The organism is Bradyrhizobium diversitatis, from assembly GCF_016031635.1.
Taxonomy (GTDB): Bacteria; Pseudomonadota; Alphaproteobacteria; order Rhizobiales; family Xanthobacteraceae; genus Bradyrhizobium; species Bradyrhizobium diversitatis.
In genome coordinates, this window is the sequence record NZ_JACEGD010000029.1 from 1 (window position 1) to 81,478 (window position 81,478).

The 81,478-nt window shown below is 63.9% G+C and carries 82 protein-coding genes, 1 tRNA gene and 1 pseudogene; 24 read left to right on the plus strand and 60 right to left on the minus strand.

What is annotated here, in order from left to right:
- From H1B27_RS27845 to H1B27_RS27870, 6 genes are all read right to left on the minus strand, one after another.
- A partial coding sequence (locus H1B27_RS27845; RefSeq protein ID WP_512699750.1) for a TP0910 N-terminal domain-containing protein occupies nucleotides 1–1,046 on the minus strand: 1,046 nt, incomplete at its 3' end.
- 55 nt (nucleotides 1,047–1,101) lie between these two features.
- A complete protein-coding gene (locus H1B27_RS27850; RefSeq protein ID WP_197968299.1) occupies nucleotides 1,102–1,896 on the minus strand; it encodes an ATP12 family chaperone protein in 795 nt (264 codons plus the stop codon).
- A 152-nt stretch (nucleotides 1,897–2,048) separates the two neighbouring features.
- Nucleotides 2,049–2,345 carry a hypothetical protein gene (locus H1B27_RS27855; protein WP_197968300.1) on the minus strand — a complete coding sequence of 99 codons (297 nt, stop codon included), beginning with the start codon at nucleotides 2,343–2,345 and terminating at the stop codon, nucleotides 2,049–2,051.
- A 45-nt stretch (nucleotides 2,346–2,390) separates the two neighbouring features.
- On the minus strand, nucleotides 2,391–3,605 hold the full coding sequence (locus tag H1B27_RS27860; protein ID WP_197968301.1) for an RluA family pseudouridine synthase: 1,215 nt from the start codon (nucleotides 3,603–3,605) through the stop codon (nucleotides 2,391–2,393).
- A 52-nt stretch (nucleotides 3,606–3,657) separates the two neighbouring features.
- Nucleotides 3,658–4,995 (minus strand): replication-associated recombination protein A, encoded by a 1,338-nt coding sequence (locus H1B27_RS27865; protein ID WP_197968302.1) that lies wholly within the window; start codon nucleotides 4,993–4,995, stop codon nucleotides 3,658–3,660.
- Nucleotides 4,992–6,398 carry a DegQ family serine endoprotease gene (locus H1B27_RS27870; protein ID WP_197968303.1) on the minus strand — a complete coding sequence of 469 codons (1,407 nt, stop codon included), beginning with the start codon at nucleotides 6,396–6,398 and terminating at the stop codon, nucleotides 4,992–4,994. Before H1B27_RS27870 ends, H1B27_RS27865 begins: the two co-directional genes overlap by 4 nt.
- A 312-nt stretch (nucleotides 6,399–6,710) precedes the next feature.
- Here H1B27_RS27870 and H1B27_RS27875 point away from each other — a divergent pair, with 312 nt between their 5' ends.
- The gene (locus H1B27_RS27875; protein WP_061877029.1) at nucleotides 6,711–8,324 is read left to right on the plus strand and encodes an OprO/OprP family phosphate-selective porin; all 1,614 of its coding nucleotides are present in this window, start codon (nucleotides 6,711–6,713) and stop codon (nucleotides 8,322–8,324) included.
- 42 nt (nucleotides 8,325–8,366) lie between these two features.
- Here the strand turns inward: H1B27_RS27875 and H1B27_RS27880 are convergent, their stop codons facing one another.
- Nucleotides 8,367–8,744 carry a winged helix-turn-helix transcriptional regulator gene (locus H1B27_RS27880; protein ID WP_197968304.1) on the minus strand — a complete coding sequence of 126 codons (378 nt, stop codon included), beginning with the start codon at nucleotides 8,742–8,744 and terminating at the stop codon, nucleotides 8,367–8,369.
- 121 nt (nucleotides 8,745–8,865) lie between these two features.
- Here H1B27_RS27880 and H1B27_RS27885 point away from each other — a divergent pair, with 121 nt between their 5' ends.
- Nucleotides 8,866–9,879, plus strand: coding sequence for a zinc-binding alcohol dehydrogenase family protein (locus tag H1B27_RS27885; RefSeq protein WP_197968305.1), 1,014 nt, complete (start codon nucleotides 8,866–8,868; stop codon nucleotides 9,877–9,879).
- 57 nt (nucleotides 9,880–9,936) lie between these two features.
- On the opposite strand, the gene hisC is transcribed toward H1B27_RS27885, so the two are convergent.
- From hisC to H1B27_RS28130, 49 genes and pseudogenes are all read right to left on the minus strand, one after another.
- Nucleotides 9,937–10,995 (minus strand): histidinol-phosphate transaminase, encoded by a 1,059-nt coding sequence (gene hisC, locus H1B27_RS27890; RefSeq protein WP_197968306.1) that lies wholly within the window; start codon nucleotides 10,993–10,995, stop codon nucleotides 9,937–9,939.
- Nucleotides 10,992–12,317, minus strand: coding sequence for a chloride channel protein (locus tag H1B27_RS27895; RefSeq protein ID WP_197968307.1), 1,326 nt, complete (start codon nucleotides 12,315–12,317; stop codon nucleotides 10,992–10,994). Before H1B27_RS27895 ends, hisC begins: the two co-directional genes overlap by 4 nt.
- A gap of 55 nt (nucleotides 12,318–12,372) precedes the next feature.
- On the minus strand, nucleotides 12,373–12,669 hold the full coding sequence (locus H1B27_RS27900; protein ID WP_197968308.1) for a DUF1330 domain-containing protein: 297 nt from the start codon (nucleotides 12,667–12,669) through the stop codon (nucleotides 12,373–12,375).
- 10 nt (nucleotides 12,670–12,679) lie between these two features.
- A pseudogene (locus H1B27_RS27905) lies at nucleotides 12,680–13,692 on the minus strand (SDR family NAD(P)-dependent oxidoreductase).
- Nucleotides 13,637–14,053 carry a 50S ribosomal protein L17 gene (gene rplQ, locus H1B27_RS27910; protein ID WP_061876877.1) on the minus strand — a complete coding sequence of 139 codons (417 nt, stop codon included), beginning with the start codon at nucleotides 14,051–14,053 and terminating at the stop codon, nucleotides 13,637–13,639. Before rplQ ends, H1B27_RS27905 begins: the two are co-directional and overlap by 56 nt.
- A gap of 144 nt (nucleotides 14,054–14,197) precedes the next feature.
- Nucleotides 14,198–15,229: a DNA-directed RNA polymerase subunit alpha gene (locus tag H1B27_RS27915; protein ID WP_061876878.1), complete on the minus strand. Its 1,032-nt coding sequence runs from the start codon at nucleotides 15,227–15,229 to the stop codon at nucleotides 14,198–14,200.
- 112 nt (nucleotides 15,230–15,341) lie between these two features.
- The gene (gene rpsK / locus H1B27_RS27920; protein WP_007603045.1) at nucleotides 15,342–15,731 is read right to left on the minus strand and encodes a 30S ribosomal protein S11; all 390 of its coding nucleotides are present in this window, start codon (nucleotides 15,729–15,731) and stop codon (nucleotides 15,342–15,344) included.
- 122 nt (nucleotides 15,732–15,853) lie between these two features.
- Nucleotides 15,854–16,222, minus strand: coding sequence for a 30S ribosomal protein S13 (rpsM, locus tag H1B27_RS27925; RefSeq protein ID WP_028137012.1), 369 nt, complete (start codon nucleotides 16,220–16,222; stop codon nucleotides 15,854–15,856).
- Between the two features lie 185 nt (nucleotides 16,223–16,407).
- The gene (locus H1B27_RS27930; protein WP_197968309.1) at nucleotides 16,408–17,298 is read right to left on the minus strand and encodes an adenylate kinase; all 891 of its coding nucleotides are present in this window, start codon (nucleotides 17,296–17,298) and stop codon (nucleotides 16,408–16,410) included.
- 276 nt (nucleotides 17,299–17,574) lie between these two features.
- Nucleotides 17,575–18,906 (minus strand): preprotein translocase subunit SecY, encoded by a 1,332-nt coding sequence (secY, locus tag H1B27_RS27935; protein WP_197968310.1) that lies wholly within the window; start codon nucleotides 18,904–18,906, stop codon nucleotides 17,575–17,577.
- Nucleotides 18,907–19,152: 246 nt separating this feature from the next.
- Nucleotides 19,153–19,638, minus strand: a complete 486-nt coding sequence (rplO, locus tag H1B27_RS27940) for a 50S ribosomal protein L15 (RefSeq protein WP_011088136.1) — start codon at nucleotides 19,636–19,638, stop codon at nucleotides 19,153–19,155.
- Between the two features lie 75 nt (nucleotides 19,639–19,713).
- The gene (gene rpmD, locus H1B27_RS27945; RefSeq protein WP_027554162.1) at nucleotides 19,714–19,908 is read right to left on the minus strand and encodes a 50S ribosomal protein L30; all 195 of its coding nucleotides are present in this window, start codon (nucleotides 19,906–19,908) and stop codon (nucleotides 19,714–19,716) included.
- A gap of 25 nt (nucleotides 19,909–19,933) precedes the next feature.
- Nucleotides 19,934–20,530, minus strand: a complete 597-nt coding sequence (gene rpsE / locus H1B27_RS27950) for a 30S ribosomal protein S5 (RefSeq protein ID WP_014494507.1) — start codon at nucleotides 20,528–20,530, stop codon at nucleotides 19,934–19,936.
- 47 nt (nucleotides 20,531–20,577) lie between these two features.
- Nucleotides 20,578–20,940 (minus strand): 50S ribosomal protein L18, encoded by a 363-nt coding sequence (gene rplR, locus H1B27_RS27955; RefSeq protein WP_197968311.1) that lies wholly within the window; start codon nucleotides 20,938–20,940, stop codon nucleotides 20,578–20,580.
- A gap of 11 nt (nucleotides 20,941–20,951) precedes the next feature.
- Nucleotides 20,952–21,485 carry a 50S ribosomal protein L6 gene (gene rplF / locus H1B27_RS27960; RefSeq protein WP_061876880.1) on the minus strand — a complete coding sequence of 178 codons (534 nt, stop codon included), beginning with the start codon at nucleotides 21,483–21,485 and terminating at the stop codon, nucleotides 20,952–20,954.
- Nucleotides 21,486–21,501: 16 nt separating this feature from the next.
- Nucleotides 21,502–21,900, minus strand: coding sequence for a 30S ribosomal protein S8 (rpsH, locus tag H1B27_RS27965; RefSeq protein WP_027554158.1), 399 nt, complete (start codon nucleotides 21,898–21,900; stop codon nucleotides 21,502–21,504).
- 14 nt (nucleotides 21,901–21,914) lie between these two features.
- Entirely contained in the window at nucleotides 21,915–22,220 is a 306-nt protein-coding gene (gene rpsN, locus H1B27_RS27970) for a 30S ribosomal protein S14 (protein ID WP_197968312.1), read from the minus strand.
- 46 nt (nucleotides 22,221–22,266) lie between these two features.
- Nucleotides 22,267–22,824, minus strand: coding sequence for a 50S ribosomal protein L5 (gene rplE, locus H1B27_RS27975; protein ID WP_018647250.1), 558 nt, complete (start codon nucleotides 22,822–22,824; stop codon nucleotides 22,267–22,269).
- Nucleotides 22,817–23,131, minus strand: a complete 315-nt coding sequence (gene rplX / locus H1B27_RS27980) for a 50S ribosomal protein L24 (protein WP_028177970.1) — start codon at nucleotides 23,129–23,131, stop codon at nucleotides 22,817–22,819. The genes rplE and rplX overlap by 8 nt, the downstream gene beginning before the upstream one ends.
- A complete protein-coding gene (rplN, locus tag H1B27_RS27985; RefSeq protein WP_007603030.1) occupies nucleotides 23,131–23,499 on the minus strand; it encodes a 50S ribosomal protein L14 in 369 nt (122 codons plus the stop codon). The genes rplX and rplN overlap by 1 nt, the downstream gene beginning before the upstream one ends.
- 84 nt (nucleotides 23,500–23,583) lie before the next feature.
- A complete protein-coding gene (gene rpsQ / locus H1B27_RS27990; protein ID WP_028177969.1) occupies nucleotides 23,584–23,832 on the minus strand; it encodes a 30S ribosomal protein S17 in 249 nt (82 codons plus the stop codon).
- A gap of 13 nt (nucleotides 23,833–23,845) precedes the next feature.
- On the minus strand, nucleotides 23,846–24,052 hold the full coding sequence (rpmC, locus tag H1B27_RS27995) for a 50S ribosomal protein L29 (protein WP_011088144.1): 207 nt from the start codon (nucleotides 24,050–24,052) through the stop codon (nucleotides 23,846–23,848).
- Nucleotides 24,053–24,057: 5 nt separating this feature from the next.
- Nucleotides 24,058–24,471, minus strand: coding sequence for a 50S ribosomal protein L16 (gene rplP / locus H1B27_RS28000; protein WP_197968313.1), 414 nt, complete (start codon nucleotides 24,469–24,471; stop codon nucleotides 24,058–24,060).
- Between the two features lie 30 nt (nucleotides 24,472–24,501).
- On the minus strand, nucleotides 24,502–25,227 hold the full coding sequence (gene rpsC / locus H1B27_RS28005) for a 30S ribosomal protein S3 (protein ID WP_061876881.1): 726 nt from the start codon (nucleotides 25,225–25,227) through the stop codon (nucleotides 24,502–24,504).
- Between the two features lie 17 nt (nucleotides 25,228–25,244).
- On the minus strand, nucleotides 25,245–25,628 hold the full coding sequence (gene rplV / locus H1B27_RS28010; protein WP_061876882.1) for a 50S ribosomal protein L22: 384 nt from the start codon (nucleotides 25,626–25,628) through the stop codon (nucleotides 25,245–25,247).
- A 10-nt stretch (nucleotides 25,629–25,638) separates the two neighbouring features.
- Complete coding sequence (gene rpsS / locus H1B27_RS28015) at nucleotides 25,639–25,917, minus strand: 30S ribosomal protein S19 (protein WP_008136357.1); 279 nt, start codon at nucleotides 25,915–25,917, stop codon at nucleotides 25,639–25,641.
- Between the two features lie 12 nt (nucleotides 25,918–25,929).
- On the minus strand, nucleotides 25,930–26,763 hold the full coding sequence (rplB, locus tag H1B27_RS28020) for a 50S ribosomal protein L2 (protein WP_028177967.1): 834 nt from the start codon (nucleotides 26,761–26,763) through the stop codon (nucleotides 25,930–25,932).
- Between the two features lie 12 nt (nucleotides 26,764–26,775).
- Entirely contained in the window at nucleotides 26,776–27,078 is a 303-nt protein-coding gene (locus H1B27_RS28025) for a 50S ribosomal protein L23 (RefSeq protein WP_008136362.1), read from the minus strand.
- Nucleotides 27,075–27,695: a 50S ribosomal protein L4 gene (rplD, locus tag H1B27_RS28030; RefSeq protein WP_018647243.1), complete on the minus strand. Its 621-nt coding sequence runs from the start codon at nucleotides 27,693–27,695 to the stop codon at nucleotides 27,075–27,077. Before rplD ends, H1B27_RS28025 begins: the two co-directional genes overlap by 4 nt.
- Nucleotide 27,696: 1 nt before the next feature.
- On the minus strand, nucleotides 27,697–28,410 hold the full coding sequence (gene rplC / locus H1B27_RS28035) for a 50S ribosomal protein L3 (protein ID WP_024342448.1): 714 nt from the start codon (nucleotides 28,408–28,410) through the stop codon (nucleotides 27,697–27,699).
- Nucleotides 28,411–28,508: 98 nt separating this feature from the next.
- The gene (gene rpsJ / locus H1B27_RS28040) at nucleotides 28,509–28,817 is read right to left on the minus strand and encodes a 30S ribosomal protein S10 (protein ID WP_002712302.1); all 309 of its coding nucleotides are present in this window, start codon (nucleotides 28,815–28,817) and stop codon (nucleotides 28,509–28,511) included.
- A gap of 83 nt (nucleotides 28,818–28,900) precedes the next feature.
- The gene (gene tuf / locus H1B27_RS28045) at nucleotides 28,901–30,091 is read right to left on the minus strand and encodes an elongation factor Tu (protein ID WP_028177965.1); all 1,191 of its coding nucleotides are present in this window, start codon (nucleotides 30,089–30,091) and stop codon (nucleotides 28,901–28,903) included.
- A gap of 40 nt (nucleotides 30,092–30,131) precedes the next feature.
- Entirely contained in the window at nucleotides 30,132–32,204 is a 2,073-nt protein-coding gene (gene fusA / locus H1B27_RS28050) for an elongation factor G (protein ID WP_197968314.1), read from the minus strand.
- A gap of 33 nt (nucleotides 32,205–32,237) precedes the next feature.
- Nucleotides 32,238–32,708, minus strand: a complete 471-nt coding sequence (gene rpsG / locus H1B27_RS28055; protein ID WP_018647239.1) for a 30S ribosomal protein S7 — start codon at nucleotides 32,706–32,708, stop codon at nucleotides 32,238–32,240.
- Nucleotides 32,709–32,723: 15 nt separating this feature from the next.
- Nucleotides 32,724–33,095: a 30S ribosomal protein S12 gene (rpsL, locus tag H1B27_RS28060; RefSeq protein WP_007603006.1), complete on the minus strand. Its 372-nt coding sequence runs from the start codon at nucleotides 33,093–33,095 to the stop codon at nucleotides 32,724–32,726.
- Nucleotides 33,096–33,946: 851 nt separating this feature from the next.
- Nucleotides 33,947–35,947, minus strand: a complete 2,001-nt coding sequence (locus H1B27_RS28065; protein ID WP_197968315.1) for an ABC transporter ATP-binding protein — start codon at nucleotides 35,945–35,947, stop codon at nucleotides 33,947–33,949.
- 131 nt (nucleotides 35,948–36,078) lie between these two features.
- Complete coding sequence (locus H1B27_RS28070; protein ID WP_197968316.1) at nucleotides 36,079–38,133, minus strand: FAD-dependent oxidoreductase; 2,055 nt, start codon at nucleotides 38,131–38,133, stop codon at nucleotides 36,079–36,081.
- A 193-nt stretch (nucleotides 38,134–38,326) separates the two neighbouring features.
- The gene (gene rpoC, locus H1B27_RS28075) at nucleotides 38,327–42,523 is read right to left on the minus strand and encodes a DNA-directed RNA polymerase subunit beta' (RefSeq protein WP_061876886.1); all 4,197 of its coding nucleotides are present in this window, start codon (nucleotides 42,521–42,523) and stop codon (nucleotides 38,327–38,329) included.
- A 128-nt stretch (nucleotides 42,524–42,651) separates the two neighbouring features.
- Nucleotides 42,652–46,776 (minus strand): DNA-directed RNA polymerase subunit beta, encoded by a 4,125-nt coding sequence (gene rpoB / locus H1B27_RS28080; protein ID WP_061876887.1) that lies wholly within the window; start codon nucleotides 46,774–46,776, stop codon nucleotides 42,652–42,654.
- Nucleotides 46,777–47,293: 517 nt separating this feature from the next.
- The gene (rplL, locus tag H1B27_RS28085; RefSeq protein WP_061876888.1) at nucleotides 47,294–47,671 is read right to left on the minus strand and encodes a 50S ribosomal protein L7/L12; all 378 of its coding nucleotides are present in this window, start codon (nucleotides 47,669–47,671) and stop codon (nucleotides 47,294–47,296) included.
- Between the two features lie 54 nt (nucleotides 47,672–47,725).
- Entirely contained in the window at nucleotides 47,726–48,244 is a 519-nt protein-coding gene (gene rplJ, locus H1B27_RS28090; RefSeq protein ID WP_061876889.1) for a 50S ribosomal protein L10, read from the minus strand.
- Nucleotides 48,245–48,833: 589 nt separating this feature from the next.
- Nucleotides 48,834–49,787 carry a 2-hydroxyacid dehydrogenase gene (locus H1B27_RS28095; protein ID WP_061876890.1) on the minus strand — a complete coding sequence of 318 codons (954 nt, stop codon included), beginning with the start codon at nucleotides 49,785–49,787 and terminating at the stop codon, nucleotides 48,834–48,836.
- 90 nt (nucleotides 49,788–49,877) lie between these two features.
- On the minus strand, nucleotides 49,878–50,570 hold the full coding sequence (gene rplA, locus H1B27_RS28100) for a 50S ribosomal protein L1 (protein WP_018647230.1): 693 nt from the start codon (nucleotides 50,568–50,570) through the stop codon (nucleotides 49,878–49,880).
- A gap of 6 nt (nucleotides 50,571–50,576) precedes the next feature.
- Entirely contained in the window at nucleotides 50,577–51,005 is a 429-nt protein-coding gene (gene rplK / locus H1B27_RS28105) for a 50S ribosomal protein L11 (protein WP_008136439.1), read from the minus strand.
- A 135-nt stretch (nucleotides 51,006–51,140) separates the two neighbouring features.
- Nucleotides 51,141–51,695 (minus strand): transcription termination/antitermination protein NusG, encoded by a 555-nt coding sequence (gene nusG, locus H1B27_RS28110; protein WP_028177956.1) that lies wholly within the window; start codon nucleotides 51,693–51,695, stop codon nucleotides 51,141–51,143.
- The gene (secE, locus tag H1B27_RS28115; RefSeq protein ID WP_007611620.1) at nucleotides 51,695–51,886 is read right to left on the minus strand and encodes a preprotein translocase subunit SecE; all 192 of its coding nucleotides are present in this window, start codon (nucleotides 51,884–51,886) and stop codon (nucleotides 51,695–51,697) included. Before secE ends, nusG begins: the two co-directional genes overlap by 1 nt.
- 339 nt (nucleotides 51,887–52,225) lie before the next feature.
- Nucleotides 52,226–53,494: a class I SAM-dependent methyltransferase gene (locus H1B27_RS28120; RefSeq protein ID WP_197968317.1), complete on the minus strand. Its 1,269-nt coding sequence runs from the start codon at nucleotides 53,492–53,494 to the stop codon at nucleotides 52,226–52,228.
- An 82-nt stretch (nucleotides 53,495–53,576) separates the two neighbouring features.
- Entirely contained in the window at nucleotides 53,577–54,599 is a 1,023-nt protein-coding gene (locus H1B27_RS28125; protein WP_197968318.1) for a lysylphosphatidylglycerol synthase transmembrane domain-containing protein, read from the minus strand.
- A 12-nt stretch (nucleotides 54,600–54,611) separates the two neighbouring features.
- Entirely contained in the window at nucleotides 54,612–55,199 is a 588-nt protein-coding gene (locus tag H1B27_RS28130) for an SIS domain-containing protein (RefSeq protein WP_246515753.1), read from the minus strand.
- A gap of 165 nt (nucleotides 55,200–55,364) precedes the next feature.
- Between H1B27_RS28130 and H1B27_RS28135 the strand changes: the two genes are divergently transcribed.
- The 17 genes from H1B27_RS28135 to H1B27_RS28215 all read left to right on the plus strand — a co-directional run bounded on the left by H1B27_RS28135 (nucleotide 55,365) and on the right by H1B27_RS28215 (nucleotide 73,088).
- On the plus strand, nucleotides 55,365–56,393 hold the full coding sequence (locus H1B27_RS28135; protein ID WP_061877030.1) for an SDR family oxidoreductase: 1,029 nt from the start codon (nucleotides 55,365–55,367) through the stop codon (nucleotides 56,391–56,393).
- A gap of 84 nt (nucleotides 56,394–56,477) precedes the next feature.
- Complete coding sequence (locus H1B27_RS28140) at nucleotides 56,478–58,043, plus strand: PfkB family carbohydrate kinase (RefSeq protein ID WP_197968320.1); 1,566 nt, start codon at nucleotides 56,478–56,480, stop codon at nucleotides 58,041–58,043.
- A 26-nt stretch (nucleotides 58,044–58,069) separates the two neighbouring features.
- On the plus strand, nucleotides 58,070–59,071 hold the full coding sequence (locus tag H1B27_RS28145) for an NAD-dependent epimerase/dehydratase family protein (RefSeq protein ID WP_197968321.1): 1,002 nt from the start codon (nucleotides 58,070–58,072) through the stop codon (nucleotides 59,069–59,071).
- A gap of 5 nt (nucleotides 59,072–59,076) precedes the next feature.
- A complete protein-coding gene (locus H1B27_RS28150) occupies nucleotides 59,077–59,688 on the plus strand; it encodes an HAD family hydrolase (protein ID WP_246515755.1) in 612 nt (203 codons plus the stop codon).
- The gene (locus tag H1B27_RS28155) at nucleotides 59,685–60,722 is read left to right on the plus strand and encodes a phosphotransferase (protein ID WP_197968323.1); all 1,038 of its coding nucleotides are present in this window, start codon (nucleotides 59,685–59,687) and stop codon (nucleotides 60,720–60,722) included. Before H1B27_RS28150 ends, H1B27_RS28155 begins: the two co-directional genes overlap by 4 nt.
- A complete protein-coding gene (locus tag H1B27_RS28160; protein WP_082821902.1) occupies nucleotides 60,697–61,545 on the plus strand; it encodes a transketolase in 849 nt (282 codons plus the stop codon). The genes H1B27_RS28155 and H1B27_RS28160 overlap by 26 nt, the downstream gene beginning before the upstream one ends.
- A gap of 10 nt (nucleotides 61,546–61,555) precedes the next feature.
- Nucleotides 61,556–62,515, plus strand: coding sequence for a transketolase family protein (locus H1B27_RS28165; protein WP_061876898.1), 960 nt, complete (start codon nucleotides 61,556–61,558; stop codon nucleotides 62,513–62,515).
- A gap of 8 nt (nucleotides 62,516–62,523) precedes the next feature.
- Complete coding sequence (locus H1B27_RS28170; RefSeq protein WP_197968324.1) at nucleotides 62,524–63,630, plus strand: DegT/DnrJ/EryC1/StrS family aminotransferase; 1,107 nt, start codon at nucleotides 62,524–62,526, stop codon at nucleotides 63,628–63,630.
- Nucleotides 63,620–64,738, plus strand: coding sequence for a DegT/DnrJ/EryC1/StrS family aminotransferase (locus H1B27_RS28175; protein ID WP_197968325.1), 1,119 nt, complete (start codon nucleotides 63,620–63,622; stop codon nucleotides 64,736–64,738). The genes H1B27_RS28170 and H1B27_RS28175 overlap by 11 nt, the downstream gene beginning before the upstream one ends.
- The gene (locus H1B27_RS28180; RefSeq protein ID WP_197968326.1) at nucleotides 64,735–65,541 is read left to right on the plus strand and encodes a sporadic carbohydrate cluster 2OG-Fe(II) oxygenase; all 807 of its coding nucleotides are present in this window, start codon (nucleotides 64,735–64,737) and stop codon (nucleotides 65,539–65,541) included. Before H1B27_RS28175 ends, H1B27_RS28180 begins: the two co-directional genes overlap by 4 nt.
- Nucleotides 65,534–65,926 (plus strand): LIC12192 family sporadic carbohydrate cluster protein, encoded by a 393-nt coding sequence (locus tag H1B27_RS28185; RefSeq protein WP_061876902.1) that lies wholly within the window; start codon nucleotides 65,534–65,536, stop codon nucleotides 65,924–65,926. The genes H1B27_RS28180 and H1B27_RS28185 overlap by 8 nt, the downstream gene beginning before the upstream one ends.
- Before the next feature lie 25 nt (nucleotides 65,927–65,951).
- On the plus strand, nucleotides 65,952–66,617 hold the full coding sequence (locus tag H1B27_RS28190; protein WP_197968327.1) for a class I SAM-dependent methyltransferase: 666 nt from the start codon (nucleotides 65,952–65,954) through the stop codon (nucleotides 66,615–66,617).
- Nucleotides 66,595–67,179, plus strand: a complete 585-nt coding sequence (locus tag H1B27_RS28195; RefSeq protein ID WP_197968328.1) for a WbuC family cupin fold metalloprotein — start codon at nucleotides 66,595–66,597, stop codon at nucleotides 67,177–67,179. The genes H1B27_RS28190 and H1B27_RS28195 overlap by 23 nt, the downstream gene beginning before the upstream one ends.
- Before the next feature lie 37 nt (nucleotides 67,180–67,216).
- Nucleotides 67,217–68,944 (plus strand): hypothetical protein, encoded by a 1,728-nt coding sequence (locus H1B27_RS28200; RefSeq protein WP_197968329.1) that lies wholly within the window; start codon nucleotides 67,217–67,219, stop codon nucleotides 68,942–68,944.
- A gap of 690 nt (nucleotides 68,945–69,634) precedes the next feature.
- Nucleotides 69,635–70,852 carry a class I SAM-dependent methyltransferase gene (locus tag H1B27_RS41090; protein WP_197968330.1) on the plus strand — a complete coding sequence of 406 codons (1,218 nt, stop codon included), beginning with the start codon at nucleotides 69,635–69,637 and terminating at the stop codon, nucleotides 70,850–70,852.
- Nucleotides 70,845–72,050 carry a class I SAM-dependent methyltransferase gene (locus H1B27_RS28210; RefSeq protein ID WP_197968331.1) on the plus strand — a complete coding sequence of 402 codons (1,206 nt, stop codon included), beginning with the start codon at nucleotides 70,845–70,847 and terminating at the stop codon, nucleotides 72,048–72,050. The genes H1B27_RS41090 and H1B27_RS28210 overlap by 8 nt, the downstream gene beginning before the upstream one ends.
- Nucleotides 72,051–72,053: 3 nt before the next feature.
- On the plus strand, nucleotides 72,054–73,088 hold the full coding sequence (locus H1B27_RS28215) for a Gfo/Idh/MocA family protein (RefSeq protein ID WP_197968332.1): 1,035 nt from the start codon (nucleotides 72,054–72,056) through the stop codon (nucleotides 73,086–73,088).
- Here H1B27_RS28215 and H1B27_RS28220 read toward each other — a convergent pair.
- Nucleotides 73,078–74,739, minus strand: coding sequence for a hypothetical protein (locus H1B27_RS28220; protein WP_246515757.1), 1,662 nt, complete (start codon nucleotides 74,737–74,739; stop codon nucleotides 73,078–73,080). The genes H1B27_RS28215 and H1B27_RS28220 overlap by 11 nt on opposite strands.
- 166 nt (nucleotides 74,740–74,905) lie before the next feature.
- On the opposite strand from H1B27_RS28220, the gene H1B27_RS28225 reads away from it, so the two are divergent.
- The 3 genes from H1B27_RS28225 to H1B27_RS28235 all read left to right on the plus strand — a co-directional run bounded on the left by H1B27_RS28225 (nucleotide 74,906) and on the right by H1B27_RS28235 (nucleotide 76,831).
- Nucleotides 74,906–75,412, plus strand: a complete 507-nt coding sequence (locus tag H1B27_RS28225) for a hypothetical protein (RefSeq protein WP_197968334.1) — start codon at nucleotides 74,906–74,908, stop codon at nucleotides 75,410–75,412.
- Between the two features lie 8 nt (nucleotides 75,413–75,420).
- Complete coding sequence (locus H1B27_RS28230; protein ID WP_197968335.1) at nucleotides 75,421–75,927, plus strand: hypothetical protein; 507 nt, start codon at nucleotides 75,421–75,423, stop codon at nucleotides 75,925–75,927.
- Nucleotides 75,928–76,069: 142 nt separating this feature from the next.
- Nucleotides 76,070–76,831, plus strand: coding sequence for a glycosyltransferase family 2 protein (locus H1B27_RS28235; RefSeq protein ID WP_245524696.1), 762 nt, complete (start codon nucleotides 76,070–76,072; stop codon nucleotides 76,829–76,831).
- A 119-nt stretch (nucleotides 76,832–76,950) separates the two neighbouring features.
- Here H1B27_RS28235 and H1B27_RS28240 read toward each other — a convergent pair.
- A tRNA-Trp gene (locus H1B27_RS28240) sits at nucleotides 76,951–77,026 on the minus strand.
- Between the two features lie 147 nt (nucleotides 77,027–77,173).
- Between H1B27_RS28240 and H1B27_RS28245 the strand changes: the two genes are divergently transcribed.
- Entirely contained in the window at nucleotides 77,174–78,409 is a 1,236-nt protein-coding gene (locus H1B27_RS28245) for a serine hydrolase domain-containing protein (RefSeq protein ID WP_197968336.1), read from the plus strand.
- 149 nt (nucleotides 78,410–78,558) lie between these two features.
- Here H1B27_RS28245 and H1B27_RS28250 read toward each other — a convergent pair whose 3' ends face one another.
- Nucleotides 78,559–79,326, minus strand: coding sequence for an SDR family NAD(P)-dependent oxidoreductase (locus H1B27_RS28250; protein ID WP_061876915.1), 768 nt, complete (start codon nucleotides 79,324–79,326; stop codon nucleotides 78,559–78,561).
- 140 nt (nucleotides 79,327–79,466) lie between these two features.
- Nucleotides 79,467–80,165, minus strand: a complete 699-nt coding sequence (locus H1B27_RS28255; RefSeq protein ID WP_197968337.1) for a histidine phosphatase family protein — start codon at nucleotides 80,163–80,165, stop codon at nucleotides 79,467–79,469.
- Between the two features lie 133 nt (nucleotides 80,166–80,298).
- On the opposite strand from H1B27_RS28255, the gene H1B27_RS28260 reads away from it, so the two are divergent.
- Nucleotides 80,299–81,084, plus strand: coding sequence for an SDR family NAD(P)-dependent oxidoreductase (locus tag H1B27_RS28260; RefSeq protein ID WP_197968338.1), 786 nt, complete (start codon nucleotides 80,299–80,301; stop codon nucleotides 81,082–81,084).
- Nucleotides 81,085–81,478 lie beyond the last annotated feature (394 nt).

Genomic DNA, 81,478 nt, shown 5'->3' on the forward strand with positions numbered 1-81,478 from the left:
GGCGTCGCATGTGCGGCAGCCTCGAAGACGTGGCCATCCGGTACGGCCTTGTTGGACCCCGGCACGTTGCCGGTCAGGCGCGGCAGGTTCTGCGTCGCTTCTTGCAGCAGGCTTGCGGCAAGGCCGGCGGACATGATCCGCGATGTCGCCGCCTGCGAAGCCCCGCCGGCGATGTCGGCGAGCACGGCAGCGGCGGGATTGGCGCGGCCCGGCGTTTGCGGCTGTTGCGCGATTTCGATTGATGGCGATGCCGCCTGCGCCGTCCCGGCGGCCGGAGCCGGTGCGATGCCGACCTGCGGTGTCCCCGCAGCGCCGGCAGGAATCGAAGCGCCTTGCGTCTGTGGTACGGCCCTCTCAATCGTGGCCAGCGCCTGCCGCAGCACCAGAAGCGCCGCCTTTAGATCTGGCATTGTGCCTGACGACGGCGTCGCGCCTGCGGCGAGCGAAGCCTCGAGGAACAGACCCGACTTCTGGAATGCGGATTCGATATCGCCGCCGACAAGCCCTGTATCGAGCGGCGTCTGCTGCGCCAGCACGGCCAGCACCGCCTGCTTCAAGCCCGCGGGCAGATCGCTGCCGGTGACGACGGCGGCCAGATTGGCAAACAGCGGCGCCTGGCTGCCCTGCCTGGTGACGGCATCAGCTGAAGCCACCGTGACGGCGACTTGCTCCGGAGGTGTCAGCGTGTTGCGCACGGCGCCCGCCGACGACGCAAGCGGTGGGCTCCCCACCAGCGAGGCCGCACGCGGCGTCAGCGTGACCACGTCGGCGGCCCCCTCGCCCGCCCCGCCCACGACGGCAAGGCGGACGGTGCCGTCGTTCCGCGACACCGCCAGCTGGAGATTTTGCCCGGGCGACAGCGCGATTTCCGACATCACGTCGAGCGATAGATTTGCGATCGCGATCCGCACCAGACTGTCGGCGAGGACGCTGACGACTCTCGCATCGACGACACTGCCGGCTTGAAGCACAAGATCGGGCGTCGCCGCATCAGCCGAGGGGCTGGCGGCGCTGACGGGAGCAATGGAAGTGACCGGCGTCGGCATCTCAGCGGCCTCAGGGAGCGCCGACCCACCGTAACGCCGCGTCGTAAACCTCTCGTTAAGGACCTGTGGTCCCGGCCGGGCTTGCGGCCGCCAGCACGGCCACGGCGGCCTCGAAATCCCTGAGGCGGATGGCCCGGCGGCTGGCTGCCTCCTCGTCCACGCCCCATTGCTCGGCGTTCCAGTCCTCGTCGACATGGGCGGCGGCCCAGACCTGGTTGGCGTCCCGTGCGCCATGGGCGAGTGCTAGCGCCAGCAGCGCCGAGCCGGTCAGGGTCGTCACCACATGGAGGGCGGCGACCGACCAGGCATCCTGCGGCAGCGCGGCGCGAGCCGCCCGAAGCGCCTGGTCCGGCTGCTTCACATGCATGATGCCCTCGGACAGGATGAAATGCGCACCCAGCGTCTCCGCCGCCCAGAACAGCACGGGATCCCAATGCGCTGCCTCGCGGGCGACCAGTCCCTCGGGATGGCCGGCACGATAGAACAGCAGGTCGGACTCGAAATATCTGGCGAGGTCGTCGCTGACGAGCTCGACACGATCGACGACACCCTCCACCACGCTGTTGGCGATCCGCGTCAGCGGCATGCTCATGGGGTCGATCGTCTCGCCCTGGGCCGCCCATTCCGCGGCCACCGCTTCGGCAAGGTCGCGCGAAGGGATGATCACCTGCCGACCGGACGGCGTACGGATCGGCTTGCCGTCGAGCACGACGGCATACCCGCCATCGGCCTCGCTCACGCTCGCCTCCTTGTAGAAGCGCTTGCGCTGCGGTGGACGCGCCGACCGGCGTGCCGCCTCGCGCGGATCGGGCGGGGTTTGCCCCGCAGCTTCATCGAACAATTCGCGCATCTCGGTTTTTCAGTCTCTGCCGCTGAATGCCAGGCTTTTAGGATAAAACCGGCAGCCGATAAAGCGAGCGGCGGGCATGAGGGAACTTGGCCGGCGTTGCGGCCCTGTTGGCCGGGGCGTTGGCCGCTAGCGGACAGGAGATCCAATCGACCCTAGTTCGCGCATCTGAGCGCATAGGTGCCGCGGTGAGCGGGGCCCAGCCCCGCGCCAGCGGCGTCCTCGAGGCACTTTGAAAAGCGATCACTGAACGAATTACGCGGGAGCGGCCGGTAGTTGTAGCTCGGCTGCGCATCGATCCGCGGCATCTTCGGCACCTCGAGCTTCGGCGGCGGTGGCGGCGAAGGCGGCGGAACGACCTGCGTGGGGCCCGGCAGCACAATCTGTGCCTGAGCCACCTGCCCCAAGAGCAGTGCGGTCAAAACCATGAGACAGAGCGAGAACCGTTTCATGGTCGATATGTTGTGCTCCGATCGCCCCCGTTCAACCTGACTTAACTATTCTTCAGGCGCGTTCTCGATCGGATCAAATCTGGTTGCATCCAGTCCGAGCAGGTTCCACGACTGCTGCATATGCGGTGGCAACGGCGCGGTGGCGTCGATCACGCCGCCGCGCGGGTGCGGGATGACGATGCGGCGTGCCAAGAGATGCAGCCGGTTCTGCAAGCCGCCCGGCAGCTGCCAGTTCTCGATGTTGAAATATTTGGGATCACCGACGATCGGATGGCCGATATGGGCCATGTGGGCACGCAACTGGTGGGTGCGCCCCGTCACCGGCTTCAGCGACACCCAGGTCAGCTTGTTGCCGGCGGTCTCGACCACTGCATAATAGGTCACCGCGTGGCTCGCGCCCTCATCGCCATGCTGGGCGATGCGCATGATGGTGTCGTCCTCGCTCTCTTCCTTGGCGAGGAAGGTCGAGATGCGGCCCTGCTTGGGCTTCGGCAGGCCCGGCACCAGGGCCCAATAGACCTTTCGTGCCGAGCGCGAGCGGAATGCACCGGTCAGATGCGAGGCCGCGAAGCGCGTCTTGGCGATCAGGAGACAGCCCGACGTCTCCCTGTCGATGCGGTGCACGAGCCGCGGCTTCTGGCCCTTGGCGTCGCGCATCACCTCCAGCATTTGATCGATGTGCCGCGTCATGCCCGACCCGCCCTGCACCGCAAGGCCGGCCGGCTTGTTCAGGACGAGGACGTCGTCGTCCTCGTAGATCGTCATCTCCTTCAGCGCCTTGAGCGTCTTTTGCGCAGCGTCCGAGAGCTCCCCGACGACCTTCGGTGCGTCGAGCTTCAGCGGCGGAATGCGGACGCTCTGCCCCTCCTCGAGGCGATCCTTGCTGTCGACGCGCTTGCCGTCGACGCGCAGCTCGCCTTTGCGGACGACGCGCTGGATGTGGGAGAACGACAGGCCGGGAAAGCGCGCTTCGAGGAAACGGTCGACGCGCATGTTGTTCTCGTCCGCCGTCACGGTGACGGTCTGGACCTTGGTCGGCAGCAATGCTTCGACCGGCTTTGCCGGAACGGCCTTTTCCAGCACAGCCTTGGGCGCGCGCCGCTCAGCCCGTTCGCCCGCAAAGCGCGGCGGCTTGCTGCCGGGCTTGCCGCCCGGCCGTGGCCCGGCCTTCTTTGCGCTGCGCGCCTGATGCGGACGCGCGTCCTCGCGCTCGTCTCGCGAACGCGGCCTTGGATTCATTCTCTTGATGCGGCGGCTCATGATTGCCTGCCTAGCCTAAAAGCGGCCATTCGTCACGACGAAATGGTCGCCTCTAGCGCGAACCGCCCCGCTCCTTTCGCAGCTTGGCCCAGTAATCCAGCCGCTTCCTGATCTCCCGCTCGAAGCCGCGTTCGGGCGGATCGTAGAAGGTCTGGCGGCCGAGAGCCTCCGGAAAGTAGTCCTGGCCGGAGAAGGCGTCGGGAGCGTCGTGGTCGTATTCGTACGCTGCGCCGTAGCCTTCCGACTTCATCAGCTTGGTCGGGGAATTGAGGATGTGCTTCGGCGGCAGCAGCGAGCCGGCCTGCCTGGCGACCTGCATCGCCGTGCCGAACGCGGTGTAGACCGCGTTCGATTTCGGTGCGGTGGCGAGATAGACGACGGCCTGCGCGATGGCGAGCTCGCCCTCGGGATGGCCGAGAAAGTCGAAGGCGTCCTTGGCCGCATTGGCGATGACGAGGGCCTGCGGATCGGCAAGCCCGATGTCCTCGACCGCCATGCGCACGACACGACGGGCCAGGAACAACGGATCCTCGCCGGCATCGAGCATGCGGGCAAGGTAATACAGCGCGGCGTCGGGATCGGAGCCGCGCACCGACTTATGCAGCGCCGAAATCAGGTTGTAATGGCCGTCGGCCGACTTGTCGTAGATCGGCGCGCGGCGTTGCAGGATGTCCTGCAACTGCGCGGCATTGAAAATCTCGTCCGCCCGCGCCGAACGCCATACCTCTTCGGCAAGCGTCAGCGAGGCGCGGCCGTCGCCGTCGGCCATGCGCACCAGCACCGCGCGCGCCTCCGCATCGAGCGGCAGCTTCCTGCCCTCGACCGCCTCGGCATGTGCGAAAAGCTTTTCGATCGCGGCGGCATCGAGCGAACGAAACACCAGCACGCGCGCGCGGGACAGGAGCGCCGCGTTGAGCTCGAAGGACGGGTTCTCGGTGGTGGCGCCGACCATGACCACGGTGCCGTCTTCCATCACGGGCAGAAAGGAATCCTGCTGGGCGCGGTTGAAGCGATGCACCTCGTCCACGAAGAGCAGCGTGCCCTTGCCCATCTCGCGGCGGGCGCGCGCGGCATCGAAAGCCTTCTTGAGATCGGCGACGCCGGAGAACACCGCGGAGATCTGTTCAAAATGCAGATCGGTGGCATCCGCCAGCAGCCGCGCCACCGTTGTCTTGCCGGTGCCCGGCGGGCCCCAGAACACCAGCGAGCCGAGCGTGCGCGTTTCCAGCATGCGCGTCAGCGCACCGTCGGGGCCGAGGATATGGTCCTGACCGACGACCTCCGACAGCGCGCGCGGCCGCAGCCGGTCCGGCAGCGGATGCGGCGCCTCGTGGTCGAGCCCCGCCGCGGCAAAGAGAGTCGGCGTCTGCTGTGGTCGCTTCGGACTCATCCGCCCAACGTGACGTTGATCTGCTGGCCGCCGCGCACCAGCGTGATGCGCCAGATCCGCGACCGCTCGCCTGCGGCCTTCTCGAGATCGCCGGTCTTGCTGATCTTCTGGTTGTTGACGGCCAGGATGATGTCGCCTTTCTGGAAGCCGACATTGGCCGCCGCGGTATCGCCGCCGATATCGGTGATCACGACGCCTTCGGTATCAGCGTCCAGACGCAGCTCGTCAGCGACCGCGGGCGTGATGGTCGAGACCTTCGCGCCCTGGAACGGCGAGCGAGCGGTGACGACGAGCTCGCTGCGCCCGGTATCGGGCGCGGTCTCCAGCGCCACGGTCAGCTTGACCGGCTTGCTGCCGCGCTGCACGTCGATCTGCGCGGTGCCGCCGAGCGGACGGGTTGCGAAACGGTAGTCGAAGGCGTTGGGATCATCGACAGTCTGGCCGTCGATGCCGGTGATGAGGTCGGAGGATTTCAGACCAGCCTTCGCTGCGGGGCCGTTGGGCACCACGCTTGCGACCAACGCACCGGTCGGCGAGCGCAGGCCGAGGCTTTCCGCGATCTCCGGAGTCACCGCCTGCAATTTTGCCCCGAGCCACGGCCGCTTCACTGCCTTGCCGCCGCTCTTGGCTGATGCGACGACGACGCGCACCATGTTGGCGGGAATCGCAAAGCCGATGCCCTGCGAGCCGCCGGAGCGCGAATAGATCGCGGTGTTGATACCGGCGAGCTTGCCGCTCATGTCGACCAGCGCGCCGCCGGAATTGCCGGGATTGATCGGCGCATCGGTCTGGATGAAGAACTGGTAGTCGGTGATGCCGACTTGCGTGCGCGCCAGCGCCGAGATGATGCCGTGGGTCACGGTCTGGCCGACACCGAAGGGATTGCCGATCGCCAGCACGACGTCGCCGACCAACAGTTCATCGGAATTCGTGAAATCGAGGGTCGGAAATTTTTCCTTGGCGTCTTTCAGGCGCAGCACGGCGAGATCGGTACGCGAATCCTTCAGCAGGATCTCGGCCTCGAACTCGCGCTTGTCCGACAGCGACACTTTCACCTGGTCCGCGCCTTCGATGACGTGGACATTGGTGACGACGAGACCGGAGGCATCGACGATGACGCCCGAGCCGAGCGAGCGCTGCATCTGCTCGGGCTGCTGACCCGGCACGCCGAAGAAGCGGCGGAAGATCGGGTCGTCCAGCAGCGGATTGCGGCTCTGCACCACCTTGGCGGCATAGACGTTGACGACCGCGGGCTGCACCCGTTGCACGATCGGCGCATAGGACATCCGCAGCTCGGCCGGCGACGACGGGACGCGGCGGTCCTGCGCTGAGGCCGGATTGAAATGGGCCGAAAAGGCTATGCACAAGGCCGTGAGGACGGCGGTCCAGATCGATCGAAACATTCCTACCTCTCGGAAAAGACGCCGGAATATAGGCGCGTTCGCCCCTCAATAGAAGGCCGCCGGGCGGCAATATTCGGCCCTTCGCCGCCGTGTCCGGCATGCAAGGGTGTCGTGCGAATCGGCAATTTGCCCGGGCGGCGGATTGGCATGATGTGCGTCATCTTGCATGGTGGTGTGAAGCGGATTCGGTTGCGGCGAATTTACATCAGTGGGAACCCACGCAACCGATCGCAGCGTCGCGGGGCAGTCATCGATCACACTTAGGCTCTCCGTTCGCGACTTGGGGAAGACAGTCAGATGATGGAGGCGTACGTGAGCACAACACGAATTACGGCTGCAGCGATTGGTCTCGCCGGCGCACTGGCAGCCTCGCAGGCCCAGGCCCAATCGGCAAGCAGCAGCGAGCAGGAGATCGCGCTGCTGAAGCAGCAGTTGAAGATGCTGGAGCAGAAGCTCGACAAGCTCCAGAGTCAAACCGCGGCGAACACGGCGGCCGCGGCGAAAGCCAGAGCCGAAGCGAAGGCTGAAGCGAAAGCCGAAGCGCGTTCGGCGGCAAAGGCCGTCGTTGCCAACGCCAATGCGGCGATTCCGGTCAAGGGGCCGGCGCCGGCATCCGGCGTCGTCGTCACGATGCCGAACAACCGGCCGACGATCTGCACCGCCGATCAGGCCAATTGCGTCGCCATCACCGGCCGCCTGCACTACGATGTCGGCGGCTATGACTATCGCCCCAATACCGCGGCCACCGTGCCGCAGAAGCTCGACAGCGGCCAGAACGTCCGTCGCGCGCGCATCGGCGTCGCCGGCAAGTTCTTCAACGACTGGAACTTCGCGCTGATCTACGATTTCGGCGGCTCCTCCGACGGATTTGGCGGCGCCGCGCCGGGATCGCTGCCGGGCGGCGGCCTCTCCGGCGTCGAGAACGCGTATATCAGCTACACCGGCCTTAAGCCGTTCGGCGGCAAGATGGCAATCGAGGCCGGCATCATGGATCTGCCCTACACGCTCGACGAGGCGACGAGCTCAAACGACATCATGTTCATGGAACGCGCCTCACCCGGTATTATCGCCACCAACATCGCCGCCGGCGACTTCCGCTCCGCGGCCGGTGCGCGCTGGTTCAACGACCAGCTCTGGATCGGCGGCTATGTCACGGGACCGTCGACCGGAGCGATCCATTCCGCCTCGAGCGCTTCGCCGCCCGGCACCAGCGAGCAGTACGGCGCGGTGGCGCGCGTCGCCGGCAACCCAATCAGCGGCAAGGACTATTCGGTGCACATCGGCGCCGACGCGCAATGGCTGATCCAGCCGCCGCGCAACCTGATCGCCAATACGCAGACGGTCACGCTCAGCGATCGCCCGGAATTGCGTCTCGACCCGACCACGCTTGTCTCCACCGGCGCCATCGCCAATGTCTCGGGGGCGCAGGTCTACAGCATCGAAGCGGCCGCGACCTACGGGCCGCTCATCGTCCAGGGCGAGTACTTCTGGTACAACGTCGATCGCACCGCCAATACCGGCGTGCCGCTGGTCGGCGCACCGAGCCTGAAATTCCAGGGCGGCTATGCGCAGGCCGGCTACGTGTTGACGGGCGAGAGCCGGACTTACAATGCCGCGGCCGCGGCCTATCATGGCGTCAAGCCGGCGCATCCGTTCTCGCTCGACGGCGGCGGCTGGGGGGCGTGGGAGATCGCGGGGCGTTTCTCGACGATTGACCTCAACGATCAGCTCGCAACCGCGGCCGGCGTCGCAGGCGGGCGGCAGACCGTCTACACGCTGGCGCTCAACTGGTACGTCAACGGCAACGTCCGCTTCATGCTCGACTATCTGCACGGCACGGTGTCGCGACAGGCTTCGCCGATCTCGACTGCCGATGTCGGCTCGAAGTTCGACGCGGTCGCGATGCGCACGCAGTTCGCGTTCTGACGCTCACCTTTTCCGGGAGCGGTACGATCCGCTCCCGGAGGCTCACGCCGCGCGCTTCGGCTTGCTCACCACCACCGGCGGCGGCGCGCAGGACAGCCGCTCCTGATGGCTCTCGCCCCAGGCCTTCAGAATGTCGATGACAGGCCTGAGGCTCTCGCCGAGCTCGGACAGGCAATATTCCACGCGCGGCGGCACCTCGGCATAGACCTTTCGGATGACCAGCTTGTCCTCCTCGAGCGCGCGCAGCTGCTTCGTGAGCATGCGCTGGGTGATGCCGGGCATCCGGCGGCGCAATTCGCCGAAGCGCTGGGTGCCGCTCTGGAGGTGATAGAGGATCACGCCCTTCCACTTGCCGTCGATCAGGTCCAGCGTCGCCTCGACCGAGCAGCCGGGACGACGGGCAAAATTGCGCCGCTTCATGCGTGTTTTCCCAATAGTATCCAAACAGGGACTATCTCCCCGAATTTACAGTACTTGCCAATTTGAAGCCAGGGCGACAGTTAGAGCGGCAGGCGAACAGCCCATCTGATGGAGACAAGCCATGAAGGCCGTCGGCTACAAAAAATCGCTTCCGATCGAGGATGCGGATTCACTGATCGATTTCGAGACCGCCAAGCCCGAGCCCGGGGCGCGCGACATCCGCGTCGCCGTGAAGGCGATCTCGGCCAATCCGGTCGATTACAAGGTGCGCAAGCGCGCGAGCCCGCCCGAGGGCGAGACGAAGATCCTCGGCTATGACGCGGCCGGTGTGGTCGATGCCGTCGGCCCCGACGTGACACTCTTCAAACCGGGCGACGAGGTGTTCTACGCCGGTTCGATCCTGCGCCAGGGCACCAACGCCGAATTCCACCTGGTCGACGAGCGCATCGTCGGCAACAAGCCGAAGAGCCTGTCGTTCGCGCAAGCCGCCGCCCTTCCGCTCACCTCCATCACAGCCTGGGAATTGCTGTTCGACCGGCTCGGCGCGATACCCGGCAAGAGCGTCGATCCGCGCACGCTTCTGATCACGGGCGGTGCCGGCGGCGTCGGCTCGATCCTGATCCAACTTGCCCGCCGCCTCACCGGGCTGACGGTACTTGCCACCGCGACACGGCCGGAGTCGCAGAAATGGTGCCTCGATCTCGGCGCTCATGCGGTGATCGACCACGGCAGACCGATGAAGGAACAGATCGAGAAGCTGAGGCTGCCCCCAGTCGCGCTGGTGGCGAGCCTGACCTACACCGATCAGCACTACAAGGCGATTGCGGACTTCATGGCCCCGCAGGGAAGGTTCGGCCTGATCGACGATCCCCCGGAATTTGGCATGAGCACGTTCAAGGGCAAGGCAATCTCGGTGCACTGGGAATCGATGTTCACGCGCTCCTCGTTCCAGACGCCAGACATGATCGCGCAGCATCATCTGCTCAATGATGTCGCCGACCTCATCGACAAGGGCGTGCTGCGCACCACGCTCGACCAGACCTTCGGCACGATCAACGCCGCCAACCTCAAGCGAGCCCATGCGCTCTTGGAGAGTGGCAGGTCGCGCGGCAAGATCGTGCTGGAGGGGTGGTAGCCGGCGTTGCTGCGTAGGGTGGGTTGCGCTTCGCTCGTCCAACCCACCCTGCGATGCTCAGCCCAGGATTCGCGACAGCGCCGACAGCAGTCGGTCGGTCTGCTCGTCCGTGCCCACGGTGATCCGCAGGTGGTCCGAGATGCGGGCAGCGCCAAAGTGCCTGACGATCACGGCCTGCTGGCGCAGCGCTGCCGCAAGCGCAGCACCATCGTGGGCGGGATGGCGCGCGAAGACGAAGTTGGCCTGCGATGGCAGCACCTCGAAGCCAGCTTGCTTCAGTCCGCGCGTCAGCCGCTCCCTGCCCTCGATCACGCGAACGCGGCTCTGCTGGAAATAGGCTTCGTCCTCCAGAGCGGCGATGGCGCCGGCTTGGGCGGGCCGACCAAGCGGATAGGAATTGAAGCTGTCCTTCACACGGGTGAGCGCCTCGATCAGGTCGGAGTCGCCGATCGCAAAGCCGACCCGCAGTCCGGCCAAGGCGCGGGACTTGGACATGGTTTGAACGACCAGTAGATTTCGATGGGAAGCCACCAGCGGAATCGCCGTCTCGGCACCGAAATCGACATAGGCCTCGTCGACCACCACGGGCACGTCCGGATGGTCCTCCAGCAGCGCGACGATCTCGCTACGCGACAATGCGATCCCCGTCGGCGCGTTCGGATTGGCGAGGATGATCGCGCCGGCCCGCCGCCGATAGTCGGCCACACGGATTTGCATGGCCTTGTCGAGCGGGACCGTTTCGTAGGAGATGCCGAACAGACGGCAATAGACCGGGTAGAAACTGTAGGTGATATCGGGAAAGAGCAACGGCGCTTCATGCTTGAGCAAGGCGGCAAAGGCATGCGCCAGCACCTCGTCCGAGCCGTTGCCGACGAAAACCTGCTCGGGTCTCACCCGGTGATACGCGGCCAGGGCCGTCCGCAGCGCGGTGGCCTGCGGATCCGGGTAGAGACGCAGCGTGTCGGCGGCCTCGAAGCGGATCGCCTGCAGCGCGCGCGGTGAAGGGCCAAACGGGCTTTCATTCGTGTTGAGCTTGACCAAGTCCGCCATGCGGGGCTGTTCGCCCGGCACGTAGGGTCTCAGCTCATGCGTCAGCCTGCTCCAGAAACGGCTCATCTTCTCTCCGCCTGCGATCGCTCCGGCGGCAGGATCGCCTGCTCGACAAAGCCCTTGGCGAGCGCGTGGTAGATGCCCTCTTCGCAGACCATGCGTGAAACGAGATGAGCAATCAGCGCGGCCGCCATTAGCGGAACGACCATTCCGTGATTGTCGGTCATCTCGGTCACGATCACGAACGCGGTGATCGGCGCCTGCACGACGCCGGCGAAATAGGAGACCATGCCGAGCAGCATGATCGCCCCGAGGGGAGCGTCATGAAAGAACGAGGCAATGTTGCTGCCAAGGCCGGCACCGACGGCGAGCGAGGGTGCGAAAATGCCGCCAGGGACCCCGCTGATCGCGGCGAAGGTCGTGGCGAAGAGCTTGAGGATGCCGAAATCCTGAGGCAGCGGTGAGCCATTCTCGAGGGCCGTCTTCACTTGCGCGTAGCCGGTGCCATAGATCGTATCCCCGGACGCCAGACCGCAGATCGCGACGGCGAGCCCGCAGGCGAATGCGAACCACAGCGGATGGCTCTTGAGCGCGCGCCCGAGCGGATGCCTGACGCCGCGCGCCATGAGGATGACGACGCGGCTGAACAGCCCACCACCGAGGCCGCCAACCACGCCGCAGACCGGAACCGCGAGCCAGTCGGCACCGCGCGCCAGCGACATCGCGCTGCTGCCAAAATAGGTGTAGTTGCCAGTCAGTGCCAATGACGTCAGGCCGGCCGCGATCACGGCAGCGATGATGAGGCTGCTGGTACGCGTCTCGAAGGCGCGGCTCATCTCCTCGATTCCGAACACGATGCCCGCCAACGGTGTATTGAAGGCCGCGGCGACCCCGGCCGCCGCACCGGCCAGGATCAATCCGGGTTGCCGGCGCGGCGACACCCGCGCGATCGCGAACATGACGGAAGCGCCGACCTGCACCGTCGGCCCTTCCCGTCCGATGGAAGCCCCGCACAACAGTCCAAACAGGGTGAGGATCATCTTGCCGGCGGCAATGCGCAGGGACACTAGCCGCGCTCGCGCAGTCTGATCGTTCAAATGGCGCGCGGCGATGGCCTGCGGAATCCCGCTGCCCTGGGCGCCGGGAAACAGGCGGATGGTGAGATAGGCCGATAACATGAAGCCGAGCGGCGTCACCACCAGGACTACGTAGCGCGACTTTGCGAGCAGCAGCCCGAAGGCATCCTGGGCGAGATCGGCGAGTTGCGCCAGCACCACGGCTGCGGCGCCAATGACGATGCCGCCGAGCAGGAAGATCGCCCGCCGCTGCCATCGGGCGGAAGCGATCCTCAACAGCCGCTTGTTGCGTATGAACCGAGCCGTGATCATCCACCGAGTTTTAGCCGGTCACGCCCGGAATTGAAGGGGTCGGGGAACAGACCAGCTAGGCCGGAACCACACCTTCGACGAAGATCAGCCGGCGCTCCAGCGCCGTCCGCCGCAATTTCAGGGCCTCGGCATAGTCCGGCGAGCCGTACCATTCGCGTGCCCGTGCCATCGACGGAAACTCGACGATGATGACGGTCCCCGGCGGCGAGCTGCCCTCCACCACCTCGACGGCGCCGCCGCGCGCGAGATAGCGGCCACCATATTGGGCAATGGTCTGAGCCGCGAGCGTGCGGTAGGCCTCCATCGCGGCTCCGTCCCGCACCTCGACCTCGGAAATCACATAGGCCGCCATGCGCGCCGCCTCAGGCGATCGTGTTGACGATGCCGCCCTCGGCGCGCAGCGCCGCACCGTTGGTCGCGGACGCTTCCTTGGATGCGACATAGACCACCATGTTGGCGATCTCGTCGACGCTAGCGAAGCGCTGGATCAACGAACTCGGCCGATGCTGCTTGACGAAGTTCGCAGCGGCCTCGTCCACCGACTGTTCATTCTGCTTGGCCAGATCCTTGACGAACGTCTCGACGCCCTCCGACATGGTCGGGCCCGGCAGCACGGAATTGACCGTGACGCCGGTGCCGCGAGTGAGCTGCGCCAGGCCGCGCGCGACAGACAGCTGGGCCGTCTTGGTCATGCCGTAATGGATCATCTCGACGGGAATGTTGAGACCCGACTCCGAGGAGATGAAGACGATGCGGCCCCAGTTGCGCTCGAGCATGCCTTTCATGTACGCGCGCGACAGCCGCACGCCGCTCATCACGTTGATCTCGAAGAAGCGGGTCCAGTCCTCGTCCGGGATGTCGAAGAAGTCCTTGGGTTCGAAGATGCCGCATTGTTGATGAGGATGTCGACGTCTGGCAGCGCCGCAACGAGCGCCTCGCAGCCTGCCGCGGTCGAGACGTCGGCGGCGATGCCGCGGACCTTCGCCCCTGCCCCTTCCAGCTTGCGGACGGCCGCATCGACCTTGTCCTTACCGCGCCCGTTGATCACGACACTCGCGCCCGAGGCGGCGAGGCCCCTGGCAACGGCGTGGCCGATGCCGGCGGTCGAACCGGTGACGAGGGCGGTCTTTCCGGAAAGGTCGATGTTCATGCGATGTCTCCATGGATGATGATGGAGATATCGGGAGCGAACTGTGATGCCGCAATCGGGCTCACTGACGCGTGAGGAAGCGCATGTACACGGGCGAACCACTCGCGCATCCCCAAACAAAAACGGCGCCCGGAAAGGCGCCGCTTTCAATTCATAGAAGCTGATCGGCTTACGCCGCCTCGGCTTCCTTCTCCTGCACCGGGCCGGAATCCTGGCCCTTGGCATCGACGTCGCGATCGACGAACTCGATCACGGCCATCGCGGCGTTGTCGCCGTAGCGGAAGCCGGCCTTGATGATGCGAGTGTAGCCGCCCTGCCGGTCCTTGTAGCGGGTCGCGAGCGTGTCGAAGAGCTTCTTGACCATGTCGACGTCGCGCAACTCCGCGATCGCCTGGCGGCGTAGCGACAGGCCGCCCTTCTTGCCGAGGGTGACGAGCTTCTCGACGATCGGGCGAAGCTCCTTGGCCTTGGGCAGCGTGGTGACGATCTGCTCGTGCTTGATCAGCGAGGCCGCCATGTTGGCGAACATCGCCTTGCGGTGCTCGGCCGTGCGGTTGAGCTTCCGATGAACCTTGCCGTGACGCATGTGTGTAGTCCTTCTTCGCTTGTGTCGCGGTGGTTCAGCGACTGGTTTTCAGGTGGGCTTCCTGCGTTCGCCCGGGTCAGCGAGTGGCGAATGGTGAGTAGCGAATAGGATGTCCCTATTCGCCACTCCCTACTCGCCATTCGCTCAGTAGTGATCCTCGAAGCGCTTGGCGAGCTCGTCGATGTTCTCCGGCGGCCAGCCCGGCACTTCCATGCCGAGATGCAGACCCATCTGGGCCAGCACTTCCTTGATCTCGTTCAGCGACTTGCGGCCGAAATTCGGGGTGCGGAGCATTTCCGCTTCGCTCTTCTGCACGAGGTCGCCGATGTAGACGATGTTGTCGTTCTTCAGGCAGTTGGCCGAACGCACCGACAGCTCGAGCTCGTCCACCTTCTTGAGGAAGGCCGGGTTGAAGGCGAGGTCCGGGATGATCTCCTGGGCGACTTCCTTGCGCGGCTCTTCGAAGTTGACGAACACGTTGAGCTGATCCTGCAAGATGCGGGCGGCATAAGCCACCGAGTCGTCCGGCGTGATCGCGCCATTGGTCTCGATCGTCATGGTCAGCTTGTCGTAGTCGAGAATCTGGCCCTCGCGAGTGTTCTCGACCTTGTAGGAGACCTTGCGGACCGGCGAGTACAGGCTGTCGACCGGGATCAGGCCGATCGGCGCGTCCTCGGGACGGTTGCGCTCGGCGGGCACGTAACCTTTGCCGGTGGCGACCGTGAACTCCATGCGGATCTCGGCGCCCTCGTCGAGGGTGCAGATCTGGAGGTCCGGGTTGAGCACGACGACGTCGCCGACGGTCTGGATGTCACCGGCGGTGACGACGCCGGGGCCCTGCTTCTTCACGACCATGCGCTTGGGACCTTCCCCCTGCATCTTGATCGAGATGTCCTTGATGTTGAGCACGATGTCGGTGACGTCCTCACGGACGCCCGCGATCGAGGAGAACTCGTGCAGCACGCCATCGATGTGCACCGACTGCACCGCCGCGCCCTGGAGCGAGGAGAGCAGGATGCGGCGCAGCGCGTTGCCGAGGGTCTGGCCGAAACCACGCTCGAGCGGCTCGGCGACGATGGTCGCGAAACGCGAGGGATCGCTGCCGGGCGTGACCTGGAGCTTGTTCGGCCGAATCAGTTCTTGCCAATTTTTCTGGATCGTCACTGTTTCACCCATACAGGCCAGTCAATTTGAGAGTTCAAATACTGGCGTTGGAGAAAGGCCGCAGATCATTCCCGCGGCTCCTTACAAAAGTCATCGCGGGCGCCGATGCGCCCGCAACTTGGTATCAAACGCGCCGACGCTTACGGGGACGGCAACCGTTGTGCGGGATCGTGGTCACGTCACGGATCGAGGTGACGGTGAAGCCCGCGGCCTGGAGCGCGCGGAGCGCCGACTCACGGCCCGAACCGGGGCCGGCGACCTCGACTTCCAGCGTGCGCATGCCGTGCTCCTGCGCCTTCTTGGACACGTCTTCGGCGGCGACCTGCGCGGCGTACGGCGTCGACTTGCGCGAGCCCTTGAAACCCATCGTGCCGGCCGAGGACCAGGCAATCGTGTTGCCCTGCGCGTCGGTGATGGTGATGGTCGTGTTGTTGAACGACGAGTTCACATGCGCGACGCCGGAGGCGATGTTCTTGCGCTCACGACGACGAACGCGGGTGGCTTCCTTGCCCATTGAGTCCCTTTCCTGAAGATCTCAAACGCCGCCGTAATGCCAGCGGCTACACCTGTGGAACGAAAAGCGCGTGGCGAACGGGTGATCCCCTCTTCGCCACACGCCATGACTGAATTCGAAACTTACTTCTTCTTGCCGGCGATGGCCTTGGCCGGACCCTTGCGCGTGCGCGCATTGGTGTGGGTGCGCTGGCCGCGCACCGGCAGACCGCGACGATGACGCAGGCCGCGATAGCAGCCGAGGTCCATCAGACGCTTGATGTTGATACCGACCTCGCGACGCAGATCGCCCTCGACGAGATAGTCGCGGTCGATGACTTCGCGGATCTGGAGCACTTCGGCGTCGCTGAGCTGATTGACGCGACGATCCACGGGGATCTTCACTTTCTCCAGGATCTCACTGGCGATCTTCTGGCCGATGCCATGGATGTACTGGAGCGCGATCAGCACGCGCTTGTTGGTGGGAATGTTCACGCCGGCAATACGGGCCACGGCCTTCTCTCCTGTCGCCGATCCTCGTCAGGATCGGGCTTTAAGTGCTTGTGTTCTCGGGCAGGTGTTCACAAACGCGAACACGACGCCCACCCCCGGTCTTCCTGGGGCCCGGCATCGTCTGAAACTATCCGACTTGGATGCGGGGCTTATTAGGGGATTCCAGGGGCTTTCGTCAACCGCTGCTAGCGCTTGGCTCGCTTTTTCGTGACCTTTTTTGCGGTCTTTTTGGCACCCTTTTTGACGGCCTTCCTGGCGGTCGTTTTTGCGGCCTTTTTGGCCGTTTTCTTGGTCGCGGTCTTGGTAGCAGTCTTGGTAGCAGGCTTGGAACCCTTCACGGCTTTCTTGGCCGCCTTTTTGGCGGCTTTGGCCGATTTGACCGCCTTTTTGGCTGCCTTCGCCGGCTTTTTGGCCGATTTCTTCGCCGCCCTGGCCTTTTTGGCCGGCGCCGTCTTGGCCGCGCTTCTCGAGTGGGTCTTGGGCTCGACCGCGCCGAGCGCCAGAAGCTGGCGGTGGATGGCGCGGGTGACCTCGTCGATGGCCATCATGCCGTCGATGGTCGAGAGCTTCCGACGCTCGGAATAATAGTGAATCAGCGGCTCCGTCTGGCTGCGATAGCTGGCCAACCGCTTGGTCAGGACCTCGGGAGTGTCGTCGACCCGGACCTCCTCGCCGCGCTCGCGCATCTGGGCGACACGGGTCTCGACGCGGTTCAAGAGCGCGCTCTCGTTGACGCGGAGCTCGATCACGGCGTCGAGCTTGAGATGCTTCTGCTTGAGCAGCTCATCCAGCGCCTCGGCCTGCGGCACGGTGCGCGGGAAACCATCGAGGATGAAACCGTTCCTGGCGTCCGGCTGGTCGATCCGGTCGGAGATGATTCCGACCACGACATCGTCCGGAACGAGGCCGCCACCAGCCATGATCTCCTTGGCCTTCAGCCCGACCGGCGTTCCGGCCGCAACCGCCGCGCGCAGCATCTCGCCGGTCGAGAGCTGGAGGATGCCGTAACGCTGCACCAAAAGTTGCGCCTGGGTCCCCTTGCCCGACCCCGGCGGTCCCAGAAGTATAATTCTCATCGGCGTACGCCCCCCGGATTGGTGAGCGATACGTCGCGCACCTGCGTTTGAAGATCAAGAACAGTGCAAACCATAATCGGCGCCGCACCGCTACCCATATCATAGGGGAGCGAATGCCCGGACGCCAAGAAGGCCTTTGAAATCAGTGATTGCATCGACGTGGGAGCGTCTCTGCTCATGCGACCGAGCCGCTGACTGATCGCCTCTGCGGCGCCGCGCATTGCTCGTGCGGCGAATCGGCGGCGCGGTCGCGCCGCCTCTCGAGCGACTCCGTACTTAGCGGCGGCGGCCCCGCAGCTTGGACTTCCGGATCAGGCCTTCGTACTGGTGCGCCAGCAGATAGCCCTGGACCTGCGCCACCGTGTCCATGGTGACGCTGACGACGATCAGCAGCGAGGTGCCGCCGAAATAGAACGGCACCGACGCGTAGGAGATCAGGATCTCGGGAATCAGGCAGACGATCGCCAGATAAATCGCGCCGAGCACGGTAATGCGCGACAGCACGTAGTCGATATATTCGGCGGTGCGCTCGCCCGGGCGGATGCCCGGAATGAAGCCGCCGTGCTTCTTCAGATTGTCCGCGGTCTCGGTCGGGTTGAACACGATCGCGGTGTAGAAGAAGGCGAAGAACACGATCAGCGCCAGATACATGATCAGGAACAGCGGGCGACCATGGCCAAGCTGGGTGTTGATCCACTGGAACCATTCCGGCCCGCTGCCCGCATTGAAGTTCGCCACCGTGGTCGGCAGCAAGAGCAGCGAGGACGCGAAGATCGGCGGGATCACACCCGAGGTGTTGAGCTTGAGCGGCAGATGCGAGGACTGGCCCTCGAACATCTTGTTGCCGACCTGGCGCTTCGGATACTGGATCAGGAGGCGGCGCTGCGCGCGCTCCATGAACACGATGAAGGCGATCACGGCGACGGCCATGACGATGACGACCAGGATCAGGCCGGTCGACATCGCACCCTGACGGCCGAGCTCGAGCATGCTGGCGAGCGCCGCGGGCAGCTCGGCGACGATGCCGGCGAGAATGATCAGCGAGATGCCGTTGCCGATGCCACGCGAGGTGATCTGCTCGCCCAGCCACATCAGGAACATGGTGCCGCCGGTCAGCGTGATCGCCGTGGACAGGCGGAAGAACATTCCGGGCTCGCTGACGACGTTGCCGGCGCCCTCGAGGCCGACCGCGATCCCGTAGGACTGGAATGCGGCCAGGATGACCGTCAGATAGCGGGTGTACTGATTCAGCGTCTTGCGGCCCGCCTCGCCTTCCTTCTTCAGCGCCTCGAGCTGCGGCGAGACGGTGGTGAGGAGCTGGATGATGATCGAGGCCGAGATGTACGGCATGATGTTCAGCGCAAAGATCGCCATGCGGTGGATGCCGCCACCGGCGAACATGTTGAACATGCCGAGGATGCCGCCCGCCTGCGATCGGAACACCTGTTCCCAGATGTTCGGATCGATGCCGGGCAGCGGGATGTAGGTCCCGAGCCGATAAACGAGCAGCGCACCCAGGGTGAACCAGATGCGCTTCTTCAGTTCGTCGGCCTTGGCAAACGCGCCGAAATTGAGATTGGCTGCCAGTTGTTCCGCTGCAGAGACCATCTTGGACTTTCTCCCGCCGCCTGTTGCGCCGTCATGCCCGCGGCCGGGCTACTAAAGCGCGATGAAACCAGGATGCCTCATCATCGCGCTTTAGGTTGTCATTTAAGCATGATCTTCTCGGAAAACGCTTCACACTTTTCCGGATCATGCTTGAGCGGACGCCGGACATTATCTGGGGCTCGGCTTCGATAAGTCCACGTCCCGCATGCGTAAAGGCCCGCGAACCGCGGGCCAATGACGCAGTTGTTACGCCGCCTCGCCTTCTTCCTTGGCAGGGGCGAGGATCTTCACCGAGCCGCCGGCCTTCTCGACCGCCGCGATTGCGGTCTTGGTGGCGCCATGCACTTCGATGTTGAGCTTGGACTTGAGCTCGCCGCGGCCGAGCAGCCGCAGGCCGCCCTTGGCGCGGCGCAGCACGCCGCCCTTCACCAGGGCCTCGACGTTCACGACGCTGCCGGCGTCGATCTTCTTGGCATCGACCGCTTCCTGGAGCCGGTCGAGATTGATCTCGGCGAACTCGACGCGGAAGATGTTGTTGAAGCCGCGCTTGGGCAGACGGCGATGCATCGGCATCTGGCCGCCTTCGAAACCCTTGATGCGCACGCCCGAACGCGCGGTCTGGCCCTTGCCGCCGCGGCCGGACTGCTTGCCCTTGCCGGAACCGATGCCGCGGCCGACGCGCATACGCTTCTTGCGCGAGCCGGCGTTGTCGGCGATATCGCTGAGCTTCATCGCCCTTCTCCTTGTGTCTTGCGCACGATCTTCACCGAAAACCGCTTCCCGCTCTTCGGGATCGTGCGCCTTTGCTTACTTCTCGTCGACGATGCGGACGAGATGGTGAACCTTCTCGATCATGCCGCGGACCGCCGGGGTGTCCGGCAGTTCGCTGATACGGCCGATCTTGTTGAGCTTGAGCCCGATCAGCGTCGAACGCTGCGAGTGATGGCGGCGGATCGCGCTGCCGGTCTGCTCGAGCTTGATCGTCTTTGCGGCCTTGGCCATCGTGGTCTACTCCGAAAAGCTTCCGTTAGTCGGCAGCCGCCTCTGCGTCGCCACCGATACGGCGGGACTGGAGGGTGGACACCTTGATGTTGCGGCGGGCAGCGACCGAGCGCGGCGAATCCTGGTGCTTCAGCGCGTCAAAGGTCGCGCGCACCATGTTGTACGGGTTCGACGAGCCGATCGACTTCGCCACAACGTCCTGGACGCCGAGCGTTTCGAACACCGCGCGCATCGGACCGCCGGCGATGATGCCGGTACCGGCCGGAGCTGCACGCAGGTAGACACGGCCCGCGCCATGACGGCCGGCGATGTCGTGATGGAGCGTGCGGCCCTCGCGCAGCGACACGCGCGTCAGGTTGCGCTTGGCGGACTCGGTCGCCTTGCGGATCGCCTCGGGCACCTCGCGCGCCTTGCCGTGACCGAAGCCGGCACGACCCTTCTGGTCGCCGATCACGACCAGCGCTGCGAAACCGAAGCGCTTGCCGCCCTTGACGACCTTGGCCACGCGGTTGATGTGGACGAGCTTGTCGACGAACTCGCTGTCGCGCTCCTCGCGCTCCCTGCGTTCACGTCCGCCGCCGCGTTGATCGCGTCCACCACGTTGTTCGCGTTCAGCTGCCATGGTTTTTCCAATCCTTCAGAGGCTTGCGCCCCAATCCTCAAATTCTGTTAGAAGCTCAGCCCGCTCTCACGCGCCGCGTCGGCCAGAGCCTTGACGCGCCCGTGGTAGAGATAGCTGCCGCGATCGAACACGACTTCCTTGACGCCCTTCTCGGCCGCGCGCTCGGCCAGCAACTTGCCGACCGCCTTCGCCGCATCGATGTCGGCGCCGGTCTTGCCACCGTCGCGCATCGACTTCTCGAGCGAGGAGGCGGAGGCCAGCGTCTCGCCCCTCAGGTCGTCGATGACCTGGGCGTAGATGTGCTTGGACGAGCGGAACACTGACAGGCGCGGACGGCCGCCGGCGGAACGGCGCAGCTTCAGCCGCACACTCCGCTTGCGCCGGGCATTCGTAACCTTGGCTTTCGACATGACCGGCTCCGTTACTTCTTCTTGCCTTCCTTGCGGAAGATGAATTCGCCCACATACTTCACGCCCTTGCCCTTGTAGGGCTCCGGCGGACGATAGGAGCGGATCTCGGCGGCGACCTGGCCGACGCGCTGGACGTCGCTGCCCGCCACCGTGATCTCGGTCGGCTTCGGCACCGTGATCGTGATCCCCTCGGGGATCGGATAGATCACGTCGTGGCTGTAGCCGAGCGCGAGCTGCAGGTTCTTGCCCTGCATCGCGGCGCGATAGCCGACGCCGGTGATCTCGAGCTTCTTCTCGAAGCCTTTGGTGACACCCTCGACCAGATTCGCGACCTGGGCGCGAGCAGTACCGTACAGCGCCTGCGCGCGGTTGGTCTCGGCTCGCGGCTTGACCTTGATCTGGCCGTTCTCGAGCTTCACCTCGACGTCGTCATGGACGACGAACTGAAGCTGACCCTTCGGCCCCTTCATCTTGACGGTCTGCCCATCGACGGTCGCGGTAACACCCGACGGCACCGCCACAGGCCTTTTGCCAACACGTGACATGGATGAAAAATCCTTCTCAGAACACCGTGAAGAGGACTTCACCGCCCACATTCGCGTCGCGCGCGCTGTGGTCGGCCATGATCCCCTTCGGCGTCGACAACACCGAAATGCCGAGTCCGTTGTTCACCCGCGGCAGATTCTTCACCGAGGCGTAGACTCTGCGCCCGGGCTTGGAAACGCGCTCAATCTCGCGGATGACGGGCTCGCCGTCGAAATACTTCAGCTCGATCTCGATCTCGCTGCGGCCCGAGGAATGCTCGAGCGTGGCGTAACCGCGGATATAGCCCTCGGTCTTCAGAACCTCGAGCACATTCTCGCGCATCTTCGAGCCGGGCGTGGAGACCTTGGTCTTCGAACGCATCTGCGCGTTGCGGATACGGGTGATCAGATCGCTGATTGGATCGTGCGTTGACATCTAAACGACCCTCCTTACCAGCTGGACTTCACGAGGCCCGGGACCATGCCCTTGGAGCCAAGGTCGCGCAGCGCGATACGGGACAGCTTGTTCTTGCGGTAGTTCGAGCGCGGGCGGCCCGACAGCTCGCAGCGCAGGCGGATGCGGGTCGCCGACGAATTGCGCGGCATCTCCGCCAGCTTCAGGGTCGCGGCGAACCGCTCTTCCATCGGCAGCGTCTTGTCGGCGATGACCGCCTTCAACCGCTCGCGCTTGGCGGCGGCGTTCTTCACCATCCGCTTGCGCCGGTTGTTCTTCTCGACTGAACTCTTCTTTGCCATGCTTGGCTCCTGGGTATCCGCGTTTGAGAGGCTCTAGGTCAGCGTCTCACTGCCGGAACGGGAAATTGAAAGCGGTCAACAAGGCCCTCGCCTCTTCGTCGGTCTTGGCCGTGGTGCAGACGGTGATGTCCATACCGCGGGCTTCCGTGACCTTGTCGAAGTCGATCTCGGGGAAAATGATGTGCTCCTTGATGCCGAGCGAGTAGTTGCCGCGGCCGTCGAAGCTCTTCGGGTTCAGGCCGCGGAAGTCGCGGACGCGCGGCAGCGCGACCGTCACCAGGCGATCGATGAACTCGTACATGCGAGCCTTGCGCAGCGTGACCTTGCAGCCGATCGGCTGGTTCTCACGCAGCTTGAAGGTCGCGATCGCGATACGCGAATAGGTCACGATCGCCTTCTGGCCGGCGATCTGGGTCAGCTCGGCAGCGGCGGTCTCGGCCTTCTTGCGGTCGTTGACGGAATCGCCAACGCCCATGTTCAGCACGACCTTGTCCAGGCGCGGAACCTGCATCACGTTCTCATAGCCGAACTTCTCGGTCAGAGCCGTGCGGATCTTCGCATCATATTCCGCGCGCAGGCGCGGGGTGTAAGCGGCCTCAGCCATCGATCTCAGCTCCCGAGCTCTTGGCGATGCGGACCTTCTTGCCGTCCGCCAGAATCTTGAATCCGATGCGGGTCGGCTTTCCGTCCTTGCCGACATACGCGATGTTGGACAGTTGGATCGGCGCCTCTTTCGAGATGATGCCGCCCTCCTGGGCCTGCGTCTGCTTCTGATGACGCTTGACCACGTTGATGCCGCGCACCAGCGCGGTACCGGCGTCGGGGCGCACCTCGAACACTTCGCCGGTGCGGCCCTTGTCGCGTCCGGTCAGCACGACGACCTTGTCGCCCTTGCGGATCTTCGCAGCCATCACAGCACCTCCGGCGCGAGCGAGATGATCTTCATGTGGTTCTTGGCGCGCAGCTCGCGCGGCACCGGCCCGAAGATACGGGTGCCGACCGGCTCGGACTGGTTGTTGATCAGCACGGCGGCGTTGCGGTCGAAGCGGATGACCGAACCGTCGGCGCGGCGGATGTCCTTGCGGACGCGCACCACGACGGCCTTCATCACGTCGCCCTTCTTCACCTTGCCACGCGGAATCGCTTCCTTGATCGACACGACGATGATGTCGCCGATCGTGGCGTAGCGGCGCTTGGAGCCCCCGAGCACCTTGATACACATGACACGGCGTGCGCCAGAATTGTCGGCCACGTCGAGGTTGGTCTGCATCTGAATCATTGATGCACCTCGTCCTCTTTCTCTTTGCGCCAGCCCAGCCGGCGCTCAACATTTCCCTGAAGTCAGTCGGCTAGAGCCAACAGATCAGGCGCTTTTCTTGTGTTCGCCCCGGATCACGACCCAGCGCTTCAACTTCGAAATCGGCTTCGTTTCCTCAATCCACACCATGTCGCCCGGCTTGAACTCGTTGCTCTCGTCGTGCGCGTGGTAGTTCTTCGACCGGCGGATGGTCTTCTTGTAGATCGGGTGCGTGAAGCGGCGATCGACACGCACCACAATGGTCTTGGCTTGCTTGTCGCTGACGACCACGCCCTGCAAAGTACGTTTCGGCATCTTCGTAAGCCTCTTACTTCTTCTTGGCGCGCGTCTGCGCGGCGACGGTCTTGATCCGGGCGATGTCACGGCGGGCCTCGCGCAGGCGCGAGGTGTTCTCGAGCTGCCCGGTGGCGCGCTGGAAGCGCAGGTTGAAGCGCTCCTTCTTCAGGTTCAGGATGGCGTCATCCTGCTGGTCGGGGCTCATCGCGCGGATGTCTTCGATCTTCATCTGGGCCATGGCCATTACTCCGCAATGCGCTCGACGAAACGCGTCTTGATCGGCAGCTTGGCGGCCGCCAGGGTCAGCGCCTCACGCGCGGTCTGGGTGTTGACGCCGTCGATCTCGAACAGCACCCGGCCCGGCTTGACGCGCGCGACCCACAATTCCGGCGAACCCTTGCCGGAACCCATGCGGACTTCGGCGGGCTTCTTGGACACCGGAACGTCGGAAAACACGCGGATCCAGACGCGGCCGGCGCGCTTCATGTGACGGGTCAGCGCCCGACGGGCGGCTTCGATCTGGCGCGCGGTGACGCGCTCAGGCTCGGTCGCCTTCAGGCCGAACTGGCCGAACGCCAACGTCGCGCCCGAAGACGCAACGCCGTGGATGCGGCCCTTATGCGCTTTCCGGAACTTCGTTTTCTTAGGTTGCATCATGGCTTTAAGCCCTCAAATTCCTGTCTGGCCTTAGGCAGCGGCCGTCTCGCGGCGCTGACGGCCACCGCGATCACCACTGCCGCCGGTCTCGCCTTCGGCCATTCTCTTGTCCTGGGCCATCGGATCGTGCTCGAGGATCTCGCCCTTGAAGATCCAGACCTTGACGCCGCAGGTGCCGAAGGTCGTGAACGCGGTCGCGACGCCGTAGTCGATGTCGGCGCGCAGCGTGTGCAGCGGCACGCGGCCTTCGCGGTACCACTCCATGCGCGCGATTTCCGCGCCGCCCAGACGTCCCGAGCAGTTGATGCGGATGCCCTCCGCGCCGAGACGCATCGCCGACTGCACGGCGCGCTTCATGGCACGGCGGAACGCCACGCGGCGCTCCAGCTGCTGCGCGATCGACTCGGCCACCAGCGTCGCATCGAGCTCCGGCTTGCGGATCTCGACGATGTTGATGACGACGTCGGACGAGGTGATGTCCGCGACCTTCTTGCGCAGCTTGTCGATGTCGGCGCCCTTCTTGCCGATCACCACGCCCGGACGGGCCGAGTGGATGGTGACGCGGCACTTCTTGTGCGGACGCTCGATCACGATGCGGGCGACGGCCGCCTGCTTGAGCTCCTTGTGCAGGATCTCGCGGATCTTGACGTCCTCGTGCAGCAGCTTGCCGTATTCCTGCTTGCCGGCGAACCAGCGGGAATCCCAGGTCCGGTTGATGCCGAGACGCAGACCGATCGGATTGATCTTTTGACCCATCGTGTTCTCCTGCGCCCTTAAGCGGCTTCAGCTTCGACCTGACGAACGATGATCGTCAGCTGCGAAAACGGTTTGTACACACGGCCCGAGCGGCCGCGGCCGCGGGCGGCGAAGCGCTTCATCACGAGGCCGTTGCCGACGAAGGCCTGCGCCACGACGAGATCGTCGACGTCGAGGTCATGATTGTTCTCGGCATTGGCGATCGCCGATTCCAGGCACTTCTTGACGTCGACCGCGATCCGCTTGCGCGAAAACTGCAGGTCAGCGAGCGCGGCAGACGCCTTCCGGCCGCGAATGAGCTGGGCGACCAGGTTGAGCTTCTGCGGGCTCACCCGCAGCATCCGGGCGACCGCCTTGGCCTCGTTGTCGGCGAGGCTCCGTTCGCGCTTAGGTTTGCTCATCGTTTAATCCTCAAGCCTTCTTGGCTTTCTTGTCGCCGGAGTGGCCATGGAAGGTCCGGGTCGGCGAGAACTCGCCGAACTTGTGACCGACCATTTCCTCGTTCACGGCCACCGGCACGTGCTTCTGCCCATTGTAGACGCCGAAGGTCAGGCCGACGAACTGCGGCAGGATCGTCGAGCGACGGCTCCAGATCTTGATGACGTCGTGACGGCCGGACGCGCGCGCGGCATCTGCCTTCTTGAGCAGAGAACCCTCGACGAACGGGCCTTTCCAGACTGAACGAACCATGTCCGGCGTTCCTTACTTCTTCCGCTTGTGGCGGCTTAGGAGAATGAATTTGTTGGTCGACTTGTTGGTGCGGGTCTTCTTGCCCTTGGTCGGCTTGCCCCACGGGGTGACCGGGTGACGGCCGCCCGAGGTACGACCTTCACCACCGCCGTGCGGATGGTCGATCGGGTTCATCGCGACACCGCGGTTGTGCGGCCTGCGGCCCATCCAACGCTTGCGACCGGCCTTGCCGATCGAGGTGTTCATGTGATCCGGGTTCGACACCGCGCCGATCGTGCCGCGGCAGCGGCCGTGCACAAGGCGCTGCTCGCCCGAATTCAGGCGGATGATGACGTAGTCCTGGTCGCGCCCGACGAGCTGGGCATAGGTGCCTGCGGAACGGGCGAGCTGGCCGCCCTTCCCGATCTTGACCTCGATGTTGTGGATGATCGTGCCGACCGGCATGTTGCCGAGCGGCATGACGTTGCCCGGCTTCACGTCGACATAGTTGCCAGCGACGATCGTGTCACCCACGGCCAGGCGCTGCGGCGCCAGGATGTAGGCCTGCTCGCCGTCCTGATACTTGATCAGGGCGATGAAGCCGGTGCGGTTCGGATCGTACTCCAGCCGCTCGACGGTCGCGGGGACGTCGACCTTCTCGCGCTTGAAATCGACGGTACGCAGCGTCTGCTTGTGACCGCCACCGCGGAAACGCACGGTGATGCGGCCGGTGTTGTTGCGGCCGCCCGAGGACTTCTTGCCCTCGGTGAGCGCCTTGACCGGCTTGCCCTTGTACAGGGCCGAACGATCGACCATGACCAGCTGGCGCTGGCCGGGCGTCGTGGGATTGAATGTCTTCAGTGCCATCGTCGTACGACCTTACAGACCGGTGGTCACGTCGATCCGGTGACCCTCTTCGAGGGTCACGATCGCGCGCTTGGAGTTCGACTGCGAGCCGAGATTGCCGCGGAAGACTTTGGTCTTACCCTTGCGAACCAGCGTGTTGACGCTCTTGACCTTGACGTCGAACAGCTTCTCGATCGCTTCCTTGATCTGCGGCTTGGTCGCCTTTGCGGCCACCTTGAACAGCACCTTGTTGTGCTCCGAGGCGATCGTCGCCTTTTCGGTCACGACCGGCGACAGGATCACGTCGTAGTGGCGAGGCTCGATGTTCTTCGTCATTTGAAGCGCGCCTCCAGCGCATCGATGGCGGCCTTGGTCAGAACGAGCTTCTGACGGCGCAGGATGTCATAGACATTGATGCCCTGGATCGGCAGCACGTCCATGTTCGGAATGTTGCGGGCCGCAGCGGCAAAACCGTTGTTGAGCTCGGCGCCGTCGATGATCAGCGCGTTGGTGAGCCCGAGGCCCGAGAAGTGACCGAGCAGCGCCTTGGTCTTCGCGGCTTCCAGCGCGGCCTTCTCGATCACGACGAGATCGCCGTCCTTGGCCTTGGCCGAGAGCGCATGCTTCAGAGCGAGCGCGCGGACCTTCTTCGGCAGGTCGGTGGCGTGCGAACGCACCACCGGACCGAAGGCACGGCCGCCGCCGCGGAACTGCGGCACGCGGGCCGAGCCGTGACGAGCACCGCCGGTGCCCTTCTGCTTGTACATCTTCTTGCCGGTGCGCCAGATCTCGGCGCGACCCTTGGCCTTGTGCGTGCCGGCCTGGCGCTTGTTGAGCTGCCACTGCACGCAGCGCGCGATGATGTCCTCGCGCGGCTCGAGACCGAAAATGGCGTCGGAGAGCTGGACCGAGCCGGCTTCCTTACCTTCGAGGGTGGTGACCTTCAATTCCATCTCACGCCTCCTGCGCAGCCGGAGCGGCTTCCGCGTCGCCAGCAACCTTGAACTTGCCGGGCTTCGGAGCTTCCTTCGGCAGCGGCTTCTTGACGGCGTCGCGCACGCGGATCCAACCGCCCTTGGAGCCGGGAACGGCGCCTTCGACGAGGATCAGGCCGCGCTCGACATCGGTCTGGACGACGCGAAGGTTGAGCGTGGTGATGCGGTCGACACCCATGTGGCCGGGCATCTTCTTGTTCTTCCAGGTCTTGCCGGGGTCCTGACGGCCACCGGTCGAACCGATCGAGCGGTGCGAGATCGACACACCGTGCGTGGCGCGCAGACCGCCGAAGTTCCAGCGCTTCATGCCGCCGGCGAAGCCCTTACCGACCGAGGTGCCGGTGACGTCGACGAACTGACCGACGACGAAGTGATCCGCCTGGATCTCGGCGCCGACCGGGATCATCGCATCCGCGCTGACCCGGAATTCCTCGACCCGGCGCTTCGGCTCGACCTTGGCGACCGCGAACTGGCCGCGCTCCGCCTTCGGCATGTAAACGGTCTTGCGGCTGCCAGAACCAAGCTGGAGCGCGACGTAACCGTTCTTCTCTTCGGTACGGTGACCTACGACCTGGCAATTGCCGAGCTTCAGCACGGTCACGGGGATATGTTCGCCGGCCTCCGTGAAGACCCGCGTCATCCCGACCTTTTGTGCGATCACTCCGGAGCGCATCGGCTTGCTTCCTGTTCTTTCTGTCCTTGCGGACTAGCTAATCTTCGTAGTGAGCAAGTCCCGGTCCGAGAACCGGTGCCCACTCCTCGGGGTCTTGCTCAGAGCTTGATCTCGACGTCGACACCGGCGGCTAGGTCGAGCTTCATCAAAGCATCGACGGTCTGCGGGGTCGGATCGACGATGTCGAGCAGGCGCTTGTGGGTGCGCATCTCGAACTGTTCGCGGCTCTTCTTGTCCACGTGGGGCGAACGGTTGACGGTGAACTTCTCGATGCGCGTGGGCAGCGGAATGGGTCCGCGGACCTGCGCGCCGGTGCGCTTCGCCGTGTTCACGATCTCACGGGTCGACGTATCGAGGATACGATGGTCGAACGCCTTGAGACGGATACGAATGTTTTGGCCGTTCATTGCCGTGCTTTCTCTAGTGAGTGGCGAGTAGCGAGTAGCGAATAGAATCCCCTATTCGCCACTCACCATTCCCTATTCGCTTGTTACTCGATGATCGAGGCGACGACGCCGGCGCCGACGGTGCGGCCACCTTCGCGGATCGCGAAGCGAAGCTTCTCTTCCATCGCGATCGGCACGATCAGGTGCACTTCCATCGCAATGTTGTCGCCCGGCATCACCATCTCGGTGCCTTCCGGCAGGTGCACGACACCGGTCACGTCGGTGGTGCGGAAGTAGAACTGCGGACGGTAGTTGGTGAAGAACGGAGTGTGGCGACCGCCCTCCTCCTTGGTGAGGATGTAGGCCTCAGCCTTGAACTTGGTGTGCGGCTTGACCGAACCGGGCTTGGCCAGAACCTGGCCGCGCTCGACGTCCTCGCGCTTGGTGCCGCGGAGCAGCGCGCCGATGTTGTCGCCGGCCTGGCCCTGATCGAGCAGCTTGCGGAACATTTCAACGCCGGTGACGGTGGTCTTCTGGGTGGCGCGCAGACCGACGATCTCGATTTCCTCGCCGACCTTGACGACGCCGCGCTCGACACGGCCGGTCACCACGGTGCCGCGGCCAGAGATCGAGAACACGTCTTCAACAGGCATCAGGAACGGCTGGTCGATCGGACGCTCCGGCTGCGGGATGTACTCGTCGACGTTGCGCATCAGTTCGAGGATGGCGTCGTGGCCGAGCTTCTTGTCGGAGTCTTCGAGAGCGGCGAGCGCCGAGCCCTTGATGATCGGGATCTTGTCGCCCGGGAATTCGTACTTCGAGAGCAGTTCGCGGACTTCGAGCTCGACGAGCTCGAGCAGCTCCGGATCGTCGACCATGTCGCACTTGTTGAGGAACACGACGAGCGCGGGAACGCCGACCTGGCGGGCGAGCAGGATGTGCTCGCGGGTCTGCGGCATCGGGCCGTCAGCGGCGGACACGACCAGGATCGCACCGTCCATCTGGGCGGCGCCGGTGATCATGTTCTTCACGTAGTCGGCGTGGCCGGGGCAGTCGACGTGGGCGTAGTGGCGGTTCTGCGTCTCGTACTCGACGTGCGCGGTCGAGATGGTGATGCCGCGGGCCTTCTCTTCCGGCGCCTTGTCGATCTGGTCGTACGCGGTGAACGTCGCACCGCCGGTCTCGGCGAGGATCTTGGTGATCGCCGCGGTCAGCGACGTCTTGCCATGGTCGACGTGACCGATGGTGCCGATGTTGCAGTGCGGCTTGTTACGTTCAAACTTTGCTTTGGCCATTTGACTCTCCGTTCAATCGTCAGCTTGAGACCGACGACAATCAGGCAAACTTCTTCTGGACTTCTGCCGACACGTTGGCCGGCGCTTCTGCGTAGTGGTCGAACTGCATGGTGAAGGTCGCGCGACCCTGGCTCATCGAGCGCAGATTGTTCACGTAACCGAACATGTTCATGAGCGGCACCATCGCGTTGATGACGTTGGCGTTGCCGCGCATGTCTTGTCCCTGGATCTGACCGCGCCGGGAATTCAGGTCACCGATGACCGAGCCGGTGTAGTCTTCCGGGGTCACCACTTCGACCTTCATGATCGGCTCGAGCAGAACGGACTTGCCCATCTGCAGCGCTTCGCGGAAGCAGGCGCGCGAAGCGATTTCGAAGGCGAGCGCCGACGAGTCGACGTCGTGATACTTGCCGTCGACGAGCTGCACCTTGACGTCGACCACGGGGAAGCCCGCGACCACGCCGGACGACAGCACGCTTTCCAGACCCTTCTCGACGCCGGGGATATACTCCTTCGGCACAGCGCCGCCCACGATCTTCGATTCGAACTCGTAGCCCTTGCCGGGCTCGTTCGGCTCGACGATGAACGACACGGCCGCGAACTGGCCGGTACCGCCGGTCTGCTTCTTGTGGGTGTAGCTGTGCTCCACCCGCTTGGTGACGCGCTCACGGAAAGCCACCTGCGGCGCGCCGATGTTGGCGTCGACCTTGTAGGTGCGCTTGAGGATGTCGACCTTGATGTCGAGATGGAGTTCGCCCATGCCCTTGAGGATCGTTTGGCCGGACTCGTGGTCGGTCGACACGCGGAAGGACGGATCCTCGGCCGCGAGCTTGGCCAGCGCCACGCCCAGCTTCTCCTGGTCGGCCTTGGACTTCGGCTCGATCGCGATCTCGATGACCGGCTCGGGGAATTCCATTTTCTCCAGGATGACCTGCTTGTCGGGATCGCACAGCGTGTCACCGGTGCGCGCTTCCTTCAGGCCGGCCAGCGCGACGATGTCGCCGGCATAGGCTTCCTTGATGTCCTCGCGGTTGTTCGCATGCATCAACAGCATGCGCCCGATGCGCTCTTTCTTCTCGCGGGTCGAGTTCACGACGCCGGTGCCGCTCTGCAGCACGCCGGAATAGATGCGGCAGAAGGTGATGGTGCCGACGAACGGGTCGTCCATGATCTTGAACGCGAGCAGCGCCAGCGGCTCCTTGTCGTCCGCCTTGCGCACGACTTCGTTGCCCTTGTCGTCGGTGCCCTTGATCGCGGGCACATCGAGCGGCGACGGCAGGTAGTCGACGACGGCGTCAAGCAGCGGCTGCACGCCCTTGTTCTTGAAGGCCGAGCCGCACAGCACGGGATAGAACGCGCCGGTCAGCACCGCCTTGCGGATCAGACGCTTCAGGGTCGCCTCGTCCGGCTCCTTGCCGTCGAGATAGGCGGCCATGGCGTCATCGTCGAGCTCGACGGCGGCTTCCACCATCTTCTCGCGGTATTCCTTGGCCTGGTCGACGAGGTCTTCCGGAATGTCAACGTAGTCGAACTTGGCGCCGAGCGATTCATCGTTCCAGACGACGCCCTGCATCTTCACGAGGTCGACGAGACCCTTGAAGTTGTTCTCGGCACCGATCGGAAGCTGGATTGCGACGGGCTTGGCGCCCAGACGGTCGACGATGTCCGCCAGACACTTGAAGAAGTCCGCACCGATCTTGTCCATCTTGTTGGCGAAGACGATGCGCGGAACCTTGTACTTGTCGCCCTGGCGCCAGACGGTCTCGGTCTGGGGCTCGACGCCCTGGTTCGAGTCGAGCACGCAGACGGCGCCGTCGAGCACGCGCAAGCTGCGCTCGACCTCGATGGTGAAGTCGACGTGGCCTGGCGTATCGATGATGTTCAGGCGCTTGCCGTTCCAGAACGCGGTGGTGGCAGCCGAAGTGATCGTGATGCCACGCTCCTGCTCCTGCTCCATCCAGTCCATCGTCGCGGCACCTTCGTGCACTTCGCCGATCTTGTGGCTCTTGCCGGTGTAATAGAGGATGCGCTCGGTCGTCGTGGTCTTGCCGGCGTCGATATGCGCCATGATACCGAAGTTACGGTAATCCTCGATGGCATGTTGGCGTGGCATGGGTCGTTCCTTGCGAGTCCGAGTGTGGCGCCGTTACCAGCGATAGTGCGAGAAGGCGCGGTTGGCTTCCGCCATGCGGTGCACGTCTTCGCGCTTCTTGACGGCGTTCCCGCGGTTGTTCGATGCGTCCAGGAGCTCCGCCGAGAGCCGCTCGGTCATCGTCTTCTCGTTGCGCTCGCGCGCAGCCGCGATCAGCCAGCGGATGCCCAAGGCCTGACGGCGGGTCGAACGAACCTCGACCGGAACCTGGTAGGTCGCGCCGCCGACGCGGCGGGAGCGCACTTCGATGGTCGGCATGACATTCTCGAGCGCCTGCTCGAACACGCCGAGCGGGTTCTGCTTGGTCTTGCTTTCGATGATGCCGAACGCACCGTAGACGATACCTTCGGCGACCGACTTCTTGCCGGCGTACATCACCGAGTTCATGAACTTCGTGACGATGATGTTCCCGAACTTCGGATCGGGAAGGACTTCACGCTTTTCAGCAGAATGGCGACGAGACATGGACCTGGTTCCCGCTTACTTCGGACGCTTGGCGCCGTACTTCGAACGACGCTGCTTACGGTTCTTGACGCCCTGGGTATCCAGAACGCCGCGGAGGATGTGGTAGCGCACGCCCGGCAAGTCCTTGACGCGGCCGCCACGGATCATGACTACCGAGTGCTCCTGGAGGTTATGGCCCTCACCGGGGATGTAGCCGATCACCTCGAAGCCGTTGGTCAGGCGCACCTTGGCGACCTTACGAAGCGCCGAGTTCGGCTTCTTCGGGGTCGTGGTGTAGACGCGGGTGCAAACACCACGCTTCTGCGGCGACTGCTGCAGCGCCGGCACCTTCTTGCGCGACTTCTGCACTTCACGCGGTTGAGCGATCAGCTGGTTGATCGTCGGCATCCTGGCCTTACCCTTTGTTCTGCCGCGGCCCCTTCCGGGCCCGCTGTCTTGCCGCGGCCCGTCGCCGGAACCGCAAATTCTTTCGAGCCACCCGCCCGACAAGGCCGCCTCATGCGAACAATCCGCACAAAGCGAAATTGCGCCAACCGCTCCATCACCGAGCGGAAAGCGCTTCGACGCCACAGAGGACCGCAGTATCGAGGCCGCTCGGCGTAAAGCCGCGGCCCGTGCACCGAGGTCATGCATCCGAATTCGATCTCAAGAGAACGTGCTCAAGAGAACTAAAATCGCACTGGCATTGCCTAGCTATGATCGACAGCGTTTGAGCGGCATTCGTCGAGGTTGGTGCCCGCCTTGAGCGATCCCTCGTGGAACTGGTCCTTTGGGATCAACGGGTGGCCCGTTCCGACGCTGGCGATGCTCACCGCCTGTCGTTAAGTGAGGCGCTTTCTATAGGCGAGAATCGGTCCAGTCAAGGCGAAACGACAGTCAGAAAGCGCTTCCTGCGCCTGCAGAAATAGCTTCTTCGGTGCCCTCGCCACGCCAGCCCGTTCGTTGAACGAAAGGCCCGCTCCGTCAACTCCGACGACATTATGCCCGGATTAAATATACTTTTATTACCAAACCGAAGCTCTTTTCCCGGCTTATGAACGAATCCGCCTTCTGCGGCGGAGATCCAGGGCAATCGCCTGCCGTGACACCCGGTCGCGCCAGCGATCTCCGGGCAGCGTGGATCGATCGGCGGGAGTTGCTGCGGCCAACCTAAGGAAACCAAGAATCAGCGGCTCCGCTCCGGCCGAACGATTTGCATCCGGGAATCACCGAGCCGGAGCCGCGGTGCCCGGCCACGGTCACTCCTCTTCGTCTTCGTCTTCGTCGTCGTCGTCGTTTCTGTCGTCGTGAGCCGGCGCGCCATGCGGCTGGTGGATCTGGTCGTTCCACAGCTTGCGATAGGTGCCGTTCTTGGCGAGCAATTCGGCATGGGAGCCGCGCTCGATCGCCCTGCCCCCTGAAATCACGATGATCTCGTCCATCTCGACCACCGAGGTCAGACGGTGAGTCGACCAGATCATGGTGCGGCCCTTGGCGATCTTGAGCAGCGTGCGGTTGATCGCGGCCTCCGTGGTCTGGTCGAGCGCCGAGGTGGCTTCGTCCAGCAGCAGTACGGACGGATTGCGGATGATTGCGCGTGCGATTGCGATGCGCTGGCGCTGGCCGCCAGACAGCGTGTCCCCGCGCTCGCCGACCGGCGTGTCGTATCGCTGCGGCAGGCTCATGATGTAGCGGTGGATCTCGGCCTTCTTGGCGGCGTCCTCCACCTCCGCGTCGGTCGCCCCCTCCTTGCCGAGCCGGATGTTCTCGCGGATCGACATGTTGAACAGCATGTTCTCCTGGAACACCACCGCCATGCTCCGGCGCAGCGAATCCAGCGTCACCTTGCGAACGTCGACGCCGTCGATGGTGACGCGGCCTTCGTCTGGCACGTAGAGCCGCAGGATCAGGTTGAGCAGCGTGCTCTTGCCGGAGCCGCTCGGACCGACGATCGCGATGCGCTTGCCGGCATTGAGCTTGAGGCTGAGATTGTCCAGCACCGGCGTCTGACTGCCCTCGTACCGGAAGGTGACGTGATCGAAAGTGATGTCGTTGGTGATACGCGGCAGATCGGGCGCGCCGGGACGATCGGCGCTCCGGGTCGGCTCATCGAGCAGTTCCTGGATGTGGCGGATCGCGGCGGCCGACGAGATCGACACCGGGATGAAATGCATCACATGAGCGATGTTGTAGGAAACCTCCCAGAACGCGCTCTCGAAGGTGACGAAGGTGCCGATGGTGATCTGGCCCTTGGTCGCGAGATACGCGCCGATCGCGAGCACCACGAGGTGCAGGAGGAGCACCGAGATGGTGACCGTCCGCTCCACCATGGTCGAGAGGAACGCGGCCGAGGCGATCTTGTTTCGGGTCTCGTCGTTGCGCAAGGCGAAGAAGCCGAACATCTTGCGTTGCAGGCTGAACGCCTTGATCACAGCCTGGGCGGCCACGTTTTCCTGCACCATGCCGAGCAGCGCCGACTCGTTGAGCTTCTGCTCGTAGTTGGCCTGCACCGCCTTGGACGTCAGGATCCGCGGGCCGATCAGCGTGATCGGAAACACCAGCAGCGCGACGACGGCGAGCTGCCAGTTCAGGAACAGCATCAGGATGATGCCGGCCACCAGTTCCAGGAACGGCAGCGCGGCACTGTTGGCAAAGGTCTTGACCGAGCCTTCGAAGGCCGAGAGGTCGACCGAGAAGCGCGACAGGATCTCGCCGCGCCTGGTGCGGCCGAAATAAGCCGCCGGCAGGTCCTGGACGTGCTCGAACAGGCGCTTGCGGACGTCGGAGATGATGCAGGCGGCGAGCCGCGCATCCCAGCGCTCGTACCAGACGGCAACGATCGAGGTGAAGATGCCGGCGACCGCAAGCACGCCCAGGATCTTGTACAGCGCCTGGAAATCCTCCTCGCCGAGCGCTTCGTCGATCAGGAACTTGAGACTTAGCGGCATGATGACGTTGAACAGCGTCTCCACGAAGACGCCGAACGCCACGAATGACAGCATCCGCTTGTAGTTCGTCAGATAGGGCCTGACGAACCCGACGATGGTCGCGAGCGCGCCGGCGGCTTCGCTTGCGGTGAAGACGACGAGATCCTCGTCCTCATCGTCCTCGTCGCGCTCCAGCTCGTCGTCCCCCTCGTCTTCACCGTCCTCGTCGTCTTCGAGGTCCGGCTTGACAGCGGAGGCGAGCTTGTCGTCGAGCTCGGCCGCCTCTTCCGCGGCGAGCTTCTGTTTGTCGGGCGAGGGAGGCTTAGACGCCATGAAACCAACCGATGCTGACGGCCGGCATGACCGCAGAGAATGCAGGAATAGCGGCAACCGCTATTGCACCGATTCTATGCGATCAGGATGAATTCGGCAAAACAATTGGCCAATCGAGCCGCGTCCCGCGGCTAGTCCTCGTCCTCGACCCTGTCGAAGAAGGAATAACGCAAACTGTCGGCGTCGGCGTACCACTGCCCCGGCCCCTTGTTGGCGGCGAGCGTCGCCTCCCAGAGCGCATCAGTGCAATCCTTGCGGTGCATCGACAGGTCGAAGCCATTGCCGAAGAACAGTTCGGACCACTCCCACCAGGTGCCGAGCTTCTTAACTCCGCGCAGCAGGTCGTAGCGGTCGATCAGCGCCGGCGCCATGTCCGAGGTGATCGAGCCGAACACGAGGCCGGTCTTGACGACGCGGTTGAGCTCGCGGATCGCACGGGCCACCTGCTTCGGGGAAACGTGGCAGAGGCTGGTCTCGAACACGAAGTCGAACGTGCCGTCCTTGAACGGCATGTCGGTGATCGAGCCGAGCTTGTTGTACTTCTTCAGCGCTTTCGGCGTCTTGGCGTGGATGGCGCGGTTGTTCTCGATTCCCCACGCATCGATGCCGCGATCGCGCAACGCGCCGACCAGTTCGCCGCTGGCGGCCCCCGCGACCAGCAGCTTGGCGCCCGTTGCCTTGCCCCAGACGATCCCGATCAGCCTGCTGAGGTAATCGGGGTCGGTGAAGTGCTGCCACGCCTCGTGGTAGGGACCGAGGCCGCGATAATTCTCGAAATAGTCGCGGTCGATCTTGTCCGACAGCGGCTTGTCGTCTTGTGCGCGCTCGCGGCGCAGGCGCATCATCTCGGTCAGGATGATGTCGGTCGCCGCATCCGAAGAATCGAGCAGGCCATTCAGCGTCGAGTCGAACAGATAGTCGCCGACAACCACGATGCCGGGATGCTCCTTCGGCTCGGGCCGGTGGTTGGTCATCACGTCGCGCACGGGCAGACCGCCGGGAATCGCGTTCACCGACGACAGCCAGCGGTGGATCTTGCCTTCCATGAAATGCGAACGCGCATCGCCGAGAGAAGCCGGCAGCGATTTCAGGGCGGCATCGATCAGTTCCTGGTCCGACAGATTGGCGAAAGCCAGCGCGTCGGAGCCCGGAATGAGCCAGTTCAGAACGCCATGCTTGCCGACGTCGTGGCGTGCGCCCTCGTTGTAGACGCAGCAGCCGCCGAAAGCCTCCGACATGAACCAGGCGCCCGGAATCTTCTCGCCCCAGAACGGCTCGTCGAACAGGATCGAGACGCGCAGATAGTGCGCGGGGCGATCGAAATAGGCGACGTGCTTGACCATCGACTTGCGCAGCTGCTCGCCCTCCCAGCTGAGGGTGGCGAGCCAGGAATGCGGCAGGCAGACCAGGACGAGATCGAAGTCGCGAGTCTCCGGTCCCTTGCCGTTCATCATCTTGAGCTGATAGCGGCCGGTCGGCGCCTTGCCGACGGTGAGCACGCGGTGATTGAGCTGGATGTCGGCATTGACCTCCGACTGCAGGCATTCGATCAGCTGCTCGTTGCCGTTCTGGATGGAATAGAGGCCGATATAGCCCTCGACGTCCATCAGATAGTTCTTGAGCGCGTTGAGACCGTTGGTGCTGTGGCTCTCGGTCGCGATGTCGGAGCGCGCCATCACCTTGAAGAAGCGCTTTGCCGTCTCGTCCTCGACCTCCTCGTCGAGCACCTGCTCGGCGGTCTTGTAGGCCCAGGGATTCTCGTTGTCGTGCGCGCCGACACCCTCGTAATATTCGACCGGCGACAACATCTCGGTGCAGCGCTCGCGGAATGCCTCGATCGCGGCCGCGGTCTTGGCACCGTATTTGCGGCGCATGCCGGGCACGTCATTGAGGAGCTCGCCGCCGAAATGGACCTGCTCGGCGTCCATCGGAATGGTCTGGAGGCCGAAATGCTGGATCAGCTCGCGCAGCGGGTCCGGCCCCGTCATCGAGTAGTCGTAGATTTCGGCAACGCCGGCCTCGTACATCGCGGGCGCCGAATCGAATTTGCGCGTGACGATCTTGCCGCCCAGCCGGTCGGAGGCCTCGTAGATGGTGACGCGGCAGAGATCGCCGAGCTTACGCTTCAGATACCAGGCGCTCATCAGCCCGCCGGGGCCGCCGCCTACGATTGCGAGATCAAGCATGTGAGTTCCGTGGTCCTCCGGCGCTCCCCCCATCACGGGACCACCGGTCTAAGCTCTCCTAGCAGAAGCGCTTTTACGGCTGAAGGAAAGATGAACAAAGGCTGATCCTGCATCCCAGCAAGCAAAGAAAGCAGCAAAAAGGCCGGCAAAAGCCGGCCTTTTCATTGTCCTCGGTATTCCTACGGATGAACCATCATTCCGCAGGCGGCAGCGCCGGAAGCTCGGCTTCCGGTGCCGGCGACACGACGGCCGCCTGCTTCTCGCGCTCGTCCAGGATCAGCTTGTCGCGCTTCATGGCGACTTCGCGGATCTTGGCCATGGAGGCGCCGGTGCCCGCCGGGATCAGCCGGCCGACGATGACGTTCTCCTTGAGGCCTTCGAGCGGATCGATCTTGCCGTTGACCGCCGCCTCGGTGAGGACGCGTGTGGTCTCCTGGAACGATGCCGCCGAGAAGAAGGATCGGGTCTGGAGGCTCGCCTTGGTGATGCCGAGCAGAACCGGCGTTCCCGTGGCGGGCTTCTTGCCCTCTTCCTTGGCCTTCTCGTTCAGCGCGTCGAACTCGATCTTGTCGACCTGCTCGCCGGAGATCATGTCCGTATCGCCCTGATCGGTGATTTCCACCTTCTGGAGCATCTGACGGACAATCACCTCGATGTGCTTGTCGTTGATGAGCACGCCCTGCAGCCGGTAGACCTCCTGGATCTCGTTGACCAGATAGGCCGCGAGTTCCTCGATGCCCTTCACCGCAAGGATGTCGTGCGGTGCCGGATTGCCCTCCACGATGAAGTCGCCCTTTTCGACGACGTCGCCGTCCTGAAGGTGGATGTGCTTGCCCTTCGGGATCAGGTACTCGCGCGGCTCGTCGGTCTTGTCCATCGGCTCGATCGAGATGCGACGCTTGTTCTTGTAGTCGCGCCCGAACCGGATGGTGCCCGCGATTTCGGCGATGATCGCCGCATCCTTCGGACGCCGAGCCTCGAACAGTTCCGCCACCCGCGGCAGACCGCCGGTGATGTCACGCGTCTTGGCGCTTTCGGTCGAGACACGGGCGAGGATGTCGCCCGGCTGTACCTTGGCTCCGATGTCGACCGACAGAATGGCATCGACCGACAGCATGTAGCGGGCATCGCCGCCACGGGCGAGTTTGAGCACCTTGCCGTCCTTGCCCTTCACCACGATGGCCGGACGCAGGTCCGCGCCGCCGCGCGTCGAGCGCCAGTCGATGACCACGCGCTTGGCGATACCGGTGGCTTCGTCGAGCGTTTCCGAGATCGACTGCCCCTCGACCAGATCCTCGAAGCCGATGGTTCCTTCGACTTCGGTGAGCAGCGGACGGGTGTAGGGATCCCACTCGACGATGCGCTGGCCGCGCTTGACCATGTCGCCTTCGTCGACGTGCAGGCGCGAACCGTACTGGATACGGTGCGTCGCACGCTCGGTGCCGTCGGCATCGACGATCGCGACAACCATGTTGCGCACCATCGCGATCAGGTGACCTTCGCTGTTGCGGGCGATGGCCTTGTTCCGGATCACGATCTTGCCGTCGAAATTGGCTTCGACGAACGACTGCTCGTTGAGCTGCGCCGCACCACCGATGTGGAAGGTGCGCATGGTGAGCTGGGTGCCCGGCTCGCCGATCGACTGCGCCGCGATGACGCCGACCGCTTCGCCGTGGTTGACCGGCGTGCCACGGGCGAGGTCGCGGCCGTAGCACTTGCCGCAGATGCCGTTGACAAGCTCGCAGGTCAGCGCCGAGCGGATCTTCACCTCCTGCACGCCACCCTGCTGAATGGCCTCCAGATGGCTCTCTTCCATCAGCGTATCGCGCTTGATGATCACCTTGCCCGAGCTGTCACGCACGTCTTCGCAGGCCGTGCGTCCGAGGATGCGCGAGCCGAGCGAAGCGACCACGGTGCCGGCATCGACGATGGCGCGCATTTTGATGCCGAGCTTGGTGCCGCAGTCGCTCTGCGTGATGATGCAGTCCTGCGCCACGTCGACGAGACGACGCGTCAGGTAGCCGGAGTTCGCGGTCTTCAACGCGGTGTCCGCGAGGCCCTTGCGGGCGCCGTGGGTCGAGTTGAAGTACTCGAGCACCGAGAGGCCTTCCTTGAAGTTCGAGATGATCGGCGTCTCGATGATCTCGCCTGACGGCTTGGCCATCAGGCCGCGCATGCCGGCGAGCTGGCGCATCTGGGCCGGCGAACCGCGGGCACCGGAGTGGGCCATCATGTAGATCGAGTTGATGTCGGCGTCGGCTCCGCTCGCCGTCTTCTTGGTGGCGGAAATCTCCTTCATCATCGCCTTGGCGATTTCTTCCGTGGCCTTCGACCAGGCGTCGACGACCTTGTTGTACTTCTCGCCATGCGTGATCAGACCGTCGTTGTACTGCTGCTCGAAATCCTTCGCCAGCGTACGGGTGGTGTCGACGATCTTCCACTTCCCGTGCGGCACGACCATGTCGTCCTTGCCGAAGGAGATGCCGGCCTTGAACGCGTTGTAGAAGCCGAGCGCCATGATGCGGTCGCAGAAGATCACCGTCTCCTTCTGTCCGCAGTGACGGTAGACCTGGTCGATGACGCCGGAGATCTCACGCTTGGTCATCAGCTTGTTGATGATCTCGTACGAGATCCGCGGGTTCTTCGGCAGCAAATTGCCGAGCATGACGCGGCCCGCGGTGGTCTCGATCCAGCGCCTGGAGACCTTGCCGGTCTCGTCCATGCCTTCCCACCGGTACTTGATCTTGGTGTGGAGGTGGATGACCTTCGCGTGCAGCGCGTGCTCGAGCTCGGCCATGTCGCCGAACACCTTGCCCTCGCCGGGCAGGCCTTCGCGCATGATCGAGACGTAGTACAGACCGAGCACGATGTCCTGCGACGGCACGATGATCGGCTGGCCGTTCGCCGGATGCAGGATGTTGTTGGTCGACATCATCAGGACGCGCGCTTCCAGCTGCGCTTCGAGCGACAGCGGAACGTGCACGGCCATCTGGTCGCCGTCGAAGTCGGCGTTGAACGCGGAGCAGACCAGCGGGTGGAGCTGGATCGCCTTGCCCTCGATCAGCACGGGCTCGAACGCCTGGATGCCGAGGCGATGCAGCGTCGGCGCGCGGTTGAGCAGCACCGGATGCTCGCGGATCACCTCGTCCAGGATGTCCCAGACCTCGGGACGCTCCTTCTCGACCAGCTTCTTGGCCTGCTTCACGGTCGTGGACAGGCCCTTGGCGTCAAGCCGCGAGTAGATGAACGGCTTGAACAGCTCGAGCGCCATCTTCTTCGGCAGGCCGCACTGGTGCAGGCGCAGCTCGGGACCGACCACGATCACCGAACGACCCGAATAGTCGACGCGCTTGCCGAGCAGGTTCTGACGGAAGCGACCCTGCTTGCCCTTGAGCATGTCGGCGAGCGACTTCAGCGGGCGCTTGTTGGCGCCCGTGATGACGCGGCCGCGGCGGCCGTTGTCGAACAGCGCGTCGACCGCTTCCTGAAGCATGCGCTTCTCGTTGCGGATGATGATGTCGGGCGCGCGCAGCTCCATCAGCCGCTTCAAGCGATTGTTGCGGTTGATGACGCGGCGGTAGAGGTCGTTGAGGTCCGAGGTCGCGAAGCGGCCGCCGTCGAGCGGCACCAGCGGACGCAGGTCCGGCGGGATCACCGGCACCACGGTCATGATCATCCATTCCGGCTTGTTGCCGGAGTGGCGGAACGCTTCCACGATCTTCAGGCGCTTGGCGAGCTTCTTGTGCTTGATGTCGGAGTCGGTCTCCTGCATCTCGACACGCAGGGACGCCTCGAGCTTCTCGAGATCCATGCCCTTGAGCAGCTCGCGGATCGCTTCGGCGCCGATCATGGCGGTGAAGGAATCCTGGCCGTACTCGTCCTGCGCCTTCAGATACTCGTCTTCCGACAGCAGCTGACGGTCCTTGAGCGCGGTGAGGCCCGGCTCCAGCACGACGTAATATTCGAAGTAGAGGATCCGCTCGAGATCCTTCAGCGTCATGTCGAGCAGGAGGCCGATGCGCGAGGGCAGCGACTTCAGGAACCAGATGTGGGCGACGGGAGCTGCGAGCTCGATATGGCCCATGCGCTCGCGCCGGACGCGCGAAAGCGTGACCTCGACCGAGCACTTCTCGCAGATGATGCCCTTGTACTTCATGCGCTTGTACTTGCCGCACAAGCACTCGTAGTCCTTGATCGGCCCGAAGATGCGGGCGCAGAACAGGCCGTCGCGCTCGGGCTTGAAGGTGCGGTAGTTGATGGTCTCCGGCTTCTTGATCTCGCCGTAGGACCAGGACAGAATCTTCTCTGGGGACGCGATCGAGATCCGGATCTGGTCGAAGACCTGAGCCGGCGTCGTCGGATTGAAGAGATTCATAATTTCTTGGTTCATCGTCTTCTCCTCGCGTGCCGGTCGCCTCCGGCCGCAAATTCGAAAATCATTCAACGAGGCGCCCTGCCCTCAAGGCCTCGGGAAGGGCGCCGATGCCCGGCCGCGAAGGCCGGGCATGAAAGGTCGAATTACTCGGCCGCTTCCGACGTCGGCGCCGGTCCCATCTTGGAGTTGTGCAGGTCGACGTTGAGGCCGAGCGAGCGCATTTCCTTGACCAGCACGTTGAACGATTCCGGAATACCGGCCTCGAACGTGTCGTCGCCGCGCACGATCGCCTCGTACACCTTGGTACGGCCGGCGACGTCGTCCGACTTCACCGTCAGCATCTCCTGGAGCGTGTACGCCGCGCCGTAAGCCTCGAGCGCCCACACCTCCATTTCGCCGAAGCGCTGGCCGCCGAACTGCGCCTTGCCGCCCAGCGGCTGCTGGGTGACGAGCGAGTACGGACCGATCGAACGCGCATGGATCTTGTCGTCGACCAGATGGTGCAGCTTGAGCATGTAGATGTAGCCCACCGTCACCTTGCGATCGAACGGATCGCCGGTGCGGCCGTCATAGACGGTCGACTGACCCGACGCGTCGAGACCGGCAAGCTTCAGCATCTCCTCGATGTCGGTCTCCTTGGCACCGTCGAACACCGGCGTCGCGATCGGCACGCCGCGGCTGAGGTTATGGCCGAGTTCAAGCAGCTCGTTGTCGTTGAGCGACTTGATCGTCTCGTCCTCGCCGTAGACCTTCTTCAAGGTTTCCTTCAGCGGCTTGATGTCCTGCTTCGACAGGTACGCATCGACCGTCTGGCCGATACGCTTGCCGAGACCGGCACAGGCCCAGCCGAGATGGGTCTCGAGGATCTGTCCGACGTTCATGCGCGAAGGCACGCCGAGCGGATTGAGCACGATGTCGGCATGCGTGCCGTCTTCGAGGAACGGCATGTCCTCGATCGGCACGATCTTCGACACCACGCCCTTGTTGCCGTGGCGGCCGGCCATCTTGTCGCCGGGCTGGATCTTGCGCTTCACCGCGACGAAGACCTTGACCATCTTCATCACGCCGGGCGGCAATTCGTCGCCGCGCTGAAGCTTCTCGACCTTGTCGAGGAAGCGCTGTTCCAGCCCCTTCTTGGACTCGTCGTACTGCTTCCGCATGGCCTCGATTTCGGCCATCAGCTTGTCGTTGGGCGAAGCGAAGAGCCACCACTGCGACTTCGGGTACTCCTCGAGCACCGCACGGGTGATCTTGGTGTCCTTCTTGAAGCCCTTCGGACCCGCAATGCCCTGCCGCCCCTCGAGGAGCTCGGCAAGACGGTTGTAGACGTTGCGGTCCAGGATCGCCTGCTCATCGTCGCGGTCCTTGGCCAGGCGCTCGATCTCTTCCCGCTCGATCGCCAGCGCACGCTCGTCCTTGTCGACGCCGTGACGGTTGAACACGCGCACTTCGACGATCGTGCCCTGCACGCCCGGGGGGACGCGCAGCGAGGTGTCGCGGACGTCGGAGGCCTTCTCGCCGAAGATGGCGCGCAGGAGCTTCTCTTCCGGCGTCATCGGGCTTTCGCCCTTCGGCGTGATCTTGCCGACCAGAATGTCACCGGCCCGCACTTCCGCGCCGATGTAGACGATACCGGCTTCGTCGAGGTTCTTCAGCGCTTCCTCCGAGACGTTCGGAATGTCGCGGGTGATTTCCTCAGGTCCGAGCTTGGTGTCGCGGGCCATCACCTCGAATTCCTCGATGTGGATCGAGGTGAAGACGTCTTCCTTCACGATCCGCTCCGACAGCAGGATCGAGTCTTCGAAGTTGTAGCCGTTCCAGGGCATGAACGCGACCAGCACGTTGCGGCCGAGCGCGAGTTCGCCGAGATCGGTCGACGGACCGTCAGCGATGATGTCGCCCTTCTTGACGATGTCGCCGACCTTCACCAGCGGACGCTGGTTGATGCAGGTCGACTGGTTCGAGCGCTGGTACTTCATGAGACGGTAGATATCGACGCCCGACTTGGTCGGATCGAGATCTTCCGTCGCGCGGATGACGACGCGGGTGGCGTCGATCTGGTCGATCACGCCCGAACGGCGCGCCGCGATCGCGGCGCCCGAGTCACGGGCAACCACGCCCTCCATGCCGGTGCCGACGAACGGCGCCTCGGCGCGAACCAGCGGCACCGCCTGGCGCTGCATGTTCGAGCCCATCAGCGCGCGGTTGGCGTCGTCGTTCTCGAGGAACGGGATCAGCGCCGCGGCGACCGAAACGAGCTGCTTCGGCGACACGTCCATGTAGTCGACCTTGTCGGGCGTCATCGGCACGACGTCGCGGGTCCCGCTCGAGCGGCAGACCACGAGGTCTTCGGTGAAGCGGCCCTTGGCGTCGACCGGCACGTTGGCCTGGGCCACCGAATAGCGCCCTTCTTCCATCGCCGACAGGTACACCACCTCGTCGGTGACGCGGCCATCCTTGACCTTGCGGTACGGCGTCTCGACGAAGCCGTACTTGTTCACGCGCGCGAAGGTCGCGAGCGAGTTGATCAGGCCGATGTTCGGACCTTCCGGCGTCTCGATCGGGCAGATGCGGCCGTAATGCGTCGGATGCACGTCGCGCACCTCGAAGCCGGCGCGCTCGCGGGTCAGACCGCCCGGTCCGAGCGCCGACAGGCGGCGCTTGTGGGTGATCTCCGACAGCGGGTTGGTCTGGTCCATGAACTGCGAGAGCTGCGAGGAGCCGAAGAACTCGCGCACGGCGGCGGCCGCCGGCTTGGCGTTGATCAGGTCCTGCGGCATGACCGTGTCGATATCGACCGAGGACATGCGCTCCTTGATCGCGCGCTCCATGCGCAGGAGGCCGATGCGATACTGGTTCTCCATGAGCTCGCCGACCGAGCGCACACGGCGGTTGCCGAGATGGTCGATGTCGTCGATCTCGCCCTTGCCGTCGCGCAGATCCACCAGCGTCTTGATGACGGAGAGGATGTCCTCCTTGCGCAGCGTGCGCTGGGTGTCGGGCGCATCGAGGTCGAGGCGCATGTTCATCTTGACGCGACCGACCGCGGAGAGGTCGTAGCGTTCGGCGTCGAAGAACAGCGACTGGAACATGGCCTGCGCCGATTCCAGCGTCGGCGGCTCGCCCGGACGCATCACGCGGTAGATGTCGAACAGCGCATCCTCACGCGTCATGTTCTTGTCGGCCGACAGCGTATTACGGATGTAGGGGCCGACATTGACGTGGTCGATGTCGAGCAGCGGCAGCTCCTTGTAGCCCTGCTCGTTGAGCGCCTTCATCAGCTTGTCGGTGATTTCCTCACCGGCCTCGGCGTGGATCTCACCGGTCTTCGGGTTGACGAGATCCTCGGCGACGTAGTTGCCGACCAGCTCCTCGTCGGCCATGCGCAGCGCCTTCAGCCCCTTCTCCTGGAGCTGGCGGGCGGCGCGGACGGTGAGCTTCTTGCCGGCCTCGAGCACGACCTTGCCGGTATCGGCGTCGATCAGGTCGTTGACGGTCGAGTAGCCGCGGAAACGGTTGGCGTCGAACGGAACGCGCCAGCCTTCCTTGGTCCGCTTGTAGAGAATCTTCTTGTAGAACGTGGACAGGATCGCCTCGCCGTCGAGGCCGAGGGCGAACATCAGCGACGTCACCGGAATCTTGCGGCGACGGTCGATACGCGCATAGACGATGTCCTTGGCGTCGAACTCGATGTCGAGCCAGGAGCCGCGATACGGAATGACGCGGGCAGCGAACAGCAGCTTGCCCGAGGAATGGGTCTTGCCCTTGTCGTGGTCGAAGAACACGCCGGGCGACCGGTGCATCTGCGAGACGATGACGCGCTCGGTGCCGTTGACGATGAAGGTGCCGTTCATCGTCATGAGCGGGATGTCGCCCATGTAGACGTCCTGCTCCTTGATGTCCTTCACCGACTTCGCGCCGGTTTCCTCGTCGATATCGAACACGATGAGGCGCAGCGTCACCTTGAGGGGCGCAGCGAAGGTCATGCCGCGCTGGCGGCACTCGTCGACGTCGTATTTGGGCTGCTCGAACTCGTAGCGGACGAATTCCAGCATCGAGGTGCCCGAAAAGTCGGAGATCGGAAACACCGAGCGGAACACCGCCTGCAGACCCTCGTCGAGACGGCCGCCCGTGGGCTCGTCGACCATCAGGAACTGGTCATAGGACGCCTTCTGAACCTCGATGAGGTTCGGCATCTCGGCGACTTCCTTGATGTGTCCGAAGAACTTGCGAACACGTTTGCGACCGGTGAATGTCTGCTGCGCCATCGTGGCCTCTCATTTTCGTCGCCCGCTCTGGGCGCGCCGTCCGGAACGCGGCTGCCACCGCTCTCCGGGTTGAATTTTCGAACCCGCCTTGGGGGCCAGAGACGCAGCTTCAGGCTTGAATGTCCTGAATCTGTTCTTCAGACCTTCAAAACGCAAAACGACGCGCGGGGCGCAAGAGCGCACCCGCCCGTCACAACGATCGTCTTCACGGACTGCAAAAGCCCGAAATAGCCTGCTCTCCCAACGGCTTACAGGGAAATCCGGCATCCCCGCCCACCGCGCTTTCGTGCTGCCGACCCGATATGGGGCGACAATAGTGCAGATTCGAGAGGTAAACCCTCAAATCCCCACACTTTTTCGTGTTCGGCCTGCGTCGGGACGTTCCGTCGCACGCCTTTTGCATCTGGCGCCGGTCCTTCCGATCGTCATGGCCGGGCTTGACCCGGCCATCCACGATCTTGGGACGAGATCCCGGGTCTCGCTTCGCGAGCCCGGGATTTCGCCGAAGCAACTTGCGTTACTTCAGCTCAACCTTGGCGCCAGCCTTCTCGAGCTGGGCCTTGATCTTGTCGGCTTCGTCCTTGTTCACGCCTTCCTTGACAGGCTTCGGCGCGCCCTCGACGAGGTCCTTCGCTTCCTTCAGGCCGAGACCGGTGATGGCGCGGACTTCCTTGATGACCTCGATCTTCTTGTCGCCGGCGCTGGCGAGAACGACCGTGAACTCGGTCTTCTCTTCCGCCGGAGCGGCAGCGGCGCCACCAGCAGCCGGGCCAGCCACAGCGACAGCCGCGGCGGCCGAAACGCCCCACTTCTCTTCGAGGAGCTTCGCCAGTTCGGCAGCTTCGAGCACGGTGAGGCTCGAGAGGTCGTCAACGATCTTCTGCAAGTCAGCCATTGTTCAGTTTCCTTGAGTGTAAGTCTGGTTCGGGTTTGAGTTTTGCGAAGGGCGTCAGGCCGCTTCGCCCTTTGAGGCATGAGCCTGGATGACGCGCGCGAGCTTGCCCGCGGGCGCGTTGGCGAGCTGGGCCAGCTTGGTCGCCGGGGCCACAAGCAGGCCGACGATCTTGCCGCGCAGTTCGTCAAGCGACGGCAGCGAGGCAAGCGCCTTCACGCCGTCGACATTCAGGACGGTCTTGCCCATCGACCCGCCAACGATGACGAACTTTTCGTTCGCCTTGGCAAATTCGATGGCGACCTTTGGCGCCGCTACCGGATCGTTGGAAGTTGCGATCACGGTCGGCCCCTTCAGCATGGGGCCGATGGCTACGACGTCAGTGCCTTCAAGAGCAATTTTGGCGAGACGGTTCTTCGAGACCTTCACCGACGCACCCGCCTGCTTCATCTGCTGGCGCAGCTTCTGCATTTGGGCGACGGTGAGGCCGGAATATTGAGCAACGATCGCGACGCTCGTGGTCTTGAAGACCTCGTTGAGCTGTTCGACCGCCTCTTTTTTTGCCGCTCGTTCCACAGCAAGCTCTCTCCGGTTGGCGGTCATCGCGAGAAGCGGGACCGCCGGGTTTCACCCATCGTCCCGCCCGAACCTGAACCTCCGGGCCAAAAAACCCATCGGACACGCCGGGCAAGACGACAATTCAAAGCCTGCCCTCCGGGAGCCCCCTTGGAGGCCCACGGCGTGTCGAGGTCCGAACCAGACCCGTTTCGCTAACCCTACCGTTAAGGCTGGGCGCGAAGTGAAATCCGGTCTTCACCCGTCTATGCAGGCCATGCGATTAAGCCATTGAGAAATCGAAATTTCCCGCAGGCGCCTGCAGTCTTGGACAGGACGAGGCCAGCCGGCGAACCGTCCGACCTCTGCCCGCACCCCAGCCAACCGACGGGTTTTCCTTCCTTTTCCGGGCAAATCCTTGCGGACGTCCTGAAAAGGAATGATCTCCTGTCATGCCGGTTTTTCGGAATGCGTGCACGAACGCGCCAGCCGAGGCCGGTACGTTCGGAGGCGGTTCTTTAACCGCTCCGGGCCTGCTTGCCAAGAGCAAAATTCACACCAGTTCCAATCGATTGCCGGCCAGGCTTGATCTCGGCTGACAAGGCCCGATTCAGGACGATTTGACCGCGTAAGGGAGCGGTCTACCCTCGAAGAACGCGGTCAGGTTGGCCAAGACGCAATTCTGCATGGCAACGTGCGATTCCAGGGTGTGGCCGCCGATATGCGGGGCGAAGACCACGTTCCGCAGCGCCGTCAGCGCATCGGGGGCGTGCGGTTCCTGCTCAAAGACATCGAGGCCGGCGCCGGCGATGGTCTTGTCGGCGAGCGCGGCGACCAGGGCTTTCTCGTCGATGACGGAGCCGCGGGAAATATTGACGACATAGCCGTCCGCGCCGAGTCGCCGAAGGATATCGGCATTGACGACATGCTGGGTCTCGGCCCCTGCCCGGACCGCGATCATCAACACGCTGCACCAGTCGGCCAGCGCCTCCAGCGACGAGAAATATCGATACGGCAGATCGTATCGGGTGCGGCTGAAATAGCCGACCTCGCTCTCGAAAGCCGCGCAGCGCACGGCGATCTTGCGGCCGATCTCGCCCATGCCGTAGACGCCGATGCGGCGGCCGGGCATGCCGGCCTGAGGCCGCATCATTGGCGACTGTTTTGACGCCGCCCAGTCGCCACTGCGGACATATTGGTCGGCGACCAGAAGGCGCCGTGTCGCCGCGAGCATCAGGGTCATTGCGATATCGGCGACCGAAGCGGCATTGGCGCCCGGGCTGTGGCCGACGGCGATATTGCGCGCGGCGGCTGCCTTCAGATCGACGCCGTCATAACCGGTGCCGTAGCAGATGATGGCGCCGAGCTTTGGAAACAGGTCCATCGCCTCCGCGCCGAGCAGGGTCCCGCCCGCGGTCAGCATCGCGCGGATACCCCTGAGCTCGTCCGCCGGAAAAACCTCGTGCGCGGGCTTGCCAGCGGTGTCGAGCAGTTCGAACCGCTCGGCGAAACGCGCCATCATGGTTTTGGGAAAGCGCGAGTAGATCAGGACCTTGTCAGCCATTGTTCTTGCTTCCGGAGAGCGCCGCCACAAACGACGAGGGGCGGAATCGGTTGCCCAATTCCGCCCCTCGCCTCATGCAATTTCCAAACCTTAGCCGAGAATGGTGCCCGGCTCGACCTTCACGCCCGGGCCCATGGTCGAGGACACCGCAACGCGCTGGATGTAGGTACCCTTGGAACCAGCCGGCTTCGCCTTGGAGACGGCATCAGCCAGGGCCTTGATGTTCTCGACCAGCTTCTCCTCGGAGAACGAGGCCTTGCCGACGCCGGCCTGCAGGATGCCGGCCTTCTCGACGCGGAACTCGACCGAGCCGCCCTTGGCACCCTTCACCGCGCCGGTGACGTCCATGGTCACGGTGCCGATCTTCGGGTTCGGCATCAGGCCGCGCGGGCCGAGCACCTTACCGAGACGGCCGACCAGCGGCATCATGTCGGGGGTGGCGATGCAGCGGTCGAAATCGATCGAGCCGTTCTGCACCTTCTCGACCAGGTCCTCGGCGCCGACGACGTCAGCACCGGCCGCCTTGGCTTCGTCGGCCTTGGCGCCACGGGCGAACACGCCGACGCGGAGCGTACGGCCGGTACCGTTCGGCAGGGTCACGACGCCGCGGACCATCTGGTCGGCGTGACGCGGATCGACACCGAGATTGATCGCGACCTCGATGGTCTCGTCGAACTTCGCCTTCGCGCGTTCCTTGACCATCTTGATGGCGTCCGCGAGCGGGTAAAGCTTTTCGCGATCAATGCCTTCGCGGGCTTTGTTCAAACGCTTTCCGATTGCCATGACCGCTTACCCCGCAACTTCCAGACCCATCGAACGGGCAGAGCCCTCGACCATCTTCATGGCCGATTCGATGGTGTCGCAATTCAAGTCCTTCATCTTCTTCTCGGCGATCTCGCGCACCTGCGCCTTGGTCACCTTGCCGGCCTTGTCGCGGCCCGGCGCCTTCGAGCCGGACTGGATCTTGGCAGCCTGCTTGAGGAAGAAGGACATCGGGGGGGTCTTCATCTCGAACGTGAACGAACGATCGGCGTAGATCGTGATCACGACGGGAATCGGGGTGTTCTTCTCTTCCTTCTGGGTCTGGGCGTTGAATGCCTTGCAGAACTCCATGATGTTGAGACCGCGCTGACCAAGCGCGGGACCGATCGGGGGCGAAGGATTCGCCGCGCCGGCCGGGACCTGAAGCTTCAGGTATCCGGTCACTTTCTTTGCCATGTATCACTCCTGTTGTGCCGGCATGTCGCCGGCGGTTTCAGGTTCGTGGTCGGGATCGATGTGCGGCTGGCAACCGCCCTCGTCCTCCCACGGCCTCTCTTTGCGCAAAGCGTTTCGGCTTCACGCGCGCCCCGATCAGACCTTCTCGACCTGACCGAATTCCAGCTCGACCGGCGTGGCGCGGCCGAAGATCGACACGGCGACCTTCACGCGCGAGCGCGCCTCGTCGATTTCCTCGACCACACCCGAGAACGAGGCGAACGGGCCATCGGCCACGCGCACATTCTCGCCGATCTCGAACGACACCGACGCCTTCGGCCGTTCCACACCCTCCTGCACCTGGTGCAGGATGCGCATGGCCTCGGCCTCCGAGATCGGCATCGGCTTGTTTTCCGCGCCGAGGAAGCCCGTCACCTTGGGCGTGTTCTTGATCAGATGAAACGCCTCGTCGGTCAGCTTCATCTTCACCAGCACATAGCCCGGGAAGAACTTGCGCTCGGCGTCGATCTTGCGGCCGCGGCGCACTTCCGTGACCTTCTCGGTCGGAACCAGCACCAGCTCGAACAGATCCTCGAGGCCGCGCTGTTTGGCCTGCTCGCGGATCGATTCGGCGACCTTCTTCTCGAAGTTCGAATAGGCGTGAACGATGTACCAGCGCTTGTCGGACAATTGAGCGGTTGCCGTTGCCATCAGTGAATGCCCAGGAGGAAGGTGATGAGGTAGCGGATGATCTGGTCGGCGGCGAAGAAGAAGATCGAGGCGACGGCGACCATGACGAACACCATGATGGTGGTGATCGTGGTCTCACGACGGGTCGGCCAAGTGACCTTGGCGGTCTCCGAACGCACTTCCTGCAAGAACTTGAACGGGCTGACTGCCATCGTTTTGATGTCCAACGTCCGTCGACAGACGCGAATGAATTTCGGGGATCCGAACAGCCGCCGTTGGCCCAGCCCTCTGTCTCGAAGGATGAGCCGGAAACCGGGCTCGATTGTTCGGGGATTTCAAAGCCGCGCCGGAAATCCGCGTCTAACGGGCCGGCTGCGAGTGCCGGGTAAATACTGCGGATGGGGCCAAAGGTCAAGATACGGGGCTTCGCGGCGAGAAGCCGGCGTCCTCAGGCGACCCATGCACACCCCAAGGAGGATCAAGGACTTATCTCCCGTCCCAGCGGGGACGAGATCAGCCCCGGAACCTCCCTGACCAACCCGCCGCCCGGATCAGTCGGCCCGGTCGACCATGGAGACACCCGGGAGCGGCACCACGAATTTTCCACCCTCGGCAAAATAGCGGGCGTGCTTGGCCCGGATCGGGTCGACATAGCGCCAAGCGAAGACCACGACAAACGCTGGCTTGCGCTCATAAAGGGCCGCCGGGGGCAGAATCGGAATGTCGTAACCCGGGCCTGCCATCACGTTCCCCTTCTTGGGGTCGTCGTCCACCAGGAAGTCGATCTTGTTCTCCAGGCAGAACTGCGGGAGCAGCGTCGTGGTGCCGACCGACACACCGTAGCCGGCGACCAGCTGCCCCCGTGCATGAGCGGCATCGGCCATCGCGACCAGCTCGTCGCGGATGGCCGCGATCCTCTTCACATAGGGCACATAATAGGCCGGCTGATCGACGCCGAGCCGGTCCTCCTCGGCGATGAACCTCGCGACCTCCGCTGACGGCTTCTTCGCACCGCCGGCGCGCTGGACAGTCACGCGGATCGAGCCGCCCTTGGTCCAGATGTGCTGAACGTCGATCACTTCCATGCCGAGCCGCGCGAAGAAGCGCGTCAACGGCTTGATGTTAAAATAGGACAGATGCTCGTGATAGACGGTGTCGAGCAGGTTCTTCTCGGTGACATCGACGCCGTACTGCGTCTCGAAGACGAACAATCCGTCCGGTGCAAGCACGTCGCGAACCCCGATCACGAGCGGATCGAGATTGTCGACATTGGCGATCATGTTGTTGGCGATCACGACGCTCGCCGCACCATGGCTTTGCAGGATGCGGTGCCCGATCGCGTCCGTGAAAAAATCGCCGATGGTCTCGATCCCGGCTTCCGTCGCACGCCGCGCGATGTCGACGGCGGGATCGACACCCAGCACCCGCATGCCGCGCTCCCTAAAGAAGCCGAGCAACGATCCGTCATTGCTGCCGAGCTCGACGACGAGCGAGCCCGGCGCGATCCCGAAGCGGCTGACGACGTCGTTGGCATAGCCTGCGAAATGCTCCCGCAAGCCGAGCGAGAGCGAGGTGGTATAGACGTAGTTGCGGTACTGGATCTCTGGATTGCCGACATGGAGAATCTGGAGGTGGCCGCAGTCCCGGCACAGATGCAGCGCCATCGGTACCGCGGCCCTGAAGACGGGATCGTCGACGCTGGCGTCCGGCACCTGGAAGTTCGGCGTGCCGATGGGCATGCCTGCCATCGGAACGACCAGCTCCTGCTTGTCCGAATGGCAGAGGCGGCAAGTTTGGCGGACGTAGAACAGGTTTTTCATCGTGGAACCGAGATATGAGATACGCGAGCGAATGAGATAATCCCATCCTGTGAAGACCAGATCGGCAATGGGCTTGCGCAGATCATGAGTGGCTCGAGACTTCCGTGCCCTGCCCCAGCGCGAAACCGGGCGCTTCCTCCGCCGCCCTTGCGGCCTTGTCAGCGGAATACGACCCACGCTCCGGACTCGCCAGCCAGATTACGCCGCCGACGAGGCCAACAATCACGCTGATGGCACCTAGCAGGAGTGAAACCGACAGCGCTTCCTCGGACGGCACACCCGCAAGACCGAGGCAGGCGACCATCGCCCCTTCGCGAACGCCCCAGCCGCTGATCGAGATCGGAACGGCTGTTAACAGCACGACCGGCGGAATCAGGATGCCGGCGTCGAGGATCGATAGCTGCGCTCCGACACCGCGCGCCAGGGTGTAGCAGGCCGCCGCCGTCACGAGATGGATGAGGAGCGCGGATCCGAACAGCAAACCGCGGCGCTCGGATTGCAACAGAAGAAACCTGACGAGCGTTCCGAACCGGACGAAGCTTGCGATTGCGGGGAGCGCAATAAGGCGTTTCGGCAAACGGTCGAGCGTCAGCAGGACCACGGTGCCGGCGACGCCCGCCAGCGTAAGTCCGCCGATGGCCAGGATCGCTGCCGCATTGGACACCCGTGACAGCAGAAACGGCAATCCGGCCACCATCAGCACGATCAGCCCGATCAACGCCGTGAAGCGGTCTGCCGCAACGCCCTTGACCGCCGCTGACCACTGCACGCCACGTTGGCGGAGCAGCCACATCCGCACCGCGTCCCCGCCGACCGACGACGGCAACACCTGATTGAACCAGAGGCTGATCATGAGGATCCGCCAGCCCGCGAGCCAGTTCAGCGGCACGCCGAGCGCGCGCATGATCAGCTCCCACCGGCCGTTGAGCACGAAGGTCTGGAAGAAGATCAGCGCAAACGCGACGACGAACAGGACAGGATCGACCGAGATGAGATGAGTTCGCAATTGGCGCAGGTCGAGGCCGCGCGCGATATAGACCAGCACCGCGACCGACAGCAGCAGCTTCACCGAAAACAGGGCCGCATGCTTGAATCGCGACTGCATCGGATGCCCGCCTCAGGACGCCGGATATTCCGCACGACCGATGACGAGGTCGATCGCGGCCATCATCCAGAACTGGTGCGTGGTCTCGACAATGTTGTAGCTGCGGCTGTCGACCCAGAAATTGACGTCGCCGAGGCTGCGCAGCGGATTGTCCGCATTCATGCCCGACAGCGTGATCACGCCGAGCTTCATCGTGCGCGCCTGCGCAACCGCATTGAGGATGTTCTTCGAACGTCCGGACGAGCTGATCGCGACGAGGCAATCGCCGGCGCGGGCATTCAGGCGTACTGCGTGCGCGATCCAGTCCTCGAAGCCGTAGTCGTTGGCAAGGCACGACATCATGCTCGCATCGCTGAAGCAGAGTGCAGGCACCGACGCATTCTTCGCCAGATCGATCGCCAGATGCGAGGCGATGCCGGCTGAGCCGCCATTGCCGATGAAGATGACGCGACCGCCCTGCTCTCGCGTGCGCAACCAGGACGCGCGCGTGGCGGAGATCCTGGCAAAAATACCGTCGTCGATCGCCGTCGCGCGATGCAGGCGGCCCACGTAGTCGTCGAGAAAGGCCTTGTGGTCGGGATCGACGGACTCGGCGGGCATGGGCTGGCGGCTCGATTGCAACATGTCCGGGTGATACCGGCTATTACCAAGGATTGCAAAGGTATAATACTTGCAAAGTTTGCGAGCGGCTGGTAGTCGGCTTTCGGGTTTCACTCAACATTGGCGAGCCTGTTTCGCTGGGCATTCGCGTCACGGATGTTCCCCATGAAATGCATCGTTACTGGCGGCGCCGGTTTCATTGGCAGCCACCTCGTCGATCGCCTGCTCGACGATGGCCATGAGGTCATCGCGCTCGATAATTTCGTTATCGGACGCGCCGAAAATTTGGCCGCGCGCGCCAGCTCGAGCCAGTTGAAGGTCGTACGGGCGGACGTCACCGACCTCGACGCGATCAAACCGTATTTCCACGGTGTCGATTGGGTCTTCCATCTCGCGGCACTGGCTGACATCGTTCCCTCGATCGAGTCCCCGATCCCGTATCACCGCGCCAACGTCGACGGCACGGTCAACGTTCTTGAGGCTGCGCGGCACGCGGGCATCAGCCGCTTCGTCTATGCGGCGTCATCGTCCTGCTATGGTATCCCCGACGTCTATCCGACGCCGGAGAGTGCCGAGATCCGGCCGATGTATCCCTACGCCCTCACAAAGAATCTCGGCGAGCAGTGCGTCATGCACTGGTGCCAGGTCTACAAGCTGCCTGCCGTGGCGCTACGCCTGTTCAACGTGTACGGGCCCCGCCATCGCACCACGGGCACCTACGGTGCCGTGTTCGGCGTGTTCATGGCGCAGAAGCTCGCGGGCAAGCCCTTCACCGTGGTCGGCGATGGCGAGCAGACCCGCGACTTCACCTTCGTCAGCGATGTCGCCGATGCCTTCGTGACCGCGGCGCGCTCCGATGTCTCCCATGAGATATTCAACGTCGGTTCGGACAACACCTACAGCGTCAACCGGCTGGTCGAGCTTCTCGGCGGCGACAAAGTCCATATTCCCAAGCGTCCCGGCGAGCCCGATTGCACCTACGCCGACATCACCAAGATCAAACGGGTCCTGAAATGGATGCCGAAGGTGAAGTTCGAGGACGGCGTCGCGACGATGCTGAAGTCGATGGACCAGTACAGGGACGCGCCCCTGTGGACGGTGGACAAGATCGCCGATGCCACCAAGGACTGGTTCAAATATCTCGGCGACGACGGCGATGCGGCGTCCGGCACTGTGCAGAAGGCGGGCCGTTGAGCAGACTCGTTCGACCCCGACATTCGTGCCGCCAACCGATCATTTCCGGGCCGGCCAGACCGACCCGCGCTTTGGATAATTCTCATGGGTAATATTCCGACGGACAAGCTGACCGTTCATCCGGCACCGCACCAGAAGATCAAGACGGTCGAGGAACTGGGCGAGATCGCGCGGGCCGCGCAGGCCGAGGGCCGGACCGTTGCGCTCTGCCATGGCGTGTTCGATCTCGTGCATCTCGGCCACGTCCGGCACATCCTGGCGGCACGCAACGAGGCCGATGTGGTCATCGTGACCGTCACGGCGGACCGCTTCGTCAACAAGGGCCCGGGACGGCCGATCTTTCCGGAGAACATGCGCGCCGAGATGCTGGCCGCGCTCGGCACTGTCGACTGGGTCGGCATCAACCGGACATCGAGCGCCGAGCCGATCCTCGATACCGTGCGCCCAGACATCTACGTGAAGGGCTCCGACTACGAGAATCCGGAGGATGACGTCACCGGCAAGATCGCGGTCGAGCGGGAGGCCGTCGAACGCCATGGCGGCCGCATCGTCTTCACCCGCGACGTGACCTTCAGCTCGTCGTCGCTGATGAACCGCTACTTCGACATCTACGATCCCCCTCTGCGCGATTACCTCCAGAAGGTGCGCGAAGGCGGTGGCGCCGAGCGCCTGCTGAAGCTGATCGACAAGATCCAGGACATGCACGTCGTTCTGGTCGGCGATACCATCATCGACGAATACCAGTACGTCACGGCGCTCGGAAAGGCCTCAAAGGAGAACATTGTCGCCACTCTGTTCAAGAACGGCGAACAATTTGCCGGCGGTGTCATTGCCGCGGCCAATCACGTGGCGAGCTTCTGCAAGTCGGTGGAGATCGTCACGACGCTGGGTGGCAAGGACTACCCCGAAGAGTTCATCCGCGCGCATGTCCGCCCGAATGTCACGCTCACCCCGATCCGCATTCAGGGCCGCCCGACCACCCGCAAATTGCGGTACGTCGAGATGGGCTACCTGCACAAGCTGTTCGAAGTCTACACCATGGACGACACGCCGCTCGACGAGGCCGAGCGCAAGGAGATCGACCGCGTCACCGCCGAGCGCGTGCGCGGCGCCGACGTGGTCATCGTCACCGATTTCGGCCACGGCATGATCGCACCCAGCACGATCGACACGCTGATCGCGAACTCCAAGTTCCTTGCGGTCAACGCCCAGAGCAACAGCGGAAACCACGGCTACAATCTAATCACGAAATATCCGCGCGCCGACTACGTCTGCATCGACGCGCCGGAAGCGCGCCTGGCGGCCACCGACAAGTTCAGCGACATCGCGTCGGTGATCCAGGACCGCCTGCACCGCAAGATCGATTGCGACAACATGATCATCACGCACGGCTCCTTCGGCTGCTACCCCTTCTCGTCGAAGACCGGCGTCGCCCGCGTGCCCGCCTTCACCAAGACCGTCGTGGATACCGTCGGTGCCGGCGATGCCTTCCTGACGATTACGGCGCCGCTGGTGGCAGCCGGCGGCAACATCGAAGACGTCGCCTTCATCGGCAACGCGGCGGGCGCGATCAAGGTGGGCATCGTCGGCCACCGCAGCTCGGTCGAAAAGGCGCCGCTGGTCAAATTTGTCACCGCGTTATTGAAGTGACGCGAACGGGAATCTGGAGAACGACAGTGATTGGTCAGAAATGGAATGTGATGGTCACCGGTGGCGCCGGCTATGTCGGCAGCGTGCTGGTTCCCCAGTTGCTGGCGGCGGGCCACAAGGTCACGGTGCTCGACCTCTTCATGTACGGCGACGACGTCTTCAACGCCGTTCGCGACAATCCCAATTTGCGCCTGATCAAGGGCGACATCCGCGATGAGGCCGCGATCAACGAGGCCCTGCGCGGCAACAATGCGGTGATCCACCTCGCCTGCATCTCCAACGACCCCTCGTTCGAGCTGGATCCGGGGCTCGGCAAGTCCATCAACTACGACTGCTTCCGTCCGATGGTGCGCGCCGCGAAGAAGGCCGGCATCAAGCGCTTCATCTACGCCTCCTCGTCGAGCGTCTACGGCATCAAGGACGAGGCCGAGGTGACCGAGGAACTGTCCTGCGAGCCGCTCACCGACTACTCCAAGTTCAAGGCGATGTGCGAGACCGATCTTGCCGACGAAGCCGCATCCGGCTTCGTCACCTGTACGGTTCGTCCCGCCACCGTCTGCGGCTACGCACCGCGGCAGCGACTCGACGTCGTCGTCAATATCCTCACCAATCTCGCGGTCAACACGGGCCGCATCCGCGTGTTCGGCGGAACGCAGAAACGGCCCAACCTGCACATCGAGGACATGTCCGCGGCCTATCTGTTCCTGCTCCAGCAGGATGACGCGAAGATCGACGGCAAGACCTACAACATCGGCTACGAGAACCACTCGCTGATCAAGATCGCCGACATCGTCAAATCGGTGGTGGGAGACAACGTCGACGTCGCCGTCGAGCCGACCGACGATCTGCGCTCCTACCACGTCTCATCGGAGAAGATCCGACGCGAGCTCGGCTTCGCGCCGACGCACACGATCGAGCAGGCCGTGTCCGGTCTCGTCGACGCCTTCAAGGCGGGCCGCCTGCCGAACTCGCTCAACGACCCCAGGTATTTCAACATCAAGATGATGCAGAACATCAGCCTGAAGTGAGCGGCGTGCGGATCGGCATCGACTTCGACAACACGATCATCTGCTACGACAAGGTCTTTGCCGCCGTCGCGCGGCAGCGTGGGCTAGTGCCGGAGGGCTGGGACGGGCTGAAGACCGAGGTGCGGGATTATCTGCGATCCCGCGAAGGCGGCGAGCTTGCCTGGCAGGGGCTGCAAGGCTTCGTCTATGGCAAGGGAATTGGCGGCGCCGGGATCTATCCTGGAGTCCGCGAGTTCCTAGCAACGTGTCGCACGGCCGGCGCGAGCGTCTATATCGTCAGCCACAAGACGCAGTTCGGCCATCAGGATCCCGACCGCGTCGACTTGCGCGAGGCCGCGCGCGGCTGGTTGAAGGGGGCGGGTCTCATCGACGCCGCCGACGCGGCGCTGGCCGTGGGCAATATCTATTTCGAGGACACGCTGGCGGCCAAGGTCGAGCGGGTTGCGAGCCTGCAGCTCGATATCTTCATTGACGATCTCGTCGATGTGTTCGAGCAGCCGCATTTTCCGAAGACGACACGATCGATCCTGTTCACGCAGTCGCGGCCTCCCCATCCTGCTCATTGCGAGCCGATTGCGACCTGGGCCGACATCCACCGCGGAGTGTTCGCGCGATGAGCGAGCCCGACATGAGCGTCCAGGATGCGGTCTCGATCGGCGGCCGCCTCTCTGGCGCGCGGGTCGCGGCCGCCCAACCGGCGCGGTCCGGTGGCAACAACCGGGTGTTTCGGCTGGAGATGGCGGAGGGGCCGCCCCTTGCCCTCAAGCACTATCCGTCCGACGGGCGTGATCGCCTGGGACAGGAATATGACGCGCTCTCGTTTCTGTCGCGCCACGGCATCACGTCGACGCCGCGGCCGATCGCGAAAGATCCGGCTGCGTTCTGCGCGTTGTATCAATGGTTCGACGGTGATGCGGCAGTTCTGCATCCCCAGGACGATGATGCCGATCAGCTGGCCGATTTCCTGATCGGGCTGCAACAGCTGCGCAGCGCGGACGGCGCACAGAATTTGCGAAGCGCGTCAGCCAGCATCTTTTCGCCCGAGGAAGCCATCGCGCAATACGAGCAGCGCCTGGACGGACTACGGCGCGCATCGCAGGATCATCCGAACCTGCGCGCGTTCATGGACGGCAGCCTGGTTCCCAGCACCGCCGTCGCAATCCGGCAACTCCGTCGCCGTTATGCGGAACTGGGCCTGGATCCCGCAGCGGCCCTTGCGCCCACCCATCGTGCATTGAGCCCGTCGGATTTCGGACTGCACAACGCACTGCGCACCGACGACGGCAAATTGCGCTTCATCGACTTCGAGTATTTCGGCTGGGACGACCCGGTCAAGCTCGTGACCGACACCGCGATCCATCCCGGCAGCGATCTGCCCGCTGCCGGCGCTAACCGATTGATCGAACGGCTCTCGCGCACCTTCGAAGCTGGGGATGACGCGTTTGCGATCCGCCGTGACGTACTGTATCCTGTGTTCGGGGCGATTTGGTGCCTGATTGTCCTGAATGTCTATTTGCCGGAAAGCCGCTCCCGGCGTGCCCTGGCTGCGCAAGGTGGCGATCTGACGGTCCGCCTCGCCGGCCAGCTCGACAAAGCCCGCCGGCTCCATCAAACGATTTGCCAACGTGATCCAGATCTCACCCCACGCTGAAGCCGCCCTCACCTGCACGCTGGACGAGCGCAGCCTTTATTTGCGCCGCCTGGTCCTCGGTTCTGTCCGCTCTGCCGGACGCGGACATGTCGGTCCGGCTCTGTCGTTGATCGAGATGGTCCGCGTGCTCTACGACGACGTGTTGCGGATCGATCCCAAGAACCCGCGCGATCCCGATCGCGACCGCGCGATCCTGAGCAAGGGACACGGTTGTCTGGCGCTCTATGCGCTGCTGGCCGATCGCGGCTTCTTTCCCCTGTCGGAGCTGGACGGCTTCTGCGGGTCCGACAGCATCCTGGGCGGACATCCCGAATACGGCATGGTGCCGGGCGTCGAGGCCTCGACCGGCGCGCTTGGCCACGGCCTGTCGATCGGCGTAGGCCTCGCGCTCGCAGGGCGCATGCGCGAGCGCAGCTACCGGACCTTCGTGCTGCTCGGCGACGGCGAGATCAACGAGGGATCGGTATGGGAAGCCGCGATGGGCGCGGCCAAGCACGGGCTCGACAACCTGGTCGCGATGATCGACTACAACAAGCTCCAGAGCTACGGTCCCACCGACTACGTCCTGCCGCTGGAGCCGCTTGCGGACAAATGGCGCAGCTTCGGCTTTGCCGTGCAGGAGCTCAACGGCCACGACGTCGGCGCGCTGCGCACCGTCCTGAAGCAGGTCCCGGCCGTTCCGGGCAAACCCACCGCCATCATCTGCCATACCGTCAAGGGCAAGGGTCTGCCGCCGGCGGAATCCAACGCCGATTGGCATCACAAGAACAAGCTGACCGACAGCGAGCTCGACGCCATCCGCGTCGCCGTCGGCGATTTTTGATCGGCTCCCCATGCGCAACACAGCGATGAACATGGTCCACAAGCTCGCCGCGCGCGACGAGCGGGTGCTTTACATCGGCTCCGATCCCGGCGCTGGCACCCTGCGCGCGATGAGCAAGGAGTTTCCCAAGCGCCACCTGATCGAGGGCATTTCGGAAGCGCACATCATCGGCATGTCGGCCGGTCTCGCGATGGAGGGCTTCGTGCCCTACGTCAACACCATCGCGACCTTCCTCACCCGCCGCTGCTACGAGCAGGTGGCGGTCGATCTCTGCCTGCACAATCTGCCGGTCCGGCTGATCGCCAATGGCGGCGGGCTCGTCTACGCGCCGCTCGGCCCCACGCACCAGGCGATCGAGGACATCGCCATCATGCGCGCGCTGCCCAACATGACGGTGATCTGCCCGTGCGACGCCGACGAGGCGGCGCGCATGATGGAGCAGACGCTCGACTGGAAGGGTCCGATCTACATCCGGCTCGGCAAGGGCGGCGATGCCGTCGTTTCCAAGGCCGAGCACGGCTTTGAGATCGGCAAGGCCATCCTGATGCGCCCGCAGGGCGACGTCCTCCTGGTGACCACCGGCATCATGCTCCAGCGCGCCCTCGCCGCAGCCGACCTGCTGGCCGCGCAAGGCATTCGCGCCGGCATCCTGCACATGCATACCGTGAAACCGCTCGACACCGCCGCCCTGCTGCAGGCGATCCGCGGCACCAGGCTCTTGGTCACGCTGGAGGAGCACGTGCCTTCCGGGGGCCTCGGCAGTGCGGTCGCGGAGACGCTGATCGACAAGCTCGGTTCGGGCCTGCCGGCGATGCTGCGGCTGTCGCTGCCGGACCGCTTCATGCACAATTACGGCTCGCAGGACTCGCTCCTGAAGAAGCACGGCCTTTCCGCTGGTGCGATTGCGACCTCGATCGAGCATGCGCTCGCCGCCTCGCGCACCTCCTCCCCTCAACTTCATTCCACCTGACGGGTCACATGTACGACGTTCGATATTCCTATCTGCTCGAGCAATTCGCCGACCCCGCTCCGATCCTGGCCGAGATCGGCAGGCTGGTGGCGACCGGTGACTTCACCCTTGGCAAGCCCGTCGCCGAATTCGAAAAGCGCTTTGCCGAGCTGATCGGCGTGCGTCACGCCATCGGCGTCGGATCGGGCACCGACGCGCTCAAGCTGCCGCTCAAGGCGCTCGGCATCGGTCATGGCGACGAGGTCATCACCGCCGCCAACACGTTCATCGCCACGGTCGGCGCGATCGCGGAGACCGGCGCGACGCCCGTGCTGGTCGACTGCGACGATTCCTTCTGCATGAACGTCGACTACGTCGAAGCCGCGATCACTGAGAAAACCAAGGCGATCATGCCGGTCCAGCTGACCGGCGAGGTGACGGACATGGGCAAGCTGATGGCGATCGCCCAGCGCCACAATATCCCCGTGGTCGAGGATGCCTGCCAGGGCATCCTGTCCGAGTTCGCGGGAAAACGCTCGGGCACCCACGGCATCGCCGCCGGCTTCTCGCTGCATCCGCTCAAGAACCTCAACGTCTGGGGCGATGCCGGCGTCGTCGTCACCAATGACGACGGGATGAACGAGCGGCTCCGCCTCATCCGCAACCACGGCATGAAGAACCGCGACGAGATCGCGATCCTCGGCTGCAACTCGCGGCTCGATTCCTTGCAGGCCGTGGTCGGCAACTGGCTGATCGGCCAGACCAGCGAGATCACGCGCCGCAGAATCGAGAATGCGGCCTATTACGACGCGGGCCTCGCCGGCCTGCCCGGCCTGCGCATCCCGCCGCGCCGGCCCAACGTGAAGCACGTCTACCATCTCTACATGGTGTTCGCCGAACGCCGCGACGAGCTCTACAAATACTGCCTGGACAACGGCATCGAGGCGAAGATCCACTATCCGATCCCGCTGTATCAGCAGGAAGGTCTCAAGCATCTCGGCTACGCGCCCGGCACGTTCCCGGTCACCGACCGCCACGCCAAGGAAGTCGTCAGCTTCCCCGTGGACCAGCATCTGACGCGCGCGCAGCAGGACCGCGTCATCGAGACCGTCAGGAAGTTCTGCCATGGACGCTGACACCGGCCGCCGGCGCATCGGCTACGTCAATCTTCCCGCGCAATTCGAGGAAGAACGCGCCGAGATCATGCAGGCGGTCGAGGGCGTCTTCCAGCGCGGCGATTTCATCGGCGGGGCGGCGGTTGCGAAGCTCGAGGAGGAATTGTCCGCCTATCTCGGCTCCTCGCATGTCGTGACGCTGAATTCCGGCACCGACGCGCTGATCCTCGCCATGCGGGCGCTCGACATCGGCCCGGGCGATGAGGTCATCACTCCGCCGAATTCGTTCGTGGCATCGACTGCGGCAATCATCGCAGTCGGCGCCACGCCGGTCTTTGCGGACGTGCTGCCGGACCAGAACATCGATCCCACCGCAGTCGAGGCCGCCGTCACGTCGCGCACCAAGGCGATCATGCCGGTGCATCTGACCGGGCGCATGGCCGACATGACCCCGCTGATGGCGATCGCGGACAAGCACGCGCTCGCCGTGATCGAGGACAGCGCCCAGGCGATCGGCTCGACCTATGACGGCCGGATGAGCGGCACCATCGGCACGTTCGGCTGCTTCTCCGCGCATCCCCTGAAGAATCTCAATGCCGCGGGCGATGCAGGCTTCCTCGTCACCGCCGACGCGGAGCTAGCCGCGCGAATCCGCCGGCTGCGCAACCACGGCCTGATCAACCGGAGCGACGTCCATGAATGGGGTATCGTCTCGCGGCTCGACACGCTTCAGGCCGAGGTGCTGCGCATCCGCCTGCGCCATCTGCCCTCGGTGATCGAACGCCGGCGGCGCAACGCTGCGCAATACCGCGCCGAGCTCGCCGGCCTGCCGCTGTTCAGTCCGCCCTGCCGGAACATCGAGTTCAACACCTTCCACACCTTCGTGGTGCAGACCGAGCGCCGCAACGACTTCCAGAAATATCTTGCCGACAAGGGCATCGAGACCGCGATCCACTATCCTGTCCCGATCCACCTGCAGCCGGCGGCGGCGCATCTGGGTCATGGCCGCGGCGCGTTCCCGGTGACCGAACGGCAGGCGGACCACATCCTCACACTTCCCATCAACCAGTTCCTCTCGGCCGCCGACATCAGCTATATTTGCGCGACCGCCCGGGAGTATTTTGCATGACGGACACGGACTTCCTGCACGCCGACGAGCAGGCGCTGGCGCAACGCTTCATCGACCATGGCTTCGTCACCACCCCGGCCGACGATCGCGCCGGGCTCGACCGGATCCAGCGCCGTGCCGCCGAGCTCGCGGCGGACTATCTGAAGCTGCCGCACAGCAACGATCCCTACGCGATGCTCGACACCATCCACACGCGGGTGAGCGTGGATGATCTCAACGGCCTGCGGCTGCACGTCTTCAACGGCCTCAACGCCGAACCATGGTTCCGGCCGACCTACTTTCGTCTGGCACGCTCGACGATCGAGACCATCGTCGGCAATGAGCTCTGCATGCAGCGCCGCGTCAATCTCAGCATCCAGCTCCCCGGCGACAGCTCGTCGCTGCTGGCCACCCATTCCGACGTCTGGTCGGGCGACTCGCCGTTCGAGGTCGTGGTGTGGGTGCCGCTCGTCGACGTCCGCCGCACCAAATCGATGTACCTGCTGCCGCCGTCCCTGAACGGCGAGATGCAGGACCGGATGGCCAGCCTGCGCAGTGCCGAAGAGCTGTACAAGACCATCAAGCCGCACGCGACCTTCATCGAGATCCCCTACGGTCACGTGATGCTGTTCAACCAGACCCTGATGCACGGCAATCGCGTCAACGAGGAAGCCGGCACGCGCTGGAGCATGAATTGCCGCTTCAAGAGCATCATGTCGCCCTACGCGGACAAGCGCTTCGGCGAGTTCTTCGAGCCGATCCTGCTGCGGCCGGCGACGCGGGTCGGCATGCAGTACAAGCTGCCGGGAGGCTTCCATGGCTGAGCGAGCCGGCCATCGCGGCTATATCGGCGCCCGGCCGCTGAACGGCAGCCGCACCCCGCAGCACGTCCAGAACATCGTGATCCGCGACTACGCGCGGCGGAAGAATCTACATTATCTGCTGAGCGCCGCCGAGCACACCATGCCCGGCAGCTACATGGTGCTCGAGGACATCCTGGACGAGTTGCCGCAGCTGCGTGGGCTGATTCTCTACAGCATTTTCATGCTGCCGCCCGACGAGGCACGGCGGCGGCAGATCTACGACCGCGTGCTGCGCGAGGGCTGCGACCTTCACGCCGCGGTTGAGGAGATCACGCTGGCGTCGCAGAAAGACATCCAGGCCATCGAAGACATCCTGCTCGTCAACAAATTCGCGACCATCCTGTGACGATGCCGCGGACCGGTTGGCCCCCATGACCGAGATCAACCTGCTCCAGCCGATGCACGCATCGACCAAGCGGAACTACGTCCAGCGCGTGGTCGAGCACGACAAGGCGGAATCCGCTACCGTCGCGCGGCAATGGGGGCGCGACTACTGGGATGGTGACCGGCGCTACGGCTACGGCGGCTATCGCTATGACGGCCGGTGGCGCCCGCTGGCCCAGACCCTGATCGATCGCTACGGCATCAAGCCGGGCATGAGCGTGCTCGACGTCGGTTGCGGCAAGGGCTACCTGCTCTACGAGTTCACCCAGCTCGTCCCCGACGTCAGGATCGCCGGCATCGACATCTCCGAGTATGGCATCGCCAACGCCAAGGAGGAGGTGCGGCCGCATTTGAAGGTCGGCAGCGCCGTCGAGCTCCCCTACCCCGACCACAGCTTCGACCTCGTCGTCTCGCTCGGCGTGCTGCACAACCTTCCGCTTGAGGACGTGTTCCGCGCGGTGCCCGAGATCGAACGCGTCGGACGCGGCACCTCGAAATATCTGATGGTCGAATCCTTCCGCAACGAGCGCGAGAAGGCCAATCTGCTTTATTGGCAGCTCACCTGCCTGAGCTTCCACGGTCCGCAAACATGGGCCTGGATCTACGACAAATGCGGGTATCGGGGCGACCATGGGTTCATCTTCTTCGAATGAGGCAGGCCTGCGCCGGCCGACCTCACTGCGCGCGCAAAATCCGGAAGTGTACTATTCGGACGACGAAATCGTCACGGCGGACGACGCCACGATCGCGGAGCTGAAGCGCATCGCGGCCGCCAACCCGCGTCTGCGCAGCCGGCTGTGCACGCATCCGGATCCCTCTTCCGGCCTGCACGAGATGCTGATCGTGCATCATCGCGAGGCCTATGTGCGGCCGCACAAGCACCTTGGCAAACCTGAATCGTTCCACGTGATCGAGGGCACCGCACAGGTCGTGATCTTCGAGGATGACGGCCGCATTCGCGACGTGCTCGAGATGGCGCCCTACGGTCAGGGCAAGCGCTGCTACTATCGCATGCCGGAACAGGTCTTCCACTCGATCCTGATCACCTCGGAATGGCTGGTGTTTCACGAAACCACCGCCGGCCCGTTCGATCCGGCCCGCACGGCATTTCCCGACTGGGCACCCGATGGCGGCGACGCTGCCGAGGTTCAAGCCTACGTGACGAGAACTGGTACGCTCGCTGCGGAGCATTTGGACAGACGAGGCAAAGCTTAGGACCGTGGCCATCCCCGTCGGGCTCGACGATGCTCGCATGAATGTAGATCCAAGAGCTGCCGCTCTCCGGCAAGCAGAGCGGGCGGGCATTGGATACGTCTACGTCGCTCTGGTTCTCGCCTTTGTGACGGCCGTGCCCGCGCTGTTCGCGCGTGAGGTCTTCGGCGACGATTGGACTGTGTACTACATCTACTGGACTCAAGGTGCCGCCGGCGTCGCTCGCGTGCTGTGGGAGTCGGCCCACGCCGGCTTCGCAATCCCGATGACGCTGTTTGTGACGCTTTTGAACGATACTCCCGATGTCTCTGCGCGGCTCGCGGGACTAGCCTGCCATCTGGTCAACGGCGTGTTGCTTCACTCCGTCCTGTCGCGATCATCCTATACCAGACGCATCGCCGGTCTTGTCACGGCTCTGTTCCTGCTCAGCCCGTTCTATGCAATTCGCCTGACACTCAACGCGGTCTACGACTTCTTCCTGCTCTTCTATCTGCTGTCCTACGCGTTCACATATTCGAAGGTTCGGGCACTTCGATGGGCGGCGCCGTTCGCTTTGTTTTTCTCGTTGTCGCTTGAAATCCTGATCGCGCTTGAACCGCTCCGCATCATGCTGACCTGGTCCTCTCGCGAACCGTGGAGGCGTAGGCTCGCGCGCCTTGCCCCATTCTGGCTGGTGACCGCGGCCGTGATCATGCTGCGTCTAACCATCCTGGGAAAGAGCGGTCACTACGCCGGGCAGTACAGTTTTGTGCACGACCTCACCGTTATAGGCAACGCGCTGCACGAGCACCTCGCGGCTTTTCCCAAGGGTCTGTCCTACGCCGCCTCTCAAGGGATCGCACTGCTGGGTGATTTCGTCTGGACGCTGCTGACGTTGGCTGCCATGGCGGGCTTCGCTCTCCTCTCTTCCAGAGCGTTCTGGACACCTTGGGTGCTCGAGGGTCACGGCTCAATCAGACGTGTGCTGGCGCTGCTCTTGTCCGGAACTGCGATTGCCATCCTTGGCGCTATGCCCTTCGCCCTGACCGGGACCTATGGCGACGTCACCAGGGGAGAATCGAGGCTGCTCTTCGCCTCGCAACTCGGCATACTGATATTGGCGGCGACCGTCATACAGATCATGCCGACATCGCGTCTGCGTGCAGCGATCGCGGGCGGCCTGATCGCGGTCTTCACAGTGGCCATGGCGCAGGATTCGAAATGGCTGCTGTATGATGGTCTGATCAACGCAGACCTACAGCGGCAAGTTCGGGCGGCTTTGCTTGCTGATCCCGAACCAAAGGTCGTGAAGCTCCAGATAGAGAACAGCACCATCATCTCATTTCGGTCCCGGTGTCTCGGCGCCAGTGACATGAACGTTGCACAGATGATGTTGCGCGACGAAAATCGCGAGCGATCATATGTCTATACAGATTATTGCGGAGATTTTCAGAACCGTGACCTCGTCCCGAGTGGCAACTGCACAGTTTCCTATCTCGAATTTTTTCGCTGCCCGCCACGGCGAGAGATCTGGCGCTATCGCGCTGCGCCGGGAATTCCGCTGCCCAACGACATCCGATTCGTCGAACTAATGAAGGCCGTCCTCGAGGATGCGCCTTCGGCCACGCAAGGGCGTGGCGAGCTCATGCAACTGAAAGACGATCTGCCAACTCCCCTGGCAAGAGGAGAATACCGACCACCTTGCCGCCGGCCTGGAGTACGCGGATCCGCCTGGCTGCTGGCTCTACCCACGCCCGCCTGCGAAGATTCCGCTTCAGGAGCTCGATAGGCGCACTGCGGTGGTTATACTATGGCACCACCTGACGGTCGCAGCAGCGTCTGTCTCGAGATCAACCAGTTGGATCGAGCCATCCCACTCATTTTCGCAAGAGCTGCTGCCGCGGCCCACAATCACCACGCCCCGGTCGATCGCATTCAGCCGATGCGACGTGCCGGAGGAACCTGGCTGATGACGGATGGAACGGCCTGACGATGCTTCTTGGCAAGACGTTCCGCTGGTGACTATGGCTGCCGCTCTCCCGCTTTCCATCGGAGGATGGGGCATCGTGAGGAGCGATGGTCGGTGTTCTCGGTTTCGCCGGTATCGCATGCGGCGAGGCGCCCGCGACTTCGATTTTGCTTGGGCCTCCGCAATCCCATCGGGGGCTGTCTGGCTGCTCGCACTGGCGCGTATGGCTTACAGGGCCGAACGGGATGCTGCTGCGTCGGTCCATTGATGGTAGTTGCACGAATCCGAACAAGGCGCGCTACACGGAACAGCAGAGTTGAGCGGGATACGCCGGATGCGTTGCTCAAACGCGGCCGTGTTGCGACGCCGCGCTGTTCTGACCGCCGGTGGTGCCGGGACAAGGCAACTTAGGAATTGTGGCGCAGGCTGTGCCACTATATAGGCTTCAACTACGTTGAGTTTCACCCCGGGGCTGTTGTCCCCGTATCATTCCTGCAATGAGCCAAAGCCGTGACCGACCATTGCCGCCTTTGCCATTCGACCAACCTGCGACCGGTCATCGACCTCGGCCTGATGCCGATTGCGCATCGGCTTCGGCACAGCCGAAACGAGCAGGACGAACGATTCCCGTTCGAGGTGCTCGCCTGCGGCGAATGCGGCCTGCCGCAGATCGTCAAGCCGATCGATCCAGACATCCTGTATCGCCAGTTCAACTACAATTTCAGCAGCTGGAAGCCGGAGCCGCACCAGGTCGACGAGCTCGACACCATCGCGAAATTGTCGAAGCACCAGTCCGTGTTCGAGATCGGATGCAACGACGGCCTGTTCATGGACAAGCTGCGCGAACGCGGCGCGAAGGTCCTCGTGGGCGTGGAGCCCAACCCCGTGTCGGGCAAGATTGCCCGCGAACGCGGCATCAAGGTCTATTCCGACATGATCAGCCCGGCCCTGTGTGACGACGCAGTCGCCCATGCCGGCAAGTTCGATCTCGTGGTCTCGCGTCAGGTGCTGGAGCACATCGTCGACTTCGAGAACTTCTTCGACTGCGTGAAGATCGCGCTGCGCGACGACGGGCTGCTGTTCATCGACGTGCCTGATTTCGCGCCCGGGTCGACGGCAGGCGATCTTTCCGTCCTCTGGGAGGAGCACGTCAGCTATTTCACCGAACCGACCCTGCTCGCCTTGTTGGCGCGCCACGGCTTCGAGGCAGTGTCCGTGAAGAAGTACAATTTCAGCGGCGGCAGCCTCGCGATCGCAGCCCGCCGTGCCGCGGGCGACGTGACGCCCCCGCCCGCACCGTCGGGAGTCGGCGAGGCATTCGGTCAGCGCGCAAGGGAATATGGCGCTCGTCTTCGTCCGATCCTCGCCAAGGCCCGCGCCAATGGTGCCGAGATCGCCATCTACGGCGCCGGCTGCCGCGCCTGCACCTTCACCAACGCCCACGAGCTGGCGGATCTCGTCGACCTCTCGGTCGACGACCAGAAGGAGCGCCAAGGCTTGTTCCTGCCCGGCACCGGCATTCCGATCCGCTCGCCGGAGGATCTCGCCGGCAAGTCGGATCCGCTCGTCTGTCTTCTCGCCGTGAACCAAGAGAACGAAGCCAAGGTCAGTAGCCGGCTGCGCGAGAACGTGAAGCGGCCGCTGCACATCGTTTCGATCTTTGCGCCCTCCGACATCTGGAGCGAGCTCGATCGTCTCGAGGCGGCCGCAGGGTCGCGGCATGGCTGAGGACAAGCTCTTCAACTACTACGAACGTCAGGACGTTCTGCCGACGTTCGGAAATTTCAAGTCGTCCGCCGAGCTCGAAGCCTACGCCGGCCAGCGGCGCGAACTGTTCTCGGACAAGCTGGTGCTGCCGCCGCGGCTGTTCCGCAATGCCGAGGTGCTCGAATTCGGTCCTGATTCCGGCGAGAACGCTCTGGTGTTTGCGAGCTGGGGCGCGAACATGACGCTCGCCGAGCCGAACCGGCATGCACACCCGAAGATCCATGCCTATTTCGATCATTTCGGCCTGACCGAACATCTCCGCGAGCTCGCACTGGCCGATGTCGAGGGATTCCGCAGCGACCGCGGGTTCGACATCATAGATGCCGAAGGATTCATCTACACGGTGCAGCCGACCGAAAATTGGCTCGGCGTTTTCCACCGGCTGCTCAACCCCGACGGTTACGCCGTCGTGTCCTATTACGAGCGCCATGGCGGATTCTTCGAGCTCGCGCTCAAGGCGATCCATGCGGCCGGCAAGGCATTGACCGGCCGTCCTGCGCTCGAGACGGCGAGGATGCTGTTCGATGCGAAATGGAGCAGCATTCCGCACACCCGCAGCTTCGAATCCTGGCTGATGGACGTTCTCGAGAATCCCTTCGTCCGGTACCGGTATTTTCTCGATGCGGCAGCCCTCTGCACGGCGGCGCATGAGCAAGGCTTCGACATCCATTCGGCATGGCCAGCCTATCGCGACAGCTTGGACGTCTACTGGCACAAGAAGGTTCTGCCCGACGACGAGAAGCTGCGGCGCGCGGCGCGCCATCTCGACCGCAGCCGCCTGAGCTTCCTTGGCGGACGAAAGCTCTATCTGGTCGGCAACGCCGATGCAGTGGAGGCGATCTCGGCATCGATCAAGACGCTGGTTCTCGACGTCGATGCGATGATCGACGATCCCTTCGCCGAGAGCCTGCCGCGCGTGGTCGCGAGCCTCGCGTCCCTGCGCGAGACGATCCGGACGACGGACATTCTCGCCGACGATGCTGCCGACATCGAAGCCATCACGGCAACGCTCGACAGTTTCCATCGCATCTTTGGCGCGATCTTGCGACGGGAGGCGTCCGCGGTCACTGCCCTCACCCAGACGGATCCGGCGTTCATCAACACCTGGGGACAGCCGGCGCACTTCCTCGTCATCCGAAAGCGCTCCAAGGAATCATAGCCAGTGAAGCCAGGCATTGGCATCATCGGGACGGGCATGGTCGGCCAGATGTGCCACCTCGCCAATTTCGCTGCCAATCCCGCCTGCCGCGTCGTCGCGATCGCCGATCTCCGGCCGGATCTTGCTGCCGCCGCGGCGCAGAAGTTCGGCATCTCGCGGGTCTACGGCACGCACCGGGAATTGCTTGCGGACAGCGAGGTGTCCGCCGTGGTCGTCGTGACGAAGCGGCGCGCGACCGGGCCGATCGTCCTGGACGCGTTGAACAGCGGCCGCCACGTGCTGTCGGAAAAGCCGATGGCCTACACGACGGTTCAAGCCGAGACACTGGTCGAAGCCGCGCGGCGACAGGACCTCATCTACAGCATCGGTTACATGAAGCGACACGATGCCGGCGTGGCACGCGCGCTGGCCGAGCTGGCGCGCATCCGCGCAGACCAGTCACTCGGACGCATCGTCGCCGCGCGAGGCTGGTGCTTCGGCGGCGACACGGGCCGCGCGCAGGACAATTTCGTGATGACCGGCGAAGCACGGCCGGACGGGCTCGAACTCTGGGAGGATGGTCCCGACTGGATGCCGCGCGCGGTGCGCCCCGGCTACGACAATTTTCTGAATGTCTTCAGCCATATCATCAATCTGGCGCGCTACCTGCTCGGATCCTCGCCGACGGTCACCGACAGCTCCGTCGAGACCTCGGGAGCCGCGCGCGTCACGCTCGACTTCGACGGCATCGCTTGTGCGCTGGATCTCGTGAACGGGTCCGAGGGAGCCTGGCGGGAGGGACTGACGATCGATTTCGAGCGCGGCGCCCTGACCATCGAATTGCCCGCGCCCTTCGCCGAAGAGGACGCACGGGTCATCGTCGATCATCAAGACGAGTCCACGCAGCTCATACATGCAACCAGCTGGGCATTTCGGCGCCAGGCCGTTGCCTTTGTCTCCGACATTATCGAACGACGGATGCCCCTCGCGTCTGGCCAAGACTCGGTGACCGACATCGCGCTTGCAGAAGCGATCTGGAAGCGGCGAGCTAGCGGCTAGGCGAGACATCCTCGCTGGCGCCGTTGAGCGGCAAGATTCCAGCGATCGGGCCGACCGTGATCTTGACCTGCGCGAGTTGAGCCAGAAACTCTGCAACGTCACAGCGCGCCAACAACCGACACGCGTAGTACTTTCGCACCAATGCCCGGTCCAACGCAGCTCCAGAGCCCGCGTTCAACGAGATCGTCGCCTGCGGTCCCGACGGATCGAAATGACGGAAAGCAGTTCCCGGAGCAGCCCGCTTCCACTCCATCTCCTGGAGGATGTCGGGCCGCTCGGCACGCAAGGCAAACCCGAAGAAGGGCTGATTGCCCCAGGCGAGCCGGAGCATACCGGTGACTTCGGCCAGGCCGAACGGCACGTCCCGTGACCGATAGTCGAAGAATTGGTCGTCGAGCGCGTAGACCGTCGCCGCGGGCTGGATCCGGTCGGCGAGGCTGCGCGTCAGAGCCTCCTGCTTCAGCGTTCTCGCCTGCATGAAGACGTAGTCATTCCACAGCATTCCGATCCACAGGATCGAGCCCAATCCGAACAACATCGCAACGGCGGCGGTGGGGCCGATCCAACGTTCGGTCTGACGCTTGAACGCGAGAAGCGCCAGCCCCGCCGGCACGCCAAACAGCAGCAGGTGACGGCTTTCGTAAAAATGCTGGGACGAGGGTCGCAGGCCGGCAATCAGATAGGGCGAGGACAGCGCGAGGAACAAAACAACGGCGAGGATGAGCGGCAAGGCGGTCGCCCGTCTGAGTGCAGTTGCCTCCGTGCCGGGACGAAGTAGCAACAATGCGACGCCGACGAGCACCGCAGCCAGGATGAAGGGCGCCGGGACCTGGATCGCCGCCCCGATCGCGTGGGCCACGACGTCCCTGTAGCCGGCGTCGAAGAACGCCTTCCATCCGTTCGCCAGCTCCCCGAGCGTCGGCAAATGGGCATCATAATGCTGCGCGTACAAACCGATGCGCTTGAACCAGATACCAAGCGCGCCCGCATAGACAAGAGGAAGCGCGATCAATTCCGGATAGCCCAAAGTGCAGCGCCAGGCTGCGAGCCATGCACGACGAATGAAGCCATGCGCAACGGCTCCGCTCCGCCATGTTGCAACGAACAGTCCAAGCATGACACAGGCATAGAGCACGACCGTCGAGTTGAGCGCGAAGCTGAGCACGAATAGGCATGCACAGGCCACGCGAAGCAACACACGCCGCCAGCCCTGCGCGCTGAAGGCAAGCGTCAGCAGCCATGCGCCGACGAACAGGAGTCCGAAGCTGAAGACATAGACCGCGTTCGCCTTGCCGGCCCACAGTTGATAGCCGGGATAGGTCCAGACGATCAGGGCGAAGCCGACCGCCTCGGCGCGGTCGAGCAGATCGAGCCGTGTCGCCGTCAGCATCAGGCACACCGCGCCGAAGACGATTCCGGCGAGCGCCAGCGATACCATCACGACGACCGGGGCGCCCGTCCAGTTCGCGAACGTGTCGTAGCTGAAGAAGATCGGATGACCGGCGCCATTCAGCAGGAAATCGATGTCGACGAAATAGTCCGGACGCGGCTTGAGCACCAGCCAGTCGTCCATGAAGAGGCCGTCATTCAGGAGCATCGGCGCATGTGCAACCAGCAACACGACGATCAGAATGGCTATCGCGCGCAGCAACGGGGGCAAGCTCGGACGGGAAAAGGAGGACATCGCCAGCCAGGATTCGCACGCCCACGTGGCGACCGCAAGTCCGGGCCGCCGGGCTCTCTTGACCGGAAAAATGCGACCTCCTATAGACTTTCGCTCTGGCTGGGCCTGAGAGGCGTCCGGGGCGATTTACGCAATGAACATGATACCGGGCCCGGCGCAGGCCGCTGCGATTGGTCTCAGCATCGCCTTTCCACTGCTGTTGCTGTTTTACGCGCGCATCGCCGCCACCGGCGGATCCGGCCGCCGCTTCCGGCTGGCCTGCGTCAGCGTCGTCGTGTTTTTCGTGATCGCCTGTATCGCGCTTCCAGGTCAACGCCACGTCGACGACGTGCTTGGTGGTCTGCTCCTGTTGGCGACGGCGATGATGTTTTGCTACATCCTGTTCAGCCTGCTGGCCTGGGGCTTTACGGTCACGCTGCTCACGGCGCTGGTGAAGTCGGGACGTCCCCTCACTTTGGACCAATGGGCTGCGGCCTACATGCAGGGCGGCGACCTCGGCACCTTCGCGCACAACCGTCTGAAACTCCTGATCAGCTCGGGGCTGGTGGTGACGGCGGACGGCCGGCTGGCCCCGACGGCCAAGGGGGTCGCGGTCGCACATCTGGTCAAACTCGTTCGCCTGTCGACGGGTCTTCGGTGAGCGGCACAATGTCCTTCGCTGTCGGACTTGCCGCCGTCGTCGTCTTCGCCCTGCTGGCGCCTGCCTTGCAGCTCATGGCCCGCGCTCGCGCATGGGCGCTCGGACCCGTGATCCTGCTCGCCATCGCCGCAGTCGTCTCGCATGGTCTCGGCGTGATGCTCGGAATTTTCGCCATCCCGCAATTTCAGTATTGGAACGCCGCGTCGATTTTCGGATTTTGCGTCATAGCTTACGTTTTCGCCTTTGGCGCAGTGTATAAATCGGTTTCTCTGGACATCCTGCGCGGCCTCGTCGACCGGCCCGACCGGAGGGCCCCGGTTTTGGAGATCGCTGAAAGGCAGGTTCCAGATCTGTTCCGGGGACGAATTGGGAACCTGGTCGATGGCAGCTTGGTCGAACCGGTCGATTCGCACTTCAGGGCGACCGCCCAGGGCCGGAACATGGCAGGTCGCATCGGACGGCTGCGGCGCGCCTTCGGCGTTGGCGATACCGGGCTCTACGATTTTTCCGACTAGTTGCATGAAACACACAGATCCCGGGTTTCGTGTCCGGTTGTGTGGACGACGTCCGGCAGCCACATTGTTCGCCCGGTTCAGATGACCTAGACTTGCGTGGGGGCCATCGGGACCGTGTGGCCCCGCCAACGGGCGGCATATGATGACACCTTCCAGAGCGGCAAAAAGGCTTACGATCGTCATCCCTGCACTGAACGAGCAGGACAAGATCGCCGACACCATCGGCGGTGTGCTGCCGCTCGCACGCGAACTGCTCGACGATTTCGAGATCTTCCTGATCGACGACGGCAGCACCGATGCCACCGGCACGATCATGGACGAGTTCGCCGCCGGCGAGCCGCGCATCATCGTGCAGCATAACCCCGAACGGCGGGGTGTCGGCGCCGGCTTCGAATTCGCCCTGTCGCGCGCGAAGTTCGATGCCATCACGCTCATTCCCGGCGATCACGCCTTTCAAAACGAAGGGATCGCCCGGATGTTCAAGGCGGCGGGCGCCGCCGACATCGTCATCACCTATCGCGACAACCAGTCGGACCGCTCGATCAACCGCTCGATCCAGTCGCATTCCCTGCGGTTCATCCTGAACTGCCTGTTCCGCTTCTGGCTGTCCGACTACCACAGCATGATCGTCTACCCCGTGAAATGGCTGCGCCAGATCGCGGTCAAGGCCGACGGCTACGGCTATCAGATCTGCGCATTGATCTCGCTGCTCCAGCTCGGGCTCACCCACGTCCAGGTCCCCGTGAGCCTGAATGCCGAGCTGAAGGGCTCGTCCCGCGCGCTGCGGCTGCGCACCTATTTCGAGCTCGTCGGGACCATCGTCTCGCTGCTGCGTCGCGTTCCCATCCGGAATGTCGATCTCAGTCAGATTCCCCTCGACGCGGAACGCGCCCCCGCACGTTAAGCGATGCCTCGCAGGCCTCGGCGCCGGACTGCGGACATTTGGGCCGGCTTTTGGCTGTTCGTACGTGGGACGCCGTATCCCTATCCCGCCAGCATCTAATCTAAGTGACTGATTTTGCTTGGCAGGAGTGGCAGGGCTCGAACCTGCGACCCCCGGTTTTGGAGACCGGTGCTCTACCAATTGAGCTACACTCCTACGAACCCGCGTCACCGCGGATCAGGGGCGCTTTCAAGCACAAGGGACGGCCGGTTTGCAAGGGTGAACCGCGCCGGCTTCGCTTGTTTGTGCCGGGGTTTCTGGGCCACAGTCCGTTGGCGATAACAAAAACAACCGGGAGTGCCCATGACCGCGACAGCGACCGCCACAGCCGCCCCACAGGCCACGACCGCGCTCCAGACCCCGCCTGTGCCGGACGCACGTCCCGAGACGCTCGGGCTGTCGCGTCCCCGTCTCCAGGCCATGTCGGACGCGTTCAAGCGCGAGATCGACAAGGGAACCGTTCCCGGCGTCACCGTGCTGGTGGCGAGGGGCGGCCAGATCGGCTGGTTCGAGGCACTCGGCAAGCAGAGCCCGGCAGGCGCGGCGCCGATGGCGCGCGATTCCATCTTCCGCATCTTCTCGATGACCAAGCCGATCGTCTCGGTCGGCATCATGGCGCTGGTCGAGGATGGCCTGCTCCTGCTCAGCGACGCCGTCGCAAAATTCATCCCGGAATTTGCGAGCCAGCAGGTCGGCGTCGTCAAGGACGGCAAGTTGGAGTTGGTGCCCCCGACGCGGCCCATGACCGTGCAGGACCTGCTCCGCCACACCTCCGGCCTCACCTACGAGCACCAAGGCGACGGCCCCGTGCACAAGCTCTACCAGGAGTCCCGCGTCCGCAGCCGCAAGATCAGCAACGCCGAGCATGCCGCGCTGGTGGCGGGCTTTCCGCTGGTCTGCCAGCCCGGCGCCGAGTTCAACTACAGCCGCTCCACCGACATCCTCGGCCGCATCATCGAGGTCGTCAGCGGCAGGACGCTCGGCGCGTTCCTCACCGAGCGCGTGCTCGCGCCGCTTCAGATGGCCGAGACCGGCTTCTCGACCAGCGAGGCCAATGCCGGCCGGCTCGCCGAGCCGTTCGCGGCCGATCCCTGGACCGGCGACAAGGTCGCGCTGTTCAACATGCTGGAGCAGCCGGTGATGGAGTCCGGCGGCGGCGGCCTGGTCTCGACCACGATGGACTATGCCCGCTTCTGCCTGATGCTGCGCAATGGCGGCACCCTCGACGGCAACAGGATCATCGGCCGCAAAACGCTGGAGCTGATGGCCTCCGATCACCTCGGGCCAGGCGTCGCGATCAACGGCACCCTGCTCTCGCCCGGCCACGGCTTCGGGCTCGGCTTCGCCGTGCGCAAGGAGGCCGGCATCGCGCCGTTCCCCGGCAGCGTCGGCCAGTATTTCTGGAGCGGCATTGCCGGCACGTTCTTCTGGATCGATCCGAAGGAGGATCTGTTCGCGGTGTTCATGAGCCAGGGCCCGGGCCAGCGCGACTACACACGGACCTTGGTACGGGATCTGGTTTACGCTGCGGTGGATTGAAGTCTCGCTCGTGCCCCGGACGCGACGCAGCGCGTAGCGGTGCGGCGCAGAGCCGGGGCCCATGCCTCTGCAATCTAGCCCTTGGCTTTCTGGGTCCCGGCTCTGCGGAGCGGCACTGCGTGCCGCACCGCGTCCGGGACACGAAACCATCAACTGATCGTCGCGCCGCCGTCGATCACCATGGTCTGGCCGGTCATGAAGTCGCCGGCCTTCGAGCCCAGGAACACCGCCGCGCCGGCGATCTCGTCGGGGATGCCGATACGCAGCAGCGGCGAGCGCGAGGTCGAGGCCTTCAGGTTCTCCGGATTGTCCCACAGCGCCTTGGCGAAATCGGTCTTGATCAGGCCGGGCGCGATGCAGTTCACGCGGATGTTGTGCGGGCCGTATTCACAGGCGAGGTTGCGCGCGAGCTGCATGTCGGCGGCCTTGGAAATCGCGTAGGCACCAAGGATGGTCGAGCCCTTGAGGCCACCGATCGAGGAGACGATGATGATGGAGCCGTCCTTGCGCTCGATCATCTGCGGCACGACCATCGAGATCAGCCAGTTGTTGGCGACGATGTTGTTGTCGAGAATCTTCCTGAACTGATCGTCGGAGATGCCGGCGAGCGGGCCGTAATACGGGTTCGAGGCGGCGTTGCAGACCAGCACGTCGATCTTGCCGAAGGCGCGGTTGCTCTCGTCGACGAGGTTTTGCAGGTTTTCTTTCGACGAGATGTTGGCAGCGATCGCGACCGCGGTGCCCTTGCCGTATTTATCGTTGATGCCCTTTGCCACCTGTTCGCAGACATCGGCCTTGCGCGAGGAGATCACAACCTTGGCGCCGTGCTCGGCCATGCGCTCGGCGATCGCAAGCCCGATGCCGCGCGTCGATCCCGTGATGACGGCGACTTTTCCCTTCATGTCGAACAAGGTCATGTGTCTCTCCCTGATTGATCTTGAATATTCAACGTCATCCCGGGGCGATGCTAAGCATCGAACCCGGGATCTCGAGATTCCCCGGTGCGCAATTGCGCACCCTGTGGTCTGGTCCTTCGGACCATCCCGGAATGACTTCCTCAGGCGAGCTTCTTGACTTCCGGCCCCGCCGGCTGATGCATCGCCGCGTGCGCAGCATCCGCGATCCACGGCTGCTGGTTCACCATCGGCAGCCGCCAGACCTTGCGCTCTGGACTCGCAAAATAGTCCAGTCGCGTCACCGAGCAATTGTCGATATCGAACGACAGCCCACGTTCCGGCTGGCCGTCGAGCGCGAACCCCAGCGCCGCCTTGATGGTGCCGCCATGCGCGACTGCGATGATGTCCTGTCCTGCCGCCTCGTTGGTGATCCGCTCGATGGTGCGGCGCGTGCGGTTGTAGAGGTCCATGAAGCTCTCGCCGCCGGGCGCGGGCTCGTTGATGTCGGCGAACCAGCTGGCGCCGACGGGGCGGCTCGCGATGAACTGGGCCCGGTTCATGCCCTGCCAGCGGCCGAGGTTCTGCTCGGCGAGGTCCGCTTCCCACTTCATCGACGCGGGCCTTGGGAAGCCCGCGGCCCAGATCGCCTCGGCGGTCTGGTGGGTGCGCATCAGGTTGCTCGAATACCAGACCGCCGTGCGTGGCAGCACCTTGGCAACAGCATTGAACACATAGGTATCGCTGGTATCGCAGGCGATGTCGGACTGTCCGTAGATGTTGCCGCCGTCATTGCGCACCGGCGCGTGACGGACCCACCACCATCGCGTGACGACCACATTTGGCTTGTCTGCACCTGCCATCGAAACCCTTCCATCCCGTTTGATGTCGCTGTACGTCAGTAACGAACGTGTCTCAAGACACTTTACCGTTTGAAAACTTGTTTGAAATTCCGTCGCGCGGCAAGCGTCGCGCGCCAGCAAAAGGGAGAAACGCATGGGCCGCCTGCAAGGCAAATCCGTCATCATCACCGGCGCGGGCAGCGGCATCGGTCGCGCGGCTGCGCTGCTGTTCACCAGGGAAGGCGCCAAGCTGATCGCAGTCGATCGCACCGAGGCCGTGAAGGAGACCGTCGACGAGGTGAAGAAGGCCGGCGGCATCGCGGAAGCCATGATCGCGGATGCCGGCTCCGAAAAGGACGTCATCGCCGTGATCGACAAGGCGGTGAAGGCGCATGGCCGGCTCGACGTGATCTGGGCCAATGCCGGCGTCTCCGGCGGGCTCGTTCCGATTCCCGAGCAGACCGTGGAGCACTGGCAGGAGATCTTGCGCATCAACCTGATCGGGCCGTTCCTCGCGGTGAAGCATGCGATGCCGCACATGATCAAGCAGCAGTCCGGCGCGATCGTGCTGACCGCCTCCGTCGCGGGCCTCAAGGCCGGCGCCAGCGGCCATCCTTATGCGGCGAGCAAGGCCGGCGTGATCAGCCTGGTGCAGACCACGGCCTATTCGCTCACCGGCACCGGCGTGCGCATCAACGCGGTCTGCCCGGGCCTGATCGAAACCGGCATGACCAAGCCGATCTTCGACCGCGCCAAGGAGCGCGGCACCCAGGACAAGATCGGCCAGCTCAATCCGCTCAAGCGCCCCGGCCAGCCGCACGAGCTCGCGGCGATGGGACTGTTCCTGGCGAGCGACGAAGCGTCCTACGTCAACGGCCAGGCGTTCCCGGTGGACGGCGGCCTCACGGCGTCGATGCCGTATACGGGCAAGCCGGTTTAGCGGTCTCATGTCCCGGACGCGGTGCGGCACACAGTGACGCGCCGCAGAGCCGGGACCTAGCAAGCCGCAGCACTCGCTGCAACATGGGCCCCGGCTCTGCAGCGCACCGCTGAAGGAGCGCTGCGCTGCGTCCGGGGCACAAGAGCGGAGTGTTCGCGCGCAACTGCATCAACGCCGTCATTGCGAGCGCAGCGAAGCAATCCAGAATCCCTCCGCGGAAAGACTCTGGATTGCTTCGCTGCGCTCGCAATGACGGAGCGTGGGGCGGCGGACATCGCTCTTTCGATTCGCATCTCACCTGCAGACACATCTTCTCGTTCTCGCGGCTGATCTCGCCCGAGCTTTGCCTGGTCGCTTCACCCTCAAATGAAAGAGGGCGCAGGGAAGGCCGGGA

Coding starts and splice junctions, on each gene's coding strand:
- H1B27_RS27850 (WP_197968299.1), bottom strand. CDS start 1,896: ATGCGCGAATTGTTCGATGAAGCTGCGGGGCAAACCCCGCCCGATCCG.
- H1B27_RS27855 (WP_197968300.1), bottom strand. CDS start 2,345: ATGAAACGGTTCTCGCTCTGTCTCATGGTTTTGACCGCACTGCTCTTG.
- H1B27_RS27860 (WP_197968301.1), bottom strand. CDS start 3,605: ATGAGCCGCCGCATCAAGAGAATGAATCCAAGGCCGCGTTCGCGAGAC.
- H1B27_RS27865 (WP_197968302.1), bottom strand. CDS start 4,995: ATGAGTCCGAAGCGACCACAGCAGACGCCGACTCTCTTTGCCGCGGCG.
- H1B27_RS27870 (WP_197968303.1), bottom strand. CDS start 6,398: ATGTTTCGATCGATCTGGACCGCCGTCCTCACGGCCTTGTGCATAGCC.
- H1B27_RS27880 (WP_197968304.1), bottom strand. CDS start 8,744: ATGAAGCGGCGCAATTTTGCCCGTCGTCCCGGCTGCTCGGTCGAGGCG.
- H1B27_RS27885 (WP_197968305.1), top strand. CDS start 8,866: ATGAAGGCCGTCGGCTACAAAAAATCGCTTCCGATCGAGGATGCGGAT.
- hisC (WP_197968306.1), bottom strand. CDS start 10,995: ATGAGCCGTTTCTGGAGCAGGCTGACGCATGAGCTGAGACCCTACGTG.
- H1B27_RS27895 (WP_197968307.1), bottom strand. CDS start 12,317: ATGATCACGGCTCGGTTCATACGCAACAAGCGGCTGTTGAGGATCGCT.
- H1B27_RS27900 (WP_197968308.1), bottom strand. CDS start 12,669: ATGGCGGCCTATGTGATTTCCGAGGTCGAGGTGCGGGACGGAGCCGCG.
- rplQ (WP_061876877.1), bottom strand. CDS start 14,053: ATGCGTCACGGCAAGGTTCATCGGAAGCTCAACCGCACGGCCGAGCAC.
- H1B27_RS27915 (WP_061876878.1), bottom strand. CDS start 15,229: ATGGGTGAAACAGTGACGATCCAGAAAAATTGGCAAGAACTGATTCGG.
- rpsK (WP_007603045.1), bottom strand. CDS start 15,731: ATGGGCAAGGAAGCCACCCGCGTTCGTCGTCGTGAGCGCAAGAACATC.
- H1B27_RS27930 (WP_197968309.1), bottom strand. CDS start 17,298: ATGAGAATTATACTTCTGGGACCGCCGGGGTCGGGCAAGGGGACCCAG.
- secY (WP_197968310.1), bottom strand. CDS start 18,906: ATGGTCTCTGCAGCGGAACAACTGGCAGCCAATCTCAATTTCGGCGCG.
- rplO (WP_011088136.1), bottom strand. CDS start 19,638: ATGAAGCTCAGCGATATCGCCGACAACGCCGGCTCGCGCAAGAAGCGT.
- rpmD (WP_027554162.1), bottom strand. CDS start 19,908: ATGGCCAAGGCCGCAAAGACGATCAAGCTCGAGCAGACCGGCAGCGCG.
- rpsE (WP_014494507.1), bottom strand. CDS start 20,530: ATGGCAGCTGAACGCGAACAACGTGGTGGACGCGATCAACGCGGCGGC.
- rplR (WP_197968311.1), bottom strand. CDS start 20,940: ATGTCGAAAGCCAAGGTTACGAATGCCCGGCGCAAGCGGAGTGTGCGG.
- rplF (WP_061876880.1), bottom strand. CDS start 21,485: ATGTCACGTGTTGGCAAAAGGCCTGTGGCGGTGCCGTCGGGTGTTACC.
- rpsH (WP_027554158.1), bottom strand. CDS start 21,900: ATGTCAACGCACGATCCAATCAGCGATCTGATCACCCGTATCCGCAAC.
- rpsN (WP_197968312.1), bottom strand. CDS start 22,220: ATGGCAAAGAAGAGTTCAGTCGAGAAGAACAACCGGCGCAAGCGGATG.
- rplE (WP_018647250.1), bottom strand. CDS start 22,824: ATGGCTGAGGCCGCTTACACCCCGCGCCTGCGCGCGGAATATGATGCG.
- rplX (WP_028177970.1), bottom strand. CDS start 23,131: ATGGCTGCGAAGATCCGCAAGGGCGACAAGGTCGTCGTGCTGACCGGA.
- rplN (WP_007603030.1), bottom strand. CDS start 23,499: ATGATTCAGATGCAGACCAACCTCGACGTGGCCGACAATTCTGGCGCA.
- rpsQ (WP_028177969.1), bottom strand. CDS start 23,832: ATGCCGAAACGTACTTTGCAGGGCGTGGTCGTCAGCGACAAGCAAGCC.
- rpmC (WP_011088144.1), bottom strand. CDS start 24,052: ATGGCCCAGATGAAGATCGAAGACATCCGCGCGATGAGCCCCGACCAG.
- rplP (WP_197968313.1), bottom strand. CDS start 24,471: ATGATGCAACCTAAGAAAACGAAGTTCCGGAAAGCGCATAAGGGCCGC.
- rpsC (WP_061876881.1), bottom strand. CDS start 25,227: ATGGGTCAAAAGATCAATCCGATCGGTCTGCGTCTCGGCATCAACCGG.
- rplV (WP_061876882.1), bottom strand. CDS start 25,628: ATGAGCAAACCTAAGCGCGAACGGAGCCTCGCCGACAACGAGGCCAAG.
- rpsS (WP_008136357.1), bottom strand. CDS start 25,917: ATGGTTCGTTCAGTCTGGAAAGGCCCGTTCGTCGAGGGTTCTCTGCTC.
- rplB (WP_028177967.1), bottom strand. CDS start 26,763: ATGGCACTGAAGACATTCAATCCCACGACGCCCGGCCAGCGCCAGCTG.
- H1B27_RS28025 (WP_008136362.1), bottom strand. CDS start 27,078: ATGACGAAGAACATCGAGCCTCGCCACTACGACGTGATCCTGTCGCCG.
- rplD (WP_018647243.1), bottom strand. CDS start 27,695: ATGGAATTGAAGGTCACCACCCTCGAAGGTAAGGAAGCCGGCTCGGTC.
- rplC (WP_024342448.1), bottom strand. CDS start 28,410: ATGCGCTCCGGAGTGATCGCACAAAAGGTCGGGATGACGCGGGTCTTC.
- rpsJ (WP_002712302.1), bottom strand. CDS start 28,817: ATGAACGGCCAAAACATTCGTATCCGTCTCAAGGCGTTCGACCATCGT.
- tuf (WP_028177965.1), bottom strand. CDS start 30,091: ATGGCCAAAGCAAAGTTTGAACGTAACAAGCCGCACTGCAACATCGGC.
- fusA (WP_197968314.1), bottom strand. CDS start 32,204: ATGCCACGCCAACATGCCATCGAGGATTACCGTAACTTCGGTATCATG.
- rpsG (WP_018647239.1), bottom strand. CDS start 32,708: ATGTCTCGTCGCCATTCTGCTGAAAAGCGTGAAGTCCTTCCCGATCCG.
- rpsL (WP_007603006.1), bottom strand. CDS start 33,095: ATGCCGACGATCAACCAGCTGATCGCTCAACCGCGTGAAGTGCAGAAG.
- H1B27_RS28065 (WP_197968315.1), bottom strand. CDS start 35,947: ATGGCGTCTAAGCCTCCCTCGCCCGACAAACAGAAGCTCGCCGCGGAA.
- H1B27_RS28070 (WP_197968316.1), bottom strand. CDS start 38,133: ATGCTTGATCTCGCAATCGTAGGCGGCGGCCCCGGCGGGCTGATGAGC.
- rpoC (WP_061876886.1), bottom strand. CDS start 42,523: ATGAACCAAGAAATTATGAATCTCTTCAATCCGACGACGCCGGCTCAG.
- rpoB (WP_061876887.1), bottom strand. CDS start 46,776: ATGGCGCAGCAGACATTCACCGGTCGCAAACGTGTTCGCAAGTTCTTC.
- rplL (WP_061876888.1), bottom strand. CDS start 47,671: ATGGCTGACTTGCAGAAGATCGTTGACGACCTCTCGAGCCTCACCGTG.
- H1B27_RS28095 (WP_061876890.1), bottom strand. CDS start 49,787: ATGGCTGACAAGGTCCTGATCTACTCGCGCTTTCCCAAAACCATGATG.
- rplA (WP_018647230.1), bottom strand. CDS start 50,570: ATGGCAATCGGAAAGCGTTTGAACAAAGCCCGCGAAGGCATTGATCGC.
- rplK (WP_008136439.1), bottom strand. CDS start 51,005: ATGGCAAAGAAAGTGACCGGATACCTGAAGCTTCAGGTCCCGGCCGGC.
- nusG (WP_028177956.1), bottom strand. CDS start 51,695: ATGGCAACGGCAACCGCTCAATTGTCCGACAAGCGCTGGTACATCGTT.
- secE (WP_007611620.1), bottom strand. CDS start 51,886: ATGGCAGTCAGCCCGTTCAAGTTCTTGCAGGAAGTGCGTTCGGAGACC.
- H1B27_RS28120 (WP_197968317.1), bottom strand. CDS start 53,494: ATGAAAAACCTGTTCTACGTCCGCCAAACTTGCCGCCTCTGCCATTCG.
- H1B27_RS28125 (WP_197968318.1), bottom strand. CDS start 54,599: ATGCAGTCGCGATTCAAGCATGCGGCCCTGTTTTCGGTGAAGCTGCTG.
- H1B27_RS28130 (WP_246515753.1), bottom strand. CDS start 55,199: ATGCCCGCCGAGTCCGTCGATCCCGACCACAAGGCCTTTCTCGACGAC.
- H1B27_RS28135 (WP_061877030.1), top strand. CDS start 55,365: ATGAAATGCATCGTTACTGGCGGCGCCGGTTTCATTGGCAGCCACCTC.
- H1B27_RS28140 (WP_197968320.1), top strand. CDS start 56,478: ATGGGTAATATTCCGACGGACAAGCTGACCGTTCATCCGGCACCGCAC.
- H1B27_RS28155 (WP_197968323.1), top strand. CDS start 59,685: ATGAGCGAGCCCGACATGAGCGTCCAGGATGCGGTCTCGATCGGCGGC.
- H1B27_RS28165 (WP_061876898.1), top strand. CDS start 61,556: ATGCGCAACACAGCGATGAACATGGTCCACAAGCTCGCCGCGCGCGAC.
- H1B27_RS28170 (WP_197968324.1), top strand. CDS start 62,524: ATGTACGACGTTCGATATTCCTATCTGCTCGAGCAATTCGCCGACCCC.
- H1B27_RS28175 (WP_197968325.1), top strand. CDS start 63,620: ATGGACGCTGACACCGGCCGCCGGCGCATCGGCTACGTCAATCTTCCC.
- H1B27_RS28180 (WP_197968326.1), top strand. CDS start 64,735: ATGACGGACACGGACTTCCTGCACGCCGACGAGCAGGCGCTGGCGCAA.
- H1B27_RS28185 (WP_061876902.1), top strand. CDS start 65,534: ATGGCTGAGCGAGCCGGCCATCGCGGCTATATCGGCGCCCGGCCGCTG.
- H1B27_RS28190 (WP_197968327.1), top strand. CDS start 65,952: ATGACCGAGATCAACCTGCTCCAGCCGATGCACGCATCGACCAAGCGG.
- H1B27_RS28195 (WP_197968328.1), top strand. CDS start 66,595: ATGGGTTCATCTTCTTCGAATGAGGCAGGCCTGCGCCGGCCGACCTCA.
- H1B27_RS28200 (WP_197968329.1), top strand. CDS start 67,217: ATGAATGTAGATCCAAGAGCTGCCGCTCTCCGGCAAGCAGAGCGGGCG.
- H1B27_RS28210 (WP_197968331.1), top strand. CDS start 70,845: ATGGCTGAGGACAAGCTCTTCAACTACTACGAACGTCAGGACGTTCTG.
- H1B27_RS28225 (WP_197968334.1), top strand. CDS start 74,906: ATGAACATGATACCGGGCCCGGCGCAGGCCGCTGCGATTGGTCTCAGC.
- H1B27_RS28230 (WP_197968335.1), top strand. CDS start 75,421: ATGTCCTTCGCTGTCGGACTTGCCGCCGTCGTCGTCTTCGCCCTGCTG.
- H1B27_RS28235 (WP_245524696.1), top strand. CDS start 76,070: ATGACACCTTCCAGAGCGGCAAAAAGGCTTACGATCGTCATCCCTGCA.
- H1B27_RS28245 (WP_197968336.1), top strand. CDS start 77,174: ATGACCGCGACAGCGACCGCCACAGCCGCCCCACAGGCCACGACCGCG.
- H1B27_RS28250 (WP_061876915.1), bottom strand. CDS start 79,326: ATGACCTTGTTCGACATGAAGGGAAAAGTCGCCGTCATCACGGGATCG.
- H1B27_RS28255 (WP_197968337.1), bottom strand. CDS start 80,165: ATGGCAGGTGCAGACAAGCCAAATGTGGTCGTCACGCGATGGTGGTGG.
- H1B27_RS28260 (WP_197968338.1), top strand. CDS start 80,299: ATGGGCCGCCTGCAAGGCAAATCCGTCATCATCACCGGCGCGGGCAGC.